Below are 113845 nucleotides of genomic sequence, written 5' to 3'. Positions count from 1 at the left end.
TCACCCTCGGCTTCTTCGCCCTCTTCATCCACGGCATCACCGAGTGGCGCTACGTCGGAGCCGTCATCGAGCGGGCCAGCGTGCTCGGCTGGCTCGCGCCGGCGCTCGCCGGGCTGCTCTGCCTCGTCACCGCCGTGGTCTCCGTCGCGGTGCGCGCCGCCCGCCGCGAGAGCCGCCGCCGCCCGTCGGCGCCGACCGGAGCAGCCTCGACCGGAGCCGCCTCGACCGGAGCGGCGCCGACCGGAGCCGCCCCGACCGGAGCCGCCCCGGCCGGAGCCGACTCGTGAGCGCCGTGCTCGCCGCGCCCTCCGCGGCCGCGCCCGCCGTCGCCCTCGCCGAGGAGCTCCTCCTGCGCACCGGCTGCGCCCGCCCCGGGCTGCCCTGGGTGCGCGACAGCGCCGCCGGCCCCGCGATCGACCTCGCTCTCCTCGAGCGCGGGGCCCACCTGCTCGACCTCTCCGAGGAGGCGGTCGCCCGGATCGCGCTGTCGCTCGCGACCGGCCGCCCGGTCGACCTCCGCTCGGCCTTCGGGCACCTCACCCGCGACCACGCCGAGGCCGTCATGATCGCCGTCGCCTCCGCCGGCGGTCACGACCGCGTCGAGAGCCGCATCGTCGTCGTCGACGGCGAGCGCCGCGTCGACAGCGTGCCCCCGCTCGCCGCCTGGCCAGAGCGGGACTCCCGCCGCGGTCGCCCCGCCTGCGCGGTCTGATCGGCGGCGCCCCCCAGACGCGGGTGCCGCCGCAGCCTCCTGGCCGATCCGCGTCGCTACGACCTTTCGCAGATCCCCGGCTTAGGGTGTCCGTGTGCAACGTGTCGACGATTTCCCAGGAGCCGGACCGGTGGCGACCTCCCCCGAGTCCGGTGACCCGCGCGAGGCGTCCGCCCTCCAGCTCCCCTCGAACGCCACGACGCCCGTCCAGGTGACGAGCGGCGAGGCCGGCTACCAGGGCGGCAATGCGGCCGACCCCGTGTGGCAGTCCTGGCGGGAGGAGCTCGCCAAGGTCGGCGGCCCCTCGCCCCTCCTCCACTTCGTCGACTCGCCGCGGACGCGCATCGAGCTGTCCACCACGCACCCCGGCGGACTGCCCCCCTTCATCTCCGGCAAGACGACGCTGCTGTCCTCCCTGATCCGCGACGAGCTGGCGCTGCGCACGGCGAAGAACGCCGCCGCCGCCATCACCGACAAGGGGATCGAGCTGCGCTCGGTGCGCGGCATCGAGGGCGTGCACCTCGCGATCGGCCTCGCCCAGTGGCGCGCGGGCGAGACGGAGTTCACCGCTCCCGTGCTGCTGCGCCCGCTCGCGATCCGCCGCTACGGCCGCGACTTCGAGCTCAAGCTCAAGGGCCAGCCCTACTTCAACCCGCAGCTCGCCCGCGCGCTGAAGCAGCAGTTCGGCATCACCATCGACCCCGAGCAGTTCGTCGAGCTCGCCGTGCAGAGCGGCGTCTTCAAGCCGCAGCCGGTGATCGACCAGCTCCGCGGTCTCACCTCGCACCTGCCCTGGTTCGCCGTGCACCCCCGCCTGGTGGTGTCGAGCTTCGCCGACGTCGCGGGCGACATGCTCCGCGACGCCCGGATGCTCGAGCACCCCGTCCTCGACGCGGTCGCCGGCAACCCCGCCGCCAAGCGCGCCCTGCAGCAGTCGCAGAAGGTGGCGTCGATCATCCCGCAGGACGAGCGTCCGCCGGCGACCGACAACCTCCTCCTCGACGCCGACGCCGAGCAGGAGCAGGTCATCGCGAACATCGCGGCCGGCAACTCCCTCGTCGTGAAGACCCTGCCGGGCACCGGCGGCACGCAGACGATCGTGAACGCGATCGGCGCGCTTGCCGCGCAGCACAAGCGCGTCCTCGTGGTCGGCGCCCGCCGCTCGAGCCTCGACAGCATCCACCAGCGGCTGCTCTCCGCGGGCCTGGGCGGCATCGCGGTCAGCCCGCGGACGCTCCGCCGCGACCTGATCCAGTCGATCGGCCGCAACGAGAAGGCCGCGCGCCCCTCGGTCAGCGAGATCGACGACGCGCTGCTGCGCCTGCGCAAGGTGCTGCTCGACTACCGCGGCGCGCTCTCCCGCCGCGACCCCAGCTTCGGCGTCTCGGCGCTGCAGGCCCTCGAGGAGCTGGCGCGCCTCTCGCAGCTGCGCACGCCCCCCTCGACCGCCGCCCGCCTCGACCGCCGCGCCGTGACCGCCCTCGCGCACAGCCGGCCCGAGGCGACCCGGATGCTGATCGAGTCGGCCCGCCTCGGCGAGTTCCGCTACGGCCCGGGCGACTCGCCCTGGTACGGCGCGCAGTTCGACTCCACCGCCGACGCCGAGGCCGCGCACGAGCTGGCCAAGCGCCTGCACCTGCGCGACCTGCCGCGCCTGCTCGATCGCGCCCAGGACGTCATCGCGCAGACGCGCATGCGCCCGTTCGAGTCGGTCGCCGAGCTCGGCATCTACCTCCGCCTGCTGCAGGACGTCCGCGAGACGCTCGACAAGTTCCAGCCGGCCGTCTTCGACCGCTCGATCCAGGACCTCATCGTCGCCACCTCGCCGCGCCGCGAGGCCGCCGAGATGTCGTCGACGAACCGTCGCCGCCTGAAGAAGCTCGCCCGCGAGTACATGCGGCCCGGCGCCCACGTCACCGACCTCAACGCGTCGCTGCGCCGCGTGCAGCAGCAGCGGACGCTCTGGCAGCGCTACGCCGTCGCGGGCACCGTCCCCGAGGTGCCGGTCGGCGTCGCCGACGTGCAGGTCGCGTTCCAGCAGGTGTCCGACCAGCTCGGACGGCTCGACGAGCCGCTGGGCCGGCGCGGCAGCAGCACTCCGCTCGCGTCCCTCCCGCTCGCCGAGCTGGTCTCGATGGTCTCCGGCCTCGCCGAGGACAGCGAGGTGCTCGCGAACCTGCAGGAGCGCACGACCCTGCTCTCGACCCTCCGCGAGTGGGGCCTGGACCCGCTGCTGACCGACCTCTCGCGCCGCCACGTGCCGGCCGAGCTGGTCGCGATCGAGCTCGATCTCGCCTGGTGGCGCTCCGCCCTCGAGATCATGCTGACCGACGAGCGCGCCCTGCTCGGCGGCAACACCAGCGTCCTCGACCGGCTCGAGGCCGACTTCAAGCTCGTCGACGAGGCGCACGCCGCCTCGAGCGCCGAGCTGCTCGCCTGGAAGCTCTCGGAGACCTGGAAGATCGGGCTCGTCGACTGGCAGCTCGAGCGCGACGCGCTCCGGGCGCTGCTGCGCTCCGAGGCCTCGACCACTCCGCAGGAGCTGCAGAAGGCGGCGCCGCACCTCTCGCGCGTGCTCGCCCCGGCCTGGCTCGCCTCGCCCTACGAGGTGCACCGCATCGGCACCGAGACCACCTTCGACGCGGTCTTCCTCGTCGACGCGGGCGCCACGACCCTCGCCGAGAACGTCGGAGCGATCCGCCGCGCCAAGCAGGTCGTCGCGTTCGGCGACCCGGTCACGCAGACGCCGACGCCCTTCTCGCTGCGGGTCGACGAGACCGTCGAGTTCGGCAACGCCGCCTCGCGCACCGACGTCGAGGCCCTGCACGCCCAGTCGGCGCTCGCACGCCTCGGCGAGCTGCTCAACACCGTCACGCTCACCCGCAGCTACCGCGCGGGCGGCGAGGACCTCGCGGAGCTCGTCAACCGCCGCTTCTACGGCGGCCGGATCGACTCGCTGCCGTGGGCCGGCTCGTTCCTCGGGCACGACTCCCTCCGCTTCCACTACATCGCCAGCGGTCACGGCATGCCCGAGAACGACTCGGGAGCGGTCGAGTCGGTCGACGCCGAGGTCGCGAAGGTCGTCGAGCTCGTGCTCGAGCACGCGGTCATCCGCCCGCGGGAGTCGCTGATGGTGATCACCGCGAGCCCGCGGCACGCCGTCCGGGTGCAGCAGGCCGTGCTCACCGCGTTCGCCAAGCGCGCGGACCTCAACGACTTCATCCTCGGCGACCGGCCCGAGCCGTTCGCCGTGGTGACGCTCGAGCAGTCGGTGGCGCAGAGCCGCGACCGGGTCATCTTCTCGATCGGCTACGGCCGGACGCCGCACGGGCGCCTGCTCTCCAACTTCGGTGCGCTGGCCGAGCCGGGCGGGGAGCGACTGCTCGCCGTCGGCATGACCCGCGCCCGCCGCTCGATGGACATCGTCTCGTGCTTCCGCCCGGGCGACATCGACGAGTCGCGGATGCGCCACGGCATGGTCGCGCTCGCCCAGGTGCTGCAGGAGGCGGAGGACCGCGTCCAGCCGAGCGACCGGGACGACTACTCCGAGCCGATGCTGGTCGACCTGGCCGCGCGCCTCGAGCGCCGCGGACTGCGGGTCAACATCGGCCACAAGGGCAAGCTCGCGCTGGTCGCGGCGCACGGCACCCGTGCCGTCGTCGTCGAGACCGATCGCGACGTCAGTACGCAGAGCCTGCGGGTCTCGCTGCGGCTGCGTCCGGAGCTGCTGCGCCGCCTCGGCTGGCACTACCTCCGCGTGCACAACTTCGAGCTGTTCGCCGACCCCGAGGCCGTCGCCGCGCGGGTGTCCGGGCTGATCGGAGCACCGCAGGACGAGACGTCGACCGGTCCGATCGAGGTCCCGGTGGGAGCCGGCGCCCCGATCGTCGAGACGCCGGACGCCGCGCCGGCCTCGGGCGAGACGCAGCCGATCACGCCGCTGCCCGCCGACTGAGCGTGCCCGAGGACGCCTCGCCCGCCGGCGCCGACCGACCGCTCCGGCGCTCGCGAGGCGGCCGGCGGGCGACCCTGCCCGCGAAGCCCGGCACCGACCCGTCCCCCCATGACGCCGTGATCCCCGACCGCGAGGCGCCCGCCGCGCGCCCCGACACGGGCCCGAACGACGCCCGCCTCCGCCAGGACGTCCCCCCGCACTACTGACCCCGTCGCCCTCCGCGAGATGCCACTTGCGCACGCTCTCCACGGCGTGTCGCGTGCACAAGTGGCATCTCGCGGGAGGGGACGGCACGCACGGCAGCGGCCCGCCGCGCCGGAGCGCGACGGGCCGCCGTCAGGGCGTTCCCCGGGTCAGCCGCAGGTGCGGGCCGCGTACGGGGCCTTCAGGGTGGAGGTGACGGGCGCGCCCGCGACCGTGGCGGTCGCGGTGACCGTCGCCTCGCCCGCCGCGAGCTGGGCGGCCCGGACGGTGAAGGCGGCGGAGGCGTTGGCGCCCGGCTTGACTGCGGCGTAGGACTTCGTGCCCGCCGCGGAGGTGACCGTGACGTCCATCGGCACGGTGTCGCCGTTGGTCGCGACGACCGTCAGCACGACCTTGCCGGCGACGCAGCGGGTGCTCGCCGCGGCCGTCACCTTCAGCGAGGACTGCACGGTCACGGTGGCGGTCACCGGCATCCGCGAGTCGTCCTGCGCGACGCCGCGGACCGTGAAGGTCCCGGCGGCGGCGTAGGAGGCCGGGGCGACGGCGTCCCAGGTCACGGCGACGGTCCGCTTCGCGCCGTCCACCGTGGTGAGCTCGGCGCCGGGGAGCACGGGCGCGGTGCCGGCCGCGGTCGAGACCGCGATCGGGGCGACCGAGGCGACGGCGACGGCCGGGGCGTACGCCTCGAGCATCCGCTGGTACTCGGCGCGGGTCACCGGGATGACCGTGCCATGACGGGGCTTGCCGCCGTCGGAGTTCTGCGGCAGGTTCTCCCGCAGCTTCGACCCGAGCGGCTGCCAGGCGTCCGCGGCGAGGTCGTCCGTGCCGAACGGGATGTAGTGGTTCGGTCCGGCGTGGTAGTCGGGCTGATCGATGAAGAGGAACCAGTCGAGGCCGTTCACGTCGCCCTCGTTGGCGGGGAAGACGTTCGGGCCCTCACCGCTGGTGAAGGTGCCGTTCGGCTCGCCGTTGGGCAGGCCGGAGGCGACCCGCTCCTTGACGAGCGTCCACTCGTCCGCCGGTCCGGACGTCCCGGGCAGGGTGCCGCTGATGCTGGCGAGCAGGTCGGTGCTCTTCTCCTCGCGCAGCGTCATCGACGCCTCGTCCTTCGTGAAGCGGTAGTAGGTGTCGCCGTCCTTCGCGATGGTCGAGTCGATCGTGCCGCGGCCGGTGCCGCGCTTGACGTCGATCCACGGCTTCGCCTCCGAGAAGGTGACGAAGTCGTCGGTGGTCGCGTACATCATCTGGTTGTAGGTGACGGCGGTGCGGTCGGCCGCGTTCGCGGTCGGGTACATGTTCGACGCCCAGAAGACCACGTAGGTGTCGAGCTCGTCGTCCCAGTACGCCTCGGGCGCCCAGGTGTTGCCGGCGAAGTCGGTCGAGACCTTCACGTGGCGCTGCGCCGACCAGGTCACCAGGTCGGTCGACTCCCAGACCTCGATGTACGTGGAGCCCGACTTCTGCGCCGTGTCGAAGCCGCCGGCCAGGCCGTCGATCTTGAGGTCGGTCGCGAGCATGAAGAACTTGTCGCCCTCGTGCGAGCGGATCACGAACGGATCGCGCAGGCCCTTGGTGCCCTGGTCGGAGGTGAAGACCGGCTCGCCGCCGTTCAGCGTGTTCCAGTCGAGCGCGTCGTTCCCCTTCGAGGCGGCGAGGCTGACGCGCTCGGCGCCGGCGCCCTCGCCGGTGAAGAAGGCCCAGACGTAGGCCTCGGTGTCGTCCTTCCCGGTCGGGAGGGGCTGGAGGCGGAGGGTGAAGTCCCGGGTGCGGGCGACCGCTCCGCTGGTCGCGGTCGCGCGGACGGTCACGTCGACGGCCGGGCTGCCCGCGGCGGGGCGCTCGACGACGATCGTGCGGCTGTCGGCGCTGCTGCCGTCGCGGATCGTCGCGGCGCTCGAGCCGACGACGGTCCAGGCGATGCTCGAGCCGAGCGCGCCGCGGGTCGGCACGGAGATGTTCGTGCGGACGTCGCCGGCCTGGGCGACGGTCACCGCGTCGAGGTCGCGCTGGACCTTGTCCGCGTCGGCGAGCTCGGCGGTGACGGTCACGGGATAGTCGACGGTGCGCGTGTCGCTGCCGGAGGTGAAGGTCGCGGTGAGCACCACGGCGGCGTCGGGGGAGCCGGCGGCCGGTCGCGTGACGACGGCGCTGCCTCCCGAGACGGCGATCGCGGAGCTGCTCGAGCGCCAGGTCACGGCGACACCGGCGCTGCTGGTGGGCAGCGCGAAGCCGGCGGTCGCGGTGGTCGGGATCGAGACGGAGGCGACGGCGCGGTCGATCGCCTGCGACGAGTACAGGGCGGTGACGGCGTCGGCGGTGAGCGCGCTGTCGTAGACCGCGAAGTCGTCGACCAGGCCGTTCCAGCCGGCGTCGTTGTAGGTCGAGCGGCCGAGATAGCCGACCAGCGAGGCGCCGAAGGAGGAGACGTTGCGCGTGATCGCGTTCTGGCCGATCCGGGTGCCGTTGACGTAGACCGAGAGGGTCCCGTTCGTGCCGTCGATGACGGTCGTGTAGAGCGAGTAGCCGGCGGGGGTGCGCAGGCCCGTGCTGGCGGCGTTCGTCGAGCCGGGACCGACCTCGGTGGACCACGGGGCGCCGGCGTTCGTGCCGTTGGTGACGACCGACTTGACGTAGCCCGCCGGGTTGGTCGGGTTCAGCAGGTAGTAGCCGGAGGAGAACGAGGCGCCGGCCGCGACCGGGGCGCCGAGGAAGGCGGCCGCGGTGTTCGCGGGGCCGGTCCGGTTCGACAGCCAGGTCGAGACCGTGAGGTCCTTCTTGCCGACGAGGCCGGCCGTCGGGACGTCCACGTAGGGCGCGGCGGCGGCGGATCCGCCCGGGAGGCTGAGCGCGCCGCCGGCGACGGTCGCGCCGCTGCCGCGCAGGGTGCCGTTGTAGCCGTTGCCGCTGGAGTCGGCGACCGTCGTGCCGGTCGGGGCGGTGTCGAAGGTGTAGTGGAGCAGCGGCTGGGCCGTGGCTCCGGAGGCGGAGACCGGCAGCGCGGCTCCGAGCAGTGCGGTGGCGGCGATCGTCGTGGTCGCCAGGGCGGTCCGCAACGTCGAGCGTGATCGTCTCATGCAGGATTCCTCGTCATCGAGAGGGCGACGAGGCGCGGACCCTGCGAGGAGGGCGCCGGTGCTCCGTCGCACGGGTGGTGAGGATCCACACACTAAAGGCTCGCGGCGGCGACACGCGAGCACTTTGTTACCGTTAACAAGAATTGACGTGATCGCACGCTGGGGAGTGCGCTGCGCGCACATCGACGGGCGCGCGGAGAGGGGCGGCGACCCGTCGGTCGCCGCCCCTCCGTCCGCTCCGGGACGCGTCAGTCGACGTGCTTGCCGGAGTTCGCGGTGGTCGCGGTGCCGCCGTTCGCGAGCAGGTCGCGGATGTCGGCGAGGAGCTCGAGCTCGGTCGGCGCCTTGTCCTCGGCGGCGGGAGCGTCGTCCATCTTCTTCTTGAACGCGGTGTTCTTGAGGTGGTTGATCGGCAGCACGAACGCGAAGTAGAGCACGAACGCGACGATGACGAACTGGATCAGGGCGGAGATCACGGCGCCGTACGCGAGGACGGTGTCGGGCTCGCCGTTCTCGCCGGCGCGGAGGGTCCAGCCGAGCGCCTCCAGCGAGGACGCGTCGAAGATCACGCCGATGATCGGGTTGAAGATCCCGGTGACGAGCGCGTTGACGATCGTGGTGAACGCGGCGCCGATGACCACGGCGACAGCCAGGTCGATGACGTTGCCGCGGAGGATGAACTCTTTGAAGCCGTTGATCATGATCTGTTCCGTTTCTGCCGGCGGGCGGGAGGTCGTGCGCGGAGGCGGGCGGGCTCCCGGGGGAGCGCCGCCCTAGGAGGAGGAGCCCGACCCGGAGGACGGCTTCGAGGAGGAGCCCGAGGATCCGGACGAGGAGGACGACGAGGAGGAGCCCGAGCCCGACGAGGACGACGACGAGCCGGAGGATCCCGAGCCGGAGGACCCCGAGCTCGACGAGCCGGAGCCGCCCGACCCCGCACCGGCGGTCGCCGGGGTGGACGAGCCGCCGCCCGACTCGCCCTTCGACTCCTTCGAGCCCGAGCCCGACCCCGACGCGCGCGAGTCGGTCCGGTAGAAGCCCGACCCGTTGAAGGTCACGCCGACCGCGCTGAAGACCTTGCGCAGCGCGCCCTGGCAGCTCGGGCACTCGGTGAGCGTATCGTCGGTGAACTTCTGCTGGATGTCGAAGGCGTTGCCGCACTGCGTGCAGCGGTAGGAGTAGGTGGGCACTGGTGCTCCTGAGGCGGGGTGGTGGCGAGGGGGAGGGGAAGAGGGGAGCGGCTCAGCGGCCGATGTCGACGACGCCGGACGGGGTGACGACGCCGTCGACCGCCTGGTCGTGCACCTCGCTCGGCACGTGGTCGACGAACTCGCTGTCGAAGATCACGGCGTACACCGGCGGGCACTTCTCCATCGAGCCGAGCGTCTTGTCGAAGTAGCCGCGGCCCCAGCCCATCCGCATGCCCGAGCGGTCGACGGTGGCGGCCGGGACGATGATCAGGTCGACGTCGTTGATGGCGATCGGGCCGAGCAGCTGACCGACGGGCTCCGGCATGCCGAACAGCCCCTGCGTCTCGGTGTGGCCGTCGCCGACCGCCCAGTCGAGCAGGCCGTCCTGGCGGGAGATGGGGAAGAGGACGCGGATGCCGCGGCTCTCGGCCCAGCCGAGGAAGGGGCGGGTGCTCGGCTCGTCCGGTGCGGAGAGGTAGCAGGCGATCGATCGCACGCCGAGGCGGGTCGCGAGGTCGACGAGGTGCTGGGTGAGGTGGAGGGTGGCCTGCTCGCGGGCCGTCGCGGTCTGCGTGCGTCGGCGCTCACGGAGCTCGGCCCGCAGCGCCCGCTTCTCGTGGCTGATGTCGGCTGGCATGGCCACAGTCTAGATCGGGGGTGTCCCGCGGCCTCCCCGGGCCCGATCGCCGTGCTGAGGAGTCCTCCCGCAACCCGCACTCCCGCGTGCGGTGCACGCTTGGCAAGCCCCTGTCAGGGCCGAAACGTGCCGGACCACGGCCGCCGCTAGTATGGCGCCCCATGGGCACTCGTATCCGCAAAGCCGTCATCCCCGCCGCCGGTCTCGGCACCCGCTTCCTGCCGGCGACCAAGGCCATCCCCAAGGAGATGCTGCCGGTCGTCGACAAGCCGGCGATCCAGTACGTGGTGGAGGAGGCGGCCGACGCCGGTCTCCAGGACGTCCTGGTCATCATCGGGCGCAACAAGAACGCGCTGGCCAACCACTTCGACTCGGTCCCCGAGCTCGAGCAGAACCTCGCCAAGAAGCTGGACGACGCCAAGCTCGCCCACGTGCAGTACGCGAGCGACCTCGCCGACGTGCACTTCGTCCGCCAGGGCGAGCCGAAGGGCCTCGGCCACGCCGTCTCGCGGGCCCAGCGCCACGTCGGCGACGAGCCGTTCGCCGTCCTCCTCGGCGACGACCTGATCGACGCGCGCGACCCGCTGCTGACCCGCATGATCGAGGTCGCGGAGCAGCGCGACACCACGGTCGTCGCCCTCCTCGAGGTCGACCCCGACCAGATCCACCTCTATGGCTGCGCCGCGGTCGAGACGACCGACGAGGACGACGTGGTGCGCATCACCGGCCTCGTCGAGAAGCCCTCCAAGGAGGACGCGCCCTCGAACCTCGCGATCATCGGCCGCTACGTCCTGAAGCCCGACGTCTTCGGCGTGCTCGAGCACACCGAGCCCGGCAAGGGCGGCGAGATCCAGCTGACCGACGCCCTCGAGCGCATGGCGCAGGACCCGGCCGAGTTCGGCGGCGTCTACGGCGTCGTCTTCCGCGGCCGCCGCTACGACACCGGCGACAAGCTCGACTACATCAAGGCCATCGTGCAGCTCGCCTCCGACCGTGAGGACCTCGGCTCCGACCTCAAGCCCTGGCTGAAGGACTTCGTCGCGGGCCTCTGAGCCGCGGGTCGCGCTTGCTCCTGCCCTGCGGGGCCGTCGACCCGGCGATCCGCGCCCCCCTCATGCTGATCGAGCAGTCCGCGCAGCGGACGTATCGAGATCCACCGTCGCCCGAACTCGGTGCGCGTGGGTCTCGATACGCGCCTGCGGCGCTACTCGACCAGCATGGGCGACCGGCCTCTCCATGCTGATCGCATACTCCGCACCTCTTCTCCATGCTGATCGAGTAGTCCGCGCAGCGGACGTATCGAGATCCACCCTCGCCGGAGCTCGGTGCGCGTGGGTCTCGATACGCGCCTGCGGCGCTACTCGACCAGCATGGTGACGGTGCCGGTCGCGGGCGCGCCCCCTGCCGCGTTCCGCCGCCCGGGTCCACCCCCTTCGACGGCTCCGGGCGCGCAGTAGGGTCAGCACATGCCGCTGCCGATCCCGACGCTCACCGAGGGTCGTGTCACCATCCGCCCGATCAGGGTCCGGGACGCCCGCCCTCTCGAGCGGGAGCTGATCGCCAACCGCGCCTGGCTGCGGCAGTGGGAGGCGTCCGACCCCCGCGGCGGCGCCGCCTTCGACGTCCGCGCCAGCATCCGGTCACTGCAGCAGAACGCGCGCGCCGGCGGCGGCGTCCCGTTCCTGATCGACTGGGACGGCGAGCTCGCCGGTCAGCTCAACATCTCCAACATCGGCTACGGCTCGCTCTCCTCCGGCTCGATCGGGTACTGGGTCTCCGAGCGCTACGCCGGCCGCGGCATCACGCCGATCTCCGTCGCCCTCGCGACCGATCACGCCTTCTTCGACCTGGGACTCCACCGGATCGAGATCTGCATCCGCCCCGAGAACCGCCCGAGCCTGCGCGTGGTCGAGAAGCTCGGCTTCCGCTACGAGGGCCTGCGCCGCCGCTTCATCCACATCAACGGCGACTGGCGCGACCACTTCTGCTTCGCCCTGGTGGCGGAGGAGGTGCCGCGCGGCGTCCTGCGCCGCTATCTCGAGGGCCAGGTGCCGTCCGACGTCGGCGTGCCCACCGACGCCGACCAGCGCGCCTCCCACCGATCCGGCCTCTCCGGGCCTCCCGACGGCGCCGGTGTCCCCCCGACGGGGAGCCGATTGATCCGCGATCCGCACGGACACACCTACCCGTAATGACGGAAGGGAGCGCCCCGTGCTCCTAGCGTTGGTCGCATGAGTAGCGACTGGCTGGGCGGGGGCGTCGTCTGGGCGCTCGCCGCCGTTCTGTGGGTCGCCTACCTCATCCCCGCGTGGATGCGCCGGCGGTCGTTCTACGCGACCGAGCGCAACGCGGTGAGGCTCCAGCAGACCCTGCGGATCCTCGCCGAGACCGCCGAGGTGCCCGAGCACGTGCGTGCGGAGGCGACGGCCCGCGAGGTCGCGCTGCAGCAGCGCACCCTCCGGGCGACCGAGACCCGACAACGAGCCGAAGAGAAGGCACAGGCGATGGAGCTGGCACAGGCGGAGAAGGCGGCGCGCGAAGCGCTGCGGCGGGCGGCCGCGAGCACGCGGCAGAGCACCCGGACGGCGCCCGGCGTGATGCGCTGGCGCCGCGGCGCGGCTCTGACGGTACTGATCGGCCTGGTCGTCGCCCTCGTCGGGCTGGTCATGCTGCCACTCGGCGGCGCCGGCGTGGTGCCGCTGGTCGGCGTGCTGGTGCTCGCCGCCGGGCTGGGCATCCTGATCATGCTCGCTCCGGGACGTCGGAAGAGCGCCGCTCCCGCGACCGTCTCGACCAGCACCGCCGAGGTGGCCCGCCGCCGCGCCGAGGTCTTCGAGGCCGAGCTGGCCGAGGAGGAGGCGTCCCCCGAGGAGGAGGCCGCTGCCGAGGAGGAGTCGCGCTGGACGCCGCAGCCGCTGCCGAAGCCGCTGTACCTGTCCCGCGGCACGGTCGCCGCGAGCGCCATGGCCTCGATCGACGCAGTCGAGCGCCTCCGCGCCGCCGCCGCGGACGCCGAGATCGCCCAGCGCGCCGCCGCCTCCGCCCCCGAGGTAGCACCGATCCGCTCGCCGCGCGCGACCGGCCCGGTCCCCGTCCCCGAGGCGCCGCGACCGTCCTCGCGCTTCGCCGCGATGGGCGTCGTCGAGGGCGTCGACGCGATCGACCTCGACCAGGCGCTCCAGCGCCGCCGCGGAGCCTGAGCGGTCTTCCGCCCCTCGGCCACGTGCTAGTGTGGACGAGTTGTTCGGGCCGGTGACGGCTCGAAAGGCACGGGTCCGTGGCGCAGTTGGTAGCGCGCTTCGTTCGCAATGAAGAGGTCAGGGGTTCGAATCCCCTCGGATCCACCACCATCGGAAGGCCCGCTCGAAAGAGCGGGCCTTCTGCGTTTCCGGGCGGGATCGCCCGAGGGGAGCGGTCCCGCGGCGTGGACGCGGGCGTCACGCGCCAGGGCCGTGCGATCTGCCCAATACTGGTATTGATGATCCTCGAGGGCCTTCACCCGGGCGGCCTCGAGGAGGTCGCAGCATGCAGTCCCAGGAAGACCTTCGCGATCCGCATCGCGCGTCGAGAGCGCTCGATCGGACTCGCGGCGCCGGCACCGCTCCCGGTACGGCATCGGTGCCGGTCGTCGATGCGTCCGCTGCCGCCGCGGACGGCAGATGAGGACGTGGTGACGAGGGCAGCTCTCGTCGGGGGACTCGCCGCGGGTCTCCTGCTCGGACGAGGTCGTGCACCGAGACGCCGCGCAGGCTCTCTCGTCGCGGGCGTCGCCCTCCTCGCCGTGATCATCGGGGCGGTCGCTCTGCACGCGTCCGCCCTCGGTGACGCCGTGCTCGCCCGCGCCGCTGCGATCCTCGGCTCGACGGCGTACGCCGCCACCGTCTGGTCGTCGCTGATTCCGGACCCGGAGGTCTCCTGGTTCGGCTGGGCATGGCGCGAGCTTCTCCGTCCCCGGTACGTCCGTGCGCAGTTCGAGCGGGTCGGTGACGAGTGATCCGCCGTCTCGCGCAGAGGGCTCCGCGGTGCTCCGCTGCCTCGAGGACCACCGCAGCACCTTCTCGCCGAGGGGCGGGGGCTGCCCGGCGCACGTCGCTCCTGCTGACGGGCGCGGTGGTGACCGTCGTGCTGGCCGCGTGCGCGAGCCCGTCACCCCCGCCGGTCGGCCCTGTTCCCGCTAGTGGAGACCCCGCATCCAGCGGTCCACGGGCGTCGGAGTTCGCCGATTCTGAGCCCGGGCGCTGACCGTCGCGAATGGAGAAAGAGACGATCGCGGGGCAGCGCGAGAATCCATGGTTTCTATGGAGCCGTCGGAAGTCGAGTCGGCCGAAAATGGATTGTCCACTGACCAACAGCGGTGGAATGCGCCAGCGTGTCTACCTTCCTCGACTACCCCTGGTTATCTCGTTACTCCTGCTTTGACCTTAATTGATAAAGATCTAACCGAAGCGCCAGTAGTCCGGGGAGTAGGTAGAAAACGCTTGGTTAAGGTTCGGGCGAGCTGCTGGGTCGTATTCGCCTGCTTGGATGTAATAGATGTCAGATCTTACGGTGCCCTCATGTATAACCGAGGAGTGTCGAGCTGGCGATCGATCGACATGGCTGGTCTCGATGGTGTCAATCCCGACGACCGTTTTGCCAGGAGGCGTCTGCCCAGCTCGTAGAGTTCCCCGGTGCATGGCGCTGGATACTAATAGGGCCGTGTCCGCGTTCGATCCGTACATCGTGATTTTTTCTGCAGCCGCTTTATAAACCGGTGCACCCTCAAAAAACTCTTCTACTGCGACGTCTGGTGCTCCAAGGTAAAGATTTCGCAAGGGAGGCGAGGTGGGCTTCTTTATACTGAACCAATCGGAGAACGCGCGTAGTACCAGTCGATTGCCTAATGAATGAACGATTAGATCGATCTTTTCGATACTCGCACAAGTTCTCAAAGTCTCAAGGAACTCAACCAAATTCTCTCGACTTTTATCGATCGTTTTTTCATCGGTGCTATAGTTCAATACGTTCCCGCGCGAGGCCCAGCTGAACATCGCAGTAGGGCCTTGATGCTTGATCGCCCAGGAGATCTGCGCTGTTGCTACCGCCGCTTGCTTGAAAGAAGTGTTAAATCCGTGGACGAAAACGAGGCAGGATCGTTCATCCGGCGTGGCGCTCACCTGGCCGTCGAATGCGTCGATGAAGCTTTGCCTATCGTCGAATCTGCGCACCGCCGCCAAGCGCGGTGCTCCACGTTCTGATCCGATGCGAAACCACGTTGAAAAATACGGTCCAAGTATTCCGCCCACTGGCATTTCGGGTCGTGGGATATTGACGGCGCAAACTCCATAAGAAGTTGTGTGCGAGAGCGTATTTGTGAAATCGCTTTGTGAGTCTTTGGTTCGAAGAGGCTTTCGATTGGTGCCAAACCACACGTTTAAACGCTTTGCTGCGGAAGGGTTGAGCTGATGTTGCAGGGTAGTCAGGTCGCTCGTATCGAGCGGATCCAGTTCGGAGGTGAAGATTGGTGACTTGTGCTTGCCGTCATCGATCAATTCAAAATCGCCGGGACGAGGATCGGAAAACGCACCAATGATCGTGGAGGTGGGCGTTTTGCGGAAGCTTGTTTCGGCATTGCGAATTTCTTGAATTGCTTCTTCAGGTACCTTCTCAAGAAGCAGCTTGGTCTCTTGGCTGGCAAGTAGCGCCAGTTGCGTCCACAATCGTGAACCTCGGCGGGTCTCGGCGGCGAACTCAAACCCGATGATGCCTCCCAGGCGAGTTGCCTCAGACCAAACCTCTCGCCAACTTGAATCATCTCCAATCGATTTCTCAATGTGAGCTTTACATTCGCGCAGGATTATTGTTTGATCGCTATCGGGGTCTCCTTCTGCTGAGCTGAAACCCCTAGTAACAATGCCTAATACTGCGAGCGCAGCAGCAGAAGTCCGGCGAGAGTCAGCGACTGCGACTCCTCGATTGAGGCGATTAAAGACGTCGAAGGTAACAATGGTCACCGCAAGCTTCGTCAGGGACGCTCGCGGGCGATGGACCGCGCGACGCAGGTAAACCATTACCTCGCGCGCCGCCGCGACGACGTCACTTTCAGACGCGGCATCCTCGCGGATGGTGAAATCGTCGAGCCAGCTTCTGACCGAATCCTTGCTGTACTCATCGTCATTTACGGGCATCGTGCTCTCCACTCTGAGTGTTGCTTAAATGCGACGACGGGATCGACGGTACTGCAAGAGAGACCGCGAGACACGGAGGGGGCAGCCTTTTTCTGCACGTCGTCGACCAAGTTTTGTGTGTTTCCAGCGGGGTGGCAGTAACGGTGTTCGTCGACGGAGAAGTCAAGCGCACGAGCGGGCTCACCTCGCCCAGGTGCCCACAGCGCCCGCACTGGTCGGCGAAAATTACATCTCCAGAATCGGACCGGCGGTGCAACTGTTGCTGCCGGATGCACTGCCTCCAGCCCCGATCCTCGCGCTCAGCGCGAGACAACGCTTGGAGCGGGTTAAGGCGCGCCGTGAACTTCGGCTTTCGTTCCCCTTGGGTGGCGTCGGCGTGATGATCGGGTGCGCTGCGGGAAACAACAAATATTGGCAATGGTCCCCCGGATTATCTAGTCGCCCGCGCGGTTCTCCCTGTTCAACGCGGTTGCGGCGAGTCTATCGATGGCAGTATGCAACCCCGCAACGGTGAGCATCCGGAGGGCATGAGGTGGTCCGCGCCGAGACATTTCTTAGCGCCGTCTTCAGCGCGGCAGCGATGGGCGTCGCGCTCAGAGCAGCCGTTGGTTCCTTCGCCGAGTCGAAGGAGCCTTCGTGCTCCAGGGCGACATGCTCGAACTGGCGCGTGTCGTGTGGCGTTTGTTCGAGAGCGCCGTCCGTCTTGCGATCGCCTGAGTTTTGGGCCTGATTGCCCTTGTCGTCCTCGCTGCGTCTGGGTGTGCACCCAATGATTGGAGTGCACCAGTGGAATGCTGTTCCCCACCGGCTCGTTCTGGCCTCTGCAGCGCTTGCCCGCGGGCCCTGGGGTGCGGAGGCTTCTCGTCTAGACGCGGCAACGGCATCGACACGCCGCGGAGGGCAGGCCTACTGACTGCCCAATTGCGTTTGGTCAGCCATATGTACGAGTTCGGCGACCGACTCAGCGGGCCGTCGGGTCCGGGTCGCGCCAGTTCTCGGCGGTCTGCAGGATCCAGAAGGCGGTGAAGAGGGCGAGGGCGACGGCCTCGACGATGAGGAGCCACTGCTCGCCGAGGAGCGCGGAGGCGCGGCCGGTCAGCAGCAGGACGACGGCGGCGGCGTCGACCGCGGCGAGGAGGACGGCGAGCGCGGAGTAGGCGATCGCGTAGCCGCGGGGTGAGCCCGGCCCGCGGACGCCCTGGGAGCGGACGGCGTGGGCGTGGATGCCGGCGACGACGGCGCTGAGCAGGAAGAAGAGCGCGGCGGCGGCGTAGTGGGCGACTTCGGCGAAGGCCGGGGTGGTCGAGAAGGCGGCCAGTCCGGCGAGCAGCGCACCGGTACCGGCGGCCCGCCACCGTGCGCCGCGATCGAGCGCGCGGTCGTGGGCGAGGAACGCGAGCGAGGCCACCAGGATCGCGGCGGCGACGACGAGGTAAGCGAGCATCCCGACGGCGATCTCGTCCCCGCTGCCGGGGACGTTGCAGCGGACGGCGCCGTCGAGGCAGCCGGTGCGCGTCAGCAGCTCCAGCTCGTCGGAGGGGATCGGCGCGGGCACCAGGGCGATGACGGGGGCGGTGAACCCGGCGACCACGAGCAGAGCGCGGCGGACGCTCCGCCCGGCGAGCACGACGAGGCCGAGCGCGACGAGGAAGAGCGCGCCGACGAAGAGCGAGCGGACGGGCGTGTAGTAGGCGGCGCTGATCGAGCGCAGCGGGCCGACCGCGACCAGGTGCCACGTCACTCCCACGGCGAGGAGCAGGACGGCGGCCACCAACGAGACGCGGACGTAGCGGTAGGTCCGCAGCGACGACGGGGGCCCGTCGGCCCTCAGCGCGGCGGGGGGGTGCACGGGGCTACTCCGCGCGCAGGCCCGAGGAGGCGAGGGCGAAGTCGACGTCGATGCGGATGGCGACGCGGAGCGGGTTCTCGCGGGGCGTCCGGTAGCGCTGCGAGTAGAGCTCGACGGCGTGCGCGACGGACTCGGGGTCCTCCTCGATCGAGGCGGGGCCGCCGAGGCTCAGCCAGCGGATGCCGTCGACCTGGCTCACGGTCGCGGTGCCGCCGCGGCGGACGTTCAGCACCTTCTGGCTCTCGCGCGAGGTGATGACGCGGACGACGCCGTCCTCGTAGGTGAAGCCGACGGCGACGACGTGCAGGCGCCCCTGCTGCCACGGGGTCGACAGGGTGGCCAGGTGCCGCTGGGTCACGAACTCGAGGCCGTCGGCGCTGAGAATGCTCATCCCGCGAGGGTATCCCGGCCGCCTGATCCCCTCCGCGAGATGCCACTTGTGCACGCGACACGCCGTGGGAGGCGTGCACAAGTGGCATCTCGCGGGGGCCCGGTCAGGCGCGGAGGAGGAGGGCCTCGCCCTGGCCGCCGCCGCCGCAGAGGGCCGCGGCGCCGAGGCCGCCGCCGCGGCGGTGGAGGGCGAGGGCGAGGTGCAGGGCGAGGCGGGCGCCCGAGGCGCCGACCGGGTGGCCGAGGGCGATCGCTCCGCCGTCGAGGTTGACCGCCTCGGGAGCGACGCCGAGGTCGTCGGCGGACTGCAGGACGACCGAGGCGAAGGCCTCGTTGATCTCGATCAGGTCGAGGTCGGCGACGGTGCCGCCGCGGCGGGCGAGGGCGCGGAGGATCGCGGCGGAGGGCTGGGAGTGCAGCGAGTTGTCGGGGCCGGCGACCTGGCCGTGCTCGGCGATCTCAGCCAGCCAGGGCAGGCCGCGGGAGAGCGCCCAGCCCTTGCTCGCGACGACGAGGGCGGCCGCGCCGTCGGTGATGGGGGAGGAGCTGCCGGCGGTGATGGTGCCCTCGGGGCTGAAGGCGGGGCGGAGGCCCGCGAGGATCTCGACGGTCGTCTCGGGGCGGATGCCGTCGTCCTCGGCGACCACGAGGTCCGGGCCGCGGCGCTGCGCGACCGAGACCGGCGCGATCTCCTCGGCGAGGACTCCGGAGGCGCGGGCGGCGGCGGCGCGCTGGTGCGAGAGCGCGGCGAAGGCGTCCTGGCGCTCGCGGCGGATCCCGCGCTCGGCGTTGCCGTCGTCGGTGACGCGGCCCATCATCCGGTCGTCGAAGGGGTCGAGCAGGCCGTCGTGCAGCAGCGCGTCCTCGAGGGGCTGCGCGCCGACTCCCAGGCCGGAGCGGGCGCCGAGCAGCAGGTGCGGGGTGTTCGTCATCGACTCCTGGCCGCCGGCGACGACGACGGAGGCCTCGCCGGTGCGGATCAGGCGGGCGGCGTCGATCACGGCGGTGAGGCCGGAGAGGCAGAGCTTGTTGATCGTGGTGGCGGGGACGTCCCAGCCGAGGCCGGCGCGGATCGCGGTCTGGCGGGCGGGGCCCTGGCCGGCGCCGGCCTGGATGACCTGGCCGAGGATCACGGCGTCGACGTCCTCCGGGCGGACGCCCGAGCGCTCGAGGGCGGCGCGGACGGCGACGGCGCCGAGCTCGACGGCGGAGAGCGGGGCGAGGGCGCCGCGGAAGCGGGCGAAGGGGGTGCGGGCGCCGTGGAGGATGACGGGGGTGGTGTCGTCGAGTGGCATGGCCGGACTCCTTCGTCGGGGGGATCTCGATACGCCCGCTGCGCGGGCTACTCGATCAGCATGCATCAGCATGCTGGAGCGGGTCGCCCTGAGGGAGACGTCCGCAGACTCTGCTGGTCGAGTAGCCCCGCAGGGGCGTATCGAGACCCACCACCCCAGGGACGTCGGTCTCGCCGGCGCGGGGATCTCGATACGCCCGCTGCGCGGGCTACTCGGTCGGCGGGGTGGGGACGAGGAGGATCTTGCCGCGGGGATGGCCGGCCTCGCTGAGGCGGTGGGCCCCGGCGACGTCCTCGAGGGCGAAGCGCGGCCCGAGCTCGAGGGAGAAGCGGCCGTCGGCGGCGAGCTGCGCGGCGCGCGGGATGCCCTCGCGGCGCAGCGCCTTCTCCTCCTCCGTCAGGGGCACGGGGCTGCCGCCCATCCAGGCGCGGATGCCCAGCTCGGCTGCCCGGGCGCCGACGACGACGGTGCCGATGTGCTGCGGGTCGCTCACCAGGGCGAGGGAGGCGGCGAGCGCCTCGTCGGTGCCCGCGGCGTCGAGGACGCGGTCCACTCCGCCCGGAGCGGCCGCGCGCAGGCGCTCCTCGAGTCCCTCCCCGTAGGCGACGGGCTCGGCGCCGAGCTCGCGCAGTCGGTCGTGGTTGCCCGGGCTCGCCGTCGCGATCACCCGGGCGCCTCGCTGCACCGCGAACTGCACGGCGGCCTGGCCGACGGCGCCGGCTCCCGCGTGCACGAGGAGGACCGAGCCCTCCGCGACACCGAGCGAGACGACCGCCTGGTAGGCCGTGCTGATCGGGACGCCGAGCGCGGCGGCCTCCTCGAAGCCGAGGCCCTCGGGGAGCCGGTCGAGGCTCTCGGGGGCGACCACGACGGAGTCGGCGTAGGTGCCGCTCGCGCCGCTCACGATCACCCGGTCGCCGACGCTCCAGCCGGAGACCCCGGAGCCGACGGCCGTGATCACGCCGGCGCCGTCCGAGCCGGGGCGGCGCGGGAAGGGCGGCCCCGGCCGCACCCCCGAGCGCATCTTCCACTCGATCGGGTTCACGCCCGCCGCGCGGATCGCGACGACCACACCGCCCTCCGGCGCCTCGGGCTCGGGGACCTCCACGACCTCGAGCACCTCGGGTCCGCCGTTCCGGGCGTACTGCACGATCCTGGCCATGTCGTCCTCCTTCATCGGTTCGCGCGGGGAGCGGGACCGCTCAGCCGAGCAGGTTCTCGCGCACCTCGCGGCGCAGCACCTTGCCGATCAGCGACGTCGGCAGCGCGTCGACGGTCACCACCCGCTTGGGCACCTTGTACGCCGTCAGGTGCAGCCGGCAGAAGTCGCGCAGCGCCTCGGTCTCGACGACCGTCCCGGCGCGCAGCACCACGGCCGCGGCGACGCTCTCGCCGCCCTCCGCGCGGGGCAGGCCGACGACCGCGGCGCGCACGACGTCCGGATGCGACTCCAGCACGCCCTCCACCTCGGACGGCGAGACGTTGAAGCCGCCGGTGATGATCAGCTCCTTCGCCCGGTCGACGATCGTGACGAAGCCGTCGGCCGAGACCGTGGCGATGTCGCCGGTGCGGAGCCAGCCGTCGGGCAGCAGGGTCGCGGCGGTGTCGTCGGGGCGCTTCCAGTAGCCCTGGAACACCTGCGGCCCCTGCAGCAGCAGCTCGCCCGACTCGCCCGGCCCGCGGTCGACGGAGGGATCGGCGGGATCGACGAGGCGGATCCGGGTGCTCGGGAAGGGGACGCCGACGGTGCCGGGTCGGCGGCTCGGGCCGACCGGGTTGCCCAGCGCGACCGGCGAGCTCTCGGTCATCCCGTAGCCCTCGACGAGGAGTCCGCGGCTGGCGCGCTCCCAGCGGTCGACGGTGGCCACGGGCAGGCTCATCGCCCCCGAGATCGCGAAGCGGATGCCGCGGAGGTCGAGCTCGTGCCGCTCGGAGGCGCGGGCCAGAGCGTCGTAGACCGGCGGCACGGCCGGCAGGAAGGTCGGCGGCGAGGTCTTCGCGGCCGCCTTCACGAGCCCGACGTCGAAGGTCGGGAAGAGCACGACCTTCGCGCCGATGCTGATCGCGAAGGTGAGGCAGAGTGTCAGCCCGTAGGCATGGAAGAGGGGGAGGACCGCGTAGAAGGTCTCGTCGCCCTCGCGGAGCCCCGGCACCCACGCCTGGCCCTGCAGCGCATTCGCGCGGAGATTGGCGTGCGAGAGGATCGCGCCCTTCGGGGTGCCGGTGGTGCCGCTCGTGTACTGCAGCAGCGCGGTGTCGCCGAGTGCCGGGCGCGGGTGCGAGCGGGCGATGCGGCGGTTCTTCAGCAGGCGGTCGAAGGGGATCAGCGAGCGGGTGCGCGGGGTCGTGGTCAGCTTGGCGCGCGCCTCCCGGGCCTTCGCGAGCGGCAGGCGGAGCGCGAGGCGCTTGGCGAGCGGGAACGACTCGGTGAGGTCGACGGAGACGACGCGCTCGACGCCGAGATCGGCGGGCAGGGCGGCGATCACGTCGGCGGTCTTGTTCCAGACCACCGCCACGCGCGCGCCGTGGTCCTCGAACTGCCGCCGCAGCTCGCGCGGGGTGTAGAGCGGGTTGTGCTCGACGACGATCGCGCCGAGCCGCAGCACCGCGTAGAACGCGATCACGTGCTCGGGGCAGTTCGGCAGCACCAGGGCGACGCGGTCGCCGGCGCGCACGCCGAGGCGCCGCAGCCCCTCCGCGGCCCGCGCCACCTTCTCGCCGAGGTCGGCGTAGCTCGTCTCGGCGCCGAAGAACTCGAGCGCGATGCCGCGCCTGTAGCGGGCCACCGAGTCCTCGAGCAGATCGACGAGGGTCTGGGTGGGCGTGTCGATCTCGGCCGGGACGCCCTCCGCGTAGGAGGACAGCCAGGGCTTCATCGCCAGGTTCGAGGTTCCGGGGGTCACGCTGCGAGTATCCGGCACCCGCCTCCGGGGATGCTCTGAGCGCTCTCAGGGGGTGCCGCCCGGCGGACGGGGCGACGAGACTGGCGGGATGACTGCAGCCATCGACCTCCTCCGCGACGCCTTCGACCGAGTGCACGGCACCGTGCACTCCGTTCTGGACGACAGCACCCCCGAGCGGCTCGGCTTCCGCGCCGACGCCCAGGCCAACTCGGCCGCCTGGCTCGTCTGGCACCTCACCCGGGTGCAGGACGACCACCTCGCGCCGCTGGCCGGCCGCGAGCAGATCTGGATCTCCGGCGGCTTCCACGAGCGCTCCGGCCTGCCGTTCCCTCCCGAGACCAACGGCTACGGGATGGAGCCGGCCGAGGTCGCGGCGCTCGCCGCGGTGCCCGCCGCGCTGCTGGCGGAGTACCACGACGCGGTGCACGAGCAGACGCTCGCCTACCTCGGCACGCTCGAGGACGCCGACCTCGCCCGCGTCGTCGACGAGGACTGGGACCCGCCGGTGACCCTCGCGGTCCGGCTCGTCTCGGTGATCGACGACGACACCCAGCACGCGGGACAGGCGGCCTTCTCGGTCGGCCTCGCGGAGCGCGCCGGGCTCTGAGCCGCGCCCGTCGCCTCTACGGTGGGACGGTGCGGTGGGCGAGGGGCAGCGGGGCGGAGTCGGCGCGGGCCGCCTCGACTCTGGCCGCATCGACTCGGGCCGCATCGGTCCCGGTGGGCGCGGTGCTCGTCGTCGCGACGCTGCTGACGCTGCTCGGCTCCTGGATCCCCTCCTACTGGAACGACGAGGCCGCCACCCTGCGCCTCGCGCGCCTGCCGCTGCCCGAGCTGCTCGCCTTCGCGCAGCAGAAGGACGCGGTGCACGTCGTCTACGCGCTGCTGATGCACGGCTGGATCGCGATCGCGGGGGAGTCGGAGCTCGCCGTGCGGGCCCCGTCCGCTCTCGCGGCGGGGGCCGGGGCGGCGGGGGTGCTGGTGCTCCTCCGCTCGCTCGGCCGGCCCCGGGCCGCGCTGCTCGCGGCGACCGTGTTCGTGCTGCTGCCGCGGACGTCGTTCAACGGGACGGAGGCGCGCTCCTCGGCGCTCGCCACGGCCCTCGTCGTTTGGGCGGCGGTGCTGGTGGTCCGCGCGGCGCGCGACGGCGGGGTGCTGCGCTGGGTCGCGTTCGTCGCGGTCGCGGGGCTCGCGAACGCCGTCTTCCTCTACTGCGTGCTCGTGCTGCCGGCCTTCGTGCTGCTCGCGGCGGGTGTCGCGCCGCGGCGCGGGCGGGGGTTCGGGGCCGGCCTGCTCGGCGCCGTGCTGTCGATCGGTGTCGCGAGTCCGGTGATCCTGACGGCGGCCGGTCAGAGCGGGCAGATCGGCTGGCTGCGGACCCAGCCGGTCAACGCCTACACGGTCGTCGTCGAGTCGTTCTTCGGCTCGGCCTGGTGGCTGGCGGCGCTCGCCGTGGGGCTGCTGGTCGTCGCGGCGGTCCGGGCCGGACGGGGGCAGGGGCGCCGCTCGCCGACGCTCCGCTCGCCGCTCGGCCCTGTGCTCGTCACCGTCCTCGCGGTGTGGCTGCTCCTGCCCGCCGCGGTGCTGCTGCTGGGCACCGCGCTGATCGAGCCGATGTTCACGCCGCGCTACCTCAGCCTCAGCTCGCCCGCGCTGGCGATGGCGCTCGGGCTGGCCCTCGCCTCCTGGCGGCCGGTGACCGCGGCCGTGCTGGTCGGCGCGCTCGCCGTCGCCGCACTGCCCGCCCTCGTGCTGATGCGGACGGAGACGGGCAAGCCGGCCGGGCAGGATCTGCGGGCCCTCGCGCAGACCGTCCGCGACGGCGCGCGCCCGGGCGACGCGTTCCTGCTCGGCGACAGCGGCACCGTGTCGCTGCGGCCGCGGATCGCCCTCGCGGCCTACCCGGCGGCGTTCGCGGGCCTCGACGACGTCGCGCTCGAGCGGTCCTACGCGACGACGGGCACCTACTCCGACGTCCTGCTCGAGGGCAACGCGCTGCGGGCCGCCCTCGCCTGCGAGGAGCGCGTCTGGGCCGCCGCGCCCGCCGCGGACCCGGGCGCGTTCGACTGGCTCGCGGACGAGGGCTTCGAGGCGGGTCCCGCCACGACCGTGCCCACCGCGACGACGACGCTCTGGCAGCGCCGCTGACGCCGCCGCTCCGCGCCGAGCCGTTACCCTGGACCCCGGCACCGTCGCTGAGCGGCGGGGCTCGCGGTGCGAAGACCGCGCCACCGGAAGGACCTGCTCACGTGACGCTGCCCACCACCCCCGCCCCCACCCCCTCGGGCGAGACCGGCCTCAAGCGGAAGGGGCGCGACGTCGCCCCCGAGATCGCCCGCTCCTGGCTGCTCGTCAACGCGACCCGCACCGACACCTTCGACGCCGCGCATGCCTCGCGCGCCGACCAGGTCGTCCTCGACATCGAGGACGCGGTCGACCCGAAGGCCAAGCCCGAGGCCCGCGCCGACGTCGCCGCCTGGCTCACCGGTGAGAAGCGCGCCTGGGTGCGCATCAACGACCACTCCACCCCGTTCTGGTCCGACGACGTCGACGCGCTGAAGGGGCTGCCCGGCCTCGCCGGCGTCATGCTCGCGAAGACCGAGGCGGGGGAGCACGTCACCGAGACCTTCGACCGCCTCGGCGGCTCGACCCCGGTGCTCGCCCTGGTCGAGTCGGCCCTCGGCATCGAGGAGGCGGTCTCGATCGCCCGCGCGCGCGGCACCTTCCGACTCGCCTTCGGCAGCGGCGACTACCGCCGCGACACCGGCACCAGCGCCGATGACCTGGCGATGGCCTACCCGCGCTCGCGCCTCGTCGTCGCCTCGCGCATCGGCGACCTGCCCGGCCCGATCGACGGCCCCACCGTCTCGAACAGCCACCCCGTGCTGCGCGAGCAGTCCGCGCTCACCGTCTCGCTCGGCCTCACCGGCAAGCTCTGCCTCGACACCGAGCAGCTCGCCGTCATCAACGAGGTCATCAGCCCCACCCCGTCCGACGTGGCGTGGGCGCGCGACTTCCTCGACGACTTCGAGGCCCGCGGCCGCGTCATCCGCGACGGCAGCGACCTGCCGCGCCTGGGCCGGGCGAAGAAGATCGACAAGCTGGCGACCGCGTTCGGCGTCAACCCGCTCTGACCCGGCTGCTGCGGGGGATCGCTCGCTCCTGCCCTCGGGGGCGCGGAGGGGCACACTGGGGATCGACGAGGAGGCCGGCATGGGTGCAGTCAGCACGTTCCTGTGGTTCGACGACCAGGCGAAGGAGGCGGCGGAGTTCTACACGGAGCTCGTGCCGAACTCCCGGATCCTGAGCACCGAGGTGCTGCCGGACGGCTCGCCCGCGCCGGGCACCGTCACGGTCGTGACGTTCGAGCTCGACGGGCAGCTCTTCCGCGCGATGAACGCCGGCCCGCGCTTCCCCTTCACCGAGGCCGTCTCGATCGAGGTCTCGGTCGAGACCCAGGCCGAGGTCGACCGGCTGTGGAGCGCGCTGATCGCGGACGGCGGCGAGGAGAGCCGCTGCGGCTGGCTCCGCGACCGCTGGGGGCTGTCCTGGCAGATCGTGCCGACCGCCCTCGCGACCGTGCTCGGCGGGGCGGACCGGGAGGGTGCGGCGCGCGCGCTGCAGGCGATGCTCCGGATGTCGAAGATCGACGTCGCCGCCCTCGAAGCCGCGTATGCCGGGGCGTGAGCGGGGGCGCCCGCGGCGCTCCTCCTCCTCGCTCCGCGCGGCGTACCTGCGCGACTACCGCTACGCCTACGGGTCGCGCTTCACCCATCTGCGCGAGGGCTGGGACGTCTCCCGCTACGCCTCGGGCGACGGTGCGCCGGTGCTGCTGATCCCGGGCATCTACGAGACCTGGCAGTTCCTGCGGCCGATCGCCGACCGGCTGCACGCGGCGGGGCACCCGATCCACGTGCTGCCCGCGCTCGGCTACAACACGCGGCCGATCGTCGCGTCTGCCGCGCTCGGGCAGGAGTACCTGCGGGAGCACGACCTGCGCGGCGTCGTCGTCGTCGCGCACAGCAAGGGCGGGCTGATCGGCAAGCACATGATGGTCGTCGACGACCGCGACGAGGGTCGGATCGACCGGATGATCGCGGTCTCGACGCCGTTCAACGGCTCACCGCTGGCGCGGATCGCACCGGCGCGGGCGCTGCGCGAGTTCGGGCCGCACCGGCCGGTCATCCGGACGCTGCTGGCCGAGCGCGACGCCGACCGGCGCATCGTCTCGATCTACGGGATGCGCGACCAGTACATCCCCGGGGGAAGCCGGCTGGCCGGCGCGCGCGAGAACATCGCCGTGTCGGTGGTCGGGCACTTCGTGCTGCTGTCGCACCCGCGGGTGCTGGCGCTCATCGCGGCGCGGGTGGATCCGCCCGCGGACGGCGGGGCGCCCGGATCCGAGGAACCGGCCGCTCCCGCCGACGCGGACTGAGGCGCGGTCCGGTCAGGACCAGGGTGTGAGCAGCACCAGCGGGATCTGCCGGTCGGTCTTCGTCTGGTACTCGGCGTAGTCGGGCCAGGCCTCGACCGCGCGCTCCCACCAGGCGGCGCGCTCGTCGCCCTCGAGGACGCTCGCGGTGTAGTCCTTCTTCACCGGTCCGTCCTGCAGCTCGACGTGCGGCTCCTTGACCATGTTCAGGTACCAGACCGGGTGCTCCGGGGCGCCGCCCTTGGAGGCGACGACGACGTAGGAGCCCTCGTGCTCGACGCGCATCAGCGCCGTCTTGCGGAGCTTGCCGCTGCGGGCGCCGACGGTGGTCAGGACGATGATCGGCTTGCCGCGGAGGAGATTGCCCTCCGCTCCGCCGGTCGCCTCGTAGAGCTCCGCCTGCTCGCGGGCCCAGGCGGACGTGCTCGGTTCGTATTCTCCGATGAGGGGCATGAGTCGATCGTAGGCGCGCAGGACATCAGCGGGCAGGGGGCTTCATCGCCGAGCGGGGATGAACCCTGCTCTCCGCTGATGTTCTGCACGGCCGCTGCGTCGTGCGCGCTCGGGGCGTGCACGAGGATGGAGCGGTGCAGCCAGCAGACCAGCTCGACCGAGCCCGCATCGCGCTCCTCGGCGACGATCTCTCCCGTGCCCGCTACCGCGTCGACGCCGTGCGCGAGCTCTGGGGCGAGGCGGCGGGGGACGCGCTGCACCGCGGCGACCGCGTCCCGGCCCGCCGCGCCCTCGAGCGCGGCGGTGACAGCGGTCCGCTGGCCACGCTCGCCCGGCTGTTCCTCCTCGCCGATCCGGTGCCGACGGAGCAGGCGGAGACGGCGTTCCCGACCCTCGGCCTGGACGGCGCCCTCGAGCTCGGGCTCGTGCGCTCGGAGGCGGGAGCGGTCGTCACCGCCGCCCTCGACCTGCGGCCCTACGACCTCGTCGACCTGCACGGCGCGGCCTCCTGGTGGATCGCCTCCGACCTCGGCGAGCTGGCGCTCGGCCGGCCGCTCGACGAGGACCACGTGCTCGGCGTCGGCGGCGCGAGCCTCACGCTGGCCGGGCTGATGATCCAGCGCCGGGTCGGCAGCGTGCTCGACCTCGGCACCGGCTGCGGGATCCAGGCGCTGCACGCCTCCCGGCACGCCGACCGCGTCGTCGCGACCGACGTCTCGCACCGCGCGCTGGCGATCGCCGCCTTCAACGCGGCGCTGAACGGGATCGACTCGATCGAGTTCCGGCACGGCAGCCTCTACGAGCCGGTGGCGGGGGAGCGGTTCGACCAGATCGTCACCAACCCGCCGTTCGTGATCACGCCGCGGACCGCGGGCGTTCCGTCCTACGAGTACCGCGACGGCGGACTCGAGGGCGACGAGATCGTCCGCCGGGTGATCGTCGGCGCCGCCGAGCACCTGGTGCCGGGCGGCGTCGCCCAGCTCCTCGGCAACTGGGAGTACCGGGCCGGGGAGGACGCGTTCGACCGGGTCCGCGCTTGGCTGGCCGACGGCCGGAGTCCGCTCGAGCAGGCGCTCGAGCGCGGACCCGCCGGGCTCGCGGCCTGGATGGACGGCACCGCGTCGCCGCTGGACGTCTGGATCGTCGAGCGCGAGCAGCAGGACCCGGCGATCTACGCCGAGACCTGGATCCGCGACGGCGGCACCACCCGCGGGGCGGAGTCGGACGCGCTCGTCGACGCCTGGCTCGAGGACTTCGAGCGGCGCGGCGTCACCGGGGTCGGCTTCGGCTACGTGACCCTGCGGCTCCCCGCCGCGGCCCGCCCGCCGATCCGGCGCCTGGAGCGGCTCGACGCGGCCGTCGCGACCGCGGGGCTCGGCGGTCACCTGGCGCACTGCCTCGACGCGCTCGAGGCGCTCTCGGCGCTCGACGACGAGGAGCTGGCCCGGCTCGCGCTGGTCGTCGCCGGCGACGTCACCGAGGAGCGGCACTACTGGCCGGGCAACGACGATCCGACGGTGCTGCGGCTGCGCCAGGGCGGCGGCTTCGCCCGGGTCGAGGAGGCGGACACCGCCCTCGCCGCGGTCGTCGGCGCCTGCGACGGCGAGCTGTCCGTCGCGGCGATCGCGGCCGCCGTGGCGTCGCTCCTGCACGTCGAGGAGACGGCTGTGCGCGAGTCCGTGCTGCCGCGGGTGCGCGAGCTCGTCGCGACCGGGTTGCTGCGGCTGCCCTGAGCGGGCCGCGGCGCACGTCCGCGTCCGCGGGATCAGAACAGCGTGGCGGGCGCGTCCTCGGTCTCGACGGCGGGGGTCTGCGCGGGCGCCGCGCCGGGCCAGCCCGGGCCGGCGTCGACGGCCGTGCGGCGCTGGTAGGCGGTCGCCGCGGCGCGGGCGCGCACGTCGGCGGCCTCGTTCATCCGGTGGTTGGCGTGGCCCTTCACCCACTCGAAGGTGACGGCCCGGCCCTGCAGCTCCTCGTCGAGCGCCTTGATGATCTCGACGTTCATCACGGGTTTGCCGTCGGCCTTCCGCCAGCCCTTCCGCTTCCAGCCCGGGAGCCACTCGGTGCAGGCCTTGATGGCGTACTGGCTGTCGCAGAGGATGTGCACGGGCTCGCTCTCGTGCGCCGTGGCGCGGAGGAGCTCGAGCACCGCGGTGAGCTCGCCGATGTTGTTCGTGCCGTGCGACCAGCCGCCGGCCGCCCAGCGCTCGTCGTCGACGTACCAGGCCCAGCCCGCGGGGCCGGGGTTGCCCAGCGCTGATCCGTCTGCGGCGGCGATGATGCTCACGTGCGGTCCTCCTCGAATCGGTGCGCTGTCGCCAGCGCCCTTCGAGGGTAGTCGTCCGCACCGACGCCGGCCGCTCGGCGCAAGCGGGTGCGCGGTGTCGGAGGCCGGTGGCAGGGTGGAGCGATGACCAGCATCCCCACCCTCACCCTCAACGACGGCACGAGCATCCCGCAGCTCGGGTTCGGCGTCTTCCAGGTCGACCCCGCCGAGACGGAGCGCATCGTCGCCGAGGCGCTCGAGGCCGGCTACCGGCACATCGACACCGCGGCGATCTACGGCAACGAGGAGGGCGTGGGCCGGGCGATCGCCGCCTCCGGTCTCGCGCGCGACGAGCTGTACGTGACGACGAAGCTGTGGAACGACGACCAGGGCCGCGACACCGCCGCCGGTGCGCTCGACGCGAGCCTCGAGAAGCTCGGCCTCGACGCTGTCGATCTGTACCTCATCCACTGGCCCAAGCCCCAGCAGGACCGCTACGTCGAGAGCTGGGAGGCGATGCAGGAGCTGCAGGCCGCCGGCCGCACCCGCTCGATCGGCGTCTCGAACTTCCTCGTGCCGCACCTCGAGCGCCTGCTCGGCGCGACCGAGGTCGTGCCCGCCGTCAACCAGATCGAGCTGCACCCGTACCACCAGCAGCCGACGGTCACCGCGTTCGGTGCGCAGCACGGCATCGCGACGGAGGCCTGGGGCCCGCTCGGGCAGAGCAAGTACCCGCTGCTCGAGCTGCCGGTGATCACCGGCGCGGCCGAGGCGCACGGGGTCACGCCCGCGCAGGTCGTGCTGCGCTGGCACCTCGACCGCGGGCACATCGTCTTCCCGAAGTCGTCGACGAAGGCGCGCATCATCGAGAACATCGACGTCTTCGGCTTCGAGCTGACCGACGACGAGCGCGACGCGATCACCGCGCTCGAGCGCGCCGGCCGCGTCGGCGGCGACCCGAACGAGGTCTGACCGCGGGGTCTCGATACGCCGCTGCGCGGCTGCTCGACCAGCATGGTGGTGGGCTGGCGGCCCGCGTGCTCCGCGAGCCTTCATGCTGATCGAGTAGCCCGCTCAGCGGGCGTATCGAGATCCACCGTTCTGCAGACGCGGGTCTCGATACGCCGCTGCGCGGCTACTCGACCAGCATGGTGGTGGGCCCGCCGCCCGCATGCTCCGCACGTATCCATGCCGATCGAGCAGCGCGCGTCTTCATGCTGATCGAGTAGCCCGCGCAGCGGGCGTATCGAGATCCACCGTTCTGCAGACGTGGGTCTCGATACGCCGCTTCGCGGCTACTCGACCAGCATGGTGCGCCCACGGACCGCGTGCTCCGCTCGACTGCAGGCACTCCACGCGCCGGAACGGCTGGGGCGTCCGCTAGGCCGCGCGGCGGGCGATCGTGACGCGGGTCGTGTACGGCATGGCGAGGCGGTCGCCGGGCAGGGCGTCGACGACCTCGGCGACGGCGGCGAGCACCGCGGCGCGCTCCTGCTCCGGCATCGCGATGACGTAGCTGCGCGAGGCGAACATGTCGAGCAGGGCCGGCCGGTCGAGCTCGTGCTCCCACTCGAACTGCGCGTACGCGACGCGCTCGAGCGCCGAGCCGAGCGGCGGCTGCACCGTCTCGAAGCGCTCGGCCGTGGACGAGCCGGCGACCTCGCCGAGGCGCCGCACCCACGGCACCGACTCGTCGCGGATGTTCCAGACCAGCGCGAGCACGCCCTCCGGGACCAGCACCCGCGCGACCTCGGCGCTCGCCCGCCCGGCATCGACCCAGTGCCAGGACTGCGCGGCGGTGACCAGCTCGACGGAGGCGTCCGGCAGTGGGATCTCCTCCGCCGTCCCCGCCAGCGTCCGCACCGCCGGCAGCTGCGCGGCCAGCCGCGCCAGCATCGCCGCGTCGGGCTCGACGGCCGCGACGTCGAGCCCGCGCGCCACGAGCGAGGCGGTGAACTTGCCGGTGCCGGCCCCGAGATCCGCGGCGCGCACCCGGTCGGAGGCGTCCGCTCCGGCGGCCCGCGCGCGCTCGGGGACGAAGGCGCCGGCCACCCGGGCGGGTGCGTGGGCGACGACCCAGTCCACGGCGTCGTCCGGGTAGCCCGGGCGACCGCGATCGTAGGCGTCGACGGCGGAGCCGAACGAGCGGCCGAGGTCGGCGGAGGGGTCGGACGGAATCGAGTCGGAGGGCGTCATGCCCTCGACGCTACGCGTCCGGCGTCGTCGCCCCCAGGGTCCGCGCGAGGACGTCCACCGCGTAGCCGTAGCCCGCGATCCCGGCGCCGACGATCACGGCGACCGCGATGTCCGACAGGTAGGAGTGCCGGCGGAACTCCTCGCGCCGGTGCACGTTGCTGACATGCACCTCCACCAGCGGCAGCTCGGTCGCGAGCACGGCGTCGCGGATCGCGATCGAGGTGTGCGTGTAGGCGCCGACGTTCAGCACGAGCCCGGCGGCGTCACCGCGCGCGGCGTGCAGGCGGTCGATGATCGCGCCCTCCGAGTTGCTCTGGAAGAACTCGATCTCGAGGCCCAGCCCCTGCGCGGCGCGGGTGGCGAGCGCGTCGGCGTCGGCGAGCGTGTCGGAGCCGTAGACCGAGGGCTCGCGGGTGCCGAGGAGGTTCAGGTTCGGGCCGTTGACGACGAGGATCTTCACGCTCCGACCCTAGCGCCGGTCCGCGGGCGTGGGCCGGTCACGCGAGCGTCGCCGCGACGCCCACCGGGAGGGCCGGCAGCTGCGCCCGCAGGCGGATCAGCTCCTGTGCGTGCTCGTCGAGCCGGCGGTCCTCGTCGCTCTGCGGGGCGAGCGGGGGCACGGCGTCGGCCGCTCCGTCCGCGCCGCGCACGACGAAGACGCTCATGCACTGGGTCGTCAGCTCGAGAGCGCCGGTCCGCGGGTCGCCGGAGCGCACGTGGATCGCCAGGTGCATCGATCGCGGCCCGGTGTGGATCAGCCGCGCCTCCACCTCGACGAGGTGCCCGATGCGGACCGGGCGGTAGAAGTGGATGCCGCCGGAGTAGACGGCGACCGCGTCCCGGCCGCTCCAGCGCTGCGCGACGGCGTCGGCGGCCTCGTCGATCCAGCGCATCACGATGCCGCCGTGGGCGTTGCCGCCCCAGTTCACATCGCCGGGCGCGGCGAGGAAGCGGAAGACGATCCGCGGGCCGGTGCCCGCCTCGGTGTACTCCTGGGCGCGCATCACGTCGTGCAGGGCGCGGCGGCCGTCGATGCGGGCGGCGGCGCCCTCGGCGAGGGCCAGGTCCTCGATCGTGCGCGGGGTCCACTCGGGCACCGGGCGCGGCCGCTTCTCCTCATCGACGGCGACGAAGATCAGGAGGCAGTGCGTCGCGTCCGCGTAGCGCCCGGTACGGGGGTCGGCCTGGGCGACGCGCACCAGCACGTGCATGCTCGTGCGGCCGGTGTGGATGACCTGGGCGCTCGCCTCGATCAGGTGCCCGACGGTGATCGGGCGGGTGAAGTGCACGTTGCCGACGTACGCGGTCACGCAGTAGCCGCCGCTCCAGCCGACGGCGCAGGCGTAACCGGCCTTGTCGATCCACTCGAGCACGCGGCCGGCCTGGACGCTGCGGCCGTCGGCGGTCGCGTCCTGCGGCGCGGCGAGGAAGCGGAGGGTGATGCGGTCGTTCATGGTGCCCGTCTGGTCGCGCGAGGGAGGGGTGTGGGGTCGAGGAGCCGCGGGGGCGCCGCCGAGATCATGCTGGTCGAGGAGGAGCCGCGCGGGCAGCCCTCGTTTCATGCTGGTCGAGGAGGAGCTGCGCGGGCGGCCCCCCCGTCTCATGCTGGTCGAGGAGGAGCTGCGCGGGCGGCCCCCGTCTCATGCTGGTCGAGTAGCCGCGGCAGCGGCCCCACCATGCTGGTCGAGTAGCCGCGGCAGCGGCGTATCGAGACCTCGCGTGCGCCGACGGTGGATCTCGATACGCCCCTTCGGGGCTACTCGATCAGCATGGGGGCCAGGGGGAGTGGACCCGCGGAGGGGGATGCGAAGAAGGGGATGATCCCCTCCGCGGGCCACGATGGGCGCCGGCGCGGGGCCGGCGGGATCGGGGGTCAGGCCGCCTGGGCGTCCTGGGCGAGCAGCCGGAGCCGCAGCGCCCGGAGCTCCGCGGCCAGCTCGGGCGGCAGCCGGTCGCCGAAGCGGGCGAAGAACTGCTCGGTGAGCGCGCACTCGTCGAGCCAGGCGTCCACCGGGACCGAGAGCAGCTCCTCCTTCGCGGCCGCCGACAGGTTCAGCCCGTGCGTGTTCACCGACAGCGGCAGGTCGCCGATCGGGCTCGGCCGCGACTCCGCGAGCCCCTCCAGCCGCCGCACCATCCACTGCAGCACCCGCGCGTTGTCGCCGAAGCCGGGCCAGAGGAAGGAGCCGTCGGCGCCCTTGCGGAACCAGTTGACCTGGAAGATCGCCGGCGCCTTCTCGCCGAGGTCCGCGCCGACCGCGAGCCAGTGCGCGAAGTAGTCGGCCATGTTGTAGCCGCAGAAGGGCAGCATCGCGAACGGATCGCGGCGCAGCTCGCCGACCGTCCCCTCCGCTGCGGCCGTCTTCTCCGAGGCGATGGTCGCGCCGAGGAAGACGCCGTGCTGCCACGAGGTCGCCTGGGTCACCAGCGGCACGTTGCTGGCGCGCCGGCCGCCGAAGACGATCGCGTCCAGCGGCACGCCCTCGAAGGCGTCCCAGTCGTCCGACAGCGTCGGGCACTGCTCGATCGGCGAGGTGAAGCGCGCGTTCGGGTGCGCCGCCGGCGTCCCGGAGGCGGGGGTCCACGGCTCGCCGCGCCAGTCGGTCAGCCGCTCGGGCACCTCGTCGGTGAGTCCCTCCCACCAGACGTCGCCGTCCTCGCGCAGAGCGACGTTGGTGAAGATCGTGTTCCCCCAGAGCGTCTGCACGGCGTGCGGGTTGCTGCTCAGCCCCGTGCCGGGTGCGACACCGAAGAAGCCGGTCTCGGGGTTCATCGCGCGGAGGCGGCCGTCCGTGCCCTTGCGCATCCAGGTGATGTCGTCGCCGAGCGTCTCCACGCGCCAGCCGGGGATCGTCGGCTGCAGCATGGCGAGGTTCGTCTTGCCGCAGGCGCTCGGGAACGCGGCGGCCACGTGGTAGCTGCGCCCCTCGGGCGAGACGATCCGGATGAGGAGCATGTGCTCGGCCAGCCAGCCCTCGTCGCGTCCCATCGTCGAGGCGATCCGCAGGGCGAAGCACTTCTTCGCCAGCAGCGCGTTGCCGCCGTAGCCGGAGCCGAACGACCAGATCTCGCGCGTCTCGGGGAACTGGGTGATGTACTTCGTCGGATTGCACGGCCAGGCGACGTCCGCGCGGGTCGTGCCGTCGGCGTCGCGGAGCGGGAACCCGACGGAGTGCACGCCGCGGACGAAGTCGGTCTCCTCGGTGAAGGCCGCGAGCGGCGCGGAGCCGACGCGGGCCATGATCCGCATGTTCAGCACGGCGTAGGGGGAGTCGGTGAGCTGGACGCCGAGCTGCGAGAGCGGACCGCCGACCGGCCCCATCGAGAACGGGACGACGTAGAGGGTCCGGCCGCGCATGGCGCCGGTGAAGTGGGGAGCGAGCTCCTCCTTCATCGCCGAGGCCTCGCGCCAGTTGTTGGTCGGGCCCGCGTCGGCCTCGTCGGTGGTGCAGATGAAGGTGCGGTCCTCGACGCGGGCGACGTCGTCGGGGTCGGTGCGGGCGAGGAACGAGCCGGGCCGCCACTCCGGGTTGAGCGGGATCAGCGTGCCCTCGGCCACCATGCGGGCGGTGAGGCGGTACCACTCGGCGGGGGAGCCGTCGCACCACTCGACGGCATCGGGCTGGAGGATCGCGGCGGTCTCGCGGACCCAGCGGCGCAGGGCGAGCGGGGCGGGCGGCACGACCGGCGCGGCGACCGGGGTCGGCGCGGTGAGGGTGCGCGGTTCGAGGAGGAGGGTGTTGCTGTAGATGCTCATGCTGGCTCCGCTTTCAGTGCAGTCGTCGTCGACGGGGTGGGGAGTCGGTCCTCGTGGCGGTCGTGATCCGACATCTCGAGGGGCGCTCTCTGGCGCCTGAAGCCAGGATGGAGGAGGATCGGAGGGTATTTGCGGGGCTGAAGCCGTCAAGAACGGCTCTTTTTGCTCCTCCGTCACAACCGATCGCTGGAGCTCGCCGTGACCGACACCACCGCCCCCTCGTCCGGGACCGACGCCGCGCTGCTCGGGCAGCGGATCCGGCACTTCCGCACGCGGCGCGGTCTGACCCTCGGGCAGCTCGCCGAGCGCGTCGGCGTCTCGGGCAGTCAGCTCTCGCTGATCGAGACCGGGCGACGCGAGCCGCGCCTCTCGCTGATGCAGGGCCTCGCCTCCGCGCTGGGCGTCGAGCTGGCCGCGCTGCTCTCGGACGAGCCGCCGAGCGAGCGCGCCGCCCTCGAGATCGAGCTGGCGCGGGTGCAGAAGGGCTCGCTCTACCGCTCGCTCGGACTGCCCGAGTTCAAGGTGAACAAGGGGCTGACGACCCCGGTGCTCGAGGCGTTCCTCGGCGTCTACCGCGAGCTGGCGCGCCGTCGCAGCGAGGCCAGTGCGACACCGGAGGAGGCACGGCGCGCCAACACCGCGCAGCGTCTGCAGCTGCGCGAGCGCAACGCCCACCTGCCCGAGATCGAGGCGGTCGCCGGCGAGATGCTCCGCACGGTCGGCCACCGTGGCGGCGCGCTGACGCACAGCTCGGTCTCGAAGATGGCGCGCCACCTCGGCTTCGAGATCATCCACGTCGGCGATCTGCCGCACTCGGCGCGATCGGTGATCGACCTCGCGAACGGACGCATCTACCTCCCGCCCGCCTCCATCCCCGGCGGGCACGGACTGCGTGCGCTGGCGCTGCAGGCGATGGCGCACCGCCTGCTCGGTCACGAGCGCCCGGTCACCTACGCCGACTTCCTCCGGCAGCGGCTCGAGATCAACTACTTCGCCGCGGCCTGCCTGATGCCGCTGGAGCCGGCCGTCGCGTTCCTGGAGGAGGCGAAGCGCGACCGCGACATCTCGGTGGAGGACTTCCGCGACGGCTTCGGCGTCACGCACGAGGCGGCGGCGCTGCGCTTCACCAACCTGCTGACCTCGCACCTCGACATCCGCATGCACTTCCTCCGCGTGCTCGGTGACGGCTCGATCCAGAAGGCCTACGAGAACGACGGCCTGCCGCTGCCGACCGACGTGACCGGGGCCGTGGAGGGGCAGATCGTCTGCCGCTACTGGTCGGCGAGGTCGGCGTTCACCCGCACCAACCGCACGACGGAGTACTACCAGTACGTGGACACCCCGGCCGGAACCTTCTGGTCGGCGTCGCAGACCGGCACCACGGCGACGGAGGAGTTCTCGATCACCGTCGGCGTCCCCTTCGCCGAGGCGCGCTTCTTCCGCGGCCGCGACACCGACCGCCGCGAGCAGTCCCGCTGCCCCGACGAGTCCTGCTGCCGCCGCGCCCCCGCCGAGCTCGCCCAGCGCTGGGACGGCAACGCCTGGCCGAGCGCCCGCCTGCACGCGCACGTCCTCGCCCCGCTGCCCTCCGGCACCTTCCCCGGCATCGACGACGCCGAGGTCTACGAGTTCCTCGACACCCACGCCCGCGAGTCCTGACCCCCTCGCTCGCTCCTCCACACCCCCGTCCCCCTCCCGCGAGATGCCACTTATGAGGTGATTCCTCGGCGTGTCGAGCTCATAAGTGGCATCTCGATGAAGGGGGCTGTGGACAACGGACGCGGGGGATCGGCGAGTGCGGCAGCCTCCTGGGATGCAGGAGGAACGAGAGACCCGGATCGTGAACGCGTCGACGAGCGAGCTGGCGCGGCACCGGCTGGTGGCGGAGTACCCGGTCGCCGTGTTCCGCGGGGCCCGCGCCGAGGTCGAGCCGGCGACCTACGGCGAGAGGATCGCGGCGTTCGCCGCGGTGATGCGACCAGGGGAGTTCTTCTCGCACGCCACGGCCGCCCATCTGCTCCGACTGCCGGACCGGCGGGCGACGGAGACGACTCCTCTGCACGTCTCGGTCGCGCCCCCGATGCGCGCCGCGCGGCGCGTCGGGGTGAAGGCGCACCATCTCTGGGATGAGGGCGTCTCCGTCGTCGACGCCGGCTACCCCACGACGGATCCCGCGTCCACGTTCTGCCATCTCGCCGACTCGCGGTCGCTCGACGAGCTCGTCGTGCTCGGCGACGCGCTCGTGCGACCCGACGAGGAGGGGCGCCGACACGGCCTCCGCGTCGATCTCGAGATCCTCGCGGCCAGGACGGCACGGTACCGGGGTCGCGGCGGCCGACGTGCACGCGAGGCGATCGGCTTCGTCCGGGTCGGCTCGGAATCGCCGAAGGAGACGCTCCTCCGGCTGCTGCTGATCCGCGCCGGGCTTCCCGAGCCGGAGCTCAACGTCGAGCTCTACGACGCGGACGGCGTCTTCGTCGCCCGGGTGGATCTGCTCTACCGCGACCAGTGGGTCGTCGTCGAGTACGACGGCGACCAGCATCGGACGGACATCCGGCAGTACGAGCGGGACATCGCGCGAAGCGAGGCGATCCAGGCGCTCGGCTACCGGCACATCCGCGTGCGCCTCTCGGGTCTCCTCGAGCACCCCGAGGCCACGGCCGCCCGGGTCCGCCGCGCCCTCGGCCTCTGACCCCCTCCGCGAGATGCCACTTATGACGAGTCAGCGCGGCGTGTCGTGCTCATAAGTGGCATCTCGCGGAAGAGGAAGGGGGGTCAGTCGGAGATGAGGGCTCGGGCCGTGCCCTCGTCGAGGATGAGGTCGGTGAGGAGGCCGGCGGCGAGGGCTCCGCGCAGGCCCGGGAGCTTCGAGGCGCCCGAGACGACGCAGATGCGGCGGGACGCGCGGCGCACGGTGGAGAGGTCCGGACCGCTTGCACGTTCGTTCATGGGGATGTCGTCCCAGGTCCCGTCGGCCCGGTAGAACACCGTGGCGACGTCGCCGACGACGCCCGAGGCGCTGAGCGAGGTGAAGTCGCTCGGCTCGAGGTAGCCGCCGATGTAGACCTTCGAGGGGACCGCCGCGAAGGGCGAGCCGAGGCCGAACAGCGCGACGTCCATCCGCTGCTGCAGCTCGAGGACCCGCTTGGTCGACCGCTCGCGCCAGACCGCCTTCTTGGTCATCGGGTCGTCGAAGAACGCCGGCACCGGGAACTGCTGCACCTTCGCGGCGTAGGCGTCGCCGAAGCGGCGCAGGATCTCGCTCGAGTAGTTGATGCCCGTGGTCTCGGTGTTCCCCGCGCCGTTGAGCTGCACGATCTGCGTGTTGTGCGTCTCCTTGGCGATCAGGTGGCGGCTCATCGCGCTCATCGTCGAGCCCCAGGCGATGCCGACGATCATGTTCGAGTCGATGAATGGCCCGAGGATGCGCGCGGCCGAGAGGGCGACGCGCTCGAGCCGGTCGATCTCGCTGGTGTGGTCGGGCACCGGGACGATGTGCGCGGTGATGTCGAAGTGCGCGCGCACCTCGGCCGACAGCGCGCTCGCCCGGTCGAGGGGGGAGCGGATCTGGATGTCGACCAGCCCGGTCGCGCGGGCGTGCGAGAGCAGCCGCGACACCGAGGAGCGCGAGGTGTGCAGCTCGTGCGCGATGGCGTCCATCGTCAGGTCCTGCATGTAGTACAGCTGCGCGGCCCGGAGCGCATCGCGCGTCTTGTCGGGGTGGGTCGCGTGCGTCGTCTCGTCCAGTTCCACGACCGGTCGGACAGGGGTCATCAGCACTCCTTGCACGTATTTCCACCCGTCTTGACCGGATGTGTTGTCGGGTCAAGGATGGCTGTATTCCCTCGCGATATCAACCGTCCATCTGGGGCGGCCACACTCGCACGAGGCACTCGACGAAACACCTACGACACGAAGGCGAGTACGAAGTGGCACAGTCTGTCGGAACTCCCGGAAGCTCCTCCCTCCGCGAGAGCGTCTCCGCCCTGCGGGACACTCCCCGCGCGACCGTTCTCGTGATCGGCGGTGGCATCAACGGCATCGGGACCTTCCGCGAACTCGCGCTCAACGGCGTCGACGTCGCCCTCGTCGAGCGCGGCGACTACGTCTCGGGCGCGTCCAGCGCCTCGAGCCACATGATCCACGGCGGCATCCGCTACCTCGAGAACGGCGAGTTCCGTCTCGTCAACGAGGGTGTGCACGAGCGCAACGGGCTGCTCAAGATCGCTCCGCATTACGTGAAGCCGCTGCAGACCACGATCCCGATCTACTCGACGTTCTCGGGCATCCTGGCCGCGCCGCTGCGCTTCCTCACCCACAAGTCGGGCAAGCCCCAGGAGCGCGGCGCGCTGCTGATCAAGGTCGGCCTGACCCTGTACGACTTCTTCTCCCGCGACGGCGGCGTCGTCCCGCGCCACCAGTTCCACGGGCGCAAGCGCTCGCTGAACGAGCTGCCGAAGCTCGACCCGAAGATCAAGTACACGGCCACCTACTTCGACGCCTCCGTGCATGAGCCCGAGCGCCTGGCGCTCGACGTGCTGCGCGACGCGCTCGTCGGCGGCAAGAAGGCCCGCGCGGCCAACTACGTCGAGGCCGTCGGCACCTCCGAGAACGGCGTGCTGCTCCGCGACCGCGAGAGCGGCGAGGAGTTCGCCTTCCAGGCCGACGTCGTCGTCAACGTCTCCGGACCGTGGACCGACTTCACCAACACCGCGCTCGGCACGACCACGCAGTTCATGGGCGGCACCAAGGGCTCGCACATCGTGCTGGACAACCCCGAGCTGGTCGAGGCCTGCGAGGGCCGCGAGATGTTCTTCGAGCACAGCGACGGCCGCATCGTCCTGATCTACCCGCTCAAGGGCCGGGTCATGGTCGGCACCACCGACATCGAGGCCGACCCGAACGAGCCGGCCGTCTGCACCGAGGAGGAGATCGACTACTTCTTCGAGCTGGTGAACCACGTCTTCCCCTCGATCCCGGTCACCCGCGAGCAGATCGTCTTCAAGTTCTCCGGCATCCGCCCGCTGCCCCGTCACGACGACGAGACCCCCGGCTTCGTCTCCCGCGACTACCGCATCGAGCCCTCGACCCTGCCCGGCGGCAAGACCCCAGTGCTGAGCCTGGTCGGCGGCAAGTGGACGACGTTCCGCGCCCTGTCCGAGCACCTCTCGAACGAGGTCTTCAAGCGGATCGGCGTCACCCGGCGCGTCTCGACCGTCAAGACCGCGATCGGCGGCGGCAAGGGCTACCCGCGCACGGACGCCTCGCGCGCCCAGTGGATCAGCCAGCACCGCTCCGGTCTGTCCTCGGCCCGCACCGGCCAGCTGCTCGAGCGCTACGGCACCCGCGCGCAGGAGGTCATCGAGGCCCTGGCCGACGGCCACGACGAGGCGCTCGACTTCGACAAGGACTTCACCACCGGTGAGATCCGCTACCTCGCCCAGCGCGAGAGCGTCGTGCACCTGATCGACCTGGTCATGCGCCGCACCAACCACGCCTTCACCGGCGGGCTCAGCCGCGAGCTGCTCGAGGAGCTCGCGCAGCACACCGGCGAGGTCCTCGGCTGGGACGACGCCACCCGCGCTCGCGAGGTGGACGCGACGATCGAGCACCTCAAGACGTACAACGGCGTCGATGTCGGCGGCACCTCGATGCAGGCGCCGACGGCGGTCGCCGCCTCCTAGCCGGCGGGACGGCGCGGATCGACGGGAGTCCCGGTTCGAGAGAGTTCTCGGGCCGGGACTTCCGTCGTGACAACGCACAAACGTGCACGCGGCGTTCCTTGTCCCTCGGACAGGGCGCCGATAACTTCACAGACGGCGGGCACCGATGCCCGCCTCGGGCGCGCTGGCGCGTCCGCTCGATGCAAAGGAAATGGTCAACGTGGACAATCTCGGAGTGGTGTTCCTCGCGGAGGTCGTGGGGACGGCGATGCTCGTGCTCCTCGGCTGCGGCGTCGTCGCCAACGTGGCACTCGTCAAGAGCAAGGGCCTCAACGGCGGCACCCTGATGGTGAACTTCGGCTGGGGCTTCGCGGTCTTCGCCGGTGTGATCGTCTCCTACAACTCGGGCGCGCACCTCAACCCGGCCGTCACGCTCGGCCTCGCCGCCAGCGGAGCGACGGAGTTCGGCTCGGGCGTCCCGGTCAACATCGTCTCGATCCTGATGTACATCCTCGCCCAGATGATCGGTGCGATCATCGGCGCCGTCTTCGTCTGGCTCGCCTACAAGCAGCACTTCGACCAGGAGCCCGACCCGGCGAACAAGCTCGGCGTCTTCTCCACCGGCCCGGCCATCCGCAACTACGGCTGGAACTTCGTCACCGAGGTCATCGGCACCTTCGTCCTCGTCTTCGTCGTCATCGGCTTCGGCGGCGGACGCCAGGGCGACGGCGGACTCGCGGCGCTCGGCGCCCTGCCCGTCGCGATCCTGGTGATCTCGATCGGCGCCTCGCTCGGAGGCCCGACCGGCTACGCCATCAACCCCGCCCGTGACCTCGGCCCCCGCATCGCCCACGCGATCCTCCCCATCAAGGGCAAGGGCTCGAGCGACTGGAGCTACGCCTGGGTGCCCGTCGCGGGCCCGATCGTCGGCGGCGTGCTGGCAGGCCTCGCGTCGACCGCGCTGCTGCCGATCCTCTAGCCGGTCCTCACGGCCGACGGTCCCCGGGACCGTCACGCTCTCAGGCCCACTCCACTTCACCCCGTTACGAAGGAGTACTCATTCATGGCTGACTACGTCATCGCTATCGACCAGGGGACCACGTCGTCCCGCGCGATCATCTTCGACAAGAAGGGCTCGATCGTCTCGACCGGGCAGAAGGAGCACGAGCAGATCTTCCCGCGCGCGGGCTGGGTCGAGCACGACCCGATCGAGATCTGGAACAACGTCCGCGAGGTCATCGGCCAGGCGCTCTCCCGCGCCGACCTGACCCGCCACGACATCGCCTCCGTCGGCATCACCAACCAGCGCGAGACCGCCGTGGTCTGGGACCGGACCACCGGCAAGCCCGTCTACAACGCGATCGTCTGGCAGGACACCCGCACCCAGTCGATCGTCGACCGCCTCGCCGGCGACGAGGGCCCCGACCGCTTCAAGTCGATCGTCGGCCTCCCGCTGGCGACCTACTTCTCCGGCACCAAGATCGTCTGGATCCTCGAGAACGTCGACGGCGCCCGCGAGAAGGCGGAGGCCGGCGACTTGATGTTCGGCACCACCGACACCTGGGTGCTCTGGAATCTCACCGGCGGAGTCGACGGCGGCGTGCACAAGACCGACGTCACCAACGCCTCGCGCACCCTCTTCCTCGACCTCGAGACGCTCGAGTGGCGCGACGACATCCTCGAGGCCTTCGGGGTGCCGAAGTCGATGCTCCCCGAGGTCTGCTCCTCCTCCGAGGTCTACGGCCACGTCGAGTCCTCGTCGCTCCTGCGCGAGGTCCCGATCGCGGGCATCCTGGGCGACCAGCAGGCCGCGACCTTCGGCCAGGCGGCGTTCGATCCGGGCGAGGCGAAGAACACCTACGGCACCGGCAACTTCCTGATCTTCAACACCGGCACCGAGATCGTGCACTCCAAGAACGGGCTGCTCACGACCATCGGCTACAAGCTCGGCGACGGCGAGGTGCACTACGCGCTCGAGGGTTCGATCGCGGTCTCCGGCTCGCTGATCCAGTGGCTGCGCGACAACCTGGGTCTCATCGGCTCGGCTCCCGAGGTCGAGGCGCTGGCCGCCACGGTCGAGGACAACGGCGGCGCGTACTTCGTCCCCGCGTTCTCCGGTCTCTTCGCGCCGTACTGGCGAGCGGACGCGCGCGGTGCGCTCGTCGGCCTGACCCGCTACGTCAACAAGGGCCACATCGCCCGCGCCGCGCTCGAGGCGACCGCCTTCCAGACCCGCGAGGTCCTGGACGCGGTCAACGCCGACTCCGGCGTCCCGCTGCAGGAGCTCAAGGTCGACGGAGGCATGATCGCCAACAACCTGCTGATGCAGTTCCAGGCCGACATCCTCGGCGTCCCGGTCGTCCGGCCGGTCGTCGCGGAGACCACCGCGCTCGGTGCCGCGTACGCCGCGGGCCTCGCGGTCGGCTTCTGGGAGAACCTGGACGACCTGCGCCAGAACTGGCAGGAGGACTCGCGCTGGACCCCCTCGATGGACCAGGACGAGGCCGCCCGCCAGTACCGCCTCTGGAAGAAGGCCGTCACGAAGACCTTCGACTGGGTCGACGAGGACGTGCAGTAGTCACCGCACCGCCGAACGACGAGGGCCCGCGCACGCGATGTGCGCGGGCCCTCGTGCGTCTGCGGCGGATCTCGATGCGCCCGCTGCGCGGTCCCTGCTGGTCGAGCAGCGGCATGCGCGGTCCCTGCTGGTCGAGCAGCGGCATGCGCGGTCCCTGCTGGTCGAGCAGCGCGCAGCGCGTATCGAGACCCCGCCGAGCTCCGTCAGAGCAGCGGGCGGCGGCGACCCGTCGCGACGGCGACCACTGCGAGCACCAGCAGCCAGACCGGACCCGCCAGCACGGCCGTGGCCGTGGGTGGAGTGGACGCCGACAGGGCGGCGAGGGGCGCGACGTCCTCGAGCGCGGTGCCGCTCGTGAGGGTCGCGGCGCTCAGCGGAGCGAGGGCCGCGAAGAGCACGAACAGCGGTGCACGGACGATCGTGCCGATCAGGGCGCCCCAGATCGCGCCTGCGACGCCGACCACAGGGATCAGAGCCGCCGCTCCCGGATCGGGAGCGACCTCTCCTGCGGAGACCACCGCGACGCCGCCGAGTCCGATCGCGACGGACGCCGTCGCGAGCACCGCGCCGACGGTCGCCGCCGTCAGGAGCCGCGCGCCGAGGGCGGACCGGAGCCCCGACGAGAGCACGTCGCGCGCGAGGATCCCCTTCTCGAACGCGGCGGCCGTGCGCAGCGCGCCGAACGCGGCCGCGCCGACCGCACCGCCCTGCAGCAGCGCCGCCGTGATCGCGTGCTCGAGCGACTCCGACTCCCCGGGCGGGAGTGCGCGCAGATCGACCGGCGCCACGGCGAGGAGGAGCGGGAGCACGGGGAGCAGCCCGAAGACGAGACCCCAGAGCGGCGTCCGGCTCGCGACCACGCGTCGCAGCTCCGCGACGACGGCGCGGAGGAGGGGTCCTGCCGCTGCCGGCTCCGTCATCGGGCGCGCCGCCGTTCGAGGATCCGCGCGCCGAGGAGCGCCAGGATCGCCCAGACGGCCAGGACGGCGAGGGAGAGCGGCGGCGGGAGCATCCCCTCGACCGGCGCTCCGGTGGCTCCGGCGACGGCCCCGATGGGGAGCAGCCGCCCGACGTCGCGGGCGACGGTCAGGAGCGGTACGGCGAGGGCGGCGGGCAGGACCAGCACGATCGGGATGCACGCGTAGTAGTTCCGCACCGCGTAGCCGACGCCGACGCCGAGAGCGCCGCAGAGGGCGCAGGCGAGGACGACTCCGACCGAGGAGGACAGGAGCGAGGCGTCCGTGGTCAGGCGGCGATCGGCGGTCGCCAGGACCACCGCGGTGATCGGCCACCAGCCCGCCACCGCGACGAGCCCGAAGACCGCTCCCGAGATCGTGCCGGCCAGCGCCTTCGCGACGAGGATCGCGTCCCGGCTGCCGAGGAGGAGGGTCCGCTCGAGGGAGTGGTAGTAGGTCTCCCGGGTGTACGCGTACGCCCCGTAGAAGCACGCGCCGAGGGCGGCGCACGCCGCGAAGCCGAAGACGAACCGGGTCGCCTGGGCGTCGTCGAGTCCGCTGAGCCGGTCGACGGTGCCGGGCGCGTTCAGGCCGAACGCGGGGATCAGGATCGCGTAGGCGAGCAGGACAGGGAACGACGAGCCGCTGCGCGAACGGAGGATCTCGGCGCGCGCGAGGGCGACCGCGCGGCTCATCGGCCGGCCTCGCCCTCGACGAGGTCGAAGTAGCCGTCCTCCAGACTCCGCCCGCCCGAGCGGGTGAGCTCGTCGAGGGGCCCGTGGAAGAGCATCCGGCGCCGCAGCACCACGACCTCGTCGACGGTGTGCTCGAGCTCGGCGAGCTGATGGCTCGACACGAGGACCGTGCGCCCGCGCTCGGCCTCCGCTCGGATCAGGCGCCGCAGCCAGCGGATCCCCTCGGGATCGAGCCCGTTCGCCGGCTCGTCGAGGACCAGGATCTCCGGGTCGCCCGCGAGGGCCGACGCGAGACCGAGGCGCTGGCGCATGCCCGTCGAGTAGCCCCGGACCGGTCGACGACCCGCCTCGGCGAGCCCGACCCGCTCCAGCAGCTCGTCGACCCGGGAGAGGGGCGCCCCGACCGCGCGGCAGAGGATCGCGAGGTGCCGTCGGCCGGTGATCCCGTTCTCGAAGCCGAGGCCGTCGAGGTGCACGCCGACGACCCGGGCGGGCTCGCGCAGATCCGCGAAGCGGCGCCCGCCGACCCGGGCCTCACCCGCGTCCGGGCGCAGCAGTCCGACCAGCCCGCGGAGGGCCGTGCTCTTGCCGGCCCCGTTCGGGCCGAGCAGTCCGACGACCGAGCCCTGCCGCACGGAGAAGCTGAGGTCGTCCACGACGCGGCGCCCGCGGAAGGCCTTGGTGAAGTGCAGGAAGTCGAGAGCCGGGCTCATGGCGGACCTTTCCGGTGGGGGAGGGAGTGGGGGGAGGGTCATCGTCGTCGTGCGGTGGTCCCGCCGGCGCCGACCGGTCGTGCGGACAGGTCGTCGAGGAGGCTGTGCACGGGGTCGACGAGGGTCGGGTAGTCGCCGGAGACCGATCGCGCGAGCACCTTCGCGGCGGCGAAGGCGAGGGCGGGCCGCGCCTCGTCGGAGTGCAGGCGCTCGCCGAGCACCTCGACGAGCGACCGCCGGGCGTCGGGAGCGGCGAGGCAGTGCACGTAGAGGGTCGCGAGGTCGAGGTGCTCGGGGCCCCGGCCCCAGGCCTCCCAGTCCGCGATCCCGAGTGGAGCGACGAGCAGGTTGCCGGGGTGCAGGTCGCCGTGCGCGGTCGTCCATCGGCTCGTACCGCGCGGGAACCGGTCGCCGAAGAAGCTGTGGAGGAGGCGGTCCACCGTCGCCGGGACGGTCGACTCCCGCTCGGTCGGCACGACGGCGAGACGCTCGAGCACCCGGCCGAGCTCGACCCACACCGCCGGATCGACGGCGGTGCCGGGCGCGAGCTCCGGGGTGGGCGACAGGGGTCGGCCCGGGAGGCGGGTCATCAGCTCGGCTCGGAGGCGGTACCCGCCCACCTCGGGCAGGTCCCACTCCTCGACCGCGAGGACGTCGGGCTTCGGGAGCGCGGGCAGGACGCCGCTGTCCGCCGTGCCCGTCCACCACATCCCCTGGGCGAGCCCGGCGGGAGAGCTCACGAGGCGGAGCCAGAGCCGCTCGGCCCCGCGCCGGACGGGACCGGAGAGGGTCCGGCCGCGCCAGCCCGCGACCGTGCGGCCGTCGCTCGCGACGGCGAGCAGGCGGAGGGCGTGCGCGAAGGCGGTGTCGAGCGCAGTGGCGGCGGTCATCGCCCGACCTCCAGGCGCCGCAGCGCGGCGCCCGCGACGAGGTCGAGCACCGCGCCGCCGACCGTCCCGTCACCGAGGGCGATCGAGGCACCGCCGACCTCGGCGGGATCCGCTCCCTCGGGCAGGGCGAGGCGGTAGCCCACGGCCGGCACGTCGCCGAGCCCGCTGAGGGGCGCGAGCGCCGCGACGGGGGCGTCCAGCGACTCCGCGGGGCCGTCCACGACCGCCGTCGACCGCGGGGAGCGGACGGCGATCCCGTTGCTGGTCAGCCGCACCGGAGTGCCGGGCACGATCCTCGGATCGGCCGAGGTCCGGACGAGGAGGGTCTCGCCGGCGCGGACGACGTAGCCGCCCTCGATGCGCTCCTCGAGGGGGAGGGCGCCGACCCCGGCGAGAGTGGCGGCGAGGACTGCGGTGGCGCCGACCACCCGGAGGGCTCCCACGCCGCCCCTCCTCGCGGCTCGGGCGAACCGGACGACGGCGACGGCGAGCACGCCGAGCAGCGCCGCGGCGAACACCAGCGCGAGGACCGCCCCCGGCTCGGTGAGGGTCAGGACGGGGACGCTGCGGAGGTAGGCCCAGCCGATCAGGAGCAGGGCGAAGGCGCGGCAGCCGACTCCGAACAGGACGAGCCAGGGGGAGCTGCGTGGAGCGGTGCCGCCCAGCAGGCGCAGGACGGCGTCGCCGGCGGCGCGGATCGCGGTTCTCCGCAGGAACGGCCGGTCGAGGACCGCGACCAGGGCGAGGTAGCCGTCGAGGTGCACGAGCGGGAGGAGATTGGTCAGCGCGCTGAGCGCGGCCGCGACGACGAAGCAGGAGAGGGCGGCCCTGCCCGTCGGCGCCCACAGCAGCGCGGTGGCGGCGCTCGCCGCGAGGACGAGGTGCACCGCCGGGCCGGCGAGCGCGACCGCCGCGCGGGAGCGCCGGTCGCCGAGGCGCCAGCCGTCGGTGACGTCGCAGAAGAACGCGGGGGCGAGGTAGAAGATCATCACCCCGGCCCTGCGGGGTCGTCCGCCGAGAGCGGCGAGGGAGACGGCATGACCGGCCTCGTGCACCGCTCCCGCGAGCAGGAACGCGGCGGAGACCACGAGGAGCGAGGGCAGCGGCAGCGGCTCGCTCAGGACCGCGCCGATCTCGGTGCCGTGGACGATCGCGCTCACGCCGCCCAGGAGCAGCACTGCGCCGACCGCGGCGCCGGCGAGCAGCCGGATCGGCCGACGGCGCAGGAGCCGCGCGAGGGCGAGCGCCGGACGCGTCGCATCGAGCAGGGTCAGCTCGAGACTCGCCGGCGGGCGGAACCGCAGCCGCGCGGACCTCGGCTCGCGGCGCTCGGAACCGGCCAGGAGCCCGGCCGTCGCGAACTCGCGGAGCAGGCGGTCGGCCTCCTCCTGAGTGAGGGACTCGACGGACCGGGACGCCGTCTCGGCGCCGCCGGTGGTCGTGCCGCCGGGGGTCGTGCCACCGGCTCCCGCCCCGCCGACGTCGCCGCCACCGGCGCGCAGCCCCGCGGCGAAGGTCGCCACGGCCGGCCCGACCCGGGCCCGCGGAACGCCGTGCACCGAGAGGATCCAGGGGGCGCCGGGCGCGATCGGCGCATCGATCGTCACGCTCTCCGCCAGCCGGGGCGCGCGGCCGCTCACGACCGGACCAGCTGCAGCAGCGTCGAGTCCTCGGTCTCCGCCAGCTCGGTGCGCCCGGCGACGCGCAGCCCCGCGAGCGCGGCCTCCTCCGACACCTCGTCGGCATCGACAACGTTCACCCGCGAGTGGAAGAGGCGCGCCATCGCCCGACCGTCCGCGTCGGCGCCGAGCTGCACGACCTCGACGTCGCGGTGCAGCCCGTCGGGCGTGACGGCGGAGGTGACGACGGCCGCTCCCGGTCCGCCGCACGGGCCGGGCACGGCGCGCACCCGCGAGCTCCGGCTGCCGGCGACGTAGGCGTGGCCGGCCGTCGAGGCGGTGATCAGCAGGACCCCGCCGTCCGCGAGGTGCGCGCGGGCGACCCGGAGGAAGGCCTGCCGTCCGGCTCGGTCGAGGAGCGCGATGGACGTGGCCCCGAGCACGACGGCGCCGAAGCGCTCCGGCAGGTGGAAGCAGGTCATGTCGCCGACCAGCGCCCGGGAGCCTGCGGCGATCCGGGCGGCGGGGAGCGTCGCGATCCGCGAGCGGAGGATGTCGATCATCGTCGGCGAGAGATCGACGGCGACGACGGGGCGGCCGAGACCGAGCAGCGGCACGGTCAGGCGTCCGCCGCCGCTGGCCAGCTCGAGGATCGGTCCCCCGGTGCGGCGGACCGCCGCCAGCAGCGGGCTGATCTCGCTGCGGTCGTCGGCGGTGAAGTGCTCGTAGACGACGGACCCGTCGGGGCCGTAGAGGTCCTCCGGCGCGACGGGCTCCGCGGAGAGTGCGCTGAGGAGCGCGGCGCTCGCGGCGGTGGGCTGCGGGGTATCCGCGTGCTGGTGCATGGTCGCTCCGGTTCTCGGGCAGGGCTGCGGGGTGGGGATGGTCTTGGGGGAGCGGTTCCGGGCGCGAGGCACCCGGAACCGCTCGGACGGCGGAGCCGCCTAGGTCGCCAGCAGGACGATGCCGCCGAGCCCGATGATGACCCTCAGGCCCCAATCGGCGGTTCTCCAGCCGTCGGCGGGAGCGACGGCCGGCTCGATCTCCTCGAAGAGAGTGCTGTTCTCCATTTCTCACCTCCTTCATGAGAGGACAGGGTTCGTCTGCGCTAGGTCAGGACGATCGCGCCGAGTCCCAGCCCGACGGCGATCCCGAGCTTCGTCGCGATGTACCAGTCCGAATCCGGTGCGGACATCGATTCGATCTCCTCGAATCGCAGGTCTGCGGATGCGTGCATGTCTTCTCCTCCTCTCCTGCTCTCTCGTCGTGTCGGCCTCGCGGTCGCGGGGCCGATCCCAGCGGTGCCGCGGCTCAGGTGAGGAGACCGAGGAAGAGCCCCGCGACGAGGATCCCCGTGCCGAAGCCCTGGCGCGCCGACTCCCAGTCGGGAGCGACCGCCGGCTCCAGCTCCTGGAAGGCGAGCTCGTTCTGCGTGATCATGTGTTCACCTCCCTCATCCGTTCGGTGGACCTGCGCGGGCGGAACGCCGCGCGCAGGAGTCTCAGGGCGTCGTCGATCGCGAGGCCGGGCAGTGCCGAGCGGCCCCATCGAGCGACGATCGCGGGGGCCGCGTCGAGGAGTGCGCGGTCCTCGACGGCGGGCACGGCGATCCCCCACCGCTCGGACCACTGGGCGCTGCCCACGACGGGATCGGGGTGGAGCTCGAGGGGAGCGGCGAACCAGTGCCACACGACTCGTCGCCGCGCGCGGCGCTCGGCCGAGTCACGACTCCAGAGGACGGGCAGCAGGGGCATCGTCGCCGGCACCTTCCGCAGGCCGGCGCGGCTGCTCACCTCGTTCGCCAGGTACCAGTGCGTCGCCGCGAAGGGATCGGCCGTCGCCGACCGCAGCACGTCGTGGCTGGCGGCGCTCGCCGAGCCGAGGGCGGCGCGGTCGGCCCGGTGGACGACTCCGGTGCCCCCGGCGACGCGGCCGCCGGCGTCCGCGAGCGACTCGAGGAGTCGTCGCGCCGGAGCGTCGGCGGAGCGATCCGCCGGCGACCCGGACCGCGAGCCGATCAGCCGCAGGGCCGCTTCCGCCGCTCCCTCGAGGACGGAGGACCGGGGCAGCGTCGCGGTGAGATCGGCGTCGAGCAGTGCCGCGTCCGCTCGGAGCGCATCGCCGACCACGACCGACCGCAGGCCGTCGATCTCCCGGCAGGCCGCGGCGCTCGTCTCGCTGCCCGGTCCGATCGTCGACGGGACCAGGACGAGCCGGGGGAGCCGGGCCGACGCGGGCGGAACCGGCGCGAGGAGCCCGCCGTGCCGGCCGAGCAGGGTGTCGATGCGCGGACGGTGGGCGCGGTCCGCGGCGAAGAGCCGCGCCAGCGCCGCGATGTCGTGCAGCCTGCCGCCGCCGATGCCGACCAGGCGGTCCGGACGGACCGCGCGGAGGGCGCGATCGACGCGGTCGAGGAGCGCACCCTGCTCCTCCGTCACGTCGAGGACGGCGAGCGTGCCGGGGAGGGACTCCGGATCGACGAGGCCGTTCCGGAGGAGAGCGCTGTCGAGGACGACCAGCGTCCGCCGCGCACCGCTCGTCGCAGCGTCCGCGTCGAGCCCTGTGCGCAGATCCGTGCTGAGGCCGCTCATGCGTCGAGCGCCGCACCGACGATGCCGGGCAGCACCGCCAGGTCCGCGTCGCTCACCACGGCGGCGGGGAGGAACTGGATGCCGCCCGGCGCCGGGTGCACGACCGCTCCGCGCCGCCTGATCTCCTCCACCAGGCCGAGGACCTCGGCCGAGGTGGCGACTCCCCGGATCCGCAGAGCTCGGAAGCAGCCGACTCCGGAGTGCCCGAGCACCCGCGGGTGAGCGCCGAGGGTGTCGATCACCCGGTCGAGGCCGGCACTCACCCGGGGGAATCCGTCGGGTCCGAGGAGCTCGGGGAGTCGCGCCAGGCTCTCCAGCACGGCGGCGCAGACGGCGGGTGTCCCGGCCTGCGTCTCGGCGTGGACGAAGGGAGCGTCCGCCGCGTCGATCTCCGCGAGGAGCCGCTCACCGAGGACGACGGCGGCCGCGGCGAGCGTGCCGTTCGTCAGTGCCTTCGACAGGACGACCGCGTCCGGCACGAACGGCCAGCGGGAGGAGGCGAGGAAGGGGCCGGCCCGGCCGAAGCCCGTCGCCACCTCGTCGGCGACGACCGGGACACCGTCGCGCGAGGCGCGCTGCAGCACCGCCAGGACGTCGTCGGACAGCTCGAGGGCACCGGATCCGAGGACGGGCTCCACGACGATCCCGCAGATCCGCCGCCCCTCGCGGAGCAGCAGCGACTCCAGGGCGCCAGGGTCGTCGTGCGCCACATGGCGGACGCCCGACCGGTCGACGCCGTAGAGGTCCTGGGCGAGCCGGTCGCCGCTCAGGGCGTGGGCGCCGTAGGTCAGCCCGTGGTAGCTGCCGGACAGGCCGACGACCAGACGCCGGTCCGGTCGCCCGAGGAGGGCGGCCCGCTGACGGAGCAGCTTCATGACCGCGTCGTTCGCGCTGCCGCCCGAGGTGGTGAAGAAGACCCGGGTGAAGGAGGAGTGCGGGAAGGACCCTCCGACCGCCGACAGGAGGGCGGCTGCCGCCCGTTCCGCCCAGGGGTGACCGCGCCGGAACAGGGGGAGGTAGGACGCCGCCGCCAGTGCATCCGCGATCGCCGCGGTGAACTCGGGTCGTCCGTGCCCGAACGGCACGTTCCAGAGGCCGCTCGCGACGTCGATCGCCTCGACCCCGTCGGCGAAGAGGATCCTGGCGCCCGACGCACCCGTGGCGGCCACAGTCGCTGCGGCGACGGACGGCGGGACGAGCGGGAGGAGGACCGCGGAGGCGCTCATGCCTCTCCTCGGAGAGCGACGCCCTCGCGCTCGAAGCCCCCGATGATCCGTTCGACGAACGAGGCGTCCACCGCGTCCTCCTCGGGGAGTCGCCCCTCCGCGCCCCCTGTCCCACCGCCGAGCAGGTGCTCGACGACGACGGCGGCCCGGGCGGTCAGTGCGAAGCGCCGCAGGGATCGAGGCTGCACGAGCACCCGCTCCTCGCCCCGGTGCAGGAGGAGGAGGTCGGAGCGCGTGATCCTCGACGCGTCGCCACCGGGAGCGACCGTCGTGCCGAGGCCGGACACCGACCTGGCCGGGCCGTCGTCCTGAGGGGCCGCGAAGGCGAGAGCGGCGCGGTACAGACCCAGCCAGGGACGATCGGTCACGTCCGCGGCGAGGTCGCCGCCCAGGCCGGCGAGCCGGGCGAGCGGCGGGTGGGACCGGTCCAGCGCCGCCGCCAGGGGGCCGGGATCGCCGAGGTCCCCGAGGACGGCGCCGTCCTGGCCGAGTCGCGCCACACCGTCCCGGTCGACGTCGACGGCGGCCACGGGGACGGGATCGCCGGCGTCGACGAGCGGTGCTCCGCTCACCGCGACGGTCGCGCCGAGGAGCTGGGGGAGCAGGCGACCGCTGTTCCGCGCCGCATCCGCGTCCTCGAGGTACGCACGCCAGCCGTCGAGGTCCCGGAGGCGCGCGATGGTCGCTCCCGTGAGCGGCAGGAAGGCGATCGAGGCGTAGTCCTCGACCTGCACCCGCAGCCCGCTGAACCACGCCTCGTCCCCCGGCTCGTCCAGTCCTCCGCGGTAGGGGGCCACCGTCGCTCCGGTGTGGCTCGGAGGAGGCGTGCGGTCGTCGTCCGCTGCGCGGTCGTCGGGGACGAGCAGGACGTCGCCGGGACGGAGGAGCTGCTCCACCGCTCCCTGCAGACGAGCGTCGGCGACGCGGAGCACGCGCCCCGCGCCCTCGCCGCTCGGGTCGCCGGTCACCCACTGCCGGACGGCCGCCGCGACGCCTCGCCGATCCTCTGGATCGGGGGCGGTGTCGGCGCTGGCGCCGGGGGAGGGTGTGGGGAGGTGTGCCATACGCAGATGGTAAGCGACGGTTGCTCACGCCTGTCAAGCCCGATTCGTCACGGCGCGGGACGGCGGCCTGCGTTGCGCGCCGCGGCTCCGCGGTCCGGGCAGGGTCGTGCCAGAGTCTCCGGATGATGACGACGACGAGAGACGAAGAACGCCGGCGGCCGGTCTGGCACGGACTCCTCGCGGTGGTCATGGCTGCCGCCGTTGCGGCGACGTCCCTGAGGGGCATCGACTCGCCCTACGACACCGTGACCGTCGTCGTCTGCGGCCTGGCCTCCGCCGTCGCCGTCGTCTCGCTGTTCCGTCGCGGGTGACACTCGGCCGCAGCGACACCCGGCCGCAGCGGCACTCGACCGGCCCGCCGTCCCGCCTCCGCCGGAACGCAGGACCGTACCGGTCAGCCCGCGAGCTCCGCGACCGCGTCCAGCTCGTCCAGCGAGCCGATCCGCCGCACGCCGAGCTCGACGGCCTCCGCCGGCAGCTCGCGCCCGTGCTCGGGCCCGCCGACCCGGTCGAGCCACACCCCGCGCAGGCCCGCGCGCGCCGCGCCGATCGCATCGGTGCCCAGCCGGTCGCCCACGTACAGCGCGTCAGTCGGAGCGACGCCGAACCGCTCGCAGGCGACGTGGAAGATCCGCGCGTCCGGCTTCGTCACGCCGACCTCGCCCGACGCGACGAGGTGCTCGATCCGCTCCGTGAGGCCGATCGCGTCCGTCTTGCCCGTCTGGAAGTCGAGGTCGCCGTTGGTGATCACGCCGATCCGGACGCCCGCCGCGTCGAGCCGGTCGAGCGCGGGCAGCGCGTCGTCGTGCAGCGTCCACGCCGCGACGTAGTGCCCCAGGTAGCTCGCGAACCACGCGCTCGCCTGCTCCGGATCGAGCACGACGCCCGCGTCCGCCGCGAAGGCCGCCGCCCGCGCCCGGCGCTGCCCCTCGTAGTCCAGCTCGCCGGCGAGGTAGCGGTGGTAGTGCTCCTCCTCCAGTGCGTACCAGCGCCGCTGGAGCGCGCCCGCGTCGCCCCGGTACGCCTTGCCCAGGGTCGCCGCGTAGGCGACGATGCCCTCCCGCACCGCGCGGGCGTGCGCGAAGAGCGTGTCGTCGAGGTCGAAGAGGGCGAGCCGGATCATCGCGCTCAGCGGCTGCGGCGGAGGAAGCCGACGCGCTCGTACACGGTCGCGAGCGTCCGCTCGGCCGTCTCGGAGGCGCGGTCGGCGGCGCGGGAGAGCACCCGGTCGAGCTCGGCCGGGTCGGCGAGCAGCTCGGCGGTGCGCTCGCGGATCGGGTCGAAGGTCGCCGCGACGACCTCGACGAGGCCCTTCTTCAGATCGCCGTACCCGCGACCGGCGTACTCCTGCTCGAGCGACTCGATCGTGCGGTCGGCGAGGACCGAGTACACGGTCAGCAGATTGGAGACGCCGGGCTTGGCCTCGCGGTCGAAGCGCACCTCGGACTCGGTGTCCGTGACGGCGCGCATGATCTTCTTCGCGGTGACCTTGGGCTCGTCCAGCACGCTGAGCAGGCCCGCGTCCGACTCCGCCGACTTCGACATCTTCGCGCCGGGGTTCTGCAGGTCGTAGATCTTCGCGGTCTCGCGCGCGATGTGCGGCTCCGGGATGCGGAAGGTGCCGCCGAAGCGCGTGTTGAAGCGGTTCGCGAGGTCGCGGGTCAGCTCGAGGTGCTGGCGCTGGTCCTCGCCGACCGGGACCGAGTCGGTCTGGTACAGCAGGATGTCGGCCGCCATCAGGATCGGGTAGGTGAAGAGGCCGACCGAGGCCGCCTCCGTGCCCTGCTTCGCCGACTTGTCCTTGAACTGCGTCATCCGGCTGGCCTCGCCGAAGCCGGTGACCGTGTTGAGGATCCACGCCAGCTCGGCGTGCGCGGGGACGTGCGACTGGATGAACAGCGTCGAGCGCTCCGGGTCGATGCCGGCCGCGATGTACTGCGCGGCGGTCGCGCGGGTGCGGGCGCGCAGCTCGGCGGGCTCCTGCGGCACGGTGATCGCGTGCAGATCGACGACGCAGAAGTAGGCGTCGAAGCCGTCCTGCATCGCGACCCACTGGGTGAGGGCGCCGATGTAGTTGCCGAGGTGCAGCGAGCCCGAGGAGGGCTGCATGCCGGAGAAGATGACGGGCTTCGCGCCCGGAGTGCTGGGGGTCATGGTGTGGCCTCGAATGCGGTGCGGTCGCGCGGTGTGCGCGGGGGAGGGGGAGGAGGGACTGGCGGGCTCGGCGCGGCGCGAGCCCGGGAGCTCAGAGCTCGTAGTCGACGACGACGGGCGCGTGATCGGACCAGCGCGTGTCCCAGGCGCTCGCGCGGTCGATCTCGTAGCTGCGGGCGAGCGCGGCGAGCTCGGGCGTCGCCAGCTGGTAGTCGATCCGCCAGCCGGTGTCGGTGTCGAAGGCCTGGCCGCGCTGCGACCACCAGGTGTAGGGCCCGGGCACCTCGCCGGCGAAGCGGCGGCCGAGGTCGACCCAGCCCAGGCCGGCTCCGGCGTTGTAGCCCTCCTCGCCCTCGGCGCCGACGAAGCGGTCGAAGTAGGCGCGCTCCTCGGGGAGGAAGCCGGCCTTCTTGACGTTGCCCTTCCAGTTCTTGATGTCGAGGGTGCGGTGGCCGACGTTGAGGTCGCCCATCACGACGGCGAGCGGGCTGTGCGCCTGCAGCTGCGGCAGGCGCTCGATCATCGCGTCGAGGAAGCGCATCTTCTCGTCCTGCTTCGGCGTGCCGACACCGCCCGAGTGCACGTAGGTCGAGACGACGGTGACGGTGCGGCCGTCGACCTCGTAGTCGGCCTCGAGCCAGCGGCCCGCCGAGTCGAAGTCGTCGGCGCCGAGGGCGACCCGGTGGATCGAGGCGCGGTGGCGCGAGGCGAGCGCGACTCCGGCGCGGCCCTTGGCCGTCGCCTCGTCGTGCAGGACATCCCACTCGTCGCCGAGGAGGCCGGTGAGGTCGTCGGTGGAGGCGCGGACCTCCTGCAGGGCGAGGATGTCGACGTCGCGGGCGGCGAGCCAGTCGCCCATGCCCTTGCGGAAGGCGGCGCGGACGCCGTTGACGTTGACGGAGGCGATGCGGAGCGGCTTTCGAGTCACCGGAGCAGTCTACGGAGGACCGGCGACAGGCGAGCGGCAGGCGGCGGCGAGGTCCCCGGGTACGCGGAAGCCGGCGGCCCCGTCCGCGGCGCCCCCCTCGGAGGAGGGGGCGACGCGGGATCGGGACCGCCGGCGGGACCGCTCAGGACGGTCGGTCGGTGGGCGCCGGGATCAGACGGCGACGGGGCGGGCCGTGGCCGGCTCCGGGACCTCGGCGACGACCGGGGCCCGCTTGATGCTCTTCGCGACGATCACGCAGACCGCCGTGACGACCATGCCGACGAGGATCGCGACCAGGTAGAGCAGCGGCTGCCCCACCAGTCCGGTCACCCAGACACCGCCGTGCGGGGCGCGGAGCGTCGAGCCGAACAGCGCGACGAGCGCACCGGTGACGGCCGAGCCGATCATCGCGGAGGGGATCACGCGCAGCGGGTCGACCGCGGCGAACGGGATCGCTCCCTCGGAGATGAACGACGCGCCCAGCAGGTAGGCCGCCTTGCCGTTCTGGCGCTCGGCGTCGGTGAAGAGGCGCTTGCGGAGCGACGTGGCGAGCGCGAGGCCCAGCGGCGGGGTCATGCCCGCCGCCATCACGATCGCCATCACCTTGAACTGCACCGAGTTCGGGTCGCCGTCCGCGGGGACGGAGGCGAGACCCGTGGTCGCGAAGGCGTAGGCCACCTTGTTGACCGGGCCGCCCATGTCGAACGCCATCATCAGGCCCAGAATGATCCCGAGGATGATCAGGTTGCCGCCGGTGAGACCCGAGAGCCAGGCCGACAGTCCCTCGCTCAGCGCGCGCAGCGGCGCTCCGAGCACGACGAACATCAGGAAGCCCGTGATGAAGGTCGCGATCAGCGGGATGATGACGACCGGCATCAGCGACTTGAACGCCGCCGGCAGCTTGATCCGCGAGATGTAGAGCGCCGCGTAGCCGGCGATGAAGCCGGAGGCGAGGCCGCCGAGGAAGCCGGCGCCGACGGTGACCGCCACGGCGCCGCCGAGGAAGCCGGGCGCGATGCCGGGGCGGTCCGCGATGCCGAAGGCGATGAAGCCCGAGAGCACGGGGACCAGGAACGCGAAGGTCGCGCCGCCGATCAGGAACATCACTCCGGCCCAGTCGGTGATGTTCGCGATGTCGAAGCCGTTGTCGATGATCTGCTGCGGCGTGTAGCTGACGATCTGGTAGCCGCCGAAGAGGAACGACAGCGCGATCAGCAGACCGCCCGCCGCGACGAACGGGATCATGTACGAGACGCCGGTCATCAGGTTCTGGCGGATGCGCGTGCCGACGCCCACCTTCTTGGGCGCGGCGGGGGCCGCGGCCGGGGTCGAGCGGGTGGCGGCAGCAGCCGTGCCGGTGCCGCGCAGGGCGAGCGCCCGGTCGAGCACCTCGTCGGGCTTCGACAGCGCCTCGGCGACGCCGACCTGGAGGATCGGCTTGCCGGCGAAGCGCTCCTTGCCGCGGACCTCGAGGTCGGCGGCGAGGATGACGACGTCCGCGGCGGCGATGTCGCCCGCGGTCATCTCGTCCGAGCCGGCGGCGCCCTGCGTCTCGACGTGGATCGGGTAGCCGCGCTTCTTCGCAGCCTGCTCGAGCGCCTCGGCGGCCATGTAGGTGTGCGCGATGCCGGCGATGCAGCTGGTGACGGCCACGAAGCGCGGGCCGGTCGTCGCGGCGGCGGCGGGCGCGTCCTGGACCTTCGCGGCGGCGCGATCGATGACTTCGGCGGCCTTGGCGAGCGCCTCCGAGGTGCCGACCTCGAGGGTCGGCTTGCCGGTGAAGCGCTCCTTGCCGCGGACCTCGAGGTCGGCGGCGAGGATCACGACGTCCGCGTCGGCGATCGTCTGGTCCGACATCGGGTCGGAGCCGGCCGCGCCCTGGGTCTCGACCTGGATCTCGTACCCCTTCTTCTTGGCGGCCTGCTCGAGGGCCTCGGCCGCCATGTAGGTGTGGGCGATGCCGGCGATGCAGCTGGTGACGGCGACGATCTTCACGAGACGACGACCTCTCGGGCGATGATGTCCGCGACCTCCTGGCCGCTGGAGGCGGCGCGGAGCGAACCGGTGAAGGACTCGTGGATCAGCTTGCGGGCGAGCTGGGCGAGGATCTTGAGGTGGGCCTGGTCCGCGCCGTCGGGGGCGGCGATGAGGAAGATCAGGTCGGCGGGGCCGTCCGGAGCGCCGAAGTCCACGCCGGACTTCGCGATGCCGACCGCGACGCTGGGGGAGACGACGTGCGCGGAGCGGGCGTGGGGGATCCCGATGCCGCCGGGCATGCCGGTGGCCATCTGCGACTCGCGGTCGCGGACGTCGGCGAGGAAGCCGTCGAGGTCGGTGACGCGGCCGGCGTCGGCGAGCGTCTTCGCGAGCTGCGCGGTGGCCTCGTCCTTCGTGGCGGCGGTGAGGTCGACGATGACCGTCGACGCCTCGGTGAGAGCAGTCATGCGCTCAGTTCTCCAATCGGGAGGGTGGGATCGGGGTTCTCGACGACGGAGACGTCGTCGAGGCGGAGGGAGTCGGGACCCGGGGCTTCACTGCCCGGGAGGGTGACGGCGGCGGTGCCCCAGGCGACGGCCGTCCGCAGACGCTCCGCCTCCGAGGCGTCGGTCGCCGACAGGTAGCCCGCGAGGGTGCTGTCGCCGGCGCCGACGGTGCTGAGGGGCACGACGGGGGGTGCGCCCGCCCACCACGACGAGTCCGCCGTGATGAGGAGGGCGCCGTGCTCTCCGAGGCTCACGAGCGCTCGCGCGTCCGGGAGGCGGAGGAGTGTGCGGGCTCCGTCGACGACGTCGCCGACGGTCGCGAGGGAGCGGCCGAGGAGCTCCTCGAGCTCCTCGAGGTTGGGCTTCACCAGCGTCGCGGTGCCGGCCGCGATGATCGCGGTCAGCGGTGCTCCGGAGGTGTCGACGGCGAGCGGGACGCCGAAGTGGGTGGCGAGACGGCCGAGCTGCGCGTAGAAGTCGTCGCCGAGTCCGGGCGGGACGCTCCCGCAGGCGACGAGCCAGCGGGGGGCGGCGACCACGTGGTCGCAGATCAGGGCGGAGAGGGCCTTCGCCTCGTCGGCGCTCACGGCCGGGCCGGGCTCGTTGATCTTGGTGGTCCGGCCGCTCGCGTCGTCGACGACGGTGATGTTGGTGCGGATCGGCTGCGCGATCGCCGCGCTGGCCGAGGCGACCCCGGCGGTCTCGAGCATGGTGCGCAGATCGAGGCCCGTGGAGGCGTCGGCCGGGTAGATCGCCGTGGCGTCGACGCCGTTGCGGGCGAGGGCGCGGGCGACGTTGACGCCCTTGCCGGCCGGGTCGCGTCGCACGTCGTGGGCGCGGTTGACCTCGCCGACGGCGAAGCCGGTCGTGGAGAGGGTGACGTCGATGCTCGGGTTGGCGGTGACGGTGACGATCATGCGCGGACCACCTCGGGGCCGGCCGACTCGATGTCGTCGGCGAGCTCGTCGTCGACCTCTCGGTCGGTGATGACGGTGTCGACCGCGGACAGCGGGGCGACGTGCCCGAAGTCCTGGCGGCCGAACTTGGAGTGGTCGGCGAGGACGACGACCCGGCGCGCGGCGGCGATGAGCGCGGTCTTGACGACGGCCTCGTCGAGATCGGGGGTGGTGAGCCCGCGCTCCCGGCTGATGCCGTTGGTGCCGATGAAGGCGACGTCCACCGAGACGGTGGGGATCACCTGGGCGACCCACGGTCCGACGGCGGCCTGCGTGACTCCGCGCAGATGCCCGCCGATGAAGTGCAGGTCGATGTTGGGCCGGCCGACGAGCGCCATCGCGACGGGGAGGGAATGGGTGACGACCGTCAGCCGGCGGTCCAGGGGGAGCAGCTCCGCGAGGCGGACCGTGGTGGTCCCCGCGTCGATGGCGATCGAGCCGCCGTCGGGCACCTCGGCGAGCGCGGCGGTGGCGATGCGGTCCTTCTCGCCGGCGAGGTGGCCCTCGCGGGCGGCGACCTCGGGCTCGATCCCCAGGCGCTCGACGGGGATGGCTCCGCCGTGGGCCCGGCGCAGCAGACCGCGCTTCTCGAGACTGGTGAGGTCCCGGCGGATCGTCTCGGGCGTGACCGCGAGGGACTGCGCGAGGTCGCGGACCTCGACCCGCCCGTCGGTGCGGGCGCGATCCAGGATCGCCTGGTGCCGCTCCGGTGCGTACATGTGGACTCCGTCGTCTCGCGTGATCGTGCGCCTCGTCCGCGGTGTCGATGCCGACCTCGGATCTGCGTTTACATCTTTTTAGACCCGTTCGTGTCCGATGTCAACAGAAACGGACATATCCGACAGGCGTCGTGCAACGACCGCCCGGCCGGCTGCTGATGCAGGGGCGGGACGCAGGGCGCCGCGGTCTAGGCGGCGGACTTCTCCAGCTCGTCCTCGAGGCGCGAGAGCTGCTTCTCCAGCCGCCGGCGCTTGAGCAGCGAGGCGTCGGGCAGAGCGGCGCGCAGGCGCTCGCGCTCCGCCTCGGCGAGGGTGCGGCGGGCGAGGCGCAGCTGCTCCTCCCGCTCGCGCTCGATCTCGTCCGGGGTGCGCTTGCGGGCCGAGATGCCCGCGTCGCTCATGCCGACCGAGATCCAGGAGGCGACGATCAGGATCACCTGGCAGACCAGGTTGAACCAGATCAGCAGACCGATCAGGACGGCGAAGGAGGCGAGCAGCGGATTGCGCGACGCTCCGCCGAGCAGCTGCGTCCCGAGGATCTTGAGGGCCCCGAGCGCGATGCCGCCCATCAGGGAGCCGACCCACAGGTTCTTCCACGGGATCGGGATGCCGCTGAGGATCCGGAACGACCCGGCGAGCGTCGCGGTGTCGAGCGCGAGCATGATCAGCAGACCGACGACGGTACCGGTGACGCGGCCGAGCGTCGAGTCGCTGCCGATCCCCAGCAGGTCGAACGCGACGTCGACGAACGAGGTGGAGAAGACGGAGAGCGCCGCCGACACGACCAGCACCGCGCCGAAGACGAGCGCGAGCCCCGCGTCCTTGAGCTTGAGCAGGACGAACAGGACCGTCGGACCGGGCAGGGAGAACAGGATCCGCACGGCCTGGCGGAGACTGCCGAGGAAGTTGAGGGCGGTCCAGAGCAGACCCGCGGCGGCGATCGCTCCGGTCCAGCCGAGGATCGACGAGTCGAGCAGCGTGTCGATCGACACCAGCGAGTTCTTCTCGTCGCCGATCAGCCCGGGCACCGAGCTGGTGAGCAGCTGCAGGAGCGAGTCGCGCAGCGCCGCGTTGTCGCGCAGCACGAACCCGAACACCGCGAAGAACACGAACAGCGCCGCGAAGATCGCGAACAGCGCCTGGAACGCGAGCCCCGACGCGAACAGCGGCCCCCCGCTCTCGGAGTAGTGCAGCATCACCCGCACCGGCCGCGTCCGCATGATCCGCTCGAACAGCGCCGGGATGCCGCGCGGTGCCTCGGTCGCCGCCTCCGTCATGCCCTCCAGCGTAGGGGCGCCCGCGGGCCCCGGGGCACGGCGGCCCCCCGCGCCCGCCGCGCCCTCGGGCACGCCTGCCCCTGGCCTCCACCCGACTCCCGCGACGCCTCCGCCGAACCCCCGGCTCGTGAAACCACCTCCGGCTCGTGGAATCGCCCACTTCCGGCGTGCCGGAGTCGACTTCGCGAGCCCGGCGTCGCCGGTTGGTCGTCCGTCCGACGTCCGGCTCGTGAAACCACCTCCGGCTCGTGGAATCGCGCACTTCTGGCGTGCCGGAGTCGACTTCGCGAGCCCGACGTCGCCGGATGGTCGTCCGTCCCACGTCCGGCTCGTGAAACCACCTCCGGCTCGTGGAATCGCGCACTTCTGACGTGCCGGGTCGATTTCGCGAGCCGGACTTCGCCGGTTGGTCGTCCGTCCCACGTCCGGCTCGTGGAACCACCTCCGGCTCGTGGAATCATGTACTTTCGAGGTGCCGAAGTCCATTTGGCGAGCCGAACGGCCGGCCGCGGTCTCTCCTGCTCGTGAAACGGCCCTCGGCTCGTCACTCCGCTCGTTCCTCGCGTGCCGGACCTGTCTCCGCGAGCCCGACGTTCGTCCGCCCCACCTCCGGCTCGTGAGAAGAACGCCGGCTCGTGGAATGGCTCACTTCTGACGTGCCGGAGTCGGTTTCGCGTGCCCGAGAGGCGGCCTCGGACCGTCCGGCTCGTGAAGCGGTCCTCGGCTCGTGGACTCGCTCATTTCCGGCGTGCCGGACGGGTTTCCACGTGCCGGACCTGGGCTGCGGCGCTCTCCGGTTCGGGGCGTGAGCCTCGGGCTCCTGAGATCGCGTCGTGCGGACGGGTCGGAGCGGGTCATGCCGGCCAGAGCGGGTGCCGCGGGGGCGAGCGGCTGCCGCGGCGGCGCGGGCTCAGCGCTGAGGGCCGCGGGCGTGGACCGCGAGGATGCTGTCGCGCGTGCGCGGCCAGTGGTGCATCACGTCGGCGTAGGTGAAGCGGAGGGTCGTGTAGCCGCGTTCGGCGGCGGCGCGGTCGCGGTCCCGGTCGCGCTGGAAGGACTGCGGGTCGTCGTGCCAGGTGCGGCTGTCCACCTCGATGATCAGCCACCCGTCGATGACCAGATCGACCCGGCCGACCCCGTCGATCTCGACCTGGACGTCGCAGACGAGTCCGAGCAGATGCAGGCGCACCCGCGTGATCGACTCGGTTCCCGATTCCGCGCGAGCGTTCACGAGCTCGGCGACGACGGCGAAGCGCCGCGGCAGAGCGGTCCGCATCTGCGCGAGGGCCTCCGGTCCGACCAGGCGCAGTCGCAGGCAGGAGTCGGCCACGGCCACGGCGTACTCGAGTGGCTGACAGAGGAACACCTGCGTCAGCGCCTCGACCCGTGTCGCCCGGATGGAGCGGTACTCCGTCCGCCGTGCCCGGCGACTCCAGTGCGTGACGACGCCGTCGCCGAGTTCACGCGGACGGGGCCGCGAACTCGACGTGACCGCGAGATGGAGGCGGGAGTCAGGCGGGCGGAAGGCGCCCGCCTCGGCGAGCAGGGAGATGCAGGACAGCGACCCGCACGCTTCTGCCGCCCTCAGCTCCTCCTCGGACGCGTGCGGCGTCGCGTACCAGCCGCGTCGGATGCGGCGCAGCGCGCCCGAGCGCACGGCGGCCGTGGCGTCGACGCCGATCGCGTGAAGGTAGCCGATGTGGTGAACTCCGTACTGCATGCGCCGACTCTGCCGCGCGGCGTCGAGGCGGAGTGAGCCGTCTCTTCGTTCGGTGGACAGCCACGCAGGACGGACCCCTGTGGAGGAGACGACCCTTGTCGCGGATGGTGTCTCGAGGGGAGTCGTCGGTGGACAGTGCTCGGGCGCACCGACTCTGTCCGCGTCAGCGCACCGGTGGGTTCTCGCGTGCCGGTGGCGACAGCGGGCAGGATTCGGCTCGCGAAAAGCGCTTCGGCTCGGGGATCGATGGGTTTCCGCGTGCCGAGGGTGTTTTCGCGTGCCGGAGGTGAGTCGGGGTGAGGTTCGGCTCGTGGAATGAGCTTCGGCTCGTGAGATCGGCCGATTTTGGCGTGCCGAGGGTGTTTTCGCGTGCCGGAGGTGAGTCGGGGTGGGGTTCGGCTCGTGGAGTGAGCTTCGGCTCGTGGGATCGGCGGGTTTCCGCGTGCCGGAGGTGTTTTCGCGTGCCGGAGGTGAGTCGGGGTGAGGTTCGGCTCGTGGAGTGAGCTTCGGCTCGTGAGATCGGCCGATTTTGGCGTGCCGAGGGTGTTTTCGCGTGCCGGAGGTGAGTCGGGGTGAGGTTCGGCTCGTGGAGTGAGCTTCGGCTCGTGAGATCGGCAGATTTTCGCGTGCCGGAGGTGTTTTCGCGTGCCGGAGGTGAGTCGGGGTGAGGTTCGGCTCGTGGAATCCGCTTCGGCTCGTGGGATCGGACGGTTTCCGCGTGCCGAGGGTCTTCTCGCGTGCCGAAGGTGGCGCCCGGGTGACCGAGCTGGACCTGCGTGCCGGAGACCGCGCGCCGCCCCTCCTCACCCGCGCGGCGCGCGCAGCGGACCCCAGGGACGACGAACGGCCCGCCGGATCCGAGGAACCGACGGGCCGAACGGGGGAGGCGAGCCGCACTGGCCCGCTCAGTCCCGGGTGATCAGGCGCGGCCGCGGATGACGGCCTGCTTCACCTCGGCGATCGCCTGGGTGATCTGGATGCCGCGGGGGCAGGCCTCGGTGCAGTTGAAGGTCGTGCGGCAGCGCCAGACGCCCTCCTTGTCGTTGAGGATGTCCAGGCGGGCTCCGCCGGCGTCGTCGCGCGAGTCGAAGATGAAGCGGTGCGCGTTCACGATCGCGGCGGGGCCGAAGTACTGCCCGTCGGTCCAGAACACGGGGCAGGACGACGTGCACGCGGCGCAGAGGATGCACTTCGTGGTGTCGTCGAAGCGGGCGCGGTCGGCGACCGACTGCACGCGCTCCTTGCCCTTGGTCGGCGGGGTGTTCGCGATCAGGAACGGCTGCACCTCGCGGTAGGAGGCGAAGAACGGCTCCATGTCCACGACGAGGTCCTTCTCGAGGGGCAGGCCCTTGATCGCCTCGATGTAGATCGGCTGCGAGATGTCGAGATCCTTGATCAGCGTCTTGCAGGCCAGGCGGTTGCGGCCGTTGATCCGCATCGCGTCGGAGCCGCAGATGCCGTGCGCGCAGGAGCGACGGAAGGTCAGCGACCCGTCCTGGTCCCACTTGATCCGGTGCAGCGCGTCGAGGACGCGGTCGGTCGAGAACATCTCGACGTCGAAGTCCTGCCAGCGCGGCTCGGTGTCCTGCTCGGGATCGAAGCGGCGGATGATGAAGGTGACGGTGAACGCCTCCGGGGCCGCGGGTGCGGCGGGGGGCTGCTCGAGAGTGGCGGTCGACACGGCTAGTACTTCCTCTCCATCGGCTGGTACCGGGTGATCACGACGGGCTTCCAATCGAGGCGGATGTGGTCGCCCGCATCGGAGGAGTGGGCGTCACCGGAGAGGTACGCCATCGTGTGCTGCATGTAGTTCTCGTCGTCGCGCTTGGGGTAGTCGTCGCGCATGTGGCCGCCGCGGCTCTCCTTGCGGTTGCGCGCGGAGTAGACGACGACCTCGGCGAGGTCGAGGAGGAAGCCGAGCTCGACCGCCTCCAGGAGGTCGGTGTTGAAGCGCTTGCCCTTGTCCTGCACCGAGATGTTGCGGAACCGGTCGCGCAGGCGCTGGATCGTGCCCGTGACCTGCTCGAGCGACTCGTCGGTCCGGAAGACCTGCGCGTTCTTGTCCATCTCGTCCTGCAGCTCCTTGCGGATCGAGGCGATCCGCTCGGTGCCGGTGGCGCTGCGGAGCGAGGCGAGCATGTCGCGGATCGCGCCGGCCGGGTTCTCGGGCAGCGGGGTGAAGTCGACGGTCTGCGAGTAGTCGGCGGCGTTGTTGCCGCTGCGCTTGCCGAAGACGTTGATGTCGAGCAGCGAGTTGGTGCCCAGGCGGTTCGAGCCGTGCACCGAGACGCAGGCGCACTCGCCGGCGGCGTAGAGGCCGGGGACGACGGTGCTGTTGTCCGAGAGGACCTCGGCCTTCACGTTGGTCGGGATGCCGCCCATCGCGTAGTGCGCGGTCGGCATGACCGGCACGGGCTCGACGACCGGGTCGACGCCCAGGTAGGTGCGGGCGAACTCGGTGATGTCCGGGAGCTTGGTCTCGAGGACCTCGGCGCCGAGGTGGGTGCAGTCGAGCAGCACGTAGTCCTTGTGCGGACCGGCGCCGCGGCCCTCCGCGACCTCCTGGACCATGCAGCGGGCGACGATGTCGCGCGGCGCGAGGTCCTTGATGGTGGGGGCGTAGCGCTCCATGAAGCGCTCGCCCGAGGCGTTGCGGAGGATCGCTCCCTCTCCTCGCGCTCCCTCGGTGAGGAGGATGCCGAGCCCGGCGAGGCCGGTCGGGTGGAACTGGAAGAACTCCATGTCCTCGAGCGGGAGGCCCTTGCGCCAGATGATGCCGACGCCGTCGCCCGTGAGGGTGTGCGCGTTGGACGTCGTCTTGTAGATCTTGCCGAAGCCGCCGGTGGCGAAGATGATCGCCTTCGCCTGGAAGACGTGCAGCTCGCCGGTGGCGAGCTCGTAGGCGACGACGCCGGACGGCTTCTGCACGCCGTCGACCTCGGTCATCACGAGGTCGAGCACGTAGAACTCGTTGTAGAAGTTGATGCCGAGGCGGACGCAGTTCTGGAACAGCGTCTGCAGGATCATGTGGCCGGTGCGGTCGGCCGCGTAGCAGGCCCGGCGCACGGGCGCCTTGCCGTGGTCGCGGGTGTGGCCGCCGAAGCGGCGCTGGTCGATCTTGCCGTCCTCGGTGCGGTTGAAGGGGAGGCCCATGTTCTCGAGGTCGATGACCGCGTCGATGGCCTCCTTCGCGAGGATCTCCGCCGCGTCCTGGTCGACGAGGTAGTCGCCGCCCTTGACGGTGTCGAAGGTGTGCCACTCCCAGCTGTCCTCCTCCACGTTGGCGAGCGCGGCGGCCATGCCGCCCTGCGCCGCTCCGGTGTGGGAGCGCGTGGGGTAGAGCTTCGAGATGACGGCGGTCTTCGCCTTGGGCCCGGCCTCGATCGCCGCGCGCATGCCCGCGCCGCCGGCTCCCACGATCACCACGTCGAACTGGTGGTAGTGGACGCCGTCGTCTCCGACGGTCTTGGTGAAGGCGCTCTGTTCTGCGCCGCCGCTGTGGACGTGGCCTGGTGTGCTCACTGGGTGACTGCTCCGTTGAACGGGGTGGAAGGGCGGGAGTGGGGGAGGCGCGCTCCCGGGGACGTGACGGTGCCGCGCGGATGGACCGCGCGGCACCGGGCGCCTAGGCGGCGCAGAAGGAGGGGAGCAGGCTCGGGTCCCCGCCGGTGGGGCAGGGGTTGAAGCCGAAGACGACGTAGGTGCCGAGCGCGATCAGCACGACGACCGAGACGAGGATGCCGCCCTTGAAGACGCGGGCCAGCAGCGGCGACGTCGCGTAGTCGTTGACCAGCGTGCGCATGCCGTTGCCGCCGTGGATGAGCGCGAGCCAGAGCATCGCGACGTCCCACCACTGCCAGAACGGGTTCGCCAGCTTGCCGCCGACGAAGCCGAAGTCGATGGCCTTGATGCCCTCGCCGAGCAGGAGGTTGAAGATCAGGTGCCCGAAGATCAGGACGATCAGCACGACGCCGGAGGCGCGCATGTAGATCCAGCCCCACTTCTCCCAGTTGGTGCCGGAGGAGCGGGTCGGGACGATCGGGGTGCGCGGTGCGGCCACGGTGCTCAATGGGCACCTCCCTCGCTGAAGACGAACATGAGGTGGCGGGGCGCGAAGCCGAGCATCAGCACGACCCACAGGCCGATGACGACCCAGAAGAGCACGCGCTGGTTGCGGGTGGCCCAGCTCCAGAAGTCGACCAGGATGATGCGCAGGCCGTTCAGGGCGTGGAACGCGATGGCGCCCACCAGCCCCGTCTCGCCGAGGCCCATGACCGGGTTCTTGTACGTGCCGATGACCGCGTTGTACGCCTCGGGGCTCACGGCGATCAGCGCCGTGTCGAGGACGTGCACGAGGAGGAAGAAGAAGATGGCGACACCGGTGATCCGGTGCAGCACCCACGACCACATGCCTTCGCGACCGCGGTAGAGGGTTCCGGCCGGACGGCGGATCTTCCCCTGCTTCCGGGGTGCGAGGGTTTGAGCAGTTTGAACTGACACGAACAACCCTCCCTGGTTGACTGCTCCGTCGGCCTGACCGGACCCGCGACTCGAGGACGCGGGCGGGGCGGGGGAGCGGCGAGAAACTCGCTCGACGATTCTAAGCGCCGCGCAGGATCGCCGCGGCTTAGGCGAGCCTTAGCTGCCGCGGGCCGCGGAGACGGGCGCGCCGACTGTCGCGTAGTGCGCGAGGAGCTCGTCGGTGAGCGCGCTCCAGGTGCGGTGCAGCACCCTCCTGCGGCCGGCCTCGCCGAGCCGGGCGCGCAGCTGCGGGTCGCGCAGGAGCCGCTCGACCTGGCGGCGCAGATCGGAGTCGCTCTCCGGCGCGTAGAGCAGCCCGTCGACCCCGTGCTCGATCAGATCGGTCGGGCCGCCGGCGTGCGGGGCGACGACCGCGGTGCCGGACGCCTGCGCCTCCTGGACGGTCTGCCCGAAGGTCTCCTCGGTGCCGGTGTGGACGAAGACGTCCAGCGCGGCGAACACCGCGGGCAGGCGCTCGCCGTCGAGTCGCCCGAGCATCCGCGCCCGGGAGCCGAGCGCGGCCGCCACCCGGGTGGAGGAGGGGCCGTAGCCGCCGACGACGAGATCCGCACCGGAGAGAGAGGAGAGGGACGCCAGGCGCTCGACCCGCTTCTCGGGCGAGATCCGGCCGATGTAGCCGACGAGCGCGTCGCCGTCGGCCAGCGGTGCCCGCACCTCGGCGGCGTAGGGGGAGGAGCGCATCCGCGGGTGGAAGCGGTCGCTCTGCACGCCGCGCCCCCAGAGCGCGGTGCGCTCGATCCCGGCGGCGGCGAGGTCGTCGAGCGCGCTGGTCGAGGGGGCGAGCGTGAGGTCGGCGCCCGCGTGGATCTGGCGGATCACCCGCCAGGCGAGCGCCCGGGCGCCGCGGATGCCGTAGCGGGCGGCGAAGCGTGGGACGTCCGTCTGGTAGATCGCGACGCTCGGGACGCCGAGCCGGTTCGCCGAGGCGATGGCCCGCGCCCCCAGAAGGAAGGGCGAGGCGACGTGCACGACGTCGGGTTCGAAGTCCGCCAGCTCGCGGGTGAGCGCGAGGGTGGGGATCCCGACGGGGAAGTCGCGGTAGGCGAGAGCGGGATGCTCGACGACGCGGTGCCCGGCGTAGTGGCCCGGCGCCCCCGCGGCGGGGCAGACGACGAGGGCCTCGATGCCCCGCTCCGCGAACTCGTCGAGGACCCGGAGGACGCTCGTGGTGACACCGTTCAACGACGGGAGGAAGCTCTCCGTGACGACCGCGACTCTCACCCTGCGGACGCTACGGGTGCCGCGTGAACGCGGGAGCGCGCCCGGGTGAACGGACGGACACGGGCGGCCTCCCTTGTATCCTGCGGACATGACATCACCTGAGACCGATGGCCGCGCCCCGCTCGACCGCTTCTACAGCGTGATCCCGGCAGGCGGGATCGGCTCGAGGCTGTGGCCGCTCTCCCGGGCCGACGCCCCGAAGTTCCTGCACGACCTCACCGGCTCGGGCCAGACCCTGCTCCGCGACACCTGGGACCGCCTCGCCCCGATCTCCGGCGCCGACCGCATCATGGTCGTCACCGGTCGCGCGCACCGCGCCGCCGTCGAGCGCCAGCTGGAGAGCCTCGAGGACCTCAACGTCGTCCTCGAGAGCGAGCCGCGCGACTCCTCCGCCGCGATCGGCCTCGCCGCCGCGATCCTCGAGCGCCGCGAGCCCGGAGTGATCATCGGCTCGTTCGCGGCCGACCACGTGATCAGCGGTCAGCACCTCTTCCACGACGCGGTCGCCGAGGCCGTCGTCGCCGCCGACGCCGGCTACATCGCCACGATCGGCATCACGCCGACAGAGCCCGCGGTGGGCTTCGGCTACATCCGCACCGGCGACCACCTCGCCATCGACGGCGCCGCGCACACGCTCGCCGTGGACTCCTTCGTCGAGAAGCCCGACGCCGAGACCGCCCGCTCCTACGTGGAGAGCGGTCAGTACCTCTGGAACGCCGGCATGTTCATCGCCCGCGCCGACCGCCTGCTCGAGGAGCTGGGCCGCTCGAAGCCGAAGCTGCTCGCCGGCCTGCTCGAGCTCGCCGAGGCGTGGGACACCCCGGAGCGCGGCGCGGTCGTCGACCGCATCTGGCCGGGCCTGGAGAAGATCGCGATCGACTACTCGGTCGCCGAGCCGGCCGCGGCGGAGGGCAAGCTCGCCGTCGTCCCCGGGCACTTCTCCTGGGACGACGTCGGGGACTTCGCGTCGATCGCGAAGCTGCACGCGAGCGGTCTGCGCTCCGACCTGGCCATCCTCGGCGAGGACGCCCGCGTCCTGGCCGACTCGGCCACCGGCATCGTGGTCAGCGGCGGCAACCGCACCATCGCGCTGATCGGCGTGAAGGACATCGTCGTCGTCGACACCCCCGACGCCCTCCTCGTCACCACCACGGAGAACGCGCAGAAGGTCAAGGGCGTCGTCGACGCCCTCCGCCTCTCGGGCCGCACGGACGTCCTCTAGCCCGCCCGCGCGTATCGAGACCCCCGTCTCTGCCGGGTGGATCTCGATACGCGCGCTCCGCGCGCTACTCGATCAGCATGTGCGCCGCACCCCGCCGGCGATGCCGACCGCTCGTCGCCGAGCGGGCGCAGTGCTCCTTCCTCCTGCTGGTCGAGCAGCCGCGCAACGGCGTCTCGAGACCCCCGTCTCTGCCCGGGTGGATCTCGATACGCGCGCTCCGCGCGCTACTCGATCAGCATGTGCGCCGCACGTCCTCGCCCGCAGGGTCGAGCCACCCCGGGTTCTCGCCCGCAGGGCCGAGCGCTCGCCCGAAGGGTCGAGGGCCGCGAGCCGGAATCGCGTGCCAGCGATTCCGGCCAGCCCGACGCGACCCGCTCTGCGGAACGCACCACCCCTGACAGCCGACCGCGGGGGAGGAGCCGCTCGCGGCTCCTCCCCAAGATCAACACTGTGTAACGCTTCCCGAGTTGGCCCTCCGCGGCGGCTGAGCGTTCCGACACCTTGGGTAACGTGAGGGCATCGATGCCCCTGCAGTGCCGATCGTGCGCGGGGCCGAATCTTGGAGGACGAATCTTGACTATCACCACGCGTAAGGCCGCGTTCGGCGGTCTCGCCGCTCTGGGCGTCACCGCGCTTCTCGCCGGCTGCGCCTCCGCCCCCGAGGAGGGCGGCTCGACCGCCGCCGCCGGTGGCGACTTCCTGCCCTGCATGGTCTCCGACGCGGGCGGGTTCGACGACAAGTCGTTCAACGAGCTGGGCTACAACGGCCTGGTCGCGGCGTCCGAGGACCTCGGCGTCACCCCGAAGACCGTGACCTCGGAGTCCGAGACGGACTACGCCCCGAACCTCACGAGCCTCGTCGACCAGGGCTGCAACCTGATCATCACCGTCGGCTTCGCCCTCGCCGAGGCCACCTCGGCCGCGGCGGAGGAGAACACCGACATCGACTTCGCCATCATCGACGACGCGTCGATCGACCTGCCGAACGTCAAGCCGATCACCTTCGACACCTCGCAGTCGGCGTTCCTCGCCGGCTACGCGGCGGCGTCGTACTCGAAGACGGGCGTCGTGGGCACCTACGGCGGCATGCAGTTCCCGACCGTCACCATCTTCATGGACGGCTTCGCGGACGGCGTCGCCTACCACAACGAGCAGAAGGGCACCGACGTCAAGGTCGTCGGCTGGGACGTCGCCGCGCAGACCGGCTCCTTCACCGGAGGCTTCGCCGCCGGTGTCGAGGCCAAGTCGGCCGCGCAGTCCCTGATCGACCAGAACGCGGACGTCATCCTCCCCGTCGGCGGTCCGATCTTCCAGTCGGCCATCGAGGCCATCCGCGACTCCGGCAAGGACATCGCGATGGTGGGCGTCGACGCCGACCTGTACGAGACCTACCCCGACGGCGGCGACCTGTACCTGACCTCGATCCTCAAGGGCATCGAGGCCGGCACGACCGACGTCACCTCCACCGCGGGCGCCGACGCCTTCGACGCGACCCCGTACGTGGGCACGCTCGAGAACGACGGTGTCGGCATCGCGCCGTTCCACGACTTCGAGTCGAAGGTCTCGCCCGACCTGCAGGGCGAGCTGGACACCATCACGGAGGGCATCATCGACGGCTCGATCACCGTCGAGTCGCCGTCCGCTCCCGCCGCGTCCTGATCTCCGGATCGATCGCAGCGCACTGACGAAGAGGCCGGTGGGCCCGAGCTCTGCTCGGGCTCACCGGCCTCTTCGTCGGCTGTCCCGCCGGCTCCGGCGCCCGGGCGGCGCACCGAAAGTTAGATTGGACTCATGAAGCTCGAACTGCGGGGCATCACGAAGCGCTTCGGCGCCCTCGTGGCCAACGATCACATCGACCTCACCGTCGAACCCGGTGAGATCCACTGCCTTCTCGGCGAGAACGGCGCGGGCAAGTCGACGCTCATGAACGTGCTGTACGGCCTCTACCAGGCCGAGGAGGGCGACATCCTGCTGGACGACGTGGTCCAGCGGTTCTCCGGCCCGGGTGACGCCATGAAGGCGGGCATCGGGATGGTCCACCAGCACTTCATGCTCGTCCCCGTCTTCTCGGTCGCCGAGAACGTCATGCTCGGGCACGAGGAGACGAAGTCGGGCGGCCGGCTGGACCTCGCCGCCGCGCGCGCCCGCGTCCGCGACATCTCCGACCGCTTCGGCTTCGACGTCGATCCCGATGCGATCGTCGAGGACCTGCCCGTCGGCGTGCAGCAGCGGGTCGAGATCATCAAGGCGCTCTCGCGCGACGCGAAGGTCCTCGTCTTCGACGAGCCGACCGCGGTGCTGACCCCGCAGGAGACCGACGAGCTGATCGCGATCATGCGGCAGCTGCGCGCCTCCGGGACGGCGATCGTCTTCATCACCCACAAGCTGCGCGAGGTCCGCGAGGTCGGCGACCGCATCACCGTCATCCGCCTCGGCCAGGTCGTGGGGGAGGCGGCGCCCACGGCGAGCAACGCCGAGCTCGCCTCGCTGATGGTCGGCCGCGCCGTCGAGCTCACCGTGCAGAAGGAGCCGGCCCGCGCCGGCGACGAGGCCCTCGTCGTCAGCAACCTGACGGTCCGCGACGCGAACGGCCAGGCCGTCGTCGACGACGTCTCGTTCGAGGTGCGCCGCGGCGAGATCCTCGCGATCGCCGGTGTCCAGGGCAACGGCCAGACCGAGCTGACCGAGGCGATCATGGGGCTGCAGGAGCGCGTGGAGGGCTCGGTGACCCTCGACGGCCGCCGGCTCGACGGGCTGTCCGTCCGCCGCGTGCTCGACGCGGGCGTCGGCTTCGTGCCCGAGGACCGCACCGAGGACGGCCTGGTCGCCGAGTTCACCATCGCCGAGAACCTCATGCTCGACCGCAGCGACAGCGGTCCCTTCGTCAAGGGCCTCGGCCTGCGGCTGAAGGAGCTCGAGAAGTTCGCCGAGGAGCGCGTCCGCGAGTTCGACGTGCGCGCGCAGGGCATCACGACCCACGTCGGCCGCCTCTCCGGCGGCAACCAGCAGAAGGTCGTCCTGGCCCGCGAGCTCAGCCGCGAGCTGCGGCTGTTCATCGCCGCCCAGCCGACCCGCGGCATCGACGTCGGCTCGATCGAGTTCGTGCACAAGCGCATCGTCGAGACCCGCGACACGGGCGTGCCCGTCATCGTCGTCTCGACCGAGCTCGACGAGGTGGCGGCTCTCGCCGACCGCATCGCGGTCATGTACAAGGGCGGCATCATCGGGATCGTCCCCGCCGACACGCCCCGGGAGGTCCTGGGGCTCATGATGGCCGGGCAGTCGCCCGCCGAGAAGGGTGCGGCCGCATGAGCGACGCGCAGTTGCCCGCCGTCGATCCGGACGCCGAGTCCGAGAGGGCGACCGGCTTCGAGCCGGGCCAGAAGCCGGGTCAGGAGGCGCGGCCCGGTCCGATCGAGAGCGGCGCCTCGCGGGTCCTCCGCGAGATCCTCTCCGGCACCGCGCTGATGTCGGTTCTCGCCGTCGTGCTCTCGCTGATCGCGGGCGGCGTGCTCATCGCCGCGACCGACACCGACGTCCAGGCGGCGGCCGGCTACTTCTTCGCCCGGCCGCTCGACACGCTGCAGGCGATCTGGCAGTCCGTCGCCGGTGCGTACTCCTCCCTCTTCCAGGGCTCGGTCTACAACTTCCGCCGCGAGGGCTTCGCGAACGGCATCAAGCCGCTGACCGACACGCTCGCCTTCGCGACGCCGCTGATCGCGGGCGGCCTCGGCGTCGCCCTGGCCTTCCGCGTCGGCCTGTTCAACATCGGCGGCCGCGGCCAGATGCTGATCGCTGCGGCCTGCGCCGGCTGGGTCGGCTTCTCCTTCGACCTGCCGGTCGGCGTGCACCTGATCATCACGCTCGCCGCGGGCGTCCTGGGCGGTGCGCTCTGGGGCGGGCTGGTGGGCCTCCTGAAGGCGCGGACCGGCGCGCACGAGGTGATCCTCACGATCATGCTCAACTACGTCGCGTTCTACTTCGTCTCCTACCTCCTGCGCACGCCCGGCGCGCTGCAGGCTCCGGGCTCGAACAACCCGAAGGCGCCCGGGATGAAGGACACGGCGGTCTTCCCCGACCTCCTCGGCTCCGGCTACTCGCTGAACCTCGGCTTCGTCTTCGCGATCCTCGCGACCGTCTTCGTCTGGTGGCTGCTCAACCGCTCGAGCATCGGCTTCAAGTTCCGCGCGGTGGGCGAGAACCCGCACGCCGCCCGGGTCGCCGGCATCGACGTCAAGAACAGCTACGTCTACGCCATGCTGCTCTCCGGCGGTCTGCTCGGCCTCGCAGGCAGCGCCCAGGTGATGGGCACCGTCACCACCGGCTTCACGGCCGGGATCGACGCCGGCATCGGCTTCGACGCGATCACCGTCGCGCTGCTGGGCCGGTCGCGGCCGTGGGGCGTCTTCTTCGCCGGCATCCTCTTCGGCGCGTTCAAGGCCGGCGGCTACTCGATGCAGGCGGCCGAGGGCGTGCCGATCGACGTGGTCCTCGTCGTCCAGTCGCTGATCGTCCTCTTCATCGCTGCGCCGCCCCTGGTGCGCGCGATCTTCCGCCTCCCCACGCCCGGGGTCGCCCCGAAGCGCCGCACGCGCCGCACCACGGAGGTGTCCGCATGACCACCGCAGTCTCCCGAGCTCCCGGGACCGCGTCCCGGGTGGCCGTCCGCAGCTGGAAGGCCCCGATCGCGTTCGGCATCTTCGCGCTGCTCGCCGTGATCCTGTTCGTCGCCCTGGGCCGCGACGGCACCAGCTCGTTCCGCCTCGCCTCGGGGAACGACTTCTTCGCCCTGCCGGATCTGCCCTTCCCGACCCGCGCCACCGGCGTGGTCGTGGCGGTCGTCCTGGTCGCCCTGACCGCCGTCGCCGTCGCGTTCACCCGCGCGGCCCGGCGACTGCCGCTCTGGCTCTCGGCGCTCTTCGCGCTGGTGTTCCTGGTCGGCTTCCTGGTCTGGGCCTCCGCGGGGGCCACGCTGCCGCTGCCGGGTCTGCTGCTGGGCACCGTCGGCCTCGCCACTCCGCTGATCTTCGGCTCGCTCGGCGGCGTCATCTCGGAGCGGGTCGGCGTTGTCAACGTCGCGATCGAGGGCCAGCTGCTCGCCGGCGCGTTCACCGCGGCGATGGTCGGCTCGCTCACGCGCCAGCCCGTGCTCGGCCTGCTCGCCGCGATGGTCGCGAGCGTGCTGGTCTCGTTCGTGCTCGCCGCCTTCGCGATCAAGTACCTGGTCGACCAGGTGATCGTCGGCGTCGTCCTCAACGTCCTCGTGACGGGACTGACGAGCTTCCTCTACTCGCAGGTGCTGACCAGCGACGCGGCGACCTTCAACTCGCCGGTGAAGTTCGACCGGCTGCCGATCCCGGGGCTCAGCCAGGTGCCGATCCTCGGGCCGGTCCTGTTCAACCAGACGGTCATCGTCTACCTGATGTACCTCGCGATCTTCGCGGTGTGGTGGGGCCTGTTCAAGACGAAGTGGGGCCTGCGCCTGCGCGCCGTCGGCGAGCACCCGCAGGCGGCGGACACCGTCGGCATCAACGTGGCGCGGACCCGGTTCTGGAACGTCTCACTGGCCGGCGCGATCGCCGGCATGGGCGGCGCGTACTACACGCTCGACGCGGTCGGCGCCTTCGGCAAGGAGATGACGGCGGGTGCGGGCTTCATCGCCCTGGCCGCGGTCATCTTCGGTCGCTGGGACCCGATCAAGGCGACCCTCGCGTCGCTCCTCTTCGGCTTCGCGACCAACCTGCAGAACGTTCTCGGCGTCATCGGCTCGCCGGTGCCGAGCGAGTTCATGCTGATGCTGCCGTACGTGGTGACGATCTTCGCGGTCGCCGGCCTCGTCGGGCAGTCGCGCGGGCCGGCCGCCGCCGGCAAGCCCTATCTCAAATCCTGAATGCAGTCTCAAATCGTGAGGACGGATCCGATGACCGACATCGACTGGGACGCGCTGCGCACCGCTGCGCTCGAGGCCATGGGCAAGGCCTACGTGCCGTACTCGAAGTTCCCCGTGGGGGTCGCCGCACTCGTCGACGACGGCCGCGTGATCTCCGGCTGCAACGTCGAGAACGCCTCCTACGGCCTCACCCTCTGCGCCGAGTGCGCGCTGGTCTCGTCGCTGCACATGACGGGCGGCGGCCGGCTCGTCGCCTTCACCTGCGTCGACGGCAGGGGCGGCGTGCTGATGCCGTGCGGGCGCTGCCGCCAGCTGCTCTTCGAGCACTCCGCCGACGGGATGCTCCTGCAGACCGTGTCGGGGGTGAAGACGATCGACGAGGTCATCCCGGACGCGTTCGGTCCGCGCACCCTCGAGGCCTACGCGGCCGAGTAGCCGCGGCGCGTCCGCGTCGCTCGGCAGCCCCGTCACCCTCCGCGGCGCCGTCGCGCCGCCGCCTCCCGCTCCCACTCCTGAACCGAGGACCCCGCATGACCCCGCCCACCCCCGTCGAGGCGTTCGACGCCGTCGACCTCATCCGCACCAAGCGCGACCGCGGCACCCTGTCGACCGCGCAGATCGACTGGCTGATCGACGCGTACACCCGCGGCTACGTCCAGGGCGAGCAGATGGCCGCGTTCGCGATGGCCGTGCTGCTCAACGGGATGGATCGCGACGAGGTCCGCGATCTGACGCTGGCGATGATCGCGAGCGGCGAGCGGATGAGCTTCGACGGCCTGGGCAAGCGGACGGTCGACAAGCACTCCACCGGCGGCGTGGGCGACAAGATCACCCTGCCGCTGATGCCGCTGGTCGCCTCCTTCGGCGTCGCGGTGCCGCAGCTCTCCGGCCGCGGACTCGGCCACACCGGCGGCACGCTCGACAAGCTCGAGGCGATCCCCGGCTGGCGGGCGGACCTCGGCAACGAGGAGATGTTCGAGCAGCTGCGGACGGTCGGCGGAGTGATCTGCGCCGCGGGCTCCGGTCTCGCCCCGGCGGACAAGAAGCTCTACGCGCTGCGCGACATCACCGGCACCGTCGAGGCGATCCCGCTGATCGCCTCCTCGATCATGTCGAAGAAGATCGCGGAGGGGACCGACGCCCTGGTCCTGGACGTCAAGTTCGGCTCCGGCGCCTTCATGGTCGACATCGAGCGCTCCCGCGAACTGGCGCGCACGATGGTCGACCTCGGCAACGACGCCGGCGTGCGCACCACGGCGCTGCTGACCAACATGAACGTGCCGCTCGGCCTCGCGATCGGCAACGCCAACGAGGTCCGCGAGTCCGTCGAGGTGCTCGCCGGCGGCGGGCCGTCGGACGTGCGCGAGCTGACCCTAGCGCTCGCCCGCGAGATGCTGGCGCTGGCCGGCCTGCCCGATGCGGACGTCGAGGGCGCGCTCGACGGCGGCGCGGCGATGGACACCTGGCGCGCGGTGATCCGGGCGCAGGGCGGCGACCCCGACGGAGCGCTCCCGGTCGCCCGCGAGACGCACGTCGTGGTGGCCGAGCGCGACGGCGTCCTCGTCGAGCAGCAGGCGCTGCCCTTCGGCATCGCGGCGTGGCGCCTCGGCGCGGGGCGGGCCCGCCAGACGGACGCGGTGCAGCACGCGGCCGGCATCGACCTGCACGCGAAGCCCGGCGACCGCGTCCGCGCCGGCCAGCCGCTCCTCACCCTCTCCGCCGACGAGCCGTCCCGCTTCGACCGCGCCCTGGAGGCGCTCGAGGGCGCCTACCGCATCGGCGACGAGGGCGACGAGATCCTCGACGGCGGCCCCCTGGTCGCCGAGCGCATCGCCTGACGGGGCGGCGGCCGCCCCGCCGACTGCCGTCGTCGTCGCCCTCGGGCCGCTGAGGTCGCCGACCTCCGGCTCGTGGTTCCGGCTCCGGCTCGTGGAATCCGCGGTTTTTGACGTGCCGAAGCAGATTCAGCGTGCCGAAGGTGTGCCGGGTGGATCTTCGGCTCGTGATTCCGGCTCCGGCTCGTGGAATCTGCGGGTTGCGGCGTGCCGAGGCTCGTTCCGCGTGCCGGAGGTGTGCGCGGCGGATCTCCGGCTCGTGGTTCCGGCTCCGGCTCGTGGAATCCGAGGTTTCCGGCGTGCCGAGGCAGATTCCGCGTGCCGAAGGTGTGCCGGGTGGATCTTCGGCTCGTGATTCCGGCTCCGGCTCGTAGAATCCGAGGTTTCCGGCGTGCCGAGACAGATTCCGCGTGCCGAAGGTCTGCCGGGCGGATCTCCGGCTCGTGGTTCCGGCTCCGGCTCGTGGAATCCGCGGTTTCCAGCGTGCCGGAGGCGTTTCCGCGTGCCGGAGGGCGGTCGGCCCGGGGTCGTGCGCGAGCAGACCCGGACGGGGTGGCCGACGCGCCGGAGGGTCGCGCGGGCGGCACCGTAAGGTGGTGCGCGAACCGTCGTCCGACCGGAGGAGCACCGTGACCGACAGCACCGAGATCGGCAGCAGCGCCGAGGAGTACCTCCTCCCCGGCGAGGGCGTCCTCATCGACGACCTCCCCAAGGTCTCGCTGCACGACCACCTCGACGGCGGACTCCGCCCCGCCACGATCATCGAGATCGCCGGGCGCACGGGCGTCCCCCTCCCCGCCGACGAACCCGAGGCCCTCGCGCAGTGGTTCACCGGCACGGCGGACTCCGGCTCGCTCGAGGACTACATCGCGACCTTCGAGACGACCATCGCCGTCATGCAGACCGCCGACTCGCTCGAGCGGGTCGCCCGCGAGTTCGTGCTCGACCTCGCTGCCGACGGCGTCGTGCACGGCGAGATCCGCTGGGCTCCCGAGCAGCACCTCCGCGCCGGACTCACCCTCGACGCGGCCGTCGAGGCCGTGCAGGAGGGCCTCGAGCAGGGCGTCCAGGAGGCGGCCGCGCACGGCTCGCGCCTCGGCGTCGGCCAGCTGATCACCGCGATGCGGCACACCGACCGGTCATTCGAGATCGCCGAGCTCGCCCTGCGCCACCGCGAGCGCGGCGCCATCGGCTTCGACATCGCCGGAGCGGAGGCGGGCTTCCCCGCGTCGCGGCACCGCCCCGCCTTCGAGCTCCTCGCCGCCGCCCACTTCCCGACCACGGTGCACGCCGGCGAGGCGGCCGGCCTCGACAGCATCCGCTCGGCGCTGCTCGACGGCCGCGCGCTCCGCCTCGGGCACGGCGTCCGGCTGGCCGAGGACATCCGCATCGAGCGGCAGGACGACGACGCCAGCTACGTGACCCTCGGCGAGGTCGCCGAGTGGGTCAAGGACCGCCGGATCGCCCTCGAGCTCAGCCCCTCCTCGAACCTGCAGACCGGCGCCGTCGCGGCGTGGGGCACCGAGCTCGCCGACCACCCGTTCGACCTGCTCTACCAGCTCGGCTTCCGCGTCACCGTCAACACCGACAACCGGCTGATGAGCGGCACGACACTCAGCCGCGAGCTCGCGCTGCTGTCCGACGCGTTCGGCTACGACCTCGACGACCTCGAGGCGTTCCAGATCAACGCCGCCGAGGCGAGCTTCCTGCCCCTGGACGAGCGCCGCGAGCTGATCGACACGATCAGCGCCGGCTTCGAGGCGGCCTGAGCATGCCCCTCGACCCGCTCTCGGACGCCGCGGTGGCCCTGCGCCACCCCGCCGCCAGCTGGCGCGAGGCGGTCCTGGAGGCGGGACGCGCCCTCGAGCGCAGCGGCGCGGTCGACCCGGCCTACTCCCGCCGCATGGTCGAGCAGGTCGACGTGCTCGGTCCCTACATCGTGATCGCTCCGGGGCTCGCCCTCGCCCACGCCCGGCCGGGCAACGACGTGCTCGAGGACGGCATCTCGGTGGTCACCCTGGCCGAGCCGGTCGCCTTCGGCCACAGCACCAACGACCCGGTGTCGGTGGTCATCGGCATCGCCGCCACCCAGGCGCACGGCCACGTCGGATTCGTCTCCGGCCTCGCCGACGTCCTCACCAGGCCGGACGCGGTCGGGGCCCTCGCCGCCGCCCGCACCGTCCGCAGCATCAACGCCGTCCTCACCGACGACACCCCGCACCACGGAAGAAGCGCATGAAGATCGTCACCCTCTGCGGCGCCGGAATCGGCACCTCCGCCATCCTCAAGCTCGGCGCCGAGCGCGCCCTCGAGGCCCTCGACCTCGACGCCGACGTCGTCGCCTCCGACCTCGCCTCCGTCGACGCCCTCGCCGCCGACGCGCAGGTCATCCTCACCTCCCGCGAGCTGATCGACAGGATCGGCAAGACCTTCGCCGAGGTCGTCGTCATCGACAACTACCTCGACCAGACCGAGATCACGGAGAAGATCGAGCGCGCTCTCGGTTGATGATCCGCCGGAGGCGGATCAGTGCCTTTTCCTGAGCCGCCCCCTGTGCGGCTCAGCGCGGTCGGCTTCCTGGGATGGCGCGTTCCGCAGAGCGGGTCCCGTCGCGCTGTCTCGAATCGCTGGCACGCGATTCTCGATCGCGCGCTCTGCCCTGCTCGCAGCGTGGTCGGCGCTCTCGGGTGGTGGGCTTCATGAAGCGGGTCGCGTCGCGCTGTCGAGAATCGCTGGCACGCGAGGGGTGCCCTTTTCTGAGCCGCCCCCTGTGCGGCTCAGCGCGGTCGGCAGGGGTGCCTTTCTGAGCCGCCCCCTGTGCGGCTCAGCGCGGTCGGCTTCATGGGATGGCACGTTCCGCAGAGCGGGTCGCGTCGCGCTGTCTCGAATCGCTGATACGCGATTCTCGATCGCGCGCTCTGCCCTGCGGTGCTCGGGGCCCCAGGGGTGTCGAGGCTCGCGAGATGCCACCTGTGAGGGCGACACGCCGGGGGAGGCGGGCACAAGTGGCATCTCGCGGAGGGGGGACGGACGGGGGCGGGGGTCAGGGGGTCAGCAGGGTGAGGGTGCGGGTGATCAGGGCGCGGGCCCGGGGTGGGGGGAGGCGGGTCGGCTGCTCGGCGGCGCGGGCGACGGCGATGCCGTCGAGGACGGCGAGCAGGAGGGCGGCGTCGTCGGGGCCGAACGAGGCGGAGGGGTGAGCGGCGCGCAGCAGGTCCAGGACGACGCCCTCGGTGCGCGACCAGCCGTCGGTGTGCAGCGCGCGGATCGCGGGATCCGTGCCGGCCCGCGACGCGAAGGCGGTCCAGACGACGGCGTCGGCGACGTCCGCGTCCTCGACGCAGGCGATCGCGTCGCAGAAGGCGCGCAGCCGCCGCTCGGCCGACGGCTCCTGCTCGGCGAGCTCCCGCATCCGCCCCCGGAACCGCTGCTCCACCCGCGCCATCGCGCCGGTGAGCAGCGCCTGCTTGGTGGGGAAGTGGTGCTGGACCGCGCCGACGGACACTCCCGCCTCCGCGGCGACGGTCCGGATGCTGAGCTGCTCCGCTCCGCGGGTCGACAGGACGGTGACGACCGCCGAGAGGATGTCGCTCCTGCTCTCGCGCCGCTCGGCCATCCGGGCTCCTCTCGATCCGTCCGCCCGAGCAGGCTACGCTCCCTGACATGACCAATACGACTGTATTGCCCGAGAACGAGCTCACCGGCCGGCGGATCGCGTCGCTCGACGTGGTCCGCGGCGTCGCGATCCTGGGCACGCTCGGCACCAACATCTGGCTGTTCTCGCACCCGTGGGGGCTGCTCGGGATGCTGTCCGACCCGGTGACGCCCGGCACGTCGGCGCCGGCGCAGACCGCGCAGCTGCTGCTGATGGCCCTCGCGCAGGGCAAGTTCCTCGCCCTGCTCTCCCTGACCTTCGGCATCGGCCTCGCGATCCAGCACGCGTCGGCCGTCCGGCGCGGCCGGCGCTGGCCCGGCCGCTACCTGTGGCGGGCGACGCTGCTCCTGCTCGACGGCGCGGTCAACTACGTCCTGATCGCCGAGTTCGACGTGCTGATGGGGTATGCGGTCACGGGTGCGGTGGTCGCCTGGCTGCTGCTCACCCGGCCGCGGACGCAGCGCCGCACGGTGATCATCCTCGGCGCCCTGCACGTCCTGCTGATCTCGGCGCTCGTGGCGCTCGTCGCGACCCAGCCCGGCAGCACCGGAGCCGGACCCGCCGGTCGCTCTCGCTACGCGGACGCCTCCTTCCTCGGCCTCGCGCTGTTCCGGCTGCAGAACGTGGGCGTGTTCCGGGCGGAGCCGGTCCTGATCGCGTTCCTCAGCCTCGCGATGTTCCTCCTCGGCGCCCAGCTGCTGCGCGCGGGGCTGTTCGCGGAGGAGGGGCGTCGGCTCCGCCGGCGGCTGATGGTCCTCGGCGCTCTGGCCGCTCCGGTCGACCTGGTGCTCGGGCTCACCGGCAGCGCGGCCGGCCTGCTCGCCGAGCGCTACCTCCTCGCCCCGCTCGTCGCCCTCGGCCTGCTCGCGATCCTCGCGGAGCTCGGCCTGCGACGCGGCAGCGACGGCTGGATCGCGCGGCGCGCCCGCGAGGTGGGCCGCGTCGCGCTCAGCGCCTACCTGCTGCAGAACCTGCTCGGCGGCGCGCTCTTCTACGGCTGGGGTCTCGGGCTCGCGGTCACCGCGGCCGAGTGGCGGGTGCCCGTGACGATCGGCGCCTTCGTCCTCGTCGCCGCGATCGTCGTGCTCGCCGCGCACCTCTGGCTCCGCCGCTTCCCGGTCGGCCCGGTCGAGTGGCTCTGGAAGCGCGGCGAGCAGCTGGGCGGCCGTCCCTCCCGCTGACGACGTCCGACGCCAGCGCCCGCGCCACGGCGGCAGGCGCGAGCGGGGCGGTGGCATCCTCCGACTCGGCCGTTCTCGAGGAGCCTCTCCTCGGCGGCCCGCGGGCGCCCGAGATCGATCGTCACCGATCCGTCCCGCCGCCCGCGCCACCGTCCCTCTCCCTGGAGTCCTCTCACGCCGTGTCCGCTACCCCGCCCCCTCCCACGACCCCCACTCCCACGACTTCCACTCCGCGAGCGCGCTTCCGCCGCTCCCGGCCGTTCCGCCTCCTCCGGCGCGTCCTGCCCGCAGCCGCGACCGCGGCCGCCGTCGTCCTCGGCCTCGTCGTCGCGACGATCGCCGCCGCGTTCGCCCTCCGCGCCTCGCTTCCGCTCGCGGTCGTCGTCTGGCTGGTCCTGTCCCTGCTCCTGATCGCCGCGCTCGTCACGGCGGTGCGCCGGCTCCTCCCGCGTCGCGCGGCACCGGCCCGCCGATGGGCGCGACTGCGCAGCCCGATGGTGATCGCCGCCGCTGCGACCACCGTCGTCGGCGCACTGCTCGGAGGGACCGTCCTCGCCCCGGTCGGCGGCACGTCCGTCGGCTTCGGCCCGGTCGCCCCGCAGTTCTGGGACCTCTCCACCGGCTCCCGCGTCGCGTACTGGAAGACCGACGCCCCCGCGCCCGGCGGCTCCGACGTCCCGATCGTCTACCTCCACGGCGGACCGGGCGGGTTCATCTTCCCCGGGGACTTCGACTTCGTCCCTGCGCTCGCCGAGACCGGTCACGACGTCTACATGTTCGATCAGCCCGGCGGAGGCTACTCCTCCGATCTGCCGATCGGCGACTACACGCTCGAGCGGTCCCTGGCCGACATCGACGCCGTCCGCGAGCAGACCGGCGCGGACCGCATGATCCTCGTCGGCCACTCCGCAGGCGGCTTCCTCGCGGCCGCCTACGCCGCGGCGCACCCCGACCACGTCGAGAGGGCCGTCCTCGTCTCTCCCGGCACCTACGACACCTCCGCGGAGGGGCGTGACGCCGCCGCGGCGGCGCAGGAGGCGTCCGCTGCGCGGCCGAGCGCGGACCCCGGCGCCCCGCAGCCCGCTCCCCTTCCCCTCAGCGCGCAGCTGCGCCTCTCCGCCGCGGCGACGCTGCTGGAGACCGTCGGACCGGACGCCGCCGTCGCCCTCCTCTCCCAGGAGGACGCCAAGAAGGCGACGGCGGTCGCGACCGGATCGCAGGGCGGCCTCAACCTCTACGCCAACGTCGTTCTCAACAAGAACTTCGAGGCGCACTGGGACGGCGTGCTCTCGCAGCTCGCGGCGCTCCGGATGCCCACGCTGCTGGTCCGGTCGCAGTACGACTCGGTCGACTGGCGCGGTCAGCACCTGCTCGCCGGGGCGGTTCCCGACTCGCAGACCGTCTACATCCCCGGAGCGGAGCACGCCCCGTGGGCGCTGCAGCACGATCGGACGATCGCCGCGGTGTCCGACTTCCTCCTCGATCGCGCGCAGCCCGTCTACCTGGGCGATGAGGACCCGGGTCTGGAGACGGACGCCGCCGCCCCCGGACCGGTCACCGAGCCCGGGAACGGCTGACGCCCGCTCAGCGCAGCAGCTCGGCCGCTCCCGCCCGCAGGGCGTCGAGGCGGGCGGCGACAGCCCCGCGCCGGGCGTCGCCGTCCGCCTCGTGCGACCACGCGTCGAGGTAGAGCTTGACCTTGGGCTCGGTGCCGCTCGGCCGGGCGATCAGGCGGGCCCCGTCGAGGGTGAACCGCAGCGCGTCCGTCGGCGGGAGCGCTCCGTCCGCCGCGAGCAGGTCCTCCGTGCGCTGCACGGGCAGACCGCCGATCGCGGTGGGCGGGGTGCTGCGCAGCCCCGCCATGATGCGGCCGATCTCCGAGAGGTCGGTCACCCGCAGCGAGATCTGCTCCGAGCCGAAGAGGCCGAAGCGCTCGGCGAACGCGTCGAGCTCGTCGGCGATCGTGCGGCCCTCGGCCGCGAGCGACGAGGCGAGGTCGAGGAAGGCGAGCGCCGCCGAGATCCCGTCCTTGTCGCGGACCGTCTCCGGGTTCACCAGGTAGCCGAGCGCCTCCTCGTAGCCGAAGACGAGGTCCGGGACCCGCGAGATCCACTTGAAGCCGGTCAGCGTCTCGGCGAAGTCCAGCCCGTAGTCGCGGGCGACCGCGCCCAGGGCGGGGGAGGAGACGATCGAGCAGGCCAGCGCGCCGCCCGTCCGTCCCGCGCTGCGGGCCCGCTCTGCCGCGCGCCAGCCGAGGAGGGCGCCCACCTCGTTGCCGGAGAGACGGCGGAAGCCCTCCTCGAGCGACGCGTCCGGGATCGCCGCGGCGAAGCGGTCCGCGTCGGGATCGTTGGCGACGATGAGCTGGGCGCGTCCCGAGCGCGCCGTCGCGAAGGCCAGATCGAGGGCACCTGCCTCCTCCGGGTTCGGGAACGCGACGGTCGGGAACGCGGGGTCCGGGTCGATCTGCTCGACGACGACCGCGGGCTCGTCGAAGTCCGCGCCCGAGAGCACCCGGTGCGCCGTCTCCCAGCCCACCCCGTGCATCGCCGTGTAGACGACGCGCAATGGGGCCGACTGCCGGCCGACGGCGGCCGTGGCGGCGATGTACGCGTCGACGACGGACTCGTCGGCGATGCGGTGCTCGCCGCGCGGCAGCTCGGTGACGCGGCGCGAGGTCGCGACGGCGAGGATCCGCTCGGCGATCGCGGAGTCGACCGGCGGCACGATCTGCGAGCCGTCGTCGTCGCCGCCGAGGTAGACCTTGTAGCCGTTGTCCTGCGGCGGGTTGTGGCTCGCGGTCACCATCACTCCGGCGTCCGCGCCGAGGTGGCGCACCGCGAAGGCGAGCACCGGGGTCGGCAGCAGCCGGGGGAGCAGCACGGCATCGGCGCCGGCCCCCGCCATCAGCGCGGCGGAGTCCTCGGCGAAGACGCGCGAGTTCCGCCGGCCGTCGTAGCCGATGACGATCAGCGGGCGCTCCAGGCCCTGCGCGAGCAGGTGCTCGGCGAGGCCGACGGCCGCCTGCGAGACGAGGACGCGGTTCATCCGGTTCGAGCCGGCCGCGATGGCACCGCGCAGCCCGGCCGTGCCGAAGGCGAGGCGCTCGCGGAAGCGGTCCTCCAGCTCGGCCGCGGCGGCGGGGTCGCCGGCCGCGTCGGCGGTGAGCAGATCGACGAGCTCCTGCCGGGTCTCCGGGTCCGGGTCCTGGGCGAGCCAGTCCTCGGCGCGGGCGCGGACGTCCGCCGTCACAGCGCGCCCGTGATCCCGGTGAGCAGGCGCGCGAGGTCGTCCTCGGCGTTCCGGCCGGCCTCGAGGACCTCCTCGTGGCTCAGCGGCGTCTTCTGGATGCCGGCCGCGAGGTTCGTGATCAGCGACATGCCGAGCACCTCCATGCCCGCCTCGCGCGCGGCGATCGCCTCGAGCGCGGTCGACATGCCGACGATGTGGCCGCCGATGATGCGCGCCATCTGCACCTCGGCCGGGCTCTCGTAGTGCGGGCCGCGGAACTGCACGTAGACGCCCTCGTCGAGGTCCTCGCGGGTCTTGCGGGCGAGTGCGCGCAGCCGGGCGGAGTAGAGGTCGGTGAGGTCGATGAAGGTCGCGCCCTCGAGCGGGGAGTCGGCGGTGAGGTTGATGTGGTCGCTGATCAGCACGGGGGTGCCGGGCGTCCAGTGCTCCTTGATGCCGCCCGCGCCGTTGGTGAGGATCATCACCGAGGCGCCCGTCGCCGCGGCGACCCGGACGCTGTGCGCGACCCGGCGCACGCCGTGGCCCTCGTAGTAGTGGGTGCGGGCGCCGATGATGAGCGCGCGCTTCCCGGTGGGCAGCAGCACCGAGCGGAGGCTGCCGCCGTGGCCGTGGACGGCCGACTTCGTGAAGCCGACGATGTCGGTCGCCGGGACCACGGCGGTCGTCTCGCCGATCGCGTCGGCGGCCTTGCCCCAGCCGCTGCCGAGGGTGAGGGCGATGTCGTGCCTCTCCACCCCGGTCGCCTCGGCGATCTGCGTGGCGGCCTCTGCGGCGATCGCGAAGGGATCGGCGTCGGCGGAGTCGAGCGGATTGGGGGTCTGGTCAGCCATTCCCCCACCTTATCCACGCCGCGCGCGGGCGCGGGTGCCGCCCGCGGCCCCTCCCGGGCCGCCGTCGATTGGGCGAACTCCCAGCGCGGGAGGACAATGGGAGGCATGCCTTACGAGTTCGAGCGCACGCAGCGGATCGCCGTCCTCGGAGGGGGACCCGGCGGGTACGAGGCCGCCATCGCGGGAGCCCAGCTGGGCGCCGAGGTCACCCTCGTCGAGCGGGTCGGAGTGGGCGGCTCGGCCGTCATCACCGACGTCGTGCCGTCGAAGTCGCTCATCGCGACCGCCGAGGCCACCAACGCGATCGGCGAGGCCGCCGACCTGGGCGTGCAGTTCTTCACCCGCTCGGAGCAGACCAACAAGCCTGTCCGCCCCGAGGTCGCCGTCAACCTCGCGACGGTCAACAAGCGCCTCCTCGGGCTCGCCCGCCAGCAGTCGGAGGACATGCGCGCGAACCTCGTGCACCACGGCGTCCGCATCGTGCAGGGCGACGGCCGCCTCGACGGCTCGAACGCCCTCATCGTCGCCACCGCCCCCGGCAACGAGGGCATGGACTTCGATCGCATCGAGGCCGACACGATCGTCGTCTCGGTCGGCGCGAGCCCGCGCATCCTGCCCTCCGCCGCCCCCGACGGCGAGCGGATCATGAGCTGGACCCAGCTCTACAACATGAAGACCGTCCCGGAGCACCTGATCGTCGTCGGCTCCGGCGTCACCGGTGCCGAGTTCGCCTCCGCCTACCGCGCCCTCGGCGCGCGGGTCACCCTGATCTCCTCGCGCGACCAGGTCCTCCCCGGCGAGGACGCCGACGCCGCCGCCGTGATCGAGAACGTCTTCAAGCGCAACGGCATGGTCGTCCTGTCCAAGTCGCGCGCCGACCGGGTCGAGCGCACCGAGACCGGCGTGCGCGCCGTGCTCTCCGACGGCCGCGTGGTCGAGGGCTCGCACTGCCTGATGGCGGTCGGCTCGATCCCGAACACCGCCGGCATCGGCCTCGAGGAGGCGGGCGTCCAGCTCACCGAGTCGGGCCACATCCGCGTCAACCGCGTCGCTCGCACCAGCGTCCCCTCCATCTACGCGGCCGGCGACTGCACGACCTTCCTGCCGCTCGCCTCCGTCGCCGCGATGCAGGGCCGCACGGGCGTCTTCCACGCCATGGGCGACGCCGTGAACCCGACCGAGGTGCGCAACGTCGCCGCCAACATCTTCACCCAGCCCGAGATCGCGACCGTCGGCTGGAGCCAGAAGGAGATCGAGGAGGGCCTCGCCCAGGGCGAGATCTACAAGCTCCCCCTCGCCGCGAACCCGCGCGCGAAGATGATGGGCATCCGCGACGGCTTCGTGAAGGTCTTCGCCCGCACCGGCTCCGGCACCGTCATCGGCGGCGTCATCGTCGCCCCGAAGGCGAGCGAGCTCATCTTCCCCCTCGCCCTCGCCGTCGAGCACCGCCTCACCGTCGACCAGGTCGCCCGCGCCTTCACCGTCTACCCGAGCCTCACCGGCTCCATCTCCGAGGCGGCGCGCGCCATGCACATCGTCAGCTGAAAGCTGACGATGTGCGGTGCTCGGTTCTGAGCCGCTCCCTGCGCGGCTCAGCGCGGTCGGCTTCGCGACGTGGTGCGTTCCGCAGAGCGTCTCGCGTCGCGCTGCCGTGAAACGCTGGCACGCGTTTCCCGGTCGCGGCGCTCTGCGCGCGGCCGGGCGTCCAGCTGGGCGCCCCGGCCATGCTGATCGAGTAGCGGGCGGAGCGCGCGTATCGAGATCCGTACGCAGCATCGGCTGGGAGGCGGGGTCAGCGCTGATGGGCGATGAGGGTCGCTCCTGGCTGATGTTGTGGCGATCGTGTCGGCCGGGGTGGTCTCGATACGCCGCTGTGCGGCTACTCGACCAGCATGAGCCGGGGCGCCCCAGCCATGCTGATCGAGTAGCGGGCGGAGCGCGCGTATCGAGATCCGCGCGCAGCATCGGCTGGCAGGCGGGGTCAGCGCTGGTGGGGCGATGAGAGTCGATCCTGGCTGATGTTGTGGCGATCGTGTCTGCCGGGGTGGTCTCGATACGCCGCTGTGCGGCTACTCGACCAGCATGGTCGGGACGCCGGCGCGGTCTGCGCGGGGGAGAAGGGTGGGAACCACCGCCCCGCTGGAGAGACAGATAGGGGCGCTCACCCCCATGTTGATCGAGTAGCGCGCGGGGCGCGCGTATCGAGATCCGCACAGCATCGGCTGGCAGGCGGGGTCAGCGCTGATGAGCGATGAGAGTCGATCCTGGCTGATGTTGCGGCGCTCGTGTCTGCCGGGGTGGGTCTCGATACGCCGCTGCGCGGCTACTCGACCGGCATGATCCGGGGGCGCCCCGTCCATGTTGATCGAGTAGCGCGCGGAGCGCGCGTATCGAGATCCGGCGCGCGCAGACGTCCGGCGCGGGACCGGCGCGGGGTCAGCCCTCGATGGAGAGCAGGAGGTGGCCGGAGGAGACGGTGCTGCCGGGCTCCGCGTTGAGGCCGCGGACGACGCCGTCCTTGTGGGCGGTGAGGGGCTGCTCCATCTTCATCGCCTCGAGGACGACGACGAGGTCGCCGGTGACGACCGTGTCGCCCTCGGCGACGGCGACCTTGACGATGGTGGCCTGCATCGGCGCGGTGACGGAGTCGCCGGTGACGGTGCTGACCGAGCCGGCGCCGCGGCGCTTGGGGGCCGCTGCGGCGGGGCCGCGCGAGCCTCCGGAGCCGACGAGGTCGCCCGGGAGGGTCACCTCGACGCGGCGGCCGTCGACCTCGACGACGACGCTCTGGCGGGCGGCCGGCCCGTCGACGGCGCCGGGCTCGCCGCTCCACGCCTCGATGGTGTTGTCGAACTCGGTCTCGATCCAGCGCGTGTAGATCGAGAAGGGCGCGTCGCCGGCGGGGGCGAACGCGGGGTCGTCGACGATCGCGCGGTGGAACGGCAGCACGGTCGGCAGGCCGGTCACCTCGAACTCGGCGAGGGCGCGGCGCGAGCGCTCCAGCGCCTCGGCGCGGGTGGCGCCGGTGACGATCAGCTTGGCCAGCAGCGAGTCGAACGAGCCGGAGATCACGTCGCCGGCGACGACGCCGGAGTCGACGCGGACGCCCGGACCGCCGGGCGCCTTGAAGACGTGCACGGGGCCGGGGGCGGGCAGGAAGCCGCGACCCGCGTCCTCGCCGTTGATGCGGAACTCGAAGGAGTGGCCGCGCGGCTGCGGGTCCTCGTAGTCGAGCAGGCCGCCCTCGGCGAGCCGGAACTGCTCGCGGACGAGGTCGATGCCGGTGACCTCCTCGGACACGGGGTGCTCGACCTGCAGGCGCGTGTTCACCTCGAGGAAGGAGACGGTGCCGTCCTTGCCGATCAGGAACTCGCAGGTGCCGGCGCCGACGTAGCCGACCTCGCGCAGGATCGCCTTCGACGCCCGGTAGAGCTCGGTGTTCTGCTCGTCGGTGAGGAACGGCGCGGGCGCCTCCTCGACCAGCTTCTGGTGCCGGCGCTGCAGCGAGCAGTCGCGGGTGGAGACGACGACGACGTTGCCGGCCGAGTCGGCCAGGCACTGGGTCTCCACGTGGCGCGGCTGGTCGAGGTACTTCTCGACGAAGCACTCGCCGCGGCCGAACGCGGCGACGGCCTCGCGGGTGGCGGAGGCGAACATCTCCTCGACCTCGTCGCGCTCGCGGGCGACCTTGAGGCCGCGACCGCCGCCGCCGAACGCGGCCTTGATCGCGACGGGGAGTCCGTGCTGGTCGACGAACTCGAGCACCTCGGCGGCGCCGGAGACGGGGTTCAGGGTGCCGGGGGCGAGGGGAGCGCCCACCTTCTCGGCCACGTGGCGGGCCGAGACCTTGTCTCCGAGGCGCTCGATGGCCTCGGGCGACGGGCCGATCCAGACCAGTCCGGCGTCGATGACGGCGCGGGCGAAGTCGGCGTTCTCGGCGAGGAAGCCGTAGCCGGGGTGCACGGCGTCGGCGCCGGAGCGGCGGGCGACGGAGAGCAGCTTCTCGATGACGAGGTAGGTCTCGGCGCTGGTGGTGCCGCCGAGCGCGTAGGCCTCGTCGGCGAGGCGGCTGTGCACCGCATCGCGGTCCTGGTCGGCGTAGACGGCGACGGAGGCGATGCCGCTGTCGCGGGCGGCCCGGACGACGCGGACGGCGATCTCGCCTCGGTTGGCGATGAGCACCTTCGTGATACCTGGCATGGTCCCCAACCCTAGAGGTCGGCCCGCGGATGCCCGGCGCGGCTCACCACAAAGAAGAGCGAGCGCTTCGTCGGTTCCGCACAAGCGCCCCGCGCGGGCTCAGCGGTTCCAGAGCGACGGCCAGGCGACCCCGAGCTCGCGCACGAGCGAGCGCAGGGTCGGCAGCGACATCCCGATCACGGTGGAGGGGTCGCCCTCGATCGCCGTGATGAAGCCGGCGCCGCGGCCGTCGATGGTGAACGCGCCGGCCACCTCGAGCGGCTCGCCGGTCGCGACGTACGCGTCGATCTCGTCGTCCTCGATGTCGGCGGCGAAGGTGACGGCGGCGGAGGTGACCGCGCCGACCTCGGCGACGATCCGCCCGCCGCGGTGGTCGATCAGCCAGTGGCCGGAGTGCAGGCGCCCGGTGCGGCCGCGCTGCGCCCGCCAGCGCTCCCGGGCGCGCTCGGGCTCGTGCGGCTTGCCGTGCACGACGCCGTCGAGCACGAAGGCGGAGTCGCCGCCGAGCACGAGTCCGTCGAGGTGCGGTCCGAGCACGGCGGTCGCCTTCGCCCGGGCGAGCAGCGCCACGGTGGCGTCGGCGTCCAGCGCCGCCCCGCGCTCCTGCTCGGCCCGTGCGACGGCGGCGGGCTCGTCGACCTCGGAGGGGACGACCACGGGCTCGATCCCGGCGGCGCGCAGCAGCGCCAGGCGGGCGGGGGAGGTGGAGGCGAGGTGGAGGCGCACGGGGGCTCCCTGCGATCGGGCCCACGCTGTGGGATGCTCGACGGATGGCACAGACCCCGCCCCGCACGTCCGAACGAGCCGCGGGGACCGACGGAGCACTCGGCACCGAGGTCGAGCTCGAGATTAGCAACGTCGCCCACGGCGGCGTCTTCGTCGCCCGGCACGAGGGCCGCGTCGTCTTCGTCCCCGACGTGCTCCCCGGCGAGCGGGTGCGCGTGCGCATCAGCGAGGTCCGCCACGACAGCTTCTGGCGGGGCGAGGCGCTCGAGGTCCTCGAGGCGTCGCCGCACCGCGTCGAGCACGTCTGGGCGCAGGCGGGCATCGACCGCCGGCCCGAGGAGCGCGTCGGCGGCGCCGAGTTCGGCCACGCCGCGCTCGAGTACCAGCGCGAGCTGAAGCGCGCCGTGCTGGTCGACTCCTTCTCCCGCTTCGCCCGGCGCGAGGTCGACGTCGTCGTCGCGCCCGTCGCCGGCGACGACGAGTCGGGCGGCCTGGGCTGGCGCACCCGCAACCGCCTGCACGTGGACGACTCCGGCCGCGTCGGCCCCTACGCCGCCCGCAGCCACCACGTCGTCGACGTCGACGCCCTCCCGCTGGCGACCGCCGCCTCCTCGGCCGCCGCCCCGCTCGATCAGCGCCTCGCCCCCGGCTCGGTCGTCGACCTGGTCGACGCCGCCGGCTCGGAGGGCGCCGCCGTGCTCGTGCACGACCCGTCCGACAAGCGCGCCAGGAGGGACCGCACGGTCGTCTCCGAGTTCGTCGCCGACCGCACCTTCCGCGTCGACCGCTCCGGCTTCTGGCAGGTGCACCGCGGAGCCGCGGCGACCCTCTTCGACGCGGTGCAGACCGCCGTCGACCCCGCGATCGCCGACGTCCGCGCCGCCAACCACGACCTCTACGGCGGAGTGGGCCTGCTCGCCGCGGCGCTCGCCGACCACCTCGGCGCCGGCGTCCGCGTCACGAGCGTCGAGAGCGACTCCCGCGCCACCGAGCACGCCCTGGAGAACCTCGCCGACCAGGTCGGCGCGCGCGCGGTGACCGCCCGGGTCGACCGCTACCTCCGCGACGCCCTCGCCCAGGCCGACGCCCGCGAGCGCGCGCGCTGGCGGGCCGCGACCGTCGTCCTCGATCCGCCGCGCGCGGGAGCCGGACGCGCCGTCACAGACGCCCTGATCGAGCTCGCGCCCGCCCAGCTGGTCTACGTCGCCTGCGACCCGGTCGCGCTCGCCCGCGACGTCGGCGCCCTCTCGGCCGGCGGCTACGAGCTCGAGCGGCTCGACGGGTTCGACCTCTTCCCGCACACCTCGCACGTGGAGGCCGTCGCCCGCCTCGTCCGACGCGCCGACTGAGCCCGCCGCGTCGCTAGCATGAGCCCGATGGAGACCACCGATGATCGCTGAGTCCGCCGGTGCGCCGAGGGTGCGCGTCGCCATCGTCGACGACCACGAGTCGGTCCGGCTCGGCGTCGCGGCCGCCATCGAGAGCGCGGGCATGCAGGTGGTCGCCGCGGCCGAGACGGTGCGGGGGCTCGAGGAGGTGCTCGGGGGCACCGAGATCGAGGTCCTCGTGCTCGACCTCTCCCTGAACGACGGCTCGAGCATCACCGCGAACGTGAAGTGGGGCCAGGTGCGCGGCTCGGCCGTCCTCGTCCACAGCATCGCCGACCGGGTCGTGGCGGTGCGGGAGGCGCTCGCCGCCGGCGCCGCGGGCGTGATCCCGAAGTCCTCGCCGATGTCCACCGTGATCGCCGCGATCCTCACGGTCGCCCGCGGCGAGGTGCTGAACAACCTCGAGTGGGCCTCGGCGATCGACGCCGACGACGACTTCGCCCGCGCCGTGCTCGGCCGGCGCGAGCGCGACGTCCTGCACCTCTACGCCTCCGGCCTCCCGCTCAAGCTCGTCGCCGACCGGCTGCAGATCTCGGTCTCCACGGCCAAGGAGTATCTCGACCGCATCCGCGACAAGTACGTCGAGATCGGGCGGCCCGCGCCGACGAAGGTCGACCTCCTGCGCCGCGCCGTCGAGGACGGCATCCTCCCGGGCATCGATCCGGACGACGGCGATGCCGGCCGCTGAGGTCGTCCCCGCGCGCGCGACGGCGAACCGCGAGCGCATTGACCGGATCATCAGCACGGTGGTCTCCTTCTTCGGCTTCGGCTTCGCGCTGCAGACCGTCCCGCCGATCCTCGATCAGCTGCCGGTCCTGCGTCCCGAGGTCGCCTGGCCCGTCCTGATCGTCGTCTTCGGCTCGCTCGCCGGCTCGGTGATCACCGCCGTCGTCCGCCGCGGGACGCAGGTCAGCGGGGCCCTGGTGGCCCTCTCGCTCCTGCTCGCCCTGCTCACCTGGCCGCTCACGATCCGCGCCGACGCGGTCGCCCAGGAGACTCCGTGGATCTGGTACCTGCTGACGATCGGCACGGCCTTCTGCACGATCGTCGCTCCGCTGCGGCTCGCGATCGCCTACGCCTGCGTCACCACGCTCCTGTTCGGCGTCCTCCGCGTGCTGCCCTCGGGCGGCGGAGCGTCGCCGACCCGTGCGGCCCTCGACGCCGTCTACGTCGGCATCGTCGGCTTCGTCATGCTCGTGCTGATCACCGTCCTCCGCCAGTCCGCGGACCGGGTCGATCGCGCCCAGCGCACGGCGATGGAGCAGTACGAGGCGGCGATGCGCCAGCACGCCGGCGAGCTCGAGCGGGTGGAGGTGGACGCCCTCGTCCACGACAACGTGCTCGCGACGCTGCTCGCCGCCGCGACGGCCGAGACGGAGGCCGAGCGCGCGCTCGTCTCCTCGATGGCGCGGAAGACCCTCTCGGTTCTGCTGCCGGACGAGGAGTCCGATCTGGACGTGGGCGAGGTGCCGCTGGAGCTCCTCGAGCGCCAGCTGACCCATGCGGCCTCGACGTTCTTCGCCGACTTCGAGGTCGTCCTCGACGAGTCGGCGGATCCCCGGACCACCACGATGCCGCGTCCGGTGGCTGAGGCAGTGCTCGGCGCCGTCTGGCAGGCGCTGACCAACAGCGTCCAGCACGCGGGCCCCCGCGGCACCGTCGAGCGCTCGGTCCGCGGGCGCATCTCCGCCTGCTCCGTCGACGTCGTGGTGGAGGACGACGGCCGCGGCTTCCTCCTCGCCGACGTGCCCCGCGAGCGGCTCGGCATCCGCCTCTCGATCCTCGACCGCGTGGAGCAGGTGCAGGGCTCGGCCCGCATCGACACCGAGCCCGGCCGCGGCACCCGCGTCCTCCTGCACTGGCCGACCGGAGGGAGCCGCCCGTGATCGCCTACCCGCGTCCGCTGCTCTACGCCCTCGGCGGCGGCTTCTCGCTCTACCACGTCGTCCTCGCCTTCTTCTCCTACCGCCTGACGCCCCCGACGCCGGCCGACCTCATCGCCGTCACCCTCTACATCGGCGCCACCGTGATCGCCCTCCTGCCGAGCTCGGCCACGCGGATGGACCCGGTCGTCGCCGCGGTGATGGCGGGAGTGGCCGTGGCGCTGCCGCTGCTGGTGTCGCCCTCGCTCGACCCCGACGCCTCGAACGGCTACTCCACCTGGTACATCGCGGCGGTCGGCACCCTGATGACCATCGTCTGCGCCCGGCGCCGGCCGCTGGCGGCGTGGGCCGGGATGGCCTTCCTGATCGTGCACACGATCGTCTGGGCGGGCCCCGTCGCCCTGGCGACCCTCGGCGTCGTCGGCGGCATCGCGTGGGTGGCCATCGCCCAGCTGCTGATCATCGAGCTCGGCCGCGCCGGCTCCGAGGCGCGCGTGCTCGAGGCGGCCGAGCGCGCCGCGGCGTCGTGGCGGGCGGCGGAAGAGGCGCACCTCTCCGAGCGCGAGGTCCGCCTCGAGCAGACCCGTGCCATCGCCTCCGAGATGCTGCTGCGCATCGCGACCGGTCCCCGCGGGCTCACCGACGAGGAGCGCCGCGAGTGCGCGCTGCTGGAGGCCTCCGTCCGCGACGAGATCCGGGGGAGGCGGCTGCTCGACGCGGACGTCCGCCGGCTCGTGCTCGACGCGCGGCGCCGCGGCGTGACGGTGTCCGTGCTCGACGACGGCGGTCTGGACCGGACCTCGGAGCAGGAGAGCAGGCGCGTCCTGCGCGAGCTCGCCGATGCGCTGAGCGGGATCGGCGAGGGCGTCGACCGGGTCGTCGTCCGCACCGCGTCCGCCGACTCCCCGTCCGCGGTCACGGTCGTGGGCCTGCGGACCGACGGCGACGGCAGCGCGGGCGCGCTCGGCTCGGACGACGCGGGCGACGAGGTCGACGCGTGGGTCGAGATCCGCCGCGACGAGCGGGGCGACCGCGAGGACTGAGCGGTCGCGGCGCAGCGGTACCGACGAAGCGGCACCGGCGGGTCGGGACCGACGAACCCGACGGCCATCCGACGGACACACCGGTTGAAAGAGTGCGGCGGGCTGTCCACTCCTCCGAAGAGGGGGCCCAGCCCGCCGTCAAACCCCGAGTGAGGGTGACAACCCGAATGTCACCCTCACTCGCCCCCAAAACACCCGCCTACTTACCCTGGTCGGCGAGTGATTGGCGGTGCCCCCTCCGAGGAGTGAACACCTAACACGGATAATCATGCCCAGGACTGCGAGGGCCAGGTAGTCGGCACTTTAGGGGACTAATCGGGGTACAAAATCGATGATCCGCGCCGCTCGGCGTCCCGGAGGGTCCTCGGCGGCGCCGGAGCGCCCGCCCGCAGCCCTCAGCCGGAGAAGGAGCGCCAGGCGCCGGGCGCCGGTCGCAGCGGCGATCGGACCGCCGCGGCGCGGTCGCTCCAGCCGCCGCTCGGGACGACGGGCACCTCGGCGACCGGGTGCGACTGCGCGGCGAGCGCGGTCACGACGGCGGTCACGGCGGCGATCTCGCGGGCGTCCAGACCGGGGGTCGTGATGACGACCGAGGGAGAGGCCGGGGCGGAGGGGGCGGAGTCGGCTGCGCTCATCCCGCGACGGTACCGCATGCCGTTCACGGTCCCGCGTCCGCGCACGTGGTTATGCTGACGCCGGACGCCGCCGGAGCGACGCCCGTCCCGTCCGAACAGGAGTGTCCCCGCATGCCGTCGTGGTCCCCGAGTCACGGCCGCGCCACCGCCCGCCGCATCGCCGTGGCGGTGCGCTCCTCGCCCGCCGCGTTCGCCACGACCCTGGTCGTCCTGCTCGCCAGCGCGGCCGCCGGCACCCTCACCGGCCCGGCGAGCGAGGCGACCGAGGCGTGGTGGGCGGCGGGCGCCGGCACCATCCTCGACGGGCGCCCCTGGGCCGCCGTGACCGGCCTGCTGATCGCCTCCGGGCCCGCGGCGCTCCTGCTCGCCGTCCTGCTGCTGCTGCCGCTGCTGATCGCCGCGGAGCACCGGCTCGGGTCGCGCCGCCTCGTCGTCGCCTTCCTCGTCACCGGGGCGCTCGGCACGGGCATCGGCGCGGTCCTCCAGAGCGTCGGCGCCGCGGCGGGCGAGTGGTGGACCGGCGACACCGTCGGCGACCACACCTTCGACCCGCTGATCGGCGGCGTCGGCGCGCTGCTGGCCGCGACCGCCTTCATGGGCGGGCTCTGGCGGCGCCGCCTGCGGGTGACCGTCTTCGCGGTCGTGCTGATGTTCGTCCTCTACGCGGGGGACTCCGCCGACGTCTACCGCCTCCTCGCGGGCGCTGCCGGCCTCGCCGTCGGCGCCGTGATGGCGCACGGGACGAGCGGACTGCGACCGCGCCGCCCGGCTCCGAGCTCGCACCGGGAGTCGCGCGCGCTGCTCGCGGCCGTCGTCGCCGTCACCGCCATCGGCCCGCTCGTGGCGGTGCTCTCCGACTCGGGCTACGGGCCGTTCTCGTTCCTCGGACGGCTGCTGCAGAGCGCCTTCACCGGTGCCGCCGATCTCGAGGACCCCTGCGGCGCCACCGTGCGCCACTGCGCGCACCACGTGCGGCTGAACCTCATCTCGCCCGGGCCGATCCTGCTCACCTTCGTCCCGATGATCCTGCTCCTCGTCGCCGCCTACGGCCTGCGCTCCGGGCGCCGGCTCGGGCTGCTGCTCGCCATCGGCGTCAACGCGGCCATCGCGATCCTCGACATCGTCCTGCTGCAGCGCGCCGCCCGGCACCCCGACTTCCAGTACTACGCGGAGTACCTGCTCTGGCTCGCCACCACCGTGATCGTCCCGGTCGGGGTGATCGTCCTGCTCGCGGTCAGCAGCAGGCACTTCCGGATCCGCGCGCCGCGGGCGTCCGCGCGCCGCTGGTCGTTCGTCGTGGCGATCGGGTTCGTCGCGTCGCTCGGCGGCTATCTCGCGCTCTCCGCCTCGACCCGCACCAGCTTCGAGCCGGTGCTCGGGATCGGCCGGCTCCTGCTCGACGGACTGCTGCGCTTCGTGCCGTCCGGCTTCCTCGGTGGGCACGGCCTGCTCGCGGTGCCGCGCGAGCCGCTCGCCCGGCTCGGCTTCGAGTGGGTCGGGCCGGTGTTCTGGCTCCTCGTGGTGGTGGCCGTCGTCGCCCTCCTCCGGGCGACCGACGTGCAGGGCGTGCGCGGCGACGAGGCGGTCTACCGCTCGCTGCTGGTGCGCCACGGCGCCGGCAGCCTCGGCCACCAGGGCACCTGGCAGGGCAACGAGCACTGGATCGCCCCCGACGGCGAGGGCGGGGTCGCCTACCGCGTCGTGGGCGGGGTCGCCATCACGCTCTCGGACCCGGCCTGCGCGCCCGAGCAGCGCGCCGAGGTCGTGGCCGGCTTCGTCGCGTTCTGCGACGAGCGCAGCTGGACGCCGGTCTTCTACAGCGTGCACGACGAGCTGCTGCCGGTCTTCGACGGGCTGGGCTGGTCGCGGATCTCGGTGGGCGAGGAGACGATCATCGAGCTCGGCGGCTTCGAGCTGACGGGCAAGCGCTGGCAGAAGGTGCGCTACCCGCTGACCCGGGCGATCAAGCTGGGCATCGAGCCGGTCTGGACGACCTGGCCGGAGCTGTCTCTGGGGATGGCCAGCCAGATCGTCGACCTGTCGGAGAAGTGGGTCTCCGAGAAGGCGCTGCCCGAGATGGGCTTCACCCTCGGCGGCATCGACGAGGCCCGCGACGCCGATGTCGCCCTGCTGCTCGCGGTCGGCCCCGACGGGGTGCTGCAGGGGGTCACCAGCTGGCTGCCCGTGCACCGCGACGGCCGCATCGTCGGCTGGACGCTCGACTTCATGCGCCGCTCGGACGACGCGATGCCCGGGATCATGGAGTTCCTGATCGCCTCCGCCGCCCTCCGCGCGCAGGAGCAGGGCGCGGAGTTCGTCTCGCTGTCCGGGGCGCCGCTCGCGACGGCGCCGGTGCCGGAGGGGCAGGAGCCGCCCGAGCCGACCGCGCTCTCGGGTCTGCTCGAGTTCCTGGCGCGGACGCTCGAGCCGGCCTACGGCTTCACGTCGCTGTTCCGCTTCAAGGCCAAGTTCCACCCGCGCTACGCGGGACTGTGGATGGCCTACCCGGACGCGCTGCAGCTGCCGCGGATCGGCGCTGCGATCGGCCGCGCCTACCTGCCGGACGTGTCCCCGCGCGAGGCCCTCGCCTTCGCCCGGGCCCTCGGCGCGCGCTCCGAGGAGAAGGCGCCGGCCGCGGACAAGCCCGCCGCGGAGAAGCCGGCCGCCGAGAAGCCGGGCGCGGAGAAGCCGTCGGCACCCGCGAAGGCGCCGACGGCCGGCTGACCGCGATTCAGAGCGGGATGTTGCCGTGCTTCTTGGCCGGCAGGTTCGCGCGCTTGGTCCGCAGCGCGCGCAGCGCCTTGATCACCGACACCCGGGTCGCCGACGGCTCGATGACGCCGTCCAGCTCGCCGCGCTCGGCGGCGAGGAACGGGCTCGCGACGTTGTAGGTGTACTCGTTCGCGAGGCGGGTGCGGACGGCGGCGACGTCCTCGCCGGCCTCCTCCGCCTTCCGGATCTCGTTGCGGTAGAGGATGTTGACCGCGCCCTGGCCGCCCATGACCGCGATCTCGGCCGTCGGCCAGGCGAGGTTGATGTCGGCGCCGAGCTGCTTGGAGCCCATCACGATGTACGCGCCGCCGTAGGCCTTCCGCAGGATGACGGTGACCAGCGGGACGGTCGCCTCCGCGTAGGCGTAGAGCAGCTTCGCGCCGCGGCGGATGACGCCGGTCCACTCCTGGTCGGTGCCCGGCAGGTAGCCGGGGACGTCGACGAGGGTGAGGATCGGCAGCGAGAACGCGTCGCAGAAGCGGACGAAGCGCGAGGCCTTCTCGCCCGCCTCGATGTTCAGGGTGCCCGCCATCGCGCTGGGCTGGTTGGCGATGATGCCCACCGAGCGGCCCTCGACCCGGCCGAAGCCGATCACGATGTTGGGCGCGAAGAGGGGCTGCACCTCGAGGAAGTCGCCCTCGTCGACGATGTGCTCGATCACGGCGCGCATGTCGTACGGCTGGTTCGGGCTGTCGGGGATGACGGTGTCGAGGAAGCGGTCCGAGTCGGTGGTCTCGAGGTCGACCTCGTTGTCGAACACCGGGGCGGGGGAGAGGTTGTTGTCCGGGAGGAAGGAGAGCAGGGTGCGCGCGTAGTCGAGCGCGTCGTTCTCGTCGCTCGCGAGGTAGTGCGAGACGCCGGAGATCTTGTTGTGCGTCAGGGCGCCGCCGAGCTCCTCCATGCCGACGTCCTCGCCGGTCACGGTCTTGATCACGTCGGGGCCGGTGACGAACATCTGGCTGGTCTTGTCGACCATGATCACGAAGTCGGTGAGGGCGGGGGAGTAGACCGCGCCGCCGGCCGCCGGGCCGCAGATGATCGAGATCTGCGGGATGACGCCGCTGGCCGCGGTGTTGCGGCGGAAGATCTCGCCGTACTTGCCGAGGGCGACGACGCCCTCCTGGATCCGCGCTCCGCCGGAGTCGAGGATGCCGATGATGGGGACACCGGTCTTCAGCGCCAGATCCATCACCTTGATGATCTTCTCGCCGGCGACCTCGCCGAGCGAGCCGCCGAAGATCGTGAAGTCCTGCGAGTACACGGCGACCTGGCGGCCGTGGATGGTGCCGGTGCCGGTCACGACGGCGTCGCCGTAGGGGCGCTTCTTCTCCATGCCGAAGGCGTGGGTGCGGTGGCGGACGAACTCGTCCAGCTCGACGAACGAGCCCGGGTCGAGGAGGGTGTCGATCCGCTCGCGGGCGGTCATCTTGCCCTTGGCGTGCTGCTTCTCGATCGCGGCCTCGCCGCTGGCGGTGACCGCCTCGTGGTAGCGGGCCTTCAGGTCCGCGATCTTCCCCGCGGTCGTGTAGAGATCGGGCGCGGGACGTTCGATGTTCGCGGTCACCCGCCCACCTTATCGGCGCGGATGGACCCCTCCGTTGTCGCAGGCGCACAGGGAGCGGGCGCTCCGGTGGGAGGGTCCGCACAAGCGGCGGGGTGCGCGTCCGGCTCGGGGGCTTCTCGCGGGGGCCCCCCGGTAGCGTGGCCGCATGCAGCTCCCGCTCTCCCGCTCCGTGTCGCCGCAGGTCCTCTGGCTCGAGAGCGCGGGATCGACGAACGACGAGCTCCGCGACCGCGCGACGGCCGAGCCCGGTGCCTGGCCGCACCTCTCTGTCGTGGCGACCGACGACCAGCGCGCGGGCCGGGGCCGCCTCGGCCGCGTCTGGCAGGCGCCCGCCGGGCGGACCCTCGCGGCCTCCACGCTCGTGGACGCGGCGCCGCTGCCGGCCGCCGCGGTCGGCTGGCTGCCGCTGCTCGCCGGCGCGGCCCTCGCCCGGGCGCTCGCTCCGCTCGTCGCGAGCGCCGTCGAGGTCAAGTGGCCCAACGACGTCCTGCTCGACGGGCGGAAGACGGCGGGGATCCTCGCCGAGCGCCTCCCCGACGGCCGGGTGATCGTCGGCACCGGCGTCAACCTCCTCCTGAGCGAGGAGGAGCTGCCCGTTCCCACGGCGACCTCCCTCGCGCTCGCCGGCGCGACGACGACGGGCGCTGATGCGGTGCTGGCCGGCTTCCTCACCGAGTTCGCGGCGCTGCTCGTCCCGCTCCTCGCCCTCGGCGACGCCGAGGACTCCGGCACCGCCGCCGTCGTGCGCGCGCACTGCGGCACGCTCGGCCGCCCGGTCCGGGTCGAGCTGCCCGACGGCTCCGTCGAGGAGGGCACCGCGGTCGCGCTGGACGCCGACGGCTCGCTCGTGCTCGAGCGGGACGGCGTCCGGCGCTCGTTCTCGGCGGGCGACGTCACCCACCTGCGCCAGTGATCGGCGGCGGGCGGGGCGGCGCAGTAGTGGAGGACCGCGAGCTCGCCCGGCTCACGCCGCGCGCCCGCCGCGCCGTCGCCCCGGTGGCCGGCTTCCTCCTGCTCACCTGGGCGGGCTTCTACTTCGCGGCGCAGTTCGAGCTGGAGCTGCAGCGCTGGATCATCGCCCTCGGCACCGCGGTGCTCGTGCTCCTGCTCTGCGTGCCCGGCATCGCGGCCTGGGCCAGCATCCGCTACCGGATCACGCGGCGCGGGCTGCACGCCCGTCGCGGGGTCCTGTCGGTGCGCCGCGCGGACCTCGACTTCGACCGGCGGATGACGGTCGCCGTCTCGCGCAGTCTCGGCCAGCGCATCGCCCGCTGCGGCGATGTGCGGATCGCGCAGGACGGCGCGGAGCTGTTCGTGCTCCGCGACGTCGAGGACCCGGACCTCGTCGCCGACCTCCTGCGCGACGCGATCGCGGCGGCGCCGCTGCCGGAGTGGCCCGCGCCCGAGCCGCTCTGAGCGCGCATCCCGCCGAGGCGCCCCGTCCGCGCGACGCGGCCCCGCCCCGTCCGCGCCCCTCGGTACCATGGAGCCGCCCCGCGCCTGCGGGCGGAACCAGGAGGATCGCCATGCGCGTCGGTGTGATCGGTGGCGGCCAGCTCGCCCGGATGATGATCCCCGCGGCGGTCGAGCTCGGCGTCGAGATCGCGGTGCTGGCCGAGAGCGAGGGCGCCTCGGCGTCGCTCGCCGCGACCCGCGTCGGCGACTACCGCGACGAGGAGACGGTGCTCGGGTTCGCCCGCACGGTCGACGTCGTCACCTTCGACCACGAGCACGTGCCCCAGGCGATCCTGCGCCGGCTCGTCGCGGAGGGCGTGCCCGTGCACCCGGGCCCCGACGCGCTGCTCTACGCGCAGGACAAGCTGATGATGCGCCGGCGCCTCACCGAGCTCGGCGTGCCCGTGCCCGAGTGGGCCGCGGTCTCCTCCGCCGAGGAGCTCGCCGCGTTCCTCGACGATCACGGCGGCCGCGCGGTGGTCAAGACCGCGCGCGGCGGCTACGACGGCAAGGGCGTCCGCGTCGTCCGCGGTGCGCACGAGGCCGACGACTGGTTCGCGGCGCTCGCCGAGGACGGCCGCGGCGGCGCGCTGCTCGTCGAGGAGCTGGTCGGCTTCCGGCGCGAGCTGGCGCAGCTCGTGGCCCGCCGCCCCTCGGGGCGGAGCATGCTCTGGCCGCTGGTCGAGTCGATCCAGCGCGACGGGGTCTGCGCCGAGGTGCTCGCCCCCGCCCCCGCCTCCGCGGGCCGCCTCGCGGACGCGGCCGCCGACATCGCCGAGACGATCGCCGAGAGCCTCGGCGTCACCGGCGTGCTCGCCGTCGAGCTGTTCGAGACGACGGACGACCGCCTGCTGGTCAACGAGCTGGCGATGCGCCCGCACAACAGCGGGCACTGGACGATGGACGGCTCCACCACCTCGCAGTTCGAGCAGCACCTGCGCGCGGTGCTCGATCTGCCCCTCGGTGCGACCGGCTGCCGCGACCCGTGGACCGTGATGGTGAACGTCCTGGGCGGTCCGGTGGGGGAGTCGCTGACCGACCGCTACCCGCGCGTCCTCGCCGAGCACCCCGCGGTGAAGGTGCACAACTACGGCAAGGAGCCTCGCCCGGGCCGCAAGGTCGGGCACGTGAACGCGGTCGGCGACGAGCTCGAGCTCGTGGTCTACGAGGCGCGTGCCGCGGCCGCCGTTCTCACGGACTGACACGTACCATGGTGGCCGTGACCCGCCACACGACCCCCGCCGCCCCCGCCGGAACCGCCCTGTGAGCGCCGACGCGCTCGTGAACGGGCCGTCCCCGCTCGTCGGCGTCGTGATGGGCTCGGACTCCGACTGGTCGGTGATGCAGGCCGCCTCGACGACCCTCGCCGAGTTCGGCGTGGCCCACGAGGTCCGCGTGGTGTCGGCCCACCGCACCCCGCAGGCGATGATCGACTACGGCCGCGGAGCCCGGGCCAGGGGCCTGCGCGTCGTGATCGCCGGTGCCGGCGGAGCCGCTCACCTGCCCGGGATGCTGGCCGCGGTCACCTCCCTCCCCGTCGTCGGCGTGCCGGTGCCCCTCGCGCGCCTCGACGGCCTCGACTCCCTGCTCTCGATCGTGCAGATGCCGGCCGGCGTCCCCGTCGCGACCGTCTCCATCGGCGGCGCCCGCAACGCGGGACTGCTCGCGGTGAAGATGCTGGCCATCGGCGACGACGCGCTGTCCGAGCGCCTCGACGCCTTCGCCGCCGATCTCGAGGCGCAGGTCGCCGCCAAGAACGCGGCGCTGGTGGCCGGCCTGTGACGGCGATGACGCTGCCGCTGCGGCACCCGGACGTGCGCTCGAGCACGTTCATGACCCGCCGTGCCTGGTGGCTGCTGATCGGCAACCTGCTCGTGCCCGGCTCGGCGCAGGTGCTCGCGGGCAACCGCCGCCTCGGCCGTCTCGGTCTCGGGTTCACCCTCGGGCTCTGGATCGCGCTGCTGGTCGCCGTGATCCTCTACTTCGTCTTCCCGACCGGGCTCTACACGCTCGCGACGTTCGACCTCTCGATGCTCGCCCTGCAGGCGGCGCTGGTCGTCTACGGCGTGGTCTGGCTGGTGCTCACCCTCGACACGCTCCGGCTCATCCGGCTGGTGCGGGCGCGACCGCGGATGCGGGCCGTGCTCGCCTTCGCGACGATCGCGCTGATGGCGGTCTCGGTCGGCTCCACCGCCTACGGGACCTACCTCATCGGGATCACCCGCGGCACGCTGTCCTCGATCTTCGGCGGCGGCGCGATGGAGCAGCCGATCGACGGCCGCTACAACATCATGCTGCTGGGCGGCGACGCCGGCGAGGACCGCGACGGCCTGCGCCCGGACAGCATCTCGGTGGTCAGCATCGACGCGTCGACCGGTGCCGCGACCACGATCGGCGTCTCGCGGGAGTTCGTGAACATCCCGTTCCCCGAGGACAGCCCGATGCACGAGCTCTACCCCGACGGCTACACGACGACCAACTGCGCGGTCGACGTCTGCAAGCTCAACTCGATCTACACCGAGGTCGAGCTGAAGCACCCCGAGCTCTACCCGGACGCGGTCGCCGAGGGCAGCGAGCCCGGCATCGAGGCGACCCGCGACGCGGTCGAGGGCATGCTCGGCCTGCCGATCCAGTACTACGCGCTGATCGACATGGAGGGCTTCGCCCAGCTGATCGACTCGCTCGGCGGCATCGACATCGACTACCAGGGCACCGAGCCGCTCCCGCTCGGCGGCCTGCCGGACTCCGACGGCGTGATGCAGGGCGTCAACCAGTGGATCGATCCCGGGCCCTGGCACTTCAACGGCGAGCAGGCGCTCGCCTACGCCCGCTCGCGCTACACGACGAGCGACTACGACCGGATGGCGCGCCAGCGCCAGGTGCAGACGGCGCTCCTCGAGCAGTTCGAGCCGGCGAACGTGCTGTCGAAGTTCCAGGACGTCGCCGCGGCGGGGTCGCAGGTCATCAAGACCGACGTGCCGCAGGGCATGCTCGGCTACTTCGTGCAGCTGGGTCTGAAGACGAAGTCGCAGCCGGTCGGCACCGTCGAGCTGATCCCGCCGACGGTCGACGTCGACCGCGACCCGGACTACGACGTCGTCCGCTCCCTCGTCCACGACGGCCTCTTCCCGGACGACACCGCCCAGTAGCCGGCGCGGCATGCTGATCGATCAGCCCGCGCAGCGGGCGCATCGAGATCCACGCGCGTCGGTCTCGATACGCCCCTGCGGGGCTACTCGACCAGCATGCTCGCGGGACTCATGCTGATCGAGTAGCCCGCGCAGCGGGCGTATCGAGATCCCGCCTGCCGAGGCTCAGAGGTCGGCGTGCAGGGCCCAGACGCGCTCGGCGGAGTCGCGCCAGCTGTAGGCGCGGGAGCGGTCGCGGCCGGCGACCGACAGGCGCTCGCGCAGCGCGGTGTCCGAGAGCACGCTGCTCATCGCGAGGGCGAGCCGCTCCGGGTAGTGCTTCGCGTCACCGCGCTCGACGGCCACGCCCGCGTCGGCCGCGACCTCGAGCAGCGCCGGGTCGTCCGAGTGCACGACCGGCACCCCGAAGTGCATCGCCTCGAGGACCGGCAGGCCGAAGCCCTCGGCGATGCTCGGGTAGACGAAGAGGGTCGCCCGGCTGAGCACCAGCGCGAGATCGCCGTCGCTGAGGACGCCCAGTGCGCGCACGCGGTCCTCGCCGAGGCCCTGCTCGTCCGCGACGGAGGCGATGTCGAGCTCACCCCAGCCGGTCGGCCCGACGATCAGGAGCGGCACCTGCGGTGCCGAGGCCTCGCCGAAGGCGGCGATCAGCGAGACCAGGCCCTTCCGCGGCTCCAGCGTTCCCACGCTGAGGACGTACTCGTCCGGCAGCCCGAGGGCCGCCGCGCGCTCGTCCGCGTCGTCGGGCAGCACGAGGCCCGAGCCGACCGCCCCGCCGATGACGCGGATCCGGTCGCCGAAGTCGAGGACCTGCGAGAGCTGCTGGGCGACCGCGTGGGTCGGCACGACGACCGCGTCCGCGAACTTCTGCGCGCGCTTCGCCATCGCCCGGTGCCACTTGGCGCCGTGCGGGGTGAGGGTCTCGGGGTGCGTCCACGGCACCGTGTCGTGGATCGTGACGGCGATCTGCTCGCCCTCGCGGCCGTCGTGGCTGCGCAGCGGGGCGAAGAGGCTCGGGGCGTGCATCATGCCGCCGCCCGAGGGGATCGCGATGCCGTACTGCCAGGCGCGCGAGAGCTCGCGGCGGCCGAGGTGCAGCCGGTGCAGACCGGCCAGACCGGGCAGGCGCAGCCGCAGCTCCTCCTCCTTCTCCGGCGGGTGCGCCGAGAAGACGGCCTCGACGTCGCAGTCGCGCGGGGCGGTGCGGATGAGCTCGCGGGTGAGCTCCTCGGTGTAGCGGCCGATGCCGCCGGGGACGCGGGCGAGCATCTGGTCGACGACCACCCGGAGCGTCGTCGTCACGGCGTGACCGCCTCGAGCGGGGCGGCGGCCAGCGCGTCCTGCCAGGAGCGCATCGGCGCGAGGCCGGCGGCGGCCCAGGCGTCGTGGCCGAGCACGGAGTAGGCCGGCCGCGGAGCCGGGCGGACGAAGCTGCCGCTGTCGGTCGGGCGGATCCGCTCCGGGTCGAGCCCGGCCTTCTCGAAGACGGCGCGCGCGAAGCCGAACCAGGTCGTCTCGCCGGCGTTGGTGCCGTGGTAGACGCCGGCCGGGGCGCCGGAGTCGACGAGCTCGACCAGGCGGTCGGCGAGGTCGCCGGTCCAGGTCGGCTGGCCGCGCTGGTCGTCCACGACGGTGAGGGTGGGGTGGGCCGCGGCGAGGCGGACCATGGTCTTCGCGAAGTTGCCGCCGTGCGCCCCGTAGAGCCAGGCGGTGCGGACGACGTAGCCCCGTCCGGGGTTCGCAGCGAGGACGAGCTCCTCACCCTCCGCCTTCGTCCGGCCGTAGGCGGAGATCGGCCGGCGGGGGTGCGACTCGGCGTAGGGGCTCGTCGCCGAGCCGTCGAAGACGTAGTCGGTCGAGACCTGGACGATCGCGGCGCCGATCTCGGCGGTGGCGATCGCGAGGTTCTGCGCGCCGAGCGCATTGACGCGCCGGGCCGCCTCCTCGTCGCCCTCTGCGTCGTCGACGCGCGTGTACGCGGCGCAGTTGAGCACCGCGTCGTGGCCGGCGACGGCCGCGCGGACGGCGTCGAGATCGGTCACGTCGAGGTCGGCGCGGCCGAGCGCCGTGACGGCGCGATCGCCGAGGGAGGAGCGGAGGTCGGTGCCGAGCATGCCGGAGGCGCCCGTGAGGAGGAAGGTCACCCGATCATCATGCCGGAGGCCCCCGACGCCCGGACTCCGGCGCACCGGCGGCTCAGCAGGCCTCCGAGCGCTCAGTACACTCGTGACCGTGCAGATCAGAGAGCTCGAGATCCCCGACGCCTACGAGGTGACGCCGCGCCAGTTCCCCGACGACCGGGGGGTGTTCTACGAGTTCTACCGCTTCGACCGCCTCGCGGAGAAGGTGGGGCACCCGCTGTCGCTGCAGCAGGGCAACACCTCCGTCTCCAAGCGCGGCACGGTCCGCGGCATCCACTTCGCGCAGATCCCGCCGTCGCAGGCCAAGTACGTCTCCTGCTTCTCCGGCGCGGTGCTCGACTACATCATCGACGTCCGCGTCGGCTCGCCGTCCTTCGGCACGTGGGACTCGGTCCTGCTCGACGACGTGGACCGCCGCTCGGTCTACCTCGCGGAGGGGCTCGCGCACGCGTTCGTCGCGCTGACGGAGGGCGCCGTGGTCTCCTACCTCGTCTCCTCCACCTACGACCCGGTCCGCGAGAAGGGCATCGACCCGCTCGACGAGCAGATCGGCCTGCGCTTCCCCGACGAGGCGGGCGAGCCGCTGCTCTCGCCGAAGGACACCGATGCGCCGACGCTGGCGGAGGCCCTGGAGCTGGGCATCCTGCCCACCTGGGACGAGGCGAAGGCGCTCTACGCCGAGCTGGACGGAGCGCACTCGTGAAGGGCATCATCCTGGCCGGCGGGTCCGGCTCGCGGCTCTGGCCGATCACCAAGGGCATCTCGAAGCAGCTGATGCCGATCTACGACAAGCCGATGGTCTACTACCCGCTGTCGACGCTGATGATGGCCGGGATCGACGAGGTCCTCATCATCACGACCCCGGAGTACAACGACCAGTTCCGCGCGCTGCTCGGCGACGGCACGAGCCTCGGGATGCGCCTGTCCTACGCGGTGCAGGAGTCGCCCGACGGCCTGGCGCAGGCGTTCCTCATCGGCGAGGACTTCATCGGCGACGACTCCGTCGCGCTGGTGCTCGGCGACAACATCTTCCACGGCACCGCGCTCGGAACGGCCCTCGCCGCGAACACCGACATCGAGGGAGCGGTGATCTTCGCCTACCAGGTGGCGGATCCGCGCGCCTACGGCGTCGTGGAGTTCGACGACGCGTTCCACGCGCTCTCCATCGAGGAGAAGCCGGAGCGGCCCAAGAGCAACTACGCGGTGCCCGGTCTGTACTTCTACGACAACTCGGTCGTCGGCATCGCGAAGACGATCGAGCCCTCCGCCCGCGGCGAGCTCGAGATCTCGACGGTGAACGAGCGCTACCTCGAGGCCGGCAGCCTCAACGTGCAGGTCCTCGACCGCGGCACCGCGTGGCTCGACACCGGGACCTTCGACTCGATGATCGAGGCGACGGAGTTCGTGCGCGTGATCGAGCAGCGCCAGGGCTTCAAGATCGGCTGCATCGAGGAGATCGCCTGGCGGAACGGCTGGATCGACGACGACGCGCTCGCCGCACTCGCGGCGCCGCTGGTGAAGAGCGGCTACGGCGCGTACCTGAAGCGCCTGCTCGAGCTCGGGCGCTGACGCCGCGGCGAGCTGGTCTCGATACGCCGCTGCGCGGCTGCTCGACCAGCATGGACACCCCTGGTGCTGCTCGACCAGCAGGCGGCGCCCCCCCTGGTGCTGCTCGACCGGCATGTGGTCCCGCCGCACCCATGCTGATCGAGTAGCCCGCGGAGCGGGCGTATCGAGATCCCGCGCGGTGCAGGCGCTGCGCGCTCCTGCTGATCGACTAGCCCGCGGAGCGGGCGCAGCGAGACCCGGAGGTCAGCGGCTGGGGCGCAGGCGCATCAGCGCGACGCGGACGCCGAGGCCCAGGCGGACCGCCGCGCGGACCGGGGCCTGGTACCAGGCGTCGTACTTCTGCGCGAGGTAGAGGTAGGCGCTGCGGTGGTGCACCGCGAGCATCTGCGCCGACGCCAGTCGCGTCGAGTGCCCGCCGAGGTGGGAGACCACCGCGTCGGCGAGGTAGACGTTCGTCCAGCCGCGCTGACCGAGCGAGTCGCCGAGCTGCACGTCCTCGAAGTACATGAAGTAGCGCTCGTCGAAGCCGCCGATCTGCTCGAACGCGGTGCGCCGCACCATCACGCAGGCGCCCGACAGCCAGCCGGCCGTCATGCTGCCGTGCTGCATCGTCTCGACCGCGCGCGAGCGGCGGTACCGGCGCGACCACGGGTTGCCCGGCCAGACGTGCGCGAGCAGCGCGTGGCCGACGCCCGTGCCGAGCGAGGGCAGCGCGCGGGCCGAGGGGTAGATCGTGCCGTCCGAGTCGAGGATGCGGGGGCCGATCGAGCCGATCGCCGGGTCGGCGACAGCGGCCGCGTAGAGCGCGTCGATCGAGCCGGGCAGGAAGACCGTGTCCGGGTTCGTCACCAGGATCCACTCGATCTCCGGGCCGAGGCGGTCGACGGCGTAGTTGATCGCCCGGCCGTAGCCGAGGTTCTGACCGGTCTCGTGGAACACGACCTCGGGGATCCGCTCGACGACGCGGCGGACCGAGTCGTCGGTCGTCGCGTTGTCGACGACCACGACGCGCACGTCGTGCTCGGTCGCCTCGGGGATCGACTCGAGGCAGGCGCGGAGGACCTCACCCGAGAAGTGGGTGACGACGACGACCGCGATGGGCAACGTCGAGCGGGCGATGAGAGCCTCCGGGGGAGCGGCGTCGACGGGCAGGGGGCGCCGTCGGAAGAACCTGACGAGGCTAGCACGGGGCCCGAGCGGGGCTCCGGCGCTCAGCGTGCGGCGGTCTCCACCTCGTCGACGACCTCGTCGAGCTCGGGGGCGATCGCCGCCGACGGGGCGCGGAAGACGACGAACTTGTAGAGGCAGAAGTTCCAGACGAGACCCACCATCACGGCGACGGCCTTCGCGGCGTTGATGGCGAGGAACGCCTTCTCGCCCGCGCTGGGGAGGAAGAGGAGCGAGGTGCCGAACCGGGTGTCGAAGAACACCTCGAAGCCGTAGATGATCAGCGACTGGAGCACGAGCGAGCTGAAGCCGGTGACCAGGAAGAACTGCGCGAAGGTGCGCACCGTCGGCCGCTCGGGGTGCCGGAAGACGAAGAAGTGGTTGAGGAGGTAGGAGATCGAGATGCCCACCGTGACGGAGGCGACGTTCGCGACCAGGGTGGGCAGGCCGACGAGCAGGGCGAGCGCATTGAGGATCAGGAAGTCGAGCGCCGTGTTCAGCGAGCCGGCGACGAGGAACCGCAGCTTCTGCGATTCCAGCCGACGGGACCATCCGAACCGACGCGACACGATGCTCCCCCGGGGTACTCGCTGCCCGGGCGGGAGCGATGGGGCGACAGTACGCGGCCGATCTGTACTGGAGCCCTCCATCCGGAGAACTGAACCTGAGAACCGCGACGCGACGTCCCGCTTCCTCTCACACAGGACGGCATGGTGCACGCTGATACTGTTCCACCGCCTCCGCCCCGGCGGACCGTCCACGTCCCCGCCCGAATCGGAACCAGATGCTCTCGCTCACCATCGTCACCCCCACGTACAACGAAGCGGACAACATCGGCGAGCTGCTGCGCCGCCTCGCCGCCGCCGTGGCCCGCGAGTCCGACGTGGTCGTCCGCTCGGTCGTCGTGGACGACTCGTCGCCGGACGGGACCGCCGAGAAGGCGCGCGCCCTGGGGGAGGAGCTGCGGACGCCCTCGTTCTCGGTGCAGGTGCTGGAGCGGGCGACGAAGGAGGGGCTCGGCGCGGCCTACCTCTGGGCGTTCGAGCGGATCCTCGAGGCCGACGACGCTCCGGACTGCGTCCTGCAGATGGACGCGGACCTCTCGCACGACCCGAAGTACCTCGCCGACTTCCTCCGCGAGGTCCGCGCCGGCGCCGACCTCGTCGTCGCGTCCCGCTACATCCCGGGCGGCGGCACTCCGGACTGGACGCTCGACCGCAAGATCCTCAGCCGCGGCGGCAACGTCTACACGCGGGCCGTCCTCGGCTCGCGCCTCACCGACTGGACCGGCGGGTTCAACCTCTTCAGCCGCGCGCTGCTCGAGCGCATCCACTTCGAGACCGTCGACGCCACGGGCTACGGCTTCCAGATCGCGCTGAAGCACCGCGCCCTCGGCGCGGCGCGGCGGGTGCGCGAGATCCCGATCGTCTTCCTCGACCGCACGGAGGGCACCTCGAAGATCCCCGGCAACACGCTCCTGCGGAGCCTCCTCCTCGTCCTGCGGATCCGCCTCGGCCGGGACGGGTCGCGATGACGGCGGTCCTCCCCGCTCTCTCCCGCCGCCGGGCGGTCCTCCTCGAGGCGTCGGGCCTGCTCCTCGTCCTCGCGGGCACCGCGCTCGTGCTGGGCCGGCTCTCGTCGACGCCGTGGTGGGAGTACCTGCTCTCGGACGGCGACTCGCTCGCGCTCCCGCTCCTCGTGCGCTCGGTCGCCGAGGGCGAGCCGTTCGAGTGGGTGATGACGAGCCAGCTCCTGATCTTCCCGGAGCTCCCGCTCTACCTGCTCAGCCTGGCGCTGGCCGGCGGCTCGGCGGTCGGCGCGCTCCTCGTCAACGCCTTCGTCAACGTCGCCGTCCTGCACCTCTCGGTCCGCTGGCTGGCGGAGCGCGTGCTCGCCGGGCGTCCGCGGGCCTGGCGGATCGGCGCGGCCGTCGCGGCCACCGCCGTCGTGCTCCTGCTCGCGGCGACGGAGGGACGCGGTCTCATCAACGCCGGCGCGTTCGCGAGCGGGATCCTCCTGACGACCTACTACTCGGGAGTCGCGCTCTCCGCGGTCCTGACCCTGGCGCTCACGGCCGAGGCGAGCGGCGGCTTCGACCCGGCCCGCCTGCCGAGCGCCCGGCGCACGGCACTCGCGCTGATCGGGGCGGCGGTCGTCTCGGCGGCGACGACGCTCGCCAATCCGCTGTTCGCCCTGCAGTTCACCGCGCCGGCCGTGGTCTCGCTGCTGGCCGTCGTCGTCCTCCGGCGGATGGCGTGGCGGCGGGCCCTGCTGATCTCCGCCGTGCTCGTCGCCGCCGCCGGGATCGGCTACGCGGTGCGGGGCGCCTTCGCGCGCTTCATCGCCGTCGACGCGGCCACCTACCTCCACCTCGAGCGCGCGGGCGCCGCGGTCGACGGGTTCCTGCTGCAGGTGCGCGACGTCGGCTCCACCCGGCTCGGCAAGGTCGAGATCCTCGTCGTCGTCCTGCTCCTGCTCGTGGCGGTGCTCACCCTCGTGGTCGCGGTCGCGACCCAGGTGCGGCCCGAGACGCCCTGGTCGGTGGCCGACTCGAGCGTGGTCCTCGCGACCTTCGTGCTGGTCGCCTCCGCCTCGCTCGTCCTCGGGCAGATCGTGACCGGCAGCCTGGTCAGCCGGTATCTGCTGCCGCTCGCGGTCTTCCCCGCCCTCATGGTGCTCCCCGCCCTCCAGGACTGGGTGCCGCCCGGTCTGCCGGGGGCCGGCCTGCTGCGCCGGCTGCGTCCGCCGCGGCCGGTGCTCGCCGCCGCGGCCGCCCTGGTCGTGCTCGTCGCCGCGGTGGGCGCCGTCCTCGC

Annotated in this window: 102 protein-coding genes and 1 tRNA gene (2 of these 103 running past the window's edge); 49 read left to right on the top strand and 54 right to left on the bottom strand. The window is 72.5% G+C overall.

Annotation, left to right across the window (positions count from 1 at the left end; translation table 11 throughout):
- The 4 genes from HQQ82_RS05445 to HQQ82_RS05430 form a co-directional block, all read left to right on the top strand.
- Positions 1 to 287 carry the 3' portion of a hypothetical protein gene (locus tag HQQ82_RS05445; RefSeq protein ID WP_173231997.1) on the top strand. Its footprint begins 130 nt before the window's first position, so 287 of the gene's 417 nt are visible here — the last part of the coding sequence; its start codon lies off the left edge, out of view; its stop codon occupies positions 285 to 287.
- Positions 284 to 712 carry a hypothetical protein gene (locus HQQ82_RS05440; RefSeq protein WP_173231996.1) on the top strand — a complete coding sequence of 143 codons (429 nt, stop codon included), beginning with the start codon at positions 284 to 286 and terminating at the stop codon, positions 710 to 712. The genes HQQ82_RS05445 and HQQ82_RS05440 overlap by 4 nt, the downstream gene beginning before the upstream one ends.
- Before the next feature lie 211 nt (positions 713 to 923).
- Positions 924 to 4667: a DEAD/DEAH box helicase gene (locus HQQ82_RS05435; RefSeq protein ID WP_367947857.1), complete on the top strand. Its 3744-nt coding sequence runs from the start codon at positions 924 to 926 to the stop codon at positions 4665 to 4667.
- 2 nt (positions 4668 to 4669) lie between these two features.
- Entirely contained in the window at positions 4670 to 4873 is a 204-nt protein-coding gene (locus tag HQQ82_RS05430) for a hypothetical protein (protein ID WP_173231995.1), read from the top strand.
- A 147-nt stretch (positions 4874 to 5020) separates the two neighbouring features.
- On the opposite strand, the gene HQQ82_RS05425 is transcribed toward HQQ82_RS05430, so the two are convergent.
- The 4 genes from HQQ82_RS05425 to HQQ82_RS05410 form a co-directional block, all read right to left on the bottom strand.
- Positions 5021 to 7945 (bottom strand): immunoglobulin-like domain-containing protein, encoded by a 2925-nt coding sequence (locus HQQ82_RS05425; RefSeq protein WP_173231994.1) that lies wholly within the window; start codon positions 7943 to 7945, stop codon positions 5021 to 5023.
- Positions 7946 to 8193: 248 nt separating this feature from the next.
- On the bottom strand, positions 8194 to 8646 hold the full coding sequence (gene mscL, locus HQQ82_RS05420) for a large conductance mechanosensitive channel protein MscL (RefSeq protein WP_173231993.1): 453 nt from the start codon (positions 8644 to 8646) through the stop codon (positions 8194 to 8196).
- Between the two features lie 72 nt (positions 8647 to 8718).
- On the bottom strand, positions 8719 to 9135 hold the full coding sequence (locus HQQ82_RS05415) for an FmdB family zinc ribbon protein (protein WP_173231992.1): 417 nt from the start codon (positions 9133 to 9135) through the stop codon (positions 8719 to 8721).
- Between the two features lie 52 nt (positions 9136 to 9187).
- Positions 9188 to 9772: a 5-formyltetrahydrofolate cyclo-ligase gene (locus HQQ82_RS05410; RefSeq protein ID WP_173231991.1), complete on the bottom strand. Its 585-nt coding sequence runs from the start codon at positions 9770 to 9772 to the stop codon at positions 9188 to 9190.
- Between the two features lie 161 nt (positions 9773 to 9933).
- Between HQQ82_RS05410 and galU the strand changes: the two genes are divergently transcribed.
- The 5 genes from galU to HQQ82_RS05385 all read left to right on the top strand — a co-directional run bounded on the left by galU (position 9934) and on the right by HQQ82_RS05385 (position 13766).
- On the top strand, positions 9934 to 10824 hold the full coding sequence (gene galU / locus HQQ82_RS05405) for a UTP--glucose-1-phosphate uridylyltransferase GalU (RefSeq protein ID WP_173231990.1): 891 nt from the start codon (positions 9934 to 9936) through the stop codon (positions 10822 to 10824).
- Positions 10825 to 11238: 414 nt separating this feature from the next.
- Positions 11239 to 11964: a GNAT family N-acetyltransferase gene (locus tag HQQ82_RS05400; protein WP_173231989.1), complete on the top strand. Its 726-nt coding sequence runs from the start codon at positions 11239 to 11241 to the stop codon at positions 11962 to 11964.
- A 39-nt stretch (positions 11965 to 12003) separates the two neighbouring features.
- Positions 12004 to 12972, top strand: coding sequence for a hypothetical protein (locus HQQ82_RS05395; RefSeq protein ID WP_173231988.1), 969 nt, complete (start codon positions 12004 to 12006; stop codon positions 12970 to 12972).
- Positions 12973 to 13043: 71 nt separating this feature from the next.
- A tRNA-Ala gene (locus HQQ82_RS05390) sits at positions 13044 to 13119 on the top strand.
- 77 nt (positions 13120 to 13196) lie between these two features.
- Complete coding sequence (locus tag HQQ82_RS05385) at positions 13197 to 13766, top strand: hypothetical protein (protein ID WP_173231987.1); 570 nt, start codon at positions 13197 to 13199, stop codon at positions 13764 to 13766.
- A gap of 442 nt (positions 13767 to 14208) precedes the next feature.
- On the opposite strand, the gene HQQ82_RS05380 is transcribed toward HQQ82_RS05385, so the two are convergent.
- From HQQ82_RS05380 to HQQ82_RS05355, 6 genes are all read right to left on the bottom strand, one after another.
- On the bottom strand, positions 14209 to 15939 hold the full coding sequence (locus HQQ82_RS05380; protein WP_173231986.1) for an alpha/beta hydrolase: 1731 nt from the start codon (positions 15937 to 15939) through the stop codon (positions 14209 to 14211).
- Positions 15940 to 16900: 961 nt separating this feature from the next.
- Positions 16901 to 17788 (bottom strand): hypothetical protein, encoded by an 888-nt coding sequence (locus tag HQQ82_RS05375; RefSeq protein WP_173231985.1) that lies wholly within the window; start codon positions 17786 to 17788, stop codon positions 16901 to 16903.
- Between the two features lie 4 nt (positions 17789 to 17792).
- The gene (locus tag HQQ82_RS05370; protein WP_173231984.1) at positions 17793 to 18179 is read right to left on the bottom strand and encodes a pyridoxamine 5'-phosphate oxidase family protein; all 387 of its coding nucleotides are present in this window, start codon (positions 18177 to 18179) and stop codon (positions 17793 to 17795) included.
- A gap of 103 nt (positions 18180 to 18282) precedes the next feature.
- Complete coding sequence (locus tag HQQ82_RS05365; RefSeq protein ID WP_173231983.1) at positions 18283 to 19473, bottom strand: acetyl-CoA C-acyltransferase; 1191 nt, start codon at positions 19471 to 19473, stop codon at positions 18283 to 18285.
- Between the two features lie 208 nt (positions 19474 to 19681).
- Entirely contained in the window at positions 19682 to 20635 is a 954-nt protein-coding gene (locus HQQ82_RS05360) for an NADP-dependent oxidoreductase (RefSeq protein WP_173231982.1), read from the bottom strand.
- A 40-nt stretch (positions 20636 to 20675) separates the two neighbouring features.
- The gene (locus tag HQQ82_RS05355; protein ID WP_367947823.1) at positions 20676 to 22376 is read right to left on the bottom strand and encodes a long-chain-fatty-acid--CoA ligase; all 1701 of its coding nucleotides are present in this window, start codon (positions 22374 to 22376) and stop codon (positions 20676 to 20678) included.
- 88 nt (positions 22377 to 22464) lie between these two features.
- Between HQQ82_RS05355 and HQQ82_RS05350 the strand changes: the two genes are divergently transcribed.
- From HQQ82_RS05350 to HQQ82_RS05330, 5 genes are all read left to right on the top strand, one after another.
- Positions 22465 to 22983, top strand: coding sequence for a DUF664 domain-containing protein (locus tag HQQ82_RS05350; RefSeq protein ID WP_173231981.1), 519 nt, complete (start codon positions 22465 to 22467; stop codon positions 22981 to 22983).
- 29 nt (positions 22984 to 23012) lie between these two features.
- Complete coding sequence (locus HQQ82_RS05345; RefSeq protein WP_173231980.1) at positions 23013 to 24524, top strand: glycosyltransferase family 39 protein; 1512 nt, start codon at positions 23013 to 23015, stop codon at positions 24522 to 24524.
- A gap of 107 nt (positions 24525 to 24631) precedes the next feature.
- A complete protein-coding gene (locus tag HQQ82_RS05340; RefSeq protein ID WP_173232349.1) occupies positions 24632 to 25510 on the top strand; it encodes a CoA ester lyase in 879 nt (292 codons plus the stop codon).
- A 79-nt stretch (positions 25511 to 25589) separates the two neighbouring features.
- Positions 25590 to 26063: a VOC family protein gene (locus HQQ82_RS05335; protein WP_173231979.1), complete on the top strand. Its 474-nt coding sequence runs from the start codon at positions 25590 to 25592 to the stop codon at positions 26061 to 26063.
- Positions 26050 to 26811, top strand: coding sequence for a triacylglycerol lipase (locus tag HQQ82_RS05330; protein WP_173231978.1), 762 nt, complete (start codon positions 26050 to 26052; stop codon positions 26809 to 26811). Before HQQ82_RS05335 ends, HQQ82_RS05330 begins: the two co-directional genes overlap by 14 nt.
- A 12-nt stretch (positions 26812 to 26823) precedes the next feature.
- Here HQQ82_RS05330 and HQQ82_RS05325 read toward each other — a convergent pair whose 3' ends face one another.
- Positions 26824 to 27261 carry a nitroreductase family deazaflavin-dependent oxidoreductase gene (locus HQQ82_RS05325; protein ID WP_173231977.1) on the bottom strand — a complete coding sequence of 146 codons (438 nt, stop codon included), beginning with the start codon at positions 27259 to 27261 and terminating at the stop codon, positions 26824 to 26826.
- A 134-nt stretch (positions 27262 to 27395) separates the two neighbouring features.
- Here HQQ82_RS05325 and HQQ82_RS05320 point away from each other — a divergent pair, with 134 nt between their 5' ends.
- Complete coding sequence (locus tag HQQ82_RS05320) at positions 27396 to 28994, top strand: methyltransferase (RefSeq protein ID WP_173231976.1); 1599 nt, start codon at positions 27396 to 27398, stop codon at positions 28992 to 28994.
- A 32-nt stretch (positions 28995 to 29026) separates the two neighbouring features.
- On the opposite strand, the gene HQQ82_RS05315 is transcribed toward HQQ82_RS05320, so the two are convergent.
- Positions 29027 to 29548, bottom strand: a complete 522-nt coding sequence (locus HQQ82_RS05315; protein WP_173231975.1) for a ribonuclease H — start codon at positions 29546 to 29548, stop codon at positions 29027 to 29029.
- Positions 29549 to 29671: 123 nt separating this feature from the next.
- On the opposite strand from HQQ82_RS05315, the gene HQQ82_RS05310 reads away from it, so the two are divergent.
- Positions 29672 to 30499, top strand: coding sequence for an aldo/keto reductase (locus HQQ82_RS05310; RefSeq protein ID WP_173231974.1), 828 nt, complete (start codon positions 29672 to 29674; stop codon positions 30497 to 30499).
- A gap of 408 nt (positions 30500 to 30907) precedes the next feature.
- On the opposite strand, the gene HQQ82_RS05305 is transcribed toward HQQ82_RS05310, so the two are convergent.
- From HQQ82_RS05305 to HQQ82_RS05290, 4 genes are all read right to left on the bottom strand, one after another.
- Positions 30908 to 31723 carry a class I SAM-dependent methyltransferase gene (locus HQQ82_RS05305; protein ID WP_173231973.1) on the bottom strand — a complete coding sequence of 272 codons (816 nt, stop codon included), beginning with the start codon at positions 31721 to 31723 and terminating at the stop codon, positions 30908 to 30910.
- Between the two features lie 10 nt (positions 31724 to 31733).
- Positions 31734 to 32183, bottom strand: coding sequence for a type II 3-dehydroquinate dehydratase (gene aroQ / locus HQQ82_RS05300; RefSeq protein ID WP_173231972.1), 450 nt, complete (start codon positions 32181 to 32183; stop codon positions 31734 to 31736).
- A gap of 37 nt (positions 32184 to 32220) precedes the next feature.
- Complete coding sequence (locus HQQ82_RS05295) at positions 32221 to 33177, bottom strand: acyl-CoA thioesterase (protein ID WP_173231971.1); 957 nt, start codon at positions 33175 to 33177, stop codon at positions 32221 to 32223.
- Between the two features lie 419 nt (positions 33178 to 33596).
- A complete protein-coding gene (locus tag HQQ82_RS05290; protein ID WP_173231970.1) occupies positions 33597 to 35480 on the bottom strand; it encodes a phosphoenolpyruvate carboxykinase (GTP) in 1884 nt (627 codons plus the stop codon).
- 198 nt (positions 35481 to 35678) lie between these two features.
- Between HQQ82_RS05290 and HQQ82_RS05285 the strand changes: the two genes are divergently transcribed.
- Both HQQ82_RS05285 and HQQ82_RS05280 read left to right on the top strand, forming a co-directional pair.
- Complete coding sequence (locus tag HQQ82_RS05285) at positions 35679 to 37139, top strand: XRE family transcriptional regulator (protein WP_173231969.1); 1461 nt, start codon at positions 35679 to 35681, stop codon at positions 37137 to 37139.
- A gap of 154 nt (positions 37140 to 37293) precedes the next feature.
- Positions 37294 to 38172, top strand: coding sequence for an endonuclease domain-containing protein (locus HQQ82_RS05280; RefSeq protein WP_173231968.1), 879 nt, complete (start codon positions 37294 to 37296; stop codon positions 38170 to 38172).
- A gap of 83 nt (positions 38173 to 38255) precedes the next feature.
- On the opposite strand, the gene HQQ82_RS05275 is transcribed toward HQQ82_RS05280, so the two are convergent.
- The gene (locus HQQ82_RS05275) at positions 38256 to 39254 is read right to left on the bottom strand and encodes a sugar-binding transcriptional regulator (protein ID WP_173231967.1); all 999 of its coding nucleotides are present in this window, start codon (positions 39252 to 39254) and stop codon (positions 38256 to 38258) included.
- Positions 39255 to 39409: 155 nt separating this feature from the next.
- On the opposite strand from HQQ82_RS05275, the gene HQQ82_RS05270 reads away from it, so the two are divergent.
- The 3 genes from HQQ82_RS05270 to glpK all read left to right on the top strand — a co-directional run bounded on the left by HQQ82_RS05270 (position 39410) and on the right by glpK (position 43721).
- Complete coding sequence (locus HQQ82_RS05270; RefSeq protein ID WP_367947822.1) at positions 39410 to 41164, top strand: glycerol-3-phosphate dehydrogenase/oxidase; 1755 nt, start codon at positions 39410 to 39412, stop codon at positions 41162 to 41164.
- A 190-nt stretch (positions 41165 to 41354) separates the two neighbouring features.
- The gene (locus HQQ82_RS05265) at positions 41355 to 42122 is read left to right on the top strand and encodes an MIP/aquaporin family protein (RefSeq protein ID WP_173231965.1); all 768 of its coding nucleotides are present in this window, start codon (positions 41355 to 41357) and stop codon (positions 42120 to 42122) included.
- An 84-nt stretch (positions 42123 to 42206) separates the two neighbouring features.
- Positions 42207 to 43721, top strand: coding sequence for a glycerol kinase GlpK (gene glpK / locus HQQ82_RS05260; RefSeq protein ID WP_173231964.1), 1515 nt, complete (start codon positions 42207 to 42209; stop codon positions 43719 to 43721).
- A 203-nt stretch (positions 43722 to 43924) separates the two neighbouring features.
- Here the strand turns inward: glpK and HQQ82_RS05255 are convergent, their stop codons facing one another.
- The 12 genes from HQQ82_RS05255 to HQQ82_RS05215 form a co-directional block, all read right to left on the bottom strand.
- The gene (locus HQQ82_RS05255) at positions 43925 to 44641 is read right to left on the bottom strand and encodes a hypothetical protein (RefSeq protein ID WP_173231963.1); all 717 of its coding nucleotides are present in this window, start codon (positions 44639 to 44641) and stop codon (positions 43925 to 43927) included.
- Complete coding sequence (locus HQQ82_RS05250; RefSeq protein WP_173231962.1) at positions 44638 to 45372, bottom strand: hypothetical protein; 735 nt, start codon at positions 45370 to 45372, stop codon at positions 44638 to 44640. The genes HQQ82_RS05255 and HQQ82_RS05250 overlap by 4 nt, the downstream gene beginning before the upstream one ends.
- Positions 45369 to 46085 (bottom strand): ABC transporter ATP-binding protein, encoded by a 717-nt coding sequence (locus HQQ82_RS05245; protein WP_173231961.1) that lies wholly within the window; start codon positions 46083 to 46085, stop codon positions 45369 to 45371. Before HQQ82_RS05245 ends, HQQ82_RS05250 begins: the two co-directional genes overlap by 4 nt.
- Before the next feature lie 38 nt (positions 46086 to 46123).
- Positions 46124 to 46975 carry a phosphotransferase gene (locus HQQ82_RS05240; RefSeq protein ID WP_173231960.1) on the bottom strand — a complete coding sequence of 284 codons (852 nt, stop codon included), beginning with the start codon at positions 46973 to 46975 and terminating at the stop codon, positions 46124 to 46126.
- Positions 46972 to 48615 (bottom strand): daptide biosynthesis intramembrane metalloprotease, encoded by a 1644-nt coding sequence (gene mpaP / locus HQQ82_RS05235; RefSeq protein WP_173239154.1) that lies wholly within the window; start codon positions 48613 to 48615, stop codon positions 46972 to 46974. Before mpaP ends, HQQ82_RS05240 begins: the two co-directional genes overlap by 4 nt.
- Entirely contained in the window at positions 48612 to 49439 is an 828-nt protein-coding gene (gene mpaM, locus HQQ82_RS05230) for a daptide-type RiPP biosynthesis methyltransferase (protein ID WP_173231958.1), read from the bottom strand. The genes mpaP and mpaM overlap by 4 nt, the downstream gene beginning before the upstream one ends.
- Positions 49440 to 49538: 99 nt before the next feature.
- Positions 49539 to 49664 (bottom strand): hypothetical protein, encoded by a 126-nt coding sequence (locus HQQ82_RS20265; protein ID WP_301952385.1) that lies wholly within the window; start codon positions 49662 to 49664, stop codon positions 49539 to 49541.
- A 38-nt stretch (positions 49665 to 49702) separates the two neighbouring features.
- Positions 49703 to 49831 (bottom strand): daptide-type RiPP, encoded by a 129-nt coding sequence (locus HQQ82_RS20260; protein WP_301952384.1) that lies wholly within the window; start codon positions 49829 to 49831, stop codon positions 49703 to 49705.
- Positions 49832 to 49905: 74 nt separating this feature from the next.
- A complete protein-coding gene (locus tag HQQ82_RS20255; RefSeq protein ID WP_301952383.1) occupies positions 49906 to 50034 on the bottom strand; it encodes a hypothetical protein in 129 nt (42 codons plus the stop codon).
- The gene (locus HQQ82_RS05225; RefSeq protein WP_173231957.1) at positions 50031 to 51185 is read right to left on the bottom strand and encodes an iron-containing alcohol dehydrogenase; all 1155 of its coding nucleotides are present in this window, start codon (positions 51183 to 51185) and stop codon (positions 50031 to 50033) included. The genes HQQ82_RS20255 and HQQ82_RS05225 overlap by 4 nt, the downstream gene beginning before the upstream one ends.
- Entirely contained in the window at positions 51182 to 52411 is a 1230-nt protein-coding gene (gene mpaD, locus HQQ82_RS05220) for a daptide-type RiPP biosynthesis aminotransferase (protein WP_173231956.1), read from the bottom strand. Before mpaD ends, HQQ82_RS05225 begins: the two co-directional genes overlap by 4 nt.
- Positions 52408 to 53475: a hypothetical protein gene (locus HQQ82_RS05215; protein WP_173231955.1), complete on the bottom strand. Its 1068-nt coding sequence runs from the start codon at positions 53473 to 53475 to the stop codon at positions 52408 to 52410. Before HQQ82_RS05215 ends, mpaD begins: the two co-directional genes overlap by 4 nt.
- A 125-nt stretch (positions 53476 to 53600) precedes the next feature.
- Here HQQ82_RS05215 and HQQ82_RS05210 point away from each other — a divergent pair, with 125 nt between their 5' ends.
- The gene (locus HQQ82_RS05210; RefSeq protein ID WP_173231954.1) at positions 53601 to 53786 is read left to right on the top strand and encodes a hypothetical protein; all 186 of its coding nucleotides are present in this window, start codon (positions 53601 to 53603) and stop codon (positions 53784 to 53786) included.
- An 83-nt stretch (positions 53787 to 53869) separates the two neighbouring features.
- Here the strand turns inward: HQQ82_RS05210 and HQQ82_RS05205 are convergent, their stop codons facing one another.
- The 14 genes from HQQ82_RS05205 to HQQ82_RS05135 all read right to left on the bottom strand — a co-directional run bounded on the left by HQQ82_RS05205 (position 53870) and on the right by HQQ82_RS05135 (position 69475).
- On the bottom strand, positions 53870 to 54598 hold the full coding sequence (locus HQQ82_RS05205; RefSeq protein WP_173231953.1) for an HAD family hydrolase: 729 nt from the start codon (positions 54596 to 54598) through the stop codon (positions 53870 to 53872).
- Between the two features lie 5 nt (positions 54599 to 54603).
- Entirely contained in the window at positions 54604 to 55629 is a 1026-nt protein-coding gene (gene trpS, locus HQQ82_RS05200) for a tryptophan--tRNA ligase (protein WP_173231952.1), read from the bottom strand.
- A 91-nt stretch (positions 55630 to 55720) separates the two neighbouring features.
- Positions 55721 to 56557, bottom strand: coding sequence for an exodeoxyribonuclease III (locus HQQ82_RS05195; RefSeq protein WP_173231951.1), 837 nt, complete (start codon positions 56555 to 56557; stop codon positions 55721 to 55723).
- A gap of 171 nt (positions 56558 to 56728) precedes the next feature.
- Positions 56729 to 58552, bottom strand: a complete 1824-nt coding sequence (locus HQQ82_RS05190; protein WP_216848205.1) for a PTS fructose-like transporter subunit IIB — start codon at positions 58550 to 58552, stop codon at positions 56729 to 56731.
- Entirely contained in the window at positions 58549 to 59001 is a 453-nt protein-coding gene (locus HQQ82_RS05180) for a PTS sugar transporter subunit IIA (RefSeq protein WP_216848203.1), read from the bottom strand. Before HQQ82_RS05180 ends, HQQ82_RS05190 begins: the two co-directional genes overlap by 4 nt.
- A complete protein-coding gene (locus HQQ82_RS05175) occupies positions 58998 to 59957 on the bottom strand; it encodes a 1-phosphofructokinase family hexose kinase (protein WP_173231950.1) in 960 nt (319 codons plus the stop codon). Before HQQ82_RS05175 ends, HQQ82_RS05180 begins: the two co-directional genes overlap by 4 nt.
- On the bottom strand, positions 59954 to 60715 hold the full coding sequence (locus HQQ82_RS05170; RefSeq protein WP_173231949.1) for a DeoR/GlpR family DNA-binding transcription regulator: 762 nt from the start codon (positions 60713 to 60715) through the stop codon (positions 59954 to 59956). The genes HQQ82_RS05175 and HQQ82_RS05170 overlap by 4 nt, the downstream gene beginning before the upstream one ends.
- A gap of 188 nt (positions 60716 to 60903) precedes the next feature.
- The gene (locus tag HQQ82_RS05165; protein ID WP_173231948.1) at positions 60904 to 61992 is read right to left on the bottom strand and encodes a YhjD/YihY/BrkB family envelope integrity protein; all 1089 of its coding nucleotides are present in this window, start codon (positions 61990 to 61992) and stop codon (positions 60904 to 60906) included.
- Between the two features lie 910 nt (positions 61993 to 62902).
- Positions 62903 to 63712 (bottom strand): hypothetical protein, encoded by an 810-nt coding sequence (locus tag HQQ82_RS05160; protein WP_173231947.1) that lies wholly within the window; start codon positions 63710 to 63712, stop codon positions 62903 to 62905.
- A gap of 919 nt (positions 63713 to 64631) precedes the next feature.
- Complete coding sequence (locus HQQ82_RS05155) at positions 64632 to 65393, bottom strand: succinate dehydrogenase iron-sulfur subunit (protein WP_160088013.1); 762 nt, start codon at positions 65391 to 65393, stop codon at positions 64632 to 64634.
- A gap of 2 nt (positions 65394 to 65395) precedes the next feature.
- Positions 65396 to 67138 (bottom strand): succinate dehydrogenase flavoprotein subunit, encoded by a 1743-nt coding sequence (gene sdhA, locus HQQ82_RS05150; RefSeq protein WP_367947856.1) that lies wholly within the window; start codon positions 67136 to 67138, stop codon positions 65396 to 65398.
- 199 nt (positions 67139 to 67337) lie between these two features.
- Positions 67338 to 67781 carry a succinate dehydrogenase hydrophobic membrane anchor subunit gene (locus HQQ82_RS05145; protein WP_173231945.1) on the bottom strand — a complete coding sequence of 148 codons (444 nt, stop codon included), beginning with the start codon at positions 67779 to 67781 and terminating at the stop codon, positions 67338 to 67340.
- Complete coding sequence (sdhC, locus tag HQQ82_RS05140; RefSeq protein WP_367947855.1) at positions 67778 to 68164, bottom strand: succinate dehydrogenase, cytochrome b556 subunit; 387 nt, start codon at positions 68162 to 68164, stop codon at positions 67778 to 67780. Before sdhC ends, HQQ82_RS05145 begins: the two co-directional genes overlap by 4 nt.
- Before the next feature lie 186 nt (positions 68165 to 68350).
- Entirely contained in the window at positions 68351 to 69475 is a 1125-nt protein-coding gene (locus tag HQQ82_RS05135) for a glycosyltransferase family 1 protein (protein WP_173231944.1), read from the bottom strand.
- 88 nt (positions 69476 to 69563) lie between these two features.
- Here HQQ82_RS05135 and HQQ82_RS05130 point away from each other — a divergent pair, with 88 nt between their 5' ends.
- The 10 genes from HQQ82_RS05130 to HQQ82_RS05085 all read left to right on the top strand — a co-directional run bounded on the left by HQQ82_RS05130 (position 69564) and on the right by HQQ82_RS05085 (position 80930).
- Positions 69564 to 70697, top strand: coding sequence for a mannose-1-phosphate guanylyltransferase (locus HQQ82_RS05130; RefSeq protein ID WP_173231943.1), 1134 nt, complete (start codon positions 69564 to 69566; stop codon positions 70695 to 70697).
- A gap of 573 nt (positions 70698 to 71270) precedes the next feature.
- Positions 71271 to 72356: a BMP family protein gene (locus tag HQQ82_RS05125; RefSeq protein WP_173231942.1), complete on the top strand. Its 1086-nt coding sequence runs from the start codon at positions 71271 to 71273 to the stop codon at positions 72354 to 72356.
- A gap of 132 nt (positions 72357 to 72488) precedes the next feature.
- Positions 72489 to 74009, top strand: a complete 1521-nt coding sequence (locus tag HQQ82_RS05120) for an ABC transporter ATP-binding protein (protein WP_173231941.1) — start codon at positions 72489 to 72491, stop codon at positions 74007 to 74009.
- Positions 74006 to 75316 (top strand): ABC transporter permease, encoded by a 1311-nt coding sequence (locus HQQ82_RS05115; RefSeq protein ID WP_173231940.1) that lies wholly within the window; start codon positions 74006 to 74008, stop codon positions 75314 to 75316. The genes HQQ82_RS05120 and HQQ82_RS05115 overlap by 4 nt, the downstream gene beginning before the upstream one ends.
- A complete protein-coding gene (locus HQQ82_RS05110) occupies positions 75313 to 76587 on the top strand; it encodes an ABC transporter permease (protein ID WP_173231939.1) in 1275 nt (424 codons plus the stop codon). Before HQQ82_RS05115 ends, HQQ82_RS05110 begins: the two co-directional genes overlap by 4 nt.
- Positions 76588 to 76617: 30 nt before the next feature.
- On the top strand, positions 76618 to 77022 hold the full coding sequence (locus HQQ82_RS05105) for a cytidine deaminase (RefSeq protein ID WP_160088031.1): 405 nt from the start codon (positions 76618 to 76620) through the stop codon (positions 77020 to 77022).
- Between the two features lie 95 nt (positions 77023 to 77117).
- Positions 77118 to 78425 (top strand): thymidine phosphorylase, encoded by a 1308-nt coding sequence (locus HQQ82_RS05100; protein WP_173231938.1) that lies wholly within the window; start codon positions 77118 to 77120, stop codon positions 78423 to 78425.
- Positions 78426 to 79069: 644 nt separating this feature from the next.
- Complete coding sequence (locus HQQ82_RS05095) at positions 79070 to 80191, top strand: adenosine deaminase (RefSeq protein ID WP_173232345.1); 1122 nt, start codon at positions 79070 to 79072, stop codon at positions 80189 to 80191.
- A 2-nt stretch (positions 80192 to 80193) separates the two neighbouring features.
- Complete coding sequence (locus tag HQQ82_RS05090; protein ID WP_173231937.1) at positions 80194 to 80661, top strand: PTS sugar transporter subunit IIA; 468 nt, start codon at positions 80194 to 80196, stop codon at positions 80659 to 80661.
- The gene (locus HQQ82_RS05085) at positions 80658 to 80930 is read left to right on the top strand and encodes a PTS sugar transporter subunit IIB (RefSeq protein ID WP_173231936.1); all 273 of its coding nucleotides are present in this window, start codon (positions 80658 to 80660) and stop codon (positions 80928 to 80930) included. Before HQQ82_RS05090 ends, HQQ82_RS05085 begins: the two co-directional genes overlap by 4 nt.
- A 535-nt stretch (positions 80931 to 81465) precedes the next feature.
- Here the strand turns inward: HQQ82_RS05085 and HQQ82_RS05080 are convergent.
- Positions 81466 to 82038, bottom strand: a complete 573-nt coding sequence (locus tag HQQ82_RS05080) for a TetR/AcrR family transcriptional regulator (RefSeq protein ID WP_173231935.1) — start codon at positions 82036 to 82038, stop codon at positions 81466 to 81468.
- Between the two features lie 47 nt (positions 82039 to 82085).
- Here HQQ82_RS05080 and HQQ82_RS05075 point away from each other — a divergent pair, with 47 nt between their 5' ends.
- Complete coding sequence (locus HQQ82_RS05075) at positions 82086 to 83258, top strand: DUF418 domain-containing protein (RefSeq protein ID WP_173231934.1); 1173 nt, start codon at positions 82086 to 82088, stop codon at positions 83256 to 83258.
- 179 nt (positions 83259 to 83437) lie between these two features.
- Complete coding sequence (locus tag HQQ82_RS05070) at positions 83438 to 84835, top strand: alpha/beta fold hydrolase (RefSeq protein WP_173231933.1); 1398 nt, start codon at positions 83438 to 83440, stop codon at positions 84833 to 84835.
- A 7-nt stretch (positions 84836 to 84842) separates the two neighbouring features.
- Here the strand turns inward: HQQ82_RS05070 and HQQ82_RS05065 are convergent, their stop codons facing one another.
- Together HQQ82_RS05065 and HQQ82_RS05060 are read right to left on the bottom strand one after the other, a co-directional pair.
- Entirely contained in the window at positions 84843 to 86510 is a 1668-nt protein-coding gene (locus HQQ82_RS05065; protein ID WP_173231932.1) for a phospho-sugar mutase, read from the bottom strand.
- Positions 86507 to 87340 carry a purine-nucleoside phosphorylase gene (locus HQQ82_RS05060; protein ID WP_173231931.1) on the bottom strand — a complete coding sequence of 278 codons (834 nt, stop codon included), beginning with the start codon at positions 87338 to 87340 and terminating at the stop codon, positions 86507 to 86509. The genes HQQ82_RS05065 and HQQ82_RS05060 overlap by 4 nt, the downstream gene beginning before the upstream one ends.
- Positions 87341 to 87445: 105 nt before the next feature.
- On the opposite strand from HQQ82_RS05060, the gene HQQ82_RS05055 reads away from it, so the two are divergent.
- Positions 87446 to 88885 (top strand): NAD(P)H-quinone dehydrogenase, encoded by a 1440-nt coding sequence (locus tag HQQ82_RS05055; RefSeq protein WP_173231930.1) that lies wholly within the window; start codon positions 87446 to 87448, stop codon positions 88883 to 88885.
- A gap of 891 nt (positions 88886 to 89776) precedes the next feature.
- Here the strand turns inward: HQQ82_RS05055 and HQQ82_RS05050 are convergent.
- Together HQQ82_RS05050 and HQQ82_RS05045 are read right to left on the bottom strand one after the other, a co-directional pair.
- A complete protein-coding gene (locus HQQ82_RS05050) occupies positions 89777 to 91540 on the bottom strand; it encodes a biotin carboxylase N-terminal domain-containing protein (protein WP_173231929.1) in 1764 nt (587 codons plus the stop codon).
- 99 nt (positions 91541 to 91639) lie between these two features.
- Positions 91640 to 92266 carry a Maf family nucleotide pyrophosphatase gene (locus HQQ82_RS05045; protein WP_173231928.1) on the bottom strand — a complete coding sequence of 209 codons (627 nt, stop codon included), beginning with the start codon at positions 92264 to 92266 and terminating at the stop codon, positions 91640 to 91642.
- A 44-nt stretch (positions 92267 to 92310) separates the two neighbouring features.
- Between HQQ82_RS05045 and HQQ82_RS05040 the strand changes: the two genes are divergently transcribed.
- From HQQ82_RS05040 to HQQ82_RS05025, 4 genes are read left to right on the top strand one after another with little or no spacing between them, the layout of a single operon-like run.
- Complete coding sequence (locus HQQ82_RS05040; protein ID WP_173231927.1) at positions 92311 to 93615, top strand: class I SAM-dependent RNA methyltransferase; 1305 nt, start codon at positions 92311 to 92313, stop codon at positions 93613 to 93615.
- A gap of 40 nt (positions 93616 to 93655) precedes the next feature.
- Positions 93656 to 94342: a response regulator transcription factor gene (locus HQQ82_RS05035; RefSeq protein ID WP_173231926.1), complete on the top strand. Its 687-nt coding sequence runs from the start codon at positions 93656 to 93658 to the stop codon at positions 94340 to 94342.
- Positions 94329 to 95540: a sensor histidine kinase gene (locus tag HQQ82_RS05030; protein WP_173231925.1), complete on the top strand. Its 1212-nt coding sequence runs from the start codon at positions 94329 to 94331 to the stop codon at positions 95538 to 95540. The genes HQQ82_RS05035 and HQQ82_RS05030 overlap by 14 nt, the downstream gene beginning before the upstream one ends.
- A complete protein-coding gene (locus HQQ82_RS05025; RefSeq protein ID WP_173231924.1) occupies positions 95537 to 96580 on the top strand; it encodes a hypothetical protein in 1044 nt (347 codons plus the stop codon). The genes HQQ82_RS05030 and HQQ82_RS05025 overlap by 4 nt, the downstream gene beginning before the upstream one ends.
- A gap of 395 nt (positions 96581 to 96975) precedes the next feature.
- On the opposite strand, the gene HQQ82_RS05020 is transcribed toward HQQ82_RS05025, so the two are convergent.
- Positions 96976 to 97215 carry an acyl-CoA carboxylase subunit epsilon gene (locus tag HQQ82_RS05020; protein ID WP_173231923.1) on the bottom strand — a complete coding sequence of 80 codons (240 nt, stop codon included), beginning with the start codon at positions 97213 to 97215 and terminating at the stop codon, positions 96976 to 96978.
- Positions 97216 to 97326: 111 nt separating this feature from the next.
- Here HQQ82_RS05020 and HQQ82_RS05015 point away from each other — a divergent pair, with 111 nt between their 5' ends.
- Positions 97327 to 99939 (top strand): bifunctional lysylphosphatidylglycerol flippase/synthetase MprF, encoded by a 2613-nt coding sequence (locus HQQ82_RS05015; protein WP_173231922.1) that lies wholly within the window; start codon positions 97327 to 97329, stop codon positions 99937 to 99939.
- Between the two features lie 7 nt (positions 99940 to 99946).
- Here the strand turns inward: HQQ82_RS05015 and HQQ82_RS05010 are convergent, their stop codons facing one another.
- Entirely contained in the window at positions 99947 to 101551 is a 1605-nt protein-coding gene (locus tag HQQ82_RS05010; protein ID WP_367947821.1) for an acyl-CoA carboxylase subunit beta, read from the bottom strand.
- A gap of 145 nt (positions 101552 to 101696) precedes the next feature.
- Between HQQ82_RS05010 and HQQ82_RS05005 the strand changes: the two genes are divergently transcribed.
- The 5 genes from HQQ82_RS05005 to HQQ82_RS04985 all read left to right on the top strand — a co-directional run bounded on the left by HQQ82_RS05005 (position 101697) and on the right by HQQ82_RS04985 (position 106155).
- A complete protein-coding gene (locus HQQ82_RS05005; protein ID WP_173231921.1) occupies positions 101697 to 102464 on the top strand; it encodes a biotin--[acetyl-CoA-carboxylase] ligase in 768 nt (255 codons plus the stop codon).
- A gap of 26 nt (positions 102465 to 102490) precedes the next feature.
- Positions 102491 to 102967: a PH domain-containing protein gene (locus tag HQQ82_RS19810; protein WP_173231920.1), complete on the top strand. Its 477-nt coding sequence runs from the start codon at positions 102491 to 102493 to the stop codon at positions 102965 to 102967.
- A 110-nt stretch (positions 102968 to 103077) separates the two neighbouring features.
- Positions 103078 to 104208, top strand: a complete 1131-nt coding sequence (locus HQQ82_RS04995; protein ID WP_173231919.1) for a 5-(carboxyamino)imidazole ribonucleotide synthase — start codon at positions 103078 to 103080, stop codon at positions 104206 to 104208.
- Positions 104209 to 104320: 112 nt separating this feature from the next.
- Positions 104321 to 104788: a 5-(carboxyamino)imidazole ribonucleotide mutase gene (purE, locus tag HQQ82_RS04990; RefSeq protein ID WP_173232343.1), complete on the top strand. Its 468-nt coding sequence runs from the start codon at positions 104321 to 104323 to the stop codon at positions 104786 to 104788.
- A gap of 5 nt (positions 104789 to 104793) precedes the next feature.
- Positions 104794 to 106155, top strand: a complete 1362-nt coding sequence (locus tag HQQ82_RS04985) for an LCP family protein (protein ID WP_173231918.1) — start codon at positions 104794 to 104796, stop codon at positions 106153 to 106155.
- A 165-nt stretch (positions 106156 to 106320) separates the two neighbouring features.
- On the opposite strand, the gene HQQ82_RS04980 is transcribed toward HQQ82_RS04985, so the two are convergent.
- Both HQQ82_RS04980 and rfbD read right to left on the bottom strand, forming a co-directional pair.
- Entirely contained in the window at positions 106321 to 107457 is a 1137-nt protein-coding gene (locus HQQ82_RS04980; protein ID WP_367947819.1) for a glycosyltransferase family 4 protein, read from the bottom strand.
- Positions 107454 to 108299, bottom strand: a complete 846-nt coding sequence (gene rfbD, locus HQQ82_RS04975) for a dTDP-4-dehydrorhamnose reductase (RefSeq protein ID WP_173231917.1) — start codon at positions 108297 to 108299, stop codon at positions 107454 to 107456. Before rfbD ends, HQQ82_RS04980 begins: the two co-directional genes overlap by 4 nt.
- An 88-nt stretch (positions 108300 to 108387) precedes the next feature.
- On the opposite strand from rfbD, the gene HQQ82_RS04970 reads away from it, so the two are divergent.
- Positions 108388 to 108999: a dTDP-4-dehydrorhamnose 3,5-epimerase family protein gene (locus HQQ82_RS04970; RefSeq protein WP_173231916.1), complete on the top strand. Its 612-nt coding sequence runs from the start codon at positions 108388 to 108390 to the stop codon at positions 108997 to 108999.
- Entirely contained in the window at positions 108996 to 109865 is an 870-nt protein-coding gene (rfbA, locus tag HQQ82_RS04965; RefSeq protein ID WP_173231915.1) for a glucose-1-phosphate thymidylyltransferase RfbA, read from the top strand. Before HQQ82_RS04970 ends, rfbA begins: the two co-directional genes overlap by 4 nt.
- A gap of 243 nt (positions 109866 to 110108) precedes the next feature.
- Here rfbA and HQQ82_RS04960 read toward each other — a convergent pair whose 3' ends face one another.
- Positions 110109 to 110969 carry a glycosyltransferase family 2 protein gene (locus HQQ82_RS04960; protein ID WP_216848196.1) on the bottom strand — a complete coding sequence of 287 codons (861 nt, stop codon included), beginning with the start codon at positions 110967 to 110969 and terminating at the stop codon, positions 110109 to 110111.
- Positions 110970 to 111076: 107 nt separating this feature from the next.
- Entirely contained in the window at positions 111077 to 111601 is a 525-nt protein-coding gene (locus HQQ82_RS04955; RefSeq protein ID WP_367947818.1) for a GtrA family protein, read from the bottom strand.
- Positions 111602 to 111816: 215 nt separating this feature from the next.
- On the opposite strand from HQQ82_RS04955, the gene HQQ82_RS04950 reads away from it, so the two are divergent.
- Both HQQ82_RS04950 and HQQ82_RS04945 read left to right on the top strand, forming a co-directional pair.
- Positions 111817 to 112566, top strand: a complete 750-nt coding sequence (locus HQQ82_RS04950; RefSeq protein ID WP_173231913.1) for a polyprenol monophosphomannose synthase — start codon at positions 111817 to 111819, stop codon at positions 112564 to 112566.
- Positions 112563 to 113845, top strand: the 5' portion of a protein-coding gene (locus HQQ82_RS04945; RefSeq protein ID WP_173231912.1) for a hypothetical protein. Its footprint extends 415 nt past the window's final position; 1283 of the gene's 1698 nt are visible here — the first part of the coding sequence; the start codon lies at positions 112563 to 112565; its stop codon lies beyond the right edge, outside the window. The genes HQQ82_RS04950 and HQQ82_RS04945 overlap by 4 nt, the downstream gene beginning before the upstream one ends.

Origin of the sequence: Rathayibacter sp. VKM Ac-2856, assembly GCF_013205055.1 — a bacterium.
Taxonomy (GTDB): Bacteria; Actinomycetota; Actinomycetes; order Actinomycetales; family Microbacteriaceae; genus Rathayibacter.
This window is presented reverse-complemented; position numbering and strand designations above follow the sequence as displayed.

Coding starts and splice junctions, on each gene's coding strand:
- HQQ82_RS05425 (WP_173231994.1), bottom strand. CDS start 7,945: ATGAGACGATCACGCTCGACGTTGCGGACCGCCCTGGCGACCACGACG.
- mscL (WP_173231993.1), bottom strand. CDS start 8,646: ATGATCAACGGCTTCAAAGAGTTCATCCTCCGCGGCAACGTCATCGAC.
- HQQ82_RS05410 (WP_173231991.1), bottom strand. CDS start 9,772: ATGCCAGCCGACATCAGCCACGAGAAGCGGGCGCTGCGGGCCGAGCTC.
- galU (WP_173231990.1), top strand. CDS start 9,934: ATGGGCACTCGTATCCGCAAAGCCGTCATCCCCGCCGCCGGTCTCGGC.
- HQQ82_RS05400 (WP_173231989.1), top strand. CDS start 11,239: ATGCCGCTGCCGATCCCGACGCTCACCGAGGGTCGTGTCACCATCCGC.
- HQQ82_RS05395 (WP_173231988.1), top strand. CDS start 12,004: ATGAGTAGCGACTGGCTGGGCGGGGGCGTCGTCTGGGCGCTCGCCGCC.
- HQQ82_RS05380 (WP_173231986.1), bottom strand. CDS start 15,939: ATGCCCGTAAATGACGATGAGTACAGCAAGGATTCGGTCAGAAGCTGG.
- HQQ82_RS05370 (WP_173231984.1), bottom strand. CDS start 18,179: ATGAGCATTCTCAGCGCCGACGGCCTCGAGTTCGTGACCCAGCGGCAC.
- HQQ82_RS05365 (WP_173231983.1), bottom strand. CDS start 19,473: ATGCCACTCGACGACACCACCCCCGTCATCCTCCACGGCGCCCGCACC.
- HQQ82_RS05360 (WP_173231982.1), bottom strand. CDS start 20,635: ATGGCCAGGATCGTGCAGTACGCCCGGAACGGCGGACCCGAGGTGCTC.
- HQQ82_RS05350 (WP_173231981.1), top strand. CDS start 22,465: ATGACTGCAGCCATCGACCTCCTCCGCGACGCCTTCGACCGAGTGCAC.
- HQQ82_RS05335 (WP_173231979.1), top strand. CDS start 25,590: ATGGGTGCAGTCAGCACGTTCCTGTGGTTCGACGACCAGGCGAAGGAG.
- HQQ82_RS05330 (WP_173231978.1), top strand. CDS start 26,050: ATGCCGGGGCGTGAGCGGGGGCGCCCGCGGCGCTCCTCCTCCTCGCTC.
- HQQ82_RS05325 (WP_173231977.1), bottom strand. CDS start 27,261: ATGCCCCTCATCGGAGAATACGAACCGAGCACGTCCGCCTGGGCCCGC.
- HQQ82_RS05310 (WP_173231974.1), top strand. CDS start 29,672: ATGACCAGCATCCCCACCCTCACCCTCAACGACGGCACGAGCATCCCG.
- HQQ82_RS05305 (WP_173231973.1), bottom strand. CDS start 31,723: ATGACGCCCTCCGACTCGATTCCGTCCGACCCCTCCGCCGACCTCGGC.
- HQQ82_RS05295 (WP_173231971.1), bottom strand. CDS start 33,177: ATGAACGACCGCATCACCCTCCGCTTCCTCGCCGCGCCGCAGGACGCG.
- HQQ82_RS05290 (WP_173231970.1), bottom strand. CDS start 35,480: ATGAGCATCTACAGCAACACCCTCCTCCTCGAACCGCGCACCCTCACC.
- HQQ82_RS05280 (WP_173231968.1), top strand. CDS start 37,294: ATGCAGGAGGAACGAGAGACCCGGATCGTGAACGCGTCGACGAGCGAG.
- HQQ82_RS05275 (WP_173231967.1), bottom strand. CDS start 39,254: ATGACCCCTGTCCGACCGGTCGTGGAACTGGACGAGACGACGCACGCG.
- HQQ82_RS05265 (WP_173231965.1), top strand. CDS start 41,355: ATGGTCAACGTGGACAATCTCGGAGTGGTGTTCCTCGCGGAGGTCGTG.
- glpK (WP_173231964.1), top strand. CDS start 42,207: ATGGCTGACTACGTCATCGCTATCGACCAGGGGACCACGTCGTCCCGC.
- HQQ82_RS05255 (WP_173231963.1), bottom strand. CDS start 44,641: ATGACGGAGCCGGCAGCGGCAGGACCCCTCCTCCGCGCCGTCGTCGCG.
- HQQ82_RS05250 (WP_173231962.1), bottom strand. CDS start 45,372: ATGAGCCGCGCGGTCGCCCTCGCGCGCGCCGAGATCCTCCGTTCGCGC.
- HQQ82_RS05245 (WP_173231961.1), bottom strand. CDS start 46,085: ATGAGCCCGGCTCTCGACTTCCTGCACTTCACCAAGGCCTTCCGCGGG.
- HQQ82_RS05240 (WP_173231960.1), bottom strand. CDS start 46,975: ATGACCGCCGCCACTGCGCTCGACACCGCCTTCGCGCACGCCCTCCGC.
- mpaM (WP_173231958.1), bottom strand. CDS start 49,439: ATGCACCAGCACGCGGATACCCCGCAGCCCACCGCCGCGAGCGCCGCG.
- HQQ82_RS20265 (WP_301952385.1), bottom strand. CDS start 49,664: ATGGAGAACAGCACTCTCTTCGAGGAGATCGAGCCGGCCGTCGCTCCC.
- HQQ82_RS20260 (WP_301952384.1), bottom strand. CDS start 49,831: ATGCACGCATCCGCAGACCTGCGATTCGAGGAGATCGAATCGATGTCC.
- HQQ82_RS20255 (WP_301952383.1), bottom strand. CDS start 50,034: ATGATCACGCAGAACGAGCTCGCCTTCCAGGAGCTGGAGCCGGCGGTC.
- HQQ82_RS05225 (WP_173231957.1), bottom strand. CDS start 51,185: ATGAGCGGCCTCAGCACGGATCTGCGCACAGGGCTCGACGCGGACGCT.
- mpaD (WP_173231956.1), bottom strand. CDS start 52,411: ATGAGCGCCTCCGCGGTCCTCCTCCCGCTCGTCCCGCCGTCCGTCGCC.
- HQQ82_RS05215 (WP_173231955.1), bottom strand. CDS start 53,475: ATGGCACACCTCCCCACACCCTCCCCCGGCGCCAGCGCCGACACCGCC.
- HQQ82_RS05210 (WP_173231954.1), top strand. CDS start 53,601: ATGACGACGACGAGAGACGAAGAACGCCGGCGGCCGGTCTGGCACGGA.
- HQQ82_RS05205 (WP_173231953.1), bottom strand. CDS start 54,598: ATGATCCGGCTCGCCCTCTTCGACCTCGACGACACGCTCTTCGCGCAC.
- trpS (WP_173231952.1), bottom strand. CDS start 55,629: ATGACCCCCAGCACTCCGGGCGCGAAGCCCGTCATCTTCTCCGGCATG.
- HQQ82_RS05180 (WP_216848203.1), bottom strand. CDS start 59,001: ATGACTGCTCTCACCGAGGCGTCGACGGTCATCGTCGACCTCACCGCC.
- HQQ82_RS05175 (WP_173231950.1), bottom strand. CDS start 59,957: ATGATCGTCACCGTCACCGCCAACCCGAGCATCGACGTCACCCTCTCC.
- HQQ82_RS05170 (WP_173231949.1), bottom strand. CDS start 60,715: ATGTACGCACCGGAGCGGCACCAGGCGATCCTGGATCGCGCCCGCACC.
- HQQ82_RS05165 (WP_173231948.1), bottom strand. CDS start 61,992: ATGACGGAGGCGGCGACCGAGGCACCGCGCGGCATCCCGGCGCTGTTC.
- HQQ82_RS05160 (WP_173231947.1), bottom strand. CDS start 63,712: ATGCAGTACGGAGTTCACCACATCGGCTACCTTCACGCGATCGGCGTC.
- HQQ82_RS05130 (WP_173231943.1), top strand. CDS start 69,564: ATGACATCACCTGAGACCGATGGCCGCGCCCCGCTCGACCGCTTCTAC.
- HQQ82_RS05120 (WP_173231941.1), top strand. CDS start 72,489: ATGAAGCTCGAACTGCGGGGCATCACGAAGCGCTTCGGCGCCCTCGTG.
- HQQ82_RS05115 (WP_173231940.1), top strand. CDS start 74,006: ATGAGCGACGCGCAGTTGCCCGCCGTCGATCCGGACGCCGAGTCCGAG.
- HQQ82_RS05110 (WP_173231939.1), top strand. CDS start 75,313: ATGACCACCGCAGTCTCCCGAGCTCCCGGGACCGCGTCCCGGGTGGCC.
- HQQ82_RS05105 (WP_160088031.1), top strand. CDS start 76,618: ATGACCGACATCGACTGGGACGCGCTGCGCACCGCTGCGCTCGAGGCC.
- HQQ82_RS05100 (WP_173231938.1), top strand. CDS start 77,118: ATGACCCCGCCCACCCCCGTCGAGGCGTTCGACGCCGTCGACCTCATC.
- HQQ82_RS05090 (WP_173231937.1), top strand. CDS start 80,194: ATGCCCCTCGACCCGCTCTCGGACGCCGCGGTGGCCCTGCGCCACCCC.
- HQQ82_RS05085 (WP_173231936.1), top strand. CDS start 80,658: ATGAAGATCGTCACCCTCTGCGGCGCCGGAATCGGCACCTCCGCCATC.
- HQQ82_RS05080 (WP_173231935.1), bottom strand. CDS start 82,038: ATGGCCGAGCGGCGCGAGAGCAGGAGCGACATCCTCTCGGCGGTCGTC.
- HQQ82_RS05075 (WP_173231934.1), top strand. CDS start 82,086: ATGACCAATACGACTGTATTGCCCGAGAACGAGCTCACCGGCCGGCGG.
- HQQ82_RS05060 (WP_173231931.1), bottom strand. CDS start 87,340: ATGGCTGACCAGACCCCCAATCCGCTCGACTCCGCCGACGCCGATCCC.
- HQQ82_RS05055 (WP_173231930.1), top strand. CDS start 87,446: ATGCCTTACGAGTTCGAGCGCACGCAGCGGATCGCCGTCCTCGGAGGG.
- HQQ82_RS05050 (WP_173231929.1), bottom strand. CDS start 91,540: ATGCCAGGTATCACGAAGGTGCTCATCGCCAACCGAGGCGAGATCGCC.
- HQQ82_RS05040 (WP_173231927.1), top strand. CDS start 92,311: ATGGCACAGACCCCGCCCCGCACGTCCGAACGAGCCGCGGGGACCGAC.
- HQQ82_RS05035 (WP_173231926.1), top strand. CDS start 93,656: ATGATCGCTGAGTCCGCCGGTGCGCCGAGGGTGCGCGTCGCCATCGTC.
- HQQ82_RS05030 (WP_173231925.1), top strand. CDS start 94,329: ATGCCGGCCGCTGAGGTCGTCCCCGCGCGCGCGACGGCGAACCGCGAG.
- HQQ82_RS05020 (WP_173231923.1), bottom strand. CDS start 97,215: ATGAGCGCAGCCGACTCCGCCCCCTCCGCCCCGGCCTCTCCCTCGGTC.
- HQQ82_RS05015 (WP_173231922.1), top strand. CDS start 97,327: ATGCCGTCGTGGTCCCCGAGTCACGGCCGCGCCACCGCCCGCCGCATC.
- HQQ82_RS05005 (WP_173231921.1), top strand. CDS start 101,697: ATGCAGCTCCCGCTCTCCCGCTCCGTGTCGCCGCAGGTCCTCTGGCTC.
- HQQ82_RS04995 (WP_173231919.1), top strand. CDS start 103,078: ATGCGCGTCGGTGTGATCGGTGGCGGCCAGCTCGCCCGGATGATGATC.
- purE (WP_173232343.1), top strand. CDS start 104,321: ATGGGCTCGGACTCCGACTGGTCGGTGATGCAGGCCGCCTCGACGACC.
- HQQ82_RS04985 (WP_173231918.1), top strand. CDS start 104,794: ATGACGCTGCCGCTGCGGCACCCGGACGTGCGCTCGAGCACGTTCATG.
- HQQ82_RS04950 (WP_173231913.1), top strand. CDS start 111,817: ATGCTCTCGCTCACCATCGTCACCCCCACGTACAACGAAGCGGACAAC.